Genomic DNA, 115,343 nt, shown 5'->3' on the forward strand with positions numbered 1-115,343 from the left:
TCGCCATTCCCGTGGTGTCGCCGAGCGACAGAACCGTGATTCCCATGTCGCGATAGGCCTTGGCGATGTCGACGACGGATTGCACAGGTACGTCGCCTTCGAATGGGCAGCCGAAGGACGTCGCAATGGCCCCGTAGACATCGATGCCGGCCTCGGCGCCGATGCGGCAGATATCCTTGAAGCCGTCGAGAGAAGACTGCCGTGTCCGATTGACGTTCTTCAGGTTGTGGCTTTCCGATGCGGACATGAAGACGACCATCGCATCGACGCCAGCCTCCACGGCGCGCTCGGCGCCTTTGGTGTTGGGAACGAGAGCGGTCAGGACCGCGCCGCGCGTCCTGTCGATTCCGGCAAGGACATCGGCGGCGTCCCGCATCTGAGGAACGGCGCGCGGCGACACGAACGACGTGACCTCCAGGTGGCGGATGCCGGCATCGATCAAGCCATTGACCAGACCGATCTTTTCGTCCGTGGCGACGAATTTCGGCTCCGACTGCAGACCGTCCCGCGGGCCGACCTCGACGACGCTGACCTTTTGGGGAAGGCCGGCAAGTGACCTCTGCGCGGTTGTCGACACGAAGCGTTTCCTCCCGATTGCACTGGTAGACCAAAATGGTATACCGTGCGTCCTCGGAGGGTCAATGGTGAACTTGGCGGCACGTGATGTATCGGGTGGAGAGGAAGGCGTCGTAAGCCTCGGCGACCGCGTCCTGCATCGCATGAGAGCCGATATCCTGACGCTCAAGCTGGCTCCGGGAGAAGTGATATCCGAGCGCAGCCTTGAGGCTGCTTATGGCGCGTCGCGAACGCCGATCCGCCAGGCTTTGATGGCGCTTATCCGGGAAGGGCTGGTGGCAAAGTCCGATCGCGCCTACGCAGTCGCCCCGCTCGATCTCGCGCAACTCGAGGAAATCTTCGAATACCGTGAGATCGTCGAGGATTCGGCGATCCGGCTCGCCTGTGAACGTGCCACCCCTGAAGCGCTCGATCGCCTTCAGGAAACGGTTGACCGGGGCCTGGCCAACTTTACGCCGAACACCTGGTTCGAGGTCGGTCTCGACGTCCATGTGCAGCTTGCAGCACTGTCGGGCAATCGTTTCCTGGCGGACGCCGTTCAGGATGCGGTGAACCGTACGCTGCGTACACGCTGGCTGGTGGCCAGCTCGCCCGACCTCAGGGCCGTGGCGCACCGTGAGCACTGCGAGATCCTGAACCTCGTGCGCGCCCGCGACGCCGAAAATGCCGCGGCGGCGGTGCGACGGCACGGCCGGGATGTGAGGATCCAGATCCTGGAGGCCATCGCCGCGATCCGGCACCTGGTCGGCAATCGCGGCATCGTTGGCGATGGAGGAAGTGCATAGAATTCAGCCGGCCAAGGGTTGGCCGGTTGCTCAATGGTCCGCGCAATTGCGGGCGCTATCAGGGAGGAAGAGAATGTCGTTAGGGTCCAGAATCATCGGTGCGAGCATCATCGCATCGTCCTTGTTCGCACTGCCGGCTTTCGCCGAGGAATGCATCGCGCCGGCCGACCCGGGCGGCGGCTGGGACTTCACCTGCCGCACAGCCGGCAAGCTTCTCTATGATCTTCAGCTGGTTGATGAGCCGGTTCAGGTCACCAACATGCCGGGCGGTGTCGGTGCGGTGGCATGGGCCAACGTTGCCTCGCGTCGCGCCGACGATGCATCGTTGATCGTCGCCACCTCGACCGTCGGCATCACCGAGATCGCCCAGGGGCGCTATCCGAGCGATGCGAGCGCCATGCGCTGGATCGGCATGCTCGGAACGGATGTCGGCGTCGTCGTCGTGCCCGCGGATTCTGAGTACGAAACGCTCGACCAGCTCGTCGAGCAGTTGAATCAGGATCCCGCGTCCATCGCGGCGGCGGGCTCTTCGGGTGCCGGCGGCTGGGACCACATCCGCCTGCTCATGCTGGCAGAGGCCGGCGGTCTCTCCTCCGAAGAATACCAGCAGATCCGCTGGGTTCAATTCGACGGCGGCAGCCCTGCGGTAACGCAGATGCTCGGTGGCCAGGTCGACGTCGTCACCACCGACCTCGGCGAAATCGCCGGCTTCGTGGAATCGGGCGATATCCGCATCCTCGCGGCCATGTCGGACGAGCCGATCCCTGCGTTCCCCGATGCGCCGACCGCCATCGACCAGGGCTATGAGGTGACTGGATACAACTGGCGGGGCTTCTACACGGGCGGTGATGTGTCCGACGAAGCCTACGATGAATGGGTCGCAACGCTCGAAGAGCTTTACAACACCGACGAGTGGAAGGAAGCAGCCGAATCGAGCGGTCTGATTCCCGTCTGGCGCGGCGGTGAAGAGTTCGAGACGTATGTCAACGAGCAGGCCGAGCAGATGGCGGAGATTTCCCGTCAGATCGGTGTGATCGAGTGACAGACCGCATCGTCGGCTGCATTCTGCTGGCGATCGCCATTGCCTATGGCATCACCGCAGGCGACTACGAGGCCCGCTTTGGCGATCCCCTCGGCCCTGCGGCGCTGCCCATGATGCTGGCGGTCCCGGCGGCATTGCTGTCACTCGCACTCATTCTCAAGCCGGATCCCGATCCGGCTTGGGTAACCGGGCGCCCGATGCTGCGTCAGCTCGCCGCCCTCGTTCTGCTGCTTGGCTACGCGCAGTTTCTGGAAACGCTGGGCTTTCTGCTCGCCACCTTCATTGCCGTCACTTTGCTCGGCAAGCTGCTGCGCAGCACCTGGCTTCTGTCGGCCGCGTCCGGCGCCGTCATGAGCGTCGTGCTCTTCGTGTTGTTCGACCAACTGCTTGGCCTGCCGCTGCCTCTCCTGCCCGAGTTCATGGGATAGATCATGGATATCCTCTCTCTCCTCGGTCAGGGCTTCGCCGTGGCCCTGACGCCCACCAATCTGGCACTGGCCATGTTCGGCTGCTTCATCGGCACGATGATCGGCGCCCTGCCAGGTATCGGCCCGGTCAATGGCGTTGCCATTCTCATTCCAGTCGCCTTCTCGCTGGGCCTTGAGCCGGTCTCGGCGCTGATCATGCTCTCATGCATCTATTACGGCTGCATGTACGGTGGGCGCATTTCATCCATCATGCTCAACATCCCCGGCGACGAACCGGCGATCATGACGACCCTCGACGGCTATCCCATGGCGAAGGCCGGCAAGGCGTCGCAGGCGCTCGCGATCTCGGCGCTTGCCTCCTTCGTCGGCGCGACATTCGCGACGATCGGCCTGACGCTTTTCGCCCCGATGCTGGCCAAGGCCGCCATCTATTTTGGCCCGGCGGACTATTTCGCGCTCTACGTCATGGCCTTCGCCACGATCGGCGGGGTGACCGGAGCCAACCCGTTCAAGACGTTGCTCGCTGCATTCCTCGGCCTGATGATCGCCTCCGTCGGCCTCGATCCTGCGACGGGCACGGCGCGCTACACATTCGGCTCCTACCATCTCTACGACGGTTTCGATCCGATCGTTGCGATCGTCGGACTCTTCGCCATCAGCGAGGTCCTCGTCTATCTGGAAGGTGTCCACAAGGATGAGGCCCGGTCCGTACCCCTCGGCCGGGCGATCCCGAAATTCAGTGAAATCTTCGTGGGTGGCTGGGCCCATGCCCGCGGCTCCGTCATCGGCTTCCTTTGCGGGATCCTTCCGGGCGCCGGCGCCTCCCTCGGCGCCTTCATGTCCTATATCTTCGAGCGCCGCTGGAGCGACAAGAACGGCACATTCGGCAAGGGCGATCCGAAGGGCATCGTCGCGCCTGAGGCAGGCAACAACGCGGCCTCCGGTGGCGCGCTCATCCCCATGCTGACACTCGGCGTGCCGGGCAGCGGCACCACAGCCGTCATGCTGGCCCTGCTCATCTCGCTCAACATCCAGCCTGGCCCGCTGCTTTTCGAGCGCGAGCCGGAGATGGTCTGGGGGCTGATTGCATCACTCTACATCGCCAATGTCGTGTTGTTGGTCATGAACATCCCGATGGTCGGCATCTTCACGCGCGTGCTCGCAATGCCGCAATGGATATTGATGCCGTTCGTCGTCATGGTGAGCTTCCTCGGCATCTATTCGATCAGCCACTCCACCTTCGATCTGTTCGTCATGATCGGCTTCGGCGTTTTGGGCTATGGGCTGCGTAAGCTCGACATCTCGCTCGTGCCAGTGATCCTGGGCCTGTTGCTCGGCGCCGACATGGAAAACAACCTGCGCCGGGCCCTGTCCATTTCCGGAGGGGATTTCTCCATTCTGCTGGCCAGCCCGATTTCGGTCCTGCTCTATGTGGTCACCTTTGCCATGCTGATGCTGGCCTTCGGCTTTGCCTATGTCGGTCGCCGCAAGGCCCGGCGAGCGGCTGATGGGCCTTAGAGGAGACAGAGCACATAGGTCTTTATGGCGGCCGTCCGCGCACAATCGGGCAGGGGGTCGCTGGCATCGATAATGACGAGATCGCCCGCTTGGGCGGCTTCATGACCGGAGCGCGCCGCGACATCCTCGTGTGACAGCCGCGCGCCGTGCGCCACCGCGAAGTGACGGGCGCCGTGCTGGTCAACGAGCAGATAATCGATCAGTCTTTGCTGCTCCAGGTCGAGCATGTCGACGTCGCGGTAGACGACGCCGGTCCAGCCGGATTGAAGCAGCCCGTCGAGTGCTTCGCGCTGGCTGGCCACATCGGCGCGCTGGTTCGGCGCGGGCGACTTGGTGCCTGCGTGATAGGCATCGCCGATCTGCAGTCCGGCCGCGACCAGCCCGACAACGACAGCCGGGCGCCAGTGCCGCGCGAGCGCGCCGAGCCAGAGCGCCGCGATCACGATCGCCACATAAGCCAGCACGCCGCCGAAGCGCCCGACGGCCCGAAAGCTTTCATAAAGCGGCTGCAATGGGCCGGGAATGGGAAGTTCCAGCCATACCGGACCGGCGACGCGCAGATTGAACGCCATCGCAAAGCCGGCGAGCGCGATCGCGGCGGCCAGTAGAATGAGGAGGCGTTGCCGCGCGCCAGTTCCTTGCGCCGGGATCAATCTTCCCGGATGGCAGGCCGGCCATGCCAGTCCGACGATCAACGCGAGCCAGGCGCCCGTGCCGAGATAGACGATCGTGTCGCGCTGCGGGATATCGAGCACGGCATAGGGTTGCGGCGCGATCCCCCAGTTCAGCGACTGAACATAGGCGGCAAGGTCGAGCGCGAAATGCTTTGCGCCGCCAGTGGGGACATGCGGTTCGCCGAGCGCCCCGATGATGAAAAGCAGCGCCAGCGGGACCGCAATGGCGATGCTCGCCGCAATCCAGCGTCGCTTGAACAGCAGGCAGAACAGAACGATCGCGATCGCCATCGCCGCCAGATAGGCATGTGACCAGGTTGCGATTGCCACAAGGGCAATGAATTCGTGGCGCCTTGAACGTGAGGATGCGTCATCACCGATCGGAACCGCCGTCATAGCCCACAGCACCACCCAGTAGCCCGCTAGCGCGATGTGCTGAGCACCGATGAGGCGCACCGGCATGATCAGGTTGAAGGTCAAGAGGAACACGCCGAGCCATCGGGTGAAGCGATCGTCGCAAAGGCGCGCCATCAGCCGGTATGCGAAGGCACTGAACAGCGACACGTTGATCAGGATGAGCCAATGAAACGTCAGCTCGATTCCGGTCAGCGAATAGAGCGCTTTGGCGCAAAGCGCGAACCACGGCGCGATATCCGAGAAGAACGCGTTGACCGCGCCGAAATGCGGGTTGGCACCGAGCGGCCAGTGCCATCCGTCGCGCACGAACACGGAGAAGGCAGCCGCGGCATTGGCATAGTCACCATCGATGACGAGGTGGCCCGCCACGATCTGCGCCGGGCTGCCGATCCAGAGCCATGCGCTTGCAACACCGAGCGCCAGCGCGAGACAATAGGCGACTGGCCCACTGTCCAGGGTGTGTGAGAATCGTGACATGAGGGATTAACGTGCCGGTCTCGTCCAGGTTTCGGCCGATCCATAAGCCGGGAGAAGACTGCGGGAAACCCTCTGGCCCTCAGTTCGTGGCGCCGGCGTCGTCTTTTGACAATTGGCTCCATGCGTTCTGCTGAGACAGCATCGTGCGCAGATAGTCGACATTGGCGCTGGCCTCGGCCGGGTCGAGTTCCGCGCCCGCGATCCGCTCGGCTTCCTCGAAACGGCCCTGCAGGCCAACGACGAGGGCGAGGTTCTGGCGCATCCGGCTATCGGCCTCGGGTTGTTCGACGGCCGAGCGCATGTGGGTCTCCGCCGATTTCAGGTCGCCTTGCAGAAGATAGGACATGCCGAGATTGGAAAGGACGGAGGGCTCGTTGGGCTTTATGTCGAGCGCCTTTCGGTAGAGCGCCCGCGCTTCCTCGGGCTGTTCCATCTGATCGAGAATCGCGCCTTCAGCCGAGAGCAGCGCCCAGTCGGGGCGGTCAGGCGTCTGCGCGCGGCGGATCGTGTCGAGGCCCTGCTGCAACTCCCCAGCGGCCGCCTGCGCCTTGCCATAGGCGGCAAGCACGTCATGGTCGCGCGGGTGGTGGATCGCCATCTGCCGCATGACGGCGAGGGCCTGATCATGGTCGCCGGACATTCGGAGAATGCTGGCGTAGCTCATGCCGATCGATTTGTCGTCGGGCCGGCTCTCATAGGCAGCGCCCACACGTCGTGATGCTGCCTCGATTTCCGAAAAGCTCATGCTCGCGACCGGCTTGCGATCTTCGGGAATGGAGCCCGTGGTGATCTGACTGGTATTGGCGCAGGCGCTCAACGTGGCGCTGATCGCAAGCGCGATAATCATATGGCTGACCGTATGGACCATGCGTTTTCTGCAAAATGCGATCATGAGATCCCGACCCTTGGCGCGTTGCGACGAAAGGTGATGCGCGCCGCCGCGTGCCGGCCATGGCGCATTGCCCCGTCTTCGACTGAAAGGAATAATCTGTTAACCCTAATGCTTCGTTAATTCGGCGGCTCGGCCGCTTTCCATCCGACCAAGGACGATCTTTCGTGACCTTTCCTTTTGACCGCACCCCAGTTTTCGCAACCGATCCCGGAGAGACGCTTCCTGCGTGGCTCATCGGCCCTGACGACATGAACCGCCTCCCGCCGAACGTTGCGTCTTGGGCGAAGGCGTCGGGCTTTGCCGCACGCAGTGGTGAAACGCTTATCGTCCCGGACGGGGAAGGCCGGTTGGCGGGGGCCGTCCTGGGTCTGGGCGGCAAGGTGAGGGACCCGTTTGCCGCCGGAAAGCTTGCCAAGAATTTGCCCTCGGGCAACTGGCGGCTGGAAACCTTCGATACCGACGCCGAGGCAGCGGCGCTTGGCTATGGTCTCGGAAGCTATCGGTTCTCCCGCTACAAGAGCGCGAACCACAATGGAGAGAACGAAAGGCCGCTGCCACGCATGGCGCTGCCCGGCGGCAGTGACCGTGCGCGGATGGAGCGTCTGCTGGCCGGCAGCTTTCTCGCCCGCGACCTGATCAACACACCGACCAACGACATGGGGCCCGAGGAGCTCGATGCGGCGTTCCGCGCGCTCGGACAACGTTTCGGGGCAGACGTCACCGTCATATCGGGCGATGCATTGCTGGAGCGCAATTTTCCGATGATCCATGCGGTCGGTCGCGCCGGCGCGCAGGCTCCCCGGTTGCTCGACCTCAGCTGGGGTCGCGCCGACGCGCCCAAGGTCACGCTTGTCGGCAAGGGCGTGTGCTTCGATACAGGTGGTCTGGATATCAAGCCCGCCGCCGGCATGCTCCTTATGAAGAAGGATATGGGCGGCGCGGCCAACGTCATGGGTCTTGCCATGATGATCATGGACAGCGGTATGGACGTGCGCTTGCGGGTCCTTGTGCCGGCCGTCGAGAACGCAATCGCCGGCAATGCATTTCGGCCGAGCGATATCCTGACGAGCCGCAAGGGCCTGACGGTCGAGATCGGCAATACCGATGCGGAAGGGCGCCTCGTGCTGGCCGACGCGCTGGCACTGGCCGATGAAGAATCGCCTGACTTACTGGTCGACATGGCAACGCTGACCGGCGCTGCGCGCGTCGCACTCGGCCCCGATCTGCCCCCGTTCTATACCGACGACGAGGCGTTGGCCGCCGAAATCGCCGAGGCCTCCGCGTCGACGCACGACCCGCTGTGGCGTCTGCCCCTCTATCCAGCCTACGATGCCGATCTCTCCAGTAAGGTGGCTGATCTCAACAACGCGCCCGGCGGCGGGTTCGCCGGTTCGATCACCGCAGCGCTTTTCCTGCGCCGTTTCATCAAACAGGCGAAAAGCTGGGCCCATTTCGACATTTATGGCTGGAATCCGAAAGACAAGCCGCAGTCGCCGGTCGGCGGCGAGGCACAGGGCATTCGCGCCCTCTACGAGCTGTTGGAGGCGCGCTACGCCGCGTAAACAGCTTTCGCTCCCGTCACATTCGGCCTAAAACGATACGGACCCGAAACAAGGGCTGATCGAAAAGGCGGGATGATGGCCATCGAACTGCGACCTGCGATCGCGCTCGACCTCTGGCACGAGGCAACGCTCGCTTTGGTGCGACTGGAAGGGCACGATCTGTCGTTGCGCCAGATGGCGATCCTGCTGCATGTTTATCTCGTGCCGCCACCCCACACGGTGCGCGGCCTTGCAGCAACGCTTTGCGTCACCAAACCGGTGATTACCCGGGCGCTGGACACGCTGGGCGAGATGGGATTTGTCACCCGCGTGCGTGACCCCGTCGACGGGCGCAACGTGATCATCAAACGCACGGTCGAAGGCGCGCTTCACGCCGAGCGCATTGGCGACCTGATCGTGGCTGTGGGAAAACGGATCTAGGAAAACCATGATGGATAAACCCGACAGGCGGCTCCACGCCTATCGTGACGATCTGGCGGACACGGCACTCAAGGGCCGCGTGTCCTCGGCCCGCTACGTGGCAGGGAAACCCGGCTTTGTTGCCGTGCCGTGCGCAGATATGCGACCGCGCCCGGATCTTTCCTGCGGCATCGACACACAGGTTCTGTTCGGCGAAGCGGTGCGTGTTTTCGAGGCAGACGGCCAATGGGCCTGGGTGCAATCGAAGATCGACGGCTATGTCGGCTATGTCGAAAAGAAGGCGATCGCCGCCGCGGCCGCGCCGACGCACTGGGTCGTGGTGCCGCGCAGCTTTGCGTATAGCCGCGATGATCTGAAGAGCCCGGTCAGCCATGCCCTTTCCATGGGAAGTCGCGTCCATGTGGTCGACTGGGCCGAAACGCGTGGCACGCGCTATGCCGTCTTGACGGACGGGACGGCTGTCGTTGCGGCCCACCTTGGAGCGGTCGACGCGCCCGCCGGTGACGACCACGTCGCGATCGCCGGCCGATTCATCGAGACACCCTATCTCTGGGGGGGACGGTCGGGCTTCGGTATCGATTGCTCCGGTCTCGTCCAGCTTGGCCTGATGATGTCCGGCATTCACGCGCCGCGCGATTCCGACATGCAGGCCGAAAGTCTCGGCAAGCCCGTGGACGAGCGCGATTGCCGGCGAGGCGATCTGATCTTCTGGCACGGTCATGTCGCGATTTTCGAAGACGAGGATCATGTGATCCATGCCAACGGACACACCATGAGCGTTGCGCGCGAAAGCCTGAAGGATGCAATTGCCCGGATCGGCCCGGTCTATGGTCGACCGACGGGTTTCCGGCGACCCGTTTGAAGCCCGCCACTCAGTACTGGGCGCTGCGGTCCACCACGTTCTCCAGGTCGCCGCCTGCTTCCAGGCGCTCCATCTGCCGGATCATCGGCGGGACGAGATGAGGCGGCGATGAGGCGGCGGCCGCATGCGGTGTGATGAAGACGCGCGGGTGCTGCCACAAGAGACTTTCCGGCGGTAAAGGTTCGGTCTCGAAGACATCGAGCGAAGCCGCCGACAACACGCCGCTGTCGAGCGCCGCGAGAATATCGGCTTCCTTCTGCAGGGCGCCGCGCCCGGCGTTGATCAGCACCGGCGCGCCTCGCCCGTCCACCCGCTTCATCCTGGCAAACAGCGGCGCGGAAAGGATGTGCCGGGTCTCCGGTGTCAGCGGCAGCAGGCAAACCAGAATGTCGGCGCCGGCAAGAAACGCATCGAGCTGGCCATCGCCGGCATAGCCCTTGACGCCCTGTGGCGGCGTCTTCGCGCGCCGCGACCACCCAGTCACGCGGAAGCCGAGCGCCGCGAGCTTCTTCGCCGCATCGAGGCCCAATTGGCCAAGGCCCATGATGCCGACGGTCACCTCGCTCGCCGCGCGCTGGTCGCGATCCTCGCGCCAGACCCCGCGCCGTTGCTGGTCGCGATAAGCCGGGCCCTGGCGATGATGATCGAGCACCTGCCACACGACATATTCGCTCATCCGCAGCGTGAGGTCGGGCGATACGACCCGAACGATCGGTACCTCCGGCAATTCTTGATCATGAAAGACATGGTCGACACCCGCGCCGATCGAGAAGATCGCCTTGAGGTTGGGCAGTCGGTTCAACACCCCGGTTGGCTGCTTCCAAACGACGGCGTAATCGATCGTCGGATCGCTCGATCCCGCCGGTTGCAGCACGATCTCCCGATCCGGCGCGGCATCGCGAAGCGCCTCGAGCCAGACGTCGGGCGACCAGCCGGTGACGGAAAGAAGAATGCGGCCCTTGCCTGAAATCATGCGTCCAGCGTCGCCTCTTTCGGGTGGTCGGAATGCGGTGCCGTCACTGGCTGACCGCATCCTTCTTCACCGTTTCCAGATCGAAGGCTGCTGCCATCAGCGCCTTGGTATAGTCGGTGCGGGGGGCGTCGAAGATCTGGTCGGCCGGTCCGCGTTCCACCACCTGCCCGTTGCGCATCACCATCACCTCGTTGGCGAGCGCGCGGACGACCTTGAGATCGTGGCTTATGAACAGATAGGCGAGATCGTGCTCGGCCTGCAGCTTGCGCAGAAGGTCCACCACCTGCGCCTGAACGCTCATGTCGAGCGCGGAAGTCGGCTCGTCCAGCATGACGAAGCGAGGCTTCAGCACCATCGCGCGGGCGATCGCAATGCGCTGGCGCTGACCGCCGGAAAATTCGTGCGGATAGCGCCAGCGTGTGTTTGGGTCGAGCCCCACCTCGGCCAGTGTGTCCGCCACCCGCCTGTCGCGCTCCGCCGCGCTTAGCGTCGGTTCATGGATCGCCAGCCCCTCGGCGACGATTTCCGCCACGGACATGCGGGGACTGAGTGAGCCGTAGGGATCCTGGAAGACGACCTGCATGCGGTTGCGCAGAGGCTTCATCTCCTTGAAGGAGTATTCACCGATCGACTTGCCGACGAAGGCAATCTTGCCTTCAGAGCCGATAAGCCGCGTCAGCGCCAGACCGAGCGTCGTTTTCCCGGAGCCGGATTCCCCGACGACGCCGAGCGTCTGGCCCGCGCGAAGGGTGAGGTCGATGCCGTCGACGGCCTTGACGTGGTCGACGGTGCGCCGCAGGAACCCCTTCTTGATGGGGAACCAGACCTTGACGTCATTCCCCTCGAGCACGATCGGTGCGGCTGGATCGGTTTCCGGCGCCTGGCCCTTCGGCTCGGCGGCGAGCAGATGTTTCGTATAGGCGTGTTGCGGCGCTTCGAATATCGTCGCTGTGGGTCCGCTTTCGACGATCTGCCCCTTGGTCATGACGCAGACCCGGTCGGCGAACTTGCGCACGATGCCGAGATCGTGGGTGATGAACAGCATCGCCATGCCATGGCGATCCTTGAGATCCTTCAAGAGCTCGAGGATCTGCGCCTGCACGGTGACGTCGAGCGCGGTTGTCGGCTCGTCGGCGATCAGGAGCTTCGGTCGGTTGGCAAGCGCCATGGCGATCATCACGCGCTGTCGTTGGCCGCCCGAAAGCTGGTGCGGAAAGGCCGCCAGACGTTTTTCAGGATCACGAATGCCGACCTGCCGCAGAAGGTCGATCACCTGATCGCGCGCCGCCTCTTCGCGGATGCCCTGATGCAGCGCAAGGATTTCCGCGATCTGCCGCTCGATCGCATGCAGCGGGTTGAGCGACGTCATCGGCTCCTGGAAGATCATCGTGATGTCGTTGCCACGCACACGCCGGAGCGTCTTGATATCGGCGGACAACAGATCCGTGCCGTCAAAGACGATCTTGCCGGACGGGTGGCTTGCGGCTGGATACGGCAGCAGCCGCAGAACCGACATGGCCGATACGGATTTTCCCGATCCCGATTCGCCGACCAGCGCGACGGTCTCGCCTTCATGGATGTCGAACGAGATATGATCGACCGCCGGTATCGTTCGCCCTTCCTGGTGGAAAGCGACGGACAGATCCTGAACGGAAAGAAGCGGAGTGGAATTCGTCAAAGCGCTGCCCCGCGGGTACCGATCGGACGTGTTCCTGCAAGCCCTGCGATTTTCATCAGATACACTCCCTCATCGGAAAGTCTTGCGCGGGTCGAAGGCATCGCGGGTTGCCTCGCCGATGAAGATGAGCAGCGAAAGCATGATCGAGATGACGAAGAAGGCGGTAATCCCCAGCCAGGGTGCCTGAAGATTGCGTTTGCCCTGGGCGATGAGTTCGCCGAGTGATGGCGAACCGGGCGGCAAGCCGAAGCCGAGGAAGTCCAGCGAAGTCAGCGTCGTGATCGAGCCGGACAGGATGAAGGGCAGGAAGGTCAGCGTAGCCACCATGGCGTTCGGCAGGAGGTGGCGGAACATGATCGTGCGGTTGGAAACACCGAGAGCGCGCGCCGCGTTGACATACTCGAAATTGCGCGCGCGCAGAAACTCGGCGCGCACCACGCCGACGAATGCGACCCACGAGAAAAGCAGCATGATGCCCAGCAGCACCCAGAAGCCGGGCGGCAGGATAGCGGCGATGATCAGCAGGATGTAGAGCACGGGGATCGACGCCCATATCTCGATGAAGCGCTGCATGATCAGGTCGACCCAGCCGCCGAAATAGCCTTGCACGGCGCCCGAGGCGACGCCGATCACGGCAGACGCCGCCGTCAGGATCAGGCCGAACAGCACGGATATGCGAAAGCCGTAGATGAGTCGTGCGGTGACGTCGCGCGCCTGATCGTCCGTGCCCAGCCAGTTCATGTTGCCGAGCGTACAGTTGGGGTCCTCCGCACCCAGCGGATAGGCCGAGCATCGGGTCTCCGCGTCCATCATCCAGAACGGAGCGGTCGGCGCGGAATGCGGAATATAGGAATTGGCCGTCTGGTAGGAGTAGCGTATGGGCGGCCAGATCATCCAGCCATTGGCGTTGATCTCTTCCTGGATGAACGGGTCGCGGTAGTCTGTCCTGGCCAGGAACCCGCCGAACTTCTCTTCCGGGTAGTCGACGAAGACGGGATAGAGCATCTCGCCCTTGTAGGAGGCGAGGATGGGCTTGTCGTTGGCGATGAACTCGGCGCCGAGCGCCATCACGAAAAGCACCAGGAAGATCCAGAGCGACCAGTAGCCGCGCCGGTTGGCCTTGAAGTTCTGCCAGCGCCGCTGGTTCATCACGGAGAGCCAGCGCCGCGGCGGTCGGGCCGGGGCGGCCGTGACATCGGCGCCCGTTCCCGGTGTTTCGACGCGTGCGCGCTGCTCTTCGGGCGGGATCGGTTGGGTCACGGTCATATCAGACATCCCTCCGCTCGAAATCGATGCGCGGATCGACCCAGGTATAGAGCAGGTCGGACAGGAGCCCGATAAGCAGGCCCATCAGCGAGAAGATGTAGAGCGTGGCGAAGACCACCGGATAGTCGCGGCGCACGATCGACTCGAAGCCCAGCCGGCCGAGGCCGTCCAACGAGAAGATCGTCTCGATCAGCAGCGAACCGGTGAAGAAGGCCGATATGAACGCTGCCGGAAAGCCGGCGATGATGATCAGCATCGCGTTGCGGAAGACGTGCCCGTAAAGAACCTTGCGCTCGGAAAGACCCTTGGCCCGCGCCGTGGTGACGTATTGCTTTCGAATCTCGTCGATGAAGGAGTTCTTCGTCAAAAGGGTGGTCGTCGCGAAGGCCGCGAGCGCCAGCGAGATCAAGGGCAGTGTCAGATGCCAGAAATAGTCGATGATCTTCTGCCACCAGGAAAGCTGCTGGAAATTGTCCGAGACGAGCCCGCGCAGCGGGAACCAGTCGAAAAACGAACCGCCGGCGAATAGCACGATAAGCAGAATGCCGAACAGGAAGCCGGGCACCGCATAGGCGATAATGATCACGCCCGAAGTCCAGACATCGAAGCGAGAGCCGTCTTCCACGGCCTTTCGGATGCCGAGCGGGATCGAAACGATGTAGGAGAGCAGCAGGATCCACACGCCGAGGGAGATCGACACCGGCAGCTTCTCGATGATCAGGTCGATGACCGTCACGTCGCGGAAATAGCTGCGCCCGAAATCGAAGCGCAGGTAGTCCCAGATCATCGTCGCGAAGCGCTGGAGCGGCGGTTTGTCGAATCCGAATTGTTCTTCGAGCTGCGCGATGAAGGCGGGGTCGAGGCCCTGGGCGCCGCGATAGCGCGAATTCCCCCCATCGCCGGTGAACTGCTCGCCCGCCATGTCGCCGCCGCCGCCGGAAATACGCTCCGACAGGCCGTCACCCTGCCCGGTCAGTTCCGCGATGACCTGCTCGACAGGCCCGCCCGGTGCAAACTGGATCACCGCGAACGAGATCGCCATGATGCCGAAAATCGTCGGCACCATGAGAAGAAGGCGTCGAAGAATATAGGCGCCCATCAGGCCGTGCTCCGCGATGTCGCAACTGCGCGCCCCTGGCGCCCCGCGTCTCTAAGCCTTGCCAATCGCTGCCGCCTTTTCCTCGTCATGCCACCACAACTGCTCCACCGGCCAGCCGTAGTCGGGTTTCGGTTCCTTGAAACCGAACTTGTCCCAATAGGCGACCAGGTGATTCGCCGAATACCAATTTGGAATCCAGTCGAGCCTGGCCCGCAAGACCCGATCCATGACGCGCATGACCGTTACGAGCCCCTCTCGGCTCTCAACCGCGGCCAGCCGGTCGAGCAGCTCGTCATAAACCTCCGCGCGCACGCCGGGAAGGTTGTAGGTTCCGGGGCTGGTTGCCGATCGGCTCGAGAAGAATTCATCCATGCTTTCGGCCGTCGGCGTGGGTCCGAACGACATCGCCATCATCACCATGTCGAAGTCGTAGTCGGTCATGCGCGCGTTGTATTGCGCCGGATCGACGAGGCGTATCGAGGCGTCGATGCCGATCCGCCGCATGTTCTGGACGAACCCGGCATGCAGACGCTCGAATATGCTGCCCTGGATGAGGATCTCGAGCGTCAAAGGCGCGCCGTCGAAGAGCACGGCACTCCCGGACCGCTCGAGCCCGGCCGCTTCGAGCAACCGTGCCGCCTCGCGCAAAAGGGTCCTGTCGCGGCCGCTTCCGTCGGAAACGGGCGGTATGGCTGGCTCGCCATAGGCGCCTTCCGGTACGTCTGCCTCAAGAGAATCGAGCAACGCCTTTTCCGCATCCCCCGGCGGTCCTTCGGCCTTGAATTCGGAGTTCTCGAACTGGGAATGCGACCGGCTGTAGACGCCGTAGAAAAGCTTGGCGTTGGTCCATTCGAAATCGAAACAGAGATTGACAGCCTGCCGGACCCGCCAGTCGTCGAAGGGCGGACGCCTCTGGTTCAGCGCCCACGCCTGCATCGATGGCCTCAATTCCTTGGCAAACTCCGCCTTGACCACGCGCCCCTCTTCTATGGCCGGGAACGTGTACCCGGTTGACCAGACCTGCGCCACGGCTTCCTGCCGCCAGTGAATGTCGCCTTTCTTGAAAGCCTCGAATTCCGCCAGCCGTTCTGAGAAGAACTCGATGCGGACCGTGTCGAAATTGTTGAGACCGCGCATCGTCGGCAGGTCGGCTGCCCAGTAGTCCGGCACGCGCTCATATTCGATGAACCGGCCTGATTCCACCCGCCCCGGCCGGTAGGGTCCCGACGACAGGGGGATATCCAGTGTCGAGGAATCGAATGTGTTGGCGGTGTAGTAGAGTTCCGAAAGGATCGGCATCGCTGCGATGGCGAGAATCGCCCGGGCCGATTGCCGCCCGTCATAGGTGAGTTCGACGGTCGCGTCGTCGAGTGCGGTCGCACGCTCCATCGCGCGCAGCGATGTCGCCAGTGCCGGGTGCCCGTCGCTTTTCAGAAGATTGAGAGAGAACGCCACATCGCTGGCAGACAGTTGAGTCCCGTCGTGAAATCGCGCCTCCGGCCGAAGACCGAAGCGGAAAACGTTTCGATCTTCGGAGATTTCGACCCATTCGGCTGCATGGCAATAGAGCGAATCCGGCTCGTCCAGCGCACTGACCATCAGCGTGTCGAAGCAATTTTCCATCCGCGGTGGCGCATCTCCGGAAAGAACGAAGCTGTTGAGCGTGTTGAAGGTTTGCGGATTCTGGTTGTAAAGCCAGGTCGGCACCGCAAGATGGATCCGTCCACCCTTGGGTGCGCTGGGCTCGACGTAGTCGAAATGCGCAAAGTCGGTCGAATATTTCAGCTCGCCAAAGGCGGATAGGCCGCTGAGGCGCTGGCCCACCGGGTTCTGGGCAAAGGCGCCGCTCATCGTGATTGGCAGGGTCCACAGCCCGGCCGAAGCGGCCGCGCCTTTGAGCAGCGTTCGCCGTGATAGCGCCAACGCACGCCTGGCGCTCATTCAGCCCTCCTCGCCGGGCTGCGGCGCCTCGGCGGCCGCCTTTGACCACCAGATATCGGGAAAGCCGATCGAATATTCCGGCAGTTCGTCCGGTCGACCAAACTTATCCCAGTAGGCAATCCGCGCGGTCCGCGAGGTATAGCTCGGCACCACGTAGTGATGCGCCAGAAGGGCCCGGTCGAGCGCCCGGGTCGCGGCCACCAGCGTGTCCCGGTCGTCGGCGAAAACGACCTTCTGTATGAGGGCGTCGATACCTTCGTCGGCAATGCCTGCGAAATTCTGCGATCCCTCGCGGTCTGCCGAGCGCGATCCCCAATACTCCCACTGCTCATTGCCCGGCGAGAGCGACTGGCCCCAGCCGGCATAGATCACATCGAAATCGCGCGAGCGGATGCGGTTGATGTATTGCGACGGCTCGATCGTGCGCACCCTTGCGCTGACGCCTATGCGACGGAGATTTTCGACGAAGGGAAGTGCCACCCGCTCGATCGTCGGACCGTTGAGGATGATCTCGAATTCGAAGGGCTCGCCGGTCTGCGCATTCACCATCCGATTGTTGCGGATCTCGTAGCCCGCCTCGCCGAAAAGGCGCACGGCTTCGCGCAGGTTGTCGCGCATCGCCTGCGGCCCTCCGCCTACTGGGTTTTTGTACTCGGTGGTGAAAACCGTTTCCGGCAGCTTGTCGCCGACGCTTTCCAGGATTTCCAGCTCCTCCCCCTGGGGCAGGCCATCGGAGGCAAGCTCGGTGCCGTAGAAATAGCTATCGATCCGCTCGTAAGCGCCGTAGAAGATGGTGCGGTTGAGTTCCTCGAAATCGAATGCGTAGTTGAGCGCTTGCCGCACGCGGGGATCCTGAAACTTCTCCTGCCTGAGATTGGGGATGAAGCCCACCAGCGAGCCGGACGAACGGTAGGGGTTCTCCAGTTCTTCGCGAACGACACGGCCATCCTGAGCGGCCGGGAATTCGTAACCGGTTTCCCATCGCAGCGCGGCGTTCTCGAACCAGTAATCGAAATTACCGGCCTTGAAGGCCTCGAACTCGACACTGCGGTCGGCGAAATAGGTGTAGTCGATCCGATCGAAATTGTTCGTCCCGATCCGCACCGGCAGATCGGCGCCCCAATAGTCCTCGACCCGTTCATAGGAGACGTCCGAGCCCGGCTGGAAGGAGGACAGCTTGTAGGGTCCGGAACCGAGCGGCGGCTCCAGCGTCGTGGCGCCGATGTCGCGCGGCTGACCGTTCGGGCCTTCGCCTTCCCACCAGTGCTTGGGCAGGATCAGCAGTTGCCCAACGATTTGCGGCAGTTCTCGATTGTCGGTCTGGTCGAACGTGAAGGTGACCTCGCGCTCACCGGTTACTTCGGCTCCGGTGACATGTTGATAGTAGAACTGTCGCTGGGGGTCGAGTTCGATCGCCTTTTCGAAACTCCACACGACGTCTTCCGGTGTCACGGGTTTTCCGTCGTGCCATTGCGCCCCCTCCCGCAAACGGAACGTGACCGAGGAATAGTCGTCGGGGTAGCTCAGCGCTTCGGCAAGCAGGCCATATTCGGCGGAAACTTCGTCCATGGACGGCTCCATTAGCGTCTCGTAGACGAGTGTCAGGCCGGAAGCGAGTTCTCCGCGCGACAGGAGCGGGTTGAAGGTGTCGAAGGACCCGGTCGCGGAGAGCCGCAGCGTGCCACCCTTGGGCGCGTCAGGGTTGACGTAGTCGAAATGGTCGAAGCCCTCCTGGTATTCCGGCTGGCCGATCAGGGCAACGCCATGCCGCCACTGCCGGTCGGGTGCATCCTGAGCGTCTGCTGGCAGGGCATGCACACCGCAAAGGGCGGTGATCGCGAGAAGGCTCGCCACCTGCGCAATGCGCGTTCCCAGGATCGTCGACATGGATAACTCCTCTTGCGGGGCGGGTTGCGCGTCTTGCCTCTCTCCGCGAGGCAGCGAGTGCGCCGCTCGCGCCCAACCCTTTCTCACGGCCACCATAGGCCAAAATGTGACAAAGAACAGGCTGGCGCCATAACGCCCGCGTGATCCGGCACCATAGGCCCTGAAAGCAGAAAAGCCCGGCTCGGGCCGGGCTTTTTCGAAGCATTGAGAGTGGTTTTCATTCGCCGGGCAGGGGTGCCGGCTCGGCAGCGTTGCTGCGCAGAAAGGCAATCAGGTCGGCCCGGTCGGCGTCGTCGCGCAGGCCCGGAAAGGCCATGGATGTGCCCTGAACCTCGTCGCGCGGCGCCAGCAGGAATGCATCGAGCCGGCCGTAGTCCCAGGCAGCATCGCCCGAAGCATATTCGGTCATGGCGTCGGAGTAGCTGAAACCCTCCGCGCTTGCCACCGGACGGTTGACGATGCCGTGCAGGTTGGGGCCGACGCGGTTCTGGCCGCCCTCATCGACCGTATGGCAGGCTTGGCAGCGTCGAAAGATCGCCTCGCCATTGGCCGCATCGGCATCTGCCAGCAGCGCCACGGCCGGGCCCTGTTCGCTGCCAGCATCGGCTGCCTGCTCTTCGGCGTCATCCTGCGCGGCGGCATCTTCATCGCTGGCAGGGGCCTGCTCGTCATCGGCCGGCGCTTCTTCACCTTCTGGCGCTGCATCGTCACCCTCGGCGGCCGGCTGTGCCTCGCCGTCCTGGCTCGTGGCGTCCTCGCCGGTGGCGGTCGCGGGTTCTTCCGTGCCCGCCTCCACGCCCTGTGCGGCATCTTCGCTGGTGGCCGCATCGCCTTCGCTCGCCGCGTCGCCATCGGCCGTGCCCGCGTCGTCGGACGGTGAAACTTCTTCGCTCGGCGTTTCAGCGCCGGACTGCTGCGCTTCCGCACCGGCGTCCTCGCTCGCCGTATCGCCAGCGGCTTCGCCTTCTGCCGCCGCATCCTCGGAGGCGCCGTCGCCGGTTGCCTCTTCTCCCTCGGCCGGCTCGCCTTGTCCGGAGGCGTCGCCTTCGGGGGCGGCTTCCTCACCTTCGGCCTGAGCTTCACCTTCGGTGGCTGCCTCGCCTTCGCCGCCCTCTTCTGCGGCAGCTTCCGGCTCCGGCAGGGGTGCCGGATCGCTGGCCTGCTCGCGCAGATAGGCGATCACATTGGCCAGTTCCTCTTCGCGCGAAAGGCCGGCAAAGCCCATGGCCGTGCCGCTGATGTAGCTGCGCGGATTGGCCAGGAAGCCTGCAAGGTGCTCGTAGTCCCACACGACTTCCCCACCTTCGGAGAACTCGGTCATGGCCGGCGAATAGCTGAACCCTTCATGGCTGGCGATCGGCCGATTGACAACGTCCCAAAGGCCGGGCCCGACCTTGTTGGCGCCGCCTTCTTCGATCGAGTGGCACGACGCGCACTTGGCGAACGAAGATTCGCCTGCTGCCGGGTCGGCGCTGGCCAGAAGCTCTGCGATCGGCGTTGCCTCAGGTGCCTCGCCGCCGCTCTCGGCCTCGACCACCTCGATCGCGAAACCTTCCTGCTCGGGCGCTTCGGAATGAAACAGGGCGTCCGACGCGAGCGACACCGACATGACGACGAAAACGGTGCCGAGAAACGCGCCGGCTGCCATGTTCAGATAAGAGGAGTTCATTCCCTAAACGCTCCTTCACGGAATGCCTGATCGGCACTGGCCTTCTTGAATTCGCGCGGAACCTATGTCTTTTGCACAAGGCTTGCAACACTGTTTGTACGCGCTGGCCTGAGACTTTTTGACACTTTTTGGCCAATCTTTACAGGGGTTCGATGACCGCACGACATGCATCACAGACGATCGTTCTGATCCCGGCCCGCATGGCCTCCACGCGCCTGCCCGGCAAGCCGCTCGCTGATATCGCCGGTCGGCCGATGATCGTTCAGGTCGCGGCACGGGCCCGCGAAGCCGATATCGGGCGCGTCGTCGTGGCCACGGACAGCGCCGAAGTGGCCGAAGCCGTGCGCGCAGCGGGCTTCGAGGCCGTGATGACGCGCGCCGATCATCGCTCCGGGTCCGATCGGGTTGCAGAGGCCCTGGCGACGCTCGATCCCGACGGTACGGTTTCGACCGTGGTGAACCTTCAGGGTGATCTGCCGACGATCGAGCCGCGCTCCGTGGCGGCCGCCCTCGTTCCGCTTGGCGACAGCGCGGTCGATATCGCGACGCTTTGCGTGGAGATCAAGGACGCGGCCGAACGCACCAACCCGAATGTGGTCAAGGTGGTTGGCTCGCCGATTGGCGCCGACCGTCTGCGCGCGCTTTATTTCACGCGCGCGACCGCGCCTCATGGCGATGGACCGCTCTATCATCACGTCGGCATCTATGCCTATCGCCGAAAGGCGCTTCAACGCTTTGTCGACCTTGCGCCGTCGGTGCTGGAGCAGCGGGAATCGCTCGAGCAGCTGCGTGCTCTCGAAGACGGGATGCGTATCGATGCTGCGATCGTGGAAGCCGTTCCGCTCGGCGTCGATACGCCTGACGACCTTGAAAAGGCCAGGGACATCCTTGGCAAGACCCACCGCAACGGACAATGAAAATGACGAAAAAGACCGGCAAGATCGCCTTTCAGGGCGAGTTCGGCGCAAATTCCGATATGGCCTGCCGGGACATGTTTCCGCAGATGGAGCCGTTGCCCTGCGCGACCTTCGAGGATGCCTTTGCGGCCGTAGAAAGCGGTGCGGCGGACCTTGCGATGATACCCATCGAGAACACGATAGCTGGCCGGGTCGCCGACATTCATCATCTGCTGCCCGAGTCGGACCTGCATGTTGTCGGCGAGTATTTCATGCCGATCCATTTCCAGCTGATGGTTCTGCCCGAAGCGGAGCTTTCCGATATCCGCTCGGTACACAGCCATATCCACGCGCTGGGCCAATGCCGAAAGATCGTCAGGGAGAATCGATGGAAGGCCATGGTCGCCGGCGATACCGCGGGGGCGGCGAAGCTGGTCGCCGAAAAGGGCGACCGCACGATGGCGGCCTTCGCGCCGCGCCTGGCCGCCGATCTCTACGGCCTCAAGATTCTGGCGGAGAATGTCGAGGATACCGAAACCAACGTCACCCGTTTCGTCGTCTTGTCACCGAATGAACAATGGGCACCGCGCCGCAATGCCGATGACATCATGGTGACCACGTTCATCTTCCGCGTGCGCAACCTGCCGGCCGCGCTTTACAAGGCCATGGGCGGCTTTGCCACCAACGGCGTCAACATGACGAAGCTCGAGAGCTACCAGCTGGGCGGAAAATTCTTCGCCTCACAATTCTATGCCGACGTCCAGGGTCATCCAGACGATCCAAACCTTGCCCGCGCTCTCGACGAGCTGCGCTACTTCTCGCGTGAGATCAAGATTCTCGGCGTCTATCCGGCGCATCCGTTCCGTGTGACGCAGATGGAGCAGGAGCAGTTGGAATACGTACCGGCGAAATGACTGCTGTCGCCACAGCCGCTCCCGCTGTCTGTTTCAGGCAGCGGGAGCGGTGGTTTCAGATCAATGCCGATCAGGCGACGACGGTCGCATCCAGAAGAATGCCGTTTTCGATCTGACCGAGCACGGCCATCTGGTTCTCGTCGCTCTCGGAGAACGAGGCAAGGACCTTGGCCCGCGACGTTCCGTCGTCGAGGACGCCGGTCCAGTAGGCCTCGCCGCTGGCATCCGCGTCGCGGCCAAGAACGTTTTGATACATCACGTCCACGAACGCGTCGTCGCTCAACATGTCGTTGTCGCCGAAATTTGCGGTGAACTCGTCGGAGTTGAGCAGCGCGTCCGCGACGTTGACGAGGCCTTCACCGCCATCCAGCCTGTCGACCCAGAAGGTCAGGCCTTGTTGATCGGGCATGCGCCCGAGGACGGCTTCGTATAGCCGGTAGGCCTGTCCTGCATTGCCCTGGATGTCGAGCGCCACGATGTCGTTGGAAACAGCGATCCGGCCATCTGTCAGATCGGTCAGCACGTCCTCGGAGCGGACGGAGAATATTTCGCCGCTGGCGATCGGCAGAACGGCCTTGTACCCCGGCGTACCGTCCGCTTCCCCTTCCGTGCCCATGCCTTGGCTTCCATCGAGTGAGCGCCCATGCAGAACAATTTCGCGGGCCGTCAGGTTGTCCGCTGTAATCTGCTCGCTGAGCCGCAGGTCGTCGGGATTGAGAGTATCCAGATCGTAGGTCGTGGTTTGCACGAAACTATCGCCTGCCGGTGTCGGAAAGTCGGGGATTTCTCCACCCTGCGGATCGGAAAGCGACAGCAAGATGGGCCCGTACTGTCCGGCCGCTTCGGCAAGCTCCACGACGCCATCGCCATCGGCGTCCTGATCGAGCGTCGGTGAAACGGAATTCTGGACGCTGCCATCATCGGCGACGGCGAAACCGTGTATGTGCTGAGGGTGCGGCTGACCGGCCTCAACGCCTTTGCCAGTGGTGAGGACCGTCAGCGTCTGCGCGTCTGAATCGATAGCGATGAGTGCGCCGCCCGTGGCGCCTGAATTGTTGAGCGTTGTCAGATTGACCTTGAAAAAGGCATCGGCATCCAGAAGCAGGTTGTACGCCTCGCCGAGGCTTCCGAGTTTTGCCGTGTCGATTGCCATTCTTGGTTCTCCTCCGGTTTGTGAAAAATCATGGCGCATGGAACTCCATGCACGCATGCAACCGAAGGTATACGCAGGCAGGAGACCTAGGGTTTCAGGGTCGTGCCGCCGAAATCGTCTCGGCAGCAAACGAATGAGCCCGCCGCTCAGGGGAAAGCGACGGGCTCGGGGAGGTCATTCGATTGATATGAACATAATGCGGCAGAGCCGATTAGGTTCCATCGGCGCTGTCGTCAGCCAATCCCGACCCAGTCGCGCAGCAGCCGGTTGGCGATCGTGCCGTCATTGGCCGTCGTCAGTTCGTTCGGAATCCGCTGCAGGAGGCGCGCCGCCTCCTTCCGCGTGACCCACCGGCAGTCTTCCAGTTCTTCGCGATCAAGGTCGATGTCGACGCTTTTCGCCTCGGCGTAGAAACCGATCATGATGGAGTGCGGGATCGGCCAGGGCTGGCTGGCGTGATAGCGCACCCGCCCGATGGTTATTCCGGCTTCCTCCAGGGTCTCGCGGCGCACCGCGTCTTCCATCGTTTCGCCCGGTTCGAGAAAACCGGCCAGGCAAGAGTAGAAACCGGTGGGGAAATGCGGACTACGCCCGAGAAGGCATCGGTCGCCGGCTTCGTCGATGGTCAGCATGATGACCACCGGATCGGTGCGCGGAAAGATCAGCGCGCCGCACCCGCCGCTCTCTGGTGCGCAGCGGCGTCGATAGCCGCCCGCTTCGCTCACGGTCTTTCGGCCGCACGTCCCGCAGAACTGGGCCGACTGGGACCAGTTGATGAGGCTTGCCGCCTGGGCTATCTCGCCGACGGTCGCCGCGTCGAAACCCCCATCCGCATAGACCGCCCTCGGTGTCGTCATCGCAAAGCCCGATGGAAGCTGCTCTTCCATGATGCCTAGAGGGAGTGCCATTCGCGCCGCGCCGTCGGGGTCGTAGCCGAGCACGATCGCGCCGCCATGGTCCGGCACGCACGCTTCGGCGCTCTGCAGCGACAAGAGCGGCGAGGGAGCCACGCCGTTGGTCGCCAGCACGAGCCGGCGCGCGGCAAAGCCGTAGCAACGGGTGCGCGGATCGTTGAATGCCCGCGCGAGGCATTCGGGATCGCGATATTCGGACTGGCGATCGATGCGGTTGCCGGCAAAGGCCAGAAGGGCGCTGGCCTCGGGGCCGCGAGCCGATTCTTCGAAGAAACTGACTGGCATGGCGATCAAAGCTGGTCGAGAATTTTGGTCACGATCGCACGGTCGTCCCCGTGGTCATAGGGCTCGCCTGTGCCATGGCCCCAGACCGGACCCGGCCATGCGGGGTCACCCTCGTTTCGTGCCACCACGTGAATGTGCAATTGGCTCACCATGTTCCCGAGTGCGCCGATATTCAGCTTCTGGCAGCCGGTCGCCGTCTTCATCGCTTTTGCGGCGAGCGACATTTCGAAGGTCAGCATGGTCTGGTCGAGCGGTGTGAGGTCGTGCAGTTCCAGGATGTCAGCCCGTTGCGGCACCAGGATCATCCATGGCCAACGACGATCGTTCATCAGGCGCATCGCGCAAAGCCCGAGCGAGGTCATGGGCAGGGTGTCGCGCTCAAGCCTTGGGTCGAGCGTCCATTTGGTCATCGTCGCATCTCCTTGGCGCTCGGCCCCTCGCCGATCAGCCCGAACCTCACCAATGGGCCGGATCCTTTGGCGATGGATATGAGTTTTTTCGCCCTCCGGCTTGCAATTGGCAAGCCTTTTGACGATATCGGGGCCGGGAGGTTGGTGGTGGACGAGCCACTCGCCAACCGGGTCAGGTCCGGAAGGAAGCAGCCCTAACGAGCCACGGCACGGGTCACTGTGCCAGCCTCCCACCTGCTTGCCCGGCAACGGGCGCCATCTGCCCGACGCAGATACCGCTTTGCCGTGGATCATGCTGCGTTGACCCCAAGGTGGCCTCGGGCGAAGATGGCTGACCCGCTGGTTCGCAACCGAGGACAAGAAGCTGCCGATGAAGGTCTCTCGCAAGCTATTTCGTTCCAGCGACAGCTGCTGCCTCTGATGGCCGATATGGAACGCAGCATGTGGGATGAGGCGAGCCCGCCGGATGGCCAGCCGGCTGAATATCGCGTTCTCGCCCGCAAGTACCGCCCCAAGGATTTCACCGATCTGATCGGCCAGGAGCCGATGGTGCGAACGCTGACCAACGCGTTCCGCACCGGCCGCATCGCCCAGGCCTACATGCTTACGGGCGTTCGCGGCGTGGGCAAGACGACCACCGCCCGTATCCTCGCGCGCGCACTGAACTACCGCACCGATACGGTCGATGAACCGAGCATCGATCTGGCAAGGTCGGGAGATCACTGCAAGGCGATCATCGAGGGGCGCCATGTCGACGTCATCGAGATGGATGCCGCCTCGCACACGGGCATCGACGATATCCGCGAGATCATCGAGCAGGTGCGCTATCGCCCGGTGTCGGCGCGCTACAAGGTCTATATCATCGACGAGGTCCACATGCTTTCGACGCAGGCCTTCAACGGCTTGCTGAAGACGCTTGAGGAGCCGCCGCCGCACGTCAAGTTCATCTTCGCCACGACGGAAATCCGGAAGGTGCCGATCACGGTTCTGTCGCGCTGCCAGCGCTTCGACCTGCGCCGCATCGACGCCGGGCTTCTGGTCGAGCATTTCCGCCGCATCGCCGATGCCGAGAAGGTCGAAGCCGACGATCTCGCCCTGTCCATGATCGCTCGTGCTGCGGAGGGCTCCGTGCGGGACGGCCTCTCGCTGATGGACCAGGCGATCGCCCATGGCGGCGGCCGCATCGAAGCCGACGCCGTGCGCTCGATGCTGGGCCTGGCGGATCGTGGCCGCGTCATCGATCTCTTTGCACATATTGCCGGTGGCGACGTGGCGGCCGCGCTCGCCGAATTTCGCGATCAGTACGATTCGGGCGCAAACCCGCCGGTGGTCCTGACCGATCTTGCCGATTTCACGCACCTGGTCACGCGGTTGAAATTCGTGCCCCAGGCAGCAAACGACCCTTCGCTCAGTGAGGCGGAACGTTCACGCGGCGGAGAACTCGCGGGCAAGCTCGGCGTCCCGGTGTTGTCGCGGCTGTGGCAGATGCTGTTGAAGGGCATCAGCGAAACGGAAGGCTCGAACCGGCCGTATTCGTCGGCAGAGATGGTCCTCATCCGGCTGACGCATGCGGCGCATCTTCCCTCCCCGGAGGATGCGGCCCGGCAGGTGCAGGCACTCGCCGATGGTGGGCAAGGGGTAGCCGTCCCCGGAGCGCCCTCCGGCTCGCCCGCCGGATCTTCGATGTCGACGAGCGTTGCGAGCGCGCCGCGCAGCGAGCCGGCGCCGCCGGCAAGCCAGCCGCCTCCGCATCGGCCCGCGCAGGCATCAAGCCAGCGCATGCAGCTTGTCGCGCAACCTGCCCCCGAGCCCGAGGCAGTTGCTGTCCCTCATCCCGAAGCGCCGTCGCCGGTTGTCTCCATGACCATCGACGATATCGTGGATCTGGCGACCGAAAACCGCGACATCAAGCTCAAGACACTCGTTCGAACCTGCGTCAGGCCGGTCAGCATCGAAGCGGGACGACTTGAGGTAAGCTTGACGGACGAAGCGCCGAAATCGCTGCTCGGCGATCTCGGTGTCGCGCTGGAAAAATGGACCGGCCAGCGTTGGATGGTGACGCTTAGCCGCGAGACCGGTGCGCCCACCGTGGCGGAAGCCGAAGCGGCCGAACGCGACACCCGCGTGCGCAGCGCACGCGAGGATCCGGACGTCGCTGCCATCCTCGAGCGCTTTCCGGGCGCCCGGATCACCGACGTCAGGATCACCGCCGAAGAGGCTCCGGACGAAATGCTGCAGTCGGAGGAAGGCGATGTGCTTCCCGCCGGCGACCAGGAAAACGAGACCGAGGGCGAGTGAACCGCCCTGCGACAACACGAAAACGGGAGACCGACCATGCGTGACCTGATGGGCATGATGGGCAAAGTGAAGGAAATGCAGGAGAAGATGGGCGCGCTCCAGGAGGAGATCGCCGCGCTCGAGGTCGAGGGCACCGCCGGTGGCGGACTGGTCACGGTTCGTTTGAACGGCAAGGGCGTCATGCTCGGCCTCAAGGTCGATCCATCGCTGTTCCGCGAGGAAGAAATCGAGGTGCTGGAAGACCTGATCATGGCCGCCCACAACGACGCCAAGGCCAAGGCCGAGGCGGAGATGCAGAAGAAGACGCAGGACCTCACGGCCGGGCTGCCGATCCCGCCGGGCATGAAGCTGCCGTTCTGATCGAGCCGATCTACGACGGACATGGCTCTGCAAGATCCGGGTCTTCGTAGTGCTCCTTGTAAGAGGCGATGAGCCGGTCGATCGCCTGGCGTGTCACCTGGTTGTGACGCTGCGAAAATCCGAGCGATGCCACCATCTTCCAGTGCCCGTACATCAGGCTGACGAAGAGAAAGCCGATTTCCCGGCACGCCGTCTGCGGCAGATCGGGATGGGACAGCTGGATTTCGTGCGCCACCGTATGATGCAGCAGGGAGTATTGTTCGTAGAGATTGCGGCGAACCCGGTCCGAACCGGCGGCGAGCGCGAACATGGCGTCGTAGATTTCGTCATCCTCGGGTTTGGCGAGGTCATCCTTGGCCAGCGCATTGAAATAGAAATCGAGAAAGACCGACAGACGCTCGCGCTTGTCGGCCGCGATGATGCCTTTCATCAGGCGGTCGCGATAAACGGCGGCGAGCCCGTCGCACACCGCAACCATCAACTCTTCGGGATCTGCGAAGTAGTGGCGGATAAGCTGTCGCGACAGACCGGCTTCCGAGGCGATCGTGTCATAAGGCGGCAAGGGCAGACCGCGCTTCTTCATCGCGGCCATGGCTGCCTGGATGATCTCCGGCTTGCGGAATTCGGCCACGGGTCTCGGCATCACGATGTCCGTTGATCAGGAATCGGTAAATCGAACCGCATCGACGCAATCAGCACCCAGTCGTCGGTGCGCCCCTTTATGGGATGCTCTGCCATCTCTGTCCATCCGCCAGCGTCGTTGCGGGGTGACAAGAACAACCATCCGTTGCACTCTGTCGGCGGGTCTGTTCAGCATGAGTTCATCGGTGCCGGTGTCCAATAAGCCATGATCGGCGGGAACGGGTACTGCGTTTGGCGCGTTTCCTGCCGTTGAAAAAAAACGTTCTTGGAGAGTGGATAAATGGCTCAGGTCGACCTTTGGCAACCCTTCGATATGCTCGGCTTCGCTGGCTTTCAGGGAGACATTTATGAGGCTGGGGGCAGCCGCATCGTCGTTTCGAATGGCGTCCACACGGCATATTACTACGGCAGCTTCAGCTACGATTATTACGGCGACGTATACGGCACGCTCAACGCCGTCGATTATTATGAGGGCAACACGCTGACATTCGCTGCGGACGATTTCGCAGTCGATGCCAACGACTTCGCCTATCTGGTCAACACGAACCAGGCGCAGACGGCGATTGATTTCGTCATGGCCGGCAATGATGTCGTTGAAGGATCCAACGGTGATGACGTCATCACCGCCTATACTGGCAACGACACGCTTTATGGCAACGATGGCGACGACGAATTCTTCGCCGGCGCCGGAGCCAACGATATCGATGGCGGACGCGGCCTCGACTTTGCAAATTACCGCGCGGACTCCTTCGATTTCGATATTCAGTTCACCGACGGAGCGGTGATCGTCACCAACAACCGGAATATCGATGATCGACTGTTCAACGTCGAGCGGATCGACTTCGACGACGCGACTTTGGCGCTCGATCTCAGCGGCAACGCCGGCCAGGCGTTCCGCATCTATGAAGCCGCATTCGGTCGTTCCCCCGGCGAATCCGAAGTCGGCTATTGGATCAACAGCATGGATGATGGCTGGTCGCTTGAGCAAGTCTCTGCACGCTTTATCGACACGCCGGAATTCGCCGCGCTTTATGGGTCCAATCCAACCAATTCCGACTTTGTCGACCGCATTTATTTCAACGTGCTTGACCGTGAGAGCGATGCTGGCGGCGCTGCCTATTGGGAAGGCCAGTTGAATTCCGGCGCCATGTCGGACGCCGAGGTTCTGGCGCGCATTTCGGAAAGTCCGGAAAACGTTGCCGCCGTCTATCCGGAAATCGCCGACGGCATCTGGTACACGGTCTGACCGCAGGCGGGCTGCCCTGCCAAGGGGTGGCCCGCCGATTTTCGGTAGGCTGCGCCGGCTCGGCGATTTCTTCGCGCGATGACTTGCGCTAAATGACGCCCATGGCAAAGCGCGTTACCGGTCCCGAAATCGAAAAACTCATCCAGCTTCTGGCACGGGTCCCCGGCCTTGGCCCGCGATCGGCGCGTCGTGCCGCGCTCCATCTCATCAAGAAGAAGGAGCAGCTGCTTGGGCCGCTGTCGGACGCCTTGAGCGAGGCGCGTGACAAGGTGCGGATATGCGGTAGGTGCGGCAACGTCGATACGGCCGACCCCTGCACGGTCTGCACCGACCCGAATCGCGACCAGTCGGTGGTGATCGTGGTCGAGGATGTCGCCGATCTCTGGGCGCTCGAACGCGCCAACGCGATGAATGCGGCCTATCACGTTCTCGGCGGAACCTTGTCGCCGCTCGACGGTATCGGGCCGGACGATCTCAACATCGCCGGCCTCATCGACCGCGTGACCGCCGGTGGCATCAGCGAGATCATCATCGCCGTGAACGCGACGGTCGAGGGGCAGACGACGGCCCACTATATCATCGACAGGTTGGAGGGTCTCGCCGTGCGCATCACGCGTCTGGCCCATGGCGTGCCGGTGGGCGGCGAGCTCGATTATCTCGATGAGGGCACGTTGTCGGCGGCGATAAGGGCGCGAACGACGTTCTGACCGCCGCACGAAAAAGCCGCCGACCATCACTGGCCGGCGGCTTCGTCAAACGAACCCCTGGGATCAACGATAAACGTAGACGATCTGGCGATTGCTCGGATCGACCAGAACGGGCTGGCTGTTCACGTTGACATAGCGGTAATCGTAGTCGGGAACCTCGGTCAGGGCGACCGTCTCGGGTACCTGTGCACCGACGACGACTTCGCCTTCGAGATAGACGGGTTCGACCTGGTTGGACTGAACGTAGGTCGTGACGTTTTCCGGCGGATCGATGATTGCGCCGCTCGCGCCGCCTGCCGCCGCACCCGCGACACCGCCGACAACCGCGCCGATCGGGCCGCCGATGAGGGCACCGGCAACCGCACCGCTCGCACCGCCCATGACGGCGCCATCGTCGCCGCTGCCTTCGTCATAGGTGGTAACAGGCACTCCCATATCCTGGTAGCGTTCGGTCACGACGACCGTTTCGCCCGACATGTCCGCGGCAAGATAGTCCGAATAGGCCCATCCTTCGCCGGCCGGAGTGGTGACGGTGCACCATTTGCTGCCATCGATGCAGCCGTTGATCGTCGCCTGTTCCCCGGCATTGATCACGCCGGTCACCGGATATTGCGGGCCGGGGCCGGAGCGGATGTTGAGATCGGTCGTTGCCGAAGCGGTCGACTGGGCAAAGGCCGCGCCCGATGCGATGAGAGTCACGCCGAGCACTGTTGCCGACGCCAGCTTGGTGAATGTGTGGCTCATGGGGAAATCTCCAGTTGTTGTTGTTCTTGCCGTCCCTTCGCCCCAAGAACGACAGTCGGGCCACTTCGTTCCACGTCCTCTTTCGCGGTGACCAGCCCTCAACTACGGTCGTCAGACTGAATCGGAACGTTGAAGGAGGCCGCATATGGCCTGGCGCGCGATCATCCTTGCACTCGCAGTGCTTTGCTCGGCATGGAGTGCCGCAGCGCAGTCACGCGCCGATGTCGAGAGCCAGTTTTCCAACTGGCTGAGGGACGATCTCTGGCCGGCCGCGCGCCGCGCCGGCGTGTCGCAGCAGACGTTCAACGCGGCCTTTTCCGGCGTCAGGCTGGATTGGGACCTGCCCGACCTCGTGCCGCCCGGATCGGCGCCGCCGGCAACGCGACGCCAGTCGCAGGCAGAGTTTCGCTCCCCCGCCGCCTATTTTTCCGAATCGAGCTTGCAGAATCTCGCGGCAAGCGGTCGCGCTCTCGCCAGCCAGCACCGGGAGGCCATTGCCGCCATAGAGCGGCGTTATGGCGTGCCCGGTCATTTCCTCATCGCCATCTGGGGTCGCGAGTCCGGGTTCGGCCGCGCCGACATTCCGCATTCGGCGATCGATGTGCTGGCCACGAAGGCGTTCATGTCGACCCGTCCCGAACTCTTCCAGGGCGAGCTTCTGGCCGCGCTCCAGATTCTCGAGCGCGGTGACATTACACCCGAGCGCATGAAGAGTTCCTGGGCCGGCGCCATGGGCCAGCCGCAATTCCTGCCGTCGAGCTATCTCAAATATGCCGTCGATTTCGATGGCGATGGCCGGCGCGACATCTGGCAATCGGTGCCGGATACATTGGCGTCGATCGCCAACTACCTCGCGCAGTCGGGTTGGCAGCGTGGGCGTGACTGGGGCTTCGAGGTGACGATACCGGGCAACGTCTCCTGCGCGCAGGAAGGGCCGGATCGCGCCCGGCCGATCGCCGAGTGGGTCGGGCTGGGCATAACCCGCGTCAGCGGCAGCGCCTTTCCCGAGCACGAATTGCGCGGCGCTGGCATGATGCTCGTGCCGGCCGGCCGTCACGGGCCGGAATTCATCGTCACACCGAATTTCTATGTGTTCAAGCAGTACAACAACTCCGACAACTATGCCCTCTTTATCGGCAATCTGGGAGATCGGATCGCCTATGGCTCCGGTGCGTTTCGAAAGGGCTGGGGCGATGTCGGCTCCATGCTTCGTTCGGACATCGCATCGATGCAGCAGCGGCTCGTCGCATCGGGCTACGATGTTGGTGGCGCCGATGGCCTGCCGGGCTACAAGACGCGGCGGTCGATCGGGGAATGGCAGGCCCGCAATGGCCACGCGCCGACCTGCTTTCCCGACCGCGCTCTTTTGGGTGCGTTGCAATAAACGCTTGCACCGAAAGCGGGAATTCGGTCCTATGCCCCTGAAGCAGGTGAGGACCGCACGACGGATGGCAGCTGGAATGCACGGCGTCCAAGCGAAAGAAGCCGGTGATGTGACCGCGCGTGTGGATGCCGCACGGGACGATCTGGTCGCGTTGACGCAGGATCTGATCCGCATCCCGACGCTCAACCCACCCGGTGATTGCTATCGGGACATCTGCGATTATCTCGCGGCGCGCCTGAAGCGCAGCGGCTTCGCCGTCGAACTGCTGCGCGCAGAGGGAACGCCCGGCGACAGCGACCGCTATCCACGCTGGAACGTGGTCGCCCGCCGCGAGGGTCGGCGCCCTGGACCCTGTGTGCATTTCAACTCCCACACCGATGTCGTCGAGACTGGAAAGGGATGGACGGTCGATCCCTTCGGCGGTGAGGAAAAGGACGGACGGATCTATGGCCGCGGTGCGTGCGACATGAAGGGTGGGCTCGCCGCCTCTATTGTCGCCGCCGAAGCCTTCATCGCCGCATGCCCTGATTATCCCGGAGCGATCGAGATTTCCGGTACGGCCGATGAGGAGACCGGCGGGTATGGCGGCGTCTCATGGCTCGCGGAGAAGGGCTATTTTGACCCCGCCCGCGTGCAGCACGTCATCATTCCCGAACCGCTCAACAAGGATCGGATCTGTCTCGGGCATCGCGGCGTATGGTGGGCCGAAATCGAGACGCACGGGCGCATCGCGCATGGATCGATGCCTTTTCTCGGCGATTGCGCCGTCCGTCACATGGGCGCTGTCGTGCAGGAGATGGAAGCCTCGCTCTTCCCGGCGCTGGCAACACGCACGACGGCGATGCCTGTCGTGCCCGACGGCGCGCGCCATTCCACAATGAACATCAATTCGTTTCACGGCGGCCAGGCCGAGCCGGAACCCGGCTACACCGGGTTTCCATCGGCATGCGTGCCCGATTCGGCTCGAATGATCGTCGATCGGCGATACCTGATCGAGGAGAATGCGGAAGATGTGCGCCAGGACGTCGTCGACTTGTTGGAACGCGTGAAGGCGGCGCGTGCGGGGTTTTCCTATGATCTGCGCGAGCTCTGGCAGGTCAGCCCGACGATGACCGATCGGGATGCGCCGGTGGTGCGCTCCGTCGCTCGTGCGATCGAAGCGGTCTTCGATCGGCCTGCAAGCTACGTCGTGTCGCCCGGCACCTATGACCAGAAGCATATCGATCGCATCGGGCGGCTGAAGGATTGCATCGCCTACGGCCCGGGCATTCTAGATCTGGCGCACCAGCCGGATGAGTATGTCGGCATCGACGACATGATGGAAAGCGCCAAGGTCATGGCACTCGCACTCTGCGATCTGCTGAAGCCGGCGGAGTAGAACCTGGATCGGGCCGGCCGCGGGGCACGGCCGCACATTGGAGGAGGACTGGAACGTGAAGGCCTTGTTGAAGCTGGTGGCTCTCGCCGTCGCCATGAACCCGCTGACCGCGCTTGCGCAGCAAACCGGTGCCACGATCGGCATGCAGCTCGAGCCACCGAACCTCGACCCCACCGCCGGCGCCGCGGCGGCGATCGACGAAGTCGTCTACGCCAATCTCTTCGAGGGGCTGACGCGGTTCACCGCCGATGGCAGCGTCGCGCCTGCCCTCGCGCGCGACTGGGAGATATCCGAGGATGGGCTGACCTACACCTTTACCCTTGCCGAGGACGTGACGTTCCATGACGGCTCGATCTTCGATGCCGACGACGTCAAGTTCTCGCTCGATCGCGCTCGCGCCGATGACTCGATCAACGCGCAAAAGGTGCTGTTCGCGGACATCGAGTCGGTCGAGGTCGTCGACCCGCAGACCGTCGAGGTGACCTTGTCGCGCCCCAACGGGTCCTTCCTCTTCAATATGGCCTGGGGCGACGCGGTGATCGTCGCGGAAGAAACGGCGGGCGATAACGCGACCAATCCCGTGGGAACCGGGCCCTTCGCCTTTGCCGACTGGGTGCGCGGCGACAGCGTGACCCTCGCGCGCTATGACGGTTATTGGGGCGAGGCGCCGAAGCTGGATACCGTCACCTTCAAGTTCATTTCCGATCCGACCGCTGCATTCGCCGCCATGATGGCCGAGGACATCGATGCGTTCCCCAACTTCCCGGCGCCGGAAAACCTGCAGCAGTTCGAAGCCGACCCGCGCTTCTCGGTCATCGTCGGCTCGACGGAAGGCGAAACGGTTCTCGGGATCAACAACGCAAAACCGCCATTCGACGACGTGAAGGTGCGCGAGGCGATTGCCCACGCCATCGATCGGCAGGCGATCATTGACGGCGCGATGTTCGGCTACGGCACGCCGATCGGCACCCATTTCGCGCCTCACAATCCGGCCTATGTCGATCTGACGGAGACATCGGCCCACGATCCCGAGCGCGCCCGCGCTCTGCTTGAGGAAGCTGGCCACGGCGAGGGATTTCAGACCACGCTCAAACTGCCGCCGCCCGCCTATGCCCGGCGAGGCGGGGAGATTCTCGCCTCTCAACTGCGCGAAGTCGGCATTGAGGCCGAGATCATCAATCTGGAATGGGCGCAGTGGCTCGAAGAGGTGTTCACCAATGGTGACTTCGATCTGACCATCGTCTCCCATACCGAACCGTTGGACATCAACATCTACGCGCGGCCCGACTACTACTTCCACTATGACGATGCCGATTTCCAGGCGCTGATGACCAGTCTCGACCAGACGGCCGACGATGGCGAGCGGGCCGAAATCCTCAAGCAGGCACAGGAGAAGATCGCGAGCGACTACGTCAATGGCTACCTGTTCCAGCTTGCCAAGACGGGTGTCGCCAATGCCAGGCTCAAGGGTCTTTGGGAAAATGCACCGACACAAGCCAACGACATGACGGCCGTCTATTGGGAAGAATAACGGGAAAGGGCGCGGCCGCAACGGGATGCTGATTTCCGTTTCGGCCGCCGTTCGGCCTTCGCGATGCTGACCTATCTGTTGCAGCGCCTTGCTTCGCTTGTCCTGACGCTCGCAGCGGCGACAATCGTCATTTTTGTCATGATCGAAATGGTTCCGGGTGATCCGGCAGCCTTCATGATGGGCATGAACGCCGATCCGGAGGCTGTGGGAGCCCTGCGCGATCAGCTTGGCCTCGATCAGCCCGCCGCCGTGCGGTACCTCGACTGGGTGAAAGGGCTTGTCGCCGGCGATTTCGGGGTGTCCTACACCTACAAGGTTCCGGTCTTTGAGCTCATCGCCGATCGCATCGGCATTTCGCTGCCTCTAACGCTCTATGCGCTGGTGCTGTCGACGCTGATCGCGATCCCCGCGGGCGTGTTCGCCGCCTCTCGTCGCAATGGTGCGGCCGACGTCTCGGTCATGGGCGTCACGCAGCTCGGTATTGCGATCCCGAACTTCTGGTTCGCGATGCTGCTGGTCTTCGTCTTCGCCATCACGCTCCGCTGGTTCTCGGCCGGCGGATTTCCTGGCTGGGACGCAGGCTTCCTGCCGGCGATGAAGGCGCTGACACTGCCCGCGATCGCGCTTGCCCTGCCCCAGGCTTCCATCCTCGCGCGTGTCATGCGGTCGGCCCTGATCGACACGATGGGCGAGGACTATGTCCGCACCGCCCGTGCCAAGGGCCTCACGGCGCGCCAGGCGCTCTGGCGCCACGCCCTGCGCAACGCGTTGATCCCGGTCCTGACCATCATCGGCCTTCAGTTCTCGTTCCTGCTGGCCGGCGCGATCATCATTGAAAACGTCTTCTTCCTTCCAGGACTCGGCCGTCTCGTGTTCCAGGCGATCACCCAGCGCGACCTGATCGTGGTCAAGAGCGTGGTGATCCTTCTCGTCTTCGCGGTGACGGTCGTGACCTTCCTGGTCGATATGGCCTACGCCGCCGTGGATCCGCGCCTGAGAAGAGGTGGATGATGGACCGGACGCGCGATGAAAGACGCCGCTGGGGCGCCGCACGCACGACACGGAGCTTCCTTGTCGGCGGCGCGCTGACACTCACCTTCCTTTCCGCTGCGCTTCTTTCGCTGGTCTGGAGGCCCTATGACGTCACCCGCCTCGATGTCGCCTCGCGGCTGCTGGCACCTTCGGCCGACCATTGGCTCGGCACCGACCAGTACGGCCGCGATCTCCTTGCCATGGTGATGGTCGGCGCACGCACCTCGATCGCCGTCGCGCTGATTGCCGTCGGCGTCGGCGTTCTTTTCGGTGTGCCGCTCGGACTTTCGGCGGCGGCGCGGCGCGGCGGCTGGCTCGATGAGTTCATCATGCGCGGCAATGATCTGATCTTTGCCTTTCCAGCCTTGCTGCTGGCGATCATGATCACCGCCGTCTTCGGTCCGGGGGCGGTCAATGCGATCATCGCGATCGGTATCTTCAACATTCCCGTCTTCGCGCGGCTGTCGCGCGGTGGCGCGCTGTCTCTCTGGACGCGCGACTTCGTCCTTGCCGCGCGGGTCGCCGGCAAGGGGCCGGCGCGCATTTCCGCAGAGCATATCCTTCCCAACATCATGAATCTTCTGATCGTGCAGGCGACCATTCAGTTCTCGCTTGGCATCCTGGCCGAAGCGGGACTCTCCTATATCGGCCTCGGCGCCCAGCCGCCCCTGCCGAGTTGGGGGCGCATGCTGGCCGAAGCGCAAACGATGATATCGCTCGCCCCGCATCTGGCGCTCGTGCCCGGCCTTGCCATCGTACTCACCGTGCTCGGGCTCAATCTGATGGGCGACGGTCTGCGGGACATGCTCGATCCACGCCTTCGCCGCGAGCGCCGGGCATGAGCGCATCGCTTTCCCTTAGCGCCGTGTCGCTGTCGATCCAGGGACAGCCGATCCTCGATCACGTCGATCTTGAACTCAAGAAGGGCGAAGTCCTGGGCCTTGTCGGCGAATCCGGTTCCGGAAAATCGATGACTGCCCTCGCCGCCATGCAATTGTTGCCGCAGGGCGCTTCGCTGACCGGCGTGATCGAACTCGATGGCCAGGACCTGACCGATCTCGACGAGGCGGCGTTGTGCCGCCTTCGGGGCGGCGCCATCGGCATGATCTTTCAGGAGCCGATGACCGCCCTGAACCCGCTGCAAACGATCGGCCATCAGGTCGCCGAGACGATCCGCATACATCGCGGCGTCAGCCGACACCAGTCTGCGAGGCTGGCACGCGAGGTGCTCAATCGTGTCGGGTTACCGGAAGCGCATTTCGCGCTCGATCGCTATCCGCACGATCTGTCCGGCGGACAGCGCCAGCGCGTGGTGATTGCCATCGCCATCGCCTGCCGGCCCAAGGTCCTCATCGCCGATGAGCCGACGACGGCGCTCGATGTCACGACCCAGGCGGAAATTCTCGCGCTGCTCAAGCATCTGGTCGCCGAGGAACAGATGGGCCTGCTGCTGATCACGCACGACCTCGCCGTTGTCGCTGACATGGCGGACCGGATCGCCATCATGAAGGATGGCCGCATTGTCGAGGCGGGTGAAACGGTCGCGCTCTTCGACACGATGCGCCATCCCTATACCCGTCGCCTGTTCGAAGCCTCCAGGCACGTCCCGCGCGGTGAGCGCCGGCGCGCCGAGGGGGAGCCGTTGCTGGAGGCTGAAGGGATCGTGCGCGACTACCGCTTGCCGCGCCGCGCCTTCTGGCATCCGCGCCGCACGCACCGCGCGGTCGACCATGTCTCCTTCACGCTGCGCCGCGGCGAGAATGTCGGTCTGGTCGGGGAATCGGGCTGCGGAAAGTCGACCCTCGCGCGGGCCGTGCTCGGCCTGGAATCGCTACAGGAGGGACGGATCACGCTTCTGGGTTCGCCCTTTGCGGGTCGGGATATCCTCCCTGAACCGGCAGCCCGTCGCGACGTCCAGGTCGTGTTCCAGGATCCCTATGGCTCGTTCAATCCGCGGCACCGGGTGGAGCGACTCATCGCCGAGCCGTTTCACCTGCTCGATCGCCCGCCACACGGCGCCGTCCGCCGTGCGCGGATCGAGCGTGCGCTCGGTGAGGTCGGCTTGGCGCCGGCCGATGCCAGCAAATACATTCACGAATTCTCGGGCGGCCAGCGCCAGCGCCTCGCCATCGCCCGGGCGCTGATCATCGAACCTGCCTTGATCATTCTCGACGAGGCGGTGTCGGCGCTCGACGTTTCGATCCGTGCGCAGATCCTCGATCTGCTCGCCGATCTGTCGGAGCGTCTTGGCGTGACGTATCTGTTCATCTCGCACGATCTGTCAGTCGTGCGCGCGATCACCGATCGCGTCATGGTGATGAAGGATGGGTCCATCGTGGAGGAGGGCGAGACCGACGAGGTCTTCGCCCGCCCGCAGCATGCCTATACGCAGCGGCTCCTGGCTGCGACGCCGCTCATCGACGATGCGCTTGCCCGCCGACGCGACCGCACCCTCAGCCGATGATCTGGTAGCAGATGCTGGTCACGCCGGCATTGATGAAGCCGAGTTCGTTAGCAGCAGCCTTGGAAAGATCGATAAGCCGATTATGGATGAACGGTCCACGGTCGTTGATCCGCACCACGACCTCGCGGCCGTTGTTCTGGTTGATCACCTTGACCTTCGTGCCGAAATCGAGATGCCGGTGTGCGGCGGTCAGCTTGGCAGGATCCATCTGTTCGCCCGAAGCGGTCATCGACGTGAGCGCATACCAGGAGGCGCGCCCGCATTGCTCCTGAGCCTGCGCTTCCTTGACCGGTGCGGATCCCCAGGCGATGGCCGCCAGGACGACGGCCGCGGCTGAAACTTTCGTTAAATTCATTCGAAACACCCCGTTAACCCTTGCGTCGAAACGGGCAAATGGGGCGAGAACCGGGCACGGCCGGTCACGGGTCATTTCGAAAAATTACTGCGCCGGCAAAAGGTTAGCCGGCCCAGTTGTTGTCGTTCCAGAGCTGGGAAAGGGCGGCGCGATAGTCGCTGTAGCGAAAGCTGTAGCCTGCCGCCTTCAGCTTGCCGTTCGCCACACGCTTGTTTTCGCTATAAAAACTGCGAGCCATCTGTGACAACTGCGCGGCGGAAAAATCGATCTCCGCCGGTGGTGCCACACCCATGAGGTCGGCCGCATAGCTCACGACATCCTGCGGTGGCGCAGGCTGATCGTCGGTAACGTTAAACGTTCCGGAAAGTTCCCGCTCTTTCAAAAAAAGTGCAGCCGCGGCGATATCGGCGACATGGATGCGGTTGAACACCTGTCCGGGCTTGATCAGTCGCTTGGCCTTGCCGTCACGCAGGTTGATGAACGCATTGCGGCCCGGACCGTAGATGCCGGAAAGCCGCATGATCGCCACCGGGACATCCGCGCTGCGTCCCGCATCGATCCAAGCCGTCTCGGCGGCGATCCGCATGATCGAGCGATCCGATACCGGATGACAGGACGTATCCTCGTCGACCCAGCCGCCTTCATGGTCGCCATAGACGCCGACAGTCGAAAGGTAGGCGGCCCATCGCAGGTTGGGAAGATGCGCCTTGAGATCATTGCCGATCAGCCCGAGGAAATGATCGCCGGCCGCATCGGGCGCAATCGACTGGATCAGATGAGTGGCCTCGCGCATCGCCGCGATGAGTTCATCCGAGAGCGTCAGTCCGTCAAAGAGCATGGCATTGGTGATGCCGCGCGCCTTCAGCCGCGCCAGTCCTTCCGTCGTGCGCGTGGTGCCGCCGACCCAGTCATCGGTCGCCTGCCTGGCGATTGCCTGGCCGGAGTAGCCGGCGCCCAATATCAGCATGCGTGTGGTCATCAAGTGGCTCCGTGCTGGATGACGCCCGCTGCGGCCCACTCCGCGCGGACATCCGGCGAGGGATCGTCCTGTGTGGCGATCGATTCGAATTCAGCATCCGGCATAAGGCGCGAAAGCGCCCAGACCGCGGCACCGCGAACAAGCGGCGAATCGTCGGCCAGCAGGGCGCGGCAGGGTGCGATGAGAGTGAGGTCGCCGCTGTTGCCCGCGGCGATCAGCACGTTGCGAAGGAAACGGGCCCGTCCGATCCGCTTTACCGGCGAACCGGAGAAGAAGGTCCTGAAGGCTTGGTCGTCGAGGGTCAGCAGGTCGACGAGCCGTGGTGCGTCGAGTTCGTTCCGCGCCTTGAGTTTTGCCTCGCGCGCGTGGCTGGCGAACTTGTTCCAGGGGCAGACGGCCAGGCAGTCGTCGCAGCCATAGATGCGATTTCCGATCGCCTCGCGAAATTGGCGTGGTATCGGGCCCTTGTGTTCAATGGTCAGGTAGGAGATGCACCGTCTCGCGTCCAACTGGTAGGGCGCCGGAAAGGCATTCGTCGGACAGATGTCGAGACAGGCCCGGCACGAGCCGCAGTGGTCCGCCTCGCTCTCGTCACGCGGCAGTTCGGCGGTCGTGAAGATCGAGCCGAGAAAGAGCCACGAGCCGAAAGACCGGCTGACGAGGTTTGTGTGCTTGCCCTGCCAGCCGAGCCCGGCCTGCTCCGCCAGCGGCTTTTCCATCACCGGAGCGGTATCGACGAACACCTTCACGTCTGCACCAGCGCGCGCGGCGAAAGTCTGGGCCACGGTCTTCAGACGGCCCTTGATCACGTCGTGGTAATCGCGGTGGCGGGCATAAACGGAGATCCCGCCACGGTCCTTCTGCTGAAGCACCGCCAGAGGATCGGTGTCCGGCCCGTAATTCATCGCCAGCATGATGATGGAGCGCACCTGTGGCCACAACGTCGCCGGATCGGCCCGCCGCTCGGCCGTCTCCTCCATCCAGCGCATGCTGCCGTGCCGCCCTTCCTTGAGAAACGCGGTCAATCGTTCCGGCGCTTGGGGGATTGCGTCCGGCGCGACCACGCGCAGACCGTCAAAGCCTTCGCGCGCCGCGACCTCGGTCAGAAGCGCCTTCAGCCGCTGGCCTTTATCGTCCCCCATGTTCCCCGTGCTTTCCGAAGCGACGGTCGCCATGGCGTTTCACCCTAGAAGTCGAGATCCGCGTAGTGCGATGCCGGCGTCACGCTGCGCACCCGATCCGACAAGATCGGACGGAAGGATGGCCGCGACTTCAGCCGCTGATACCAGTCTTTCGCCTGAGGCCAGTCCTTCCAGTCGATCTCGCCGAGATAGTCGAGGACAGAGATCGAGGCGGCGGCGGCAAGATCGGCGTAACTCAGCCGTTCGCCGGCTAGCCACGCACGGGATCCGGCCAGCCAGGAGAGATACTTCATGTGCTGCTTGATGTTGCCGCGTGCCGTGCGCATCAGCTTGGAATCGGGGGCTCCACCGCCAAGATTGGCTGGCATGTGCAGTTTGAAAACGCGTTCGCGTGCCAGATGCCGCGTCACGTCCTGTTCCATCTTGATGAGGAACCATTCCACCAGCCGCCGGATTTCCGCCCGTTGGAAACTGTTCTCCGCCAGCAGGCGACGGTCGCGCTTCAATGCGCCGTGCGTCTCGTCGAGATACTCGGAGATCACGGTGGCGCCACAGAGCGCCCGCATGGAATCATCGACATAGACGGGCAGCGTGCCGGCCGGATTGAGCGCAAGGAAGTCGCGCCGCGCCTCCCATGGCTGCTCGTCGATGAGATCGTACTCGAACCCGTATTCGCCGAGAACCAGGCGGATGAACCGCGAGTTGGACGACATGGGATGATGATAGAGGGTCGGCATGCTGCAACTGTCTCTTTTTTGCCGGCTTCGAGGTCAAACTGCCGCGTCTCGATCCGATGGTCTGGCCACCGCTTCGGCGAAGCAGCTATAGGGGGTCGCATCGGTCAAGACAAGCGGGCCGCGGCTGCTGCCGCGCCTGTGCGCCATCGCAATGGGACGGTTTGATGGGTGAGGGAACGATAGTCGGCGCGCTCCTTCTGGGCTTGCTCGAAGGACTGACGGAATTCATCCCTGTTTCCTCGACAGGCCATCTGCTTCTTGCCGGTCATTTTCTCGGTTTCGAATCGACCGGCAAGACGTTCGAGGTGCTGATCCAGCTCGGCGCCATCATGGCGATCCTCTCGGTCTATTTCACCCGTCTGTGGCAGATCGCGCGCAGCCTGCCGACCAGCGCCGAATCGCGCCGTTTCGTGTTTTCGGTTCTTTTGGCATTCCTGCCCGCCGCGGTGATCGGCTATTTCGCCCATGGTTTCATCAAGACCGTCCTGTTCGAAACGCCGGTGCTCATCTGCATCGTTCTGATCCTGGGCGGTTTCGTGCTGCTTTGGGTCGACCGTCTCGATCTCAGGCCACGCTACACGAGCGTCGTGGACTATCCACCTTCGCTCGCTTTGAAGATCGGGCTCTTCCAGTGCCTCGCCATGGTTCCGGGCACGTCGCGCTCCGGCGCCACCATCGTCGGAGCATTGCTGATGGGTGCCGACAAGCGCTCGGCCGCGGAGTTTTCCTTCTTTCTTGCCATGCCGACCATGCTCGGTGCTTTCACGCTCGATCTTTACCGCAACCATGCCATCCTCACCGCGAACGACCTGACGATCATCGCGATCGGTTTCATCGCCGCCTTCGTCGCCGGTGTCTTCGTCGTTCGCTCGCTGCTCGATTTCGTCGCCCGTCACGGCTACGCGCCGTTCGGCTACTGGCGCATCGGTGTCGGCGCGGCGGGGCTCCTCGGTCTCTGGCTCGTCGGCTGACGCCGTCAAAAGACGGCGCGGCGGATCAGATCGAGCGCCATCACGGTCACAATCGCGCGCATTCCCGTGCGGAAGGTTCGCTCCGGCAGCCGATTGAGAATACGCGTACCGACGACGGTTCCGGCGAAGCCAGTCGCGATCATCGCCGCGACGAGAGGAACCCAGGTTGCAAAGGCAAAGCCGGCCAGCGCGAATCCCAGAATCTTGAAGACATGCTGGGTGGTCATCACCGCCGAAAGCGTTGCCACCAGGGCGTGACGGTCGGCGAAGGTCTTGGAAAAGAGCGCCGCGTTGAGCGGCCCAGTCGCCCCGACGAACATGGACAGGAACGTCGTGAAGAGCCCCGTGAGACCGAAGCCGGTCAACGAAAGGGCCTGAAGCCGGGGAATCGGAATCCATGTCACGGCAAGGATGAAGAAGCCGAGCAACGCTGTCAGCAGCGTTTCGGGCAGTTCCACCACAAGGTTCGCGCCGATCAGGCCGCCGATCGCACCGCCAACGGCGAACGCGAAAAGCAGGCGCCAGGCGACATGCGCCCGTTGGACGAAGAAGCGCCCGCCATTCGATCCGAACTGGACGGCGCCATGAACGGGGATGAGCGCCGCGATCGGCATGCCATAGGCCATGATCGCGAGCATCAGGATACCGCCGCCCAGTCCCACCGCCGCGGTCAATGCCGAGGTGAAGAAGCTGGCAACGACGAGAAGGAGAGCGAAGCCTGGTGCGATGGTGTCCGGCAGCAGGCTCGACAATGCTGTCCTCAGTGCTCGCCGCGGTCGGCGACGGCGTCGGGCTTGGTGAACTGGCCCTGCACGCGGAAGCGCATCAGGTAGCTCGGGAGGATGGCGTCGAGCAGCGTCGGCTGAATGCCGAGACCTTCAAGGGTTCGCCCGTCCTGGATCGCATCCTTCGAGACCACGTTGTCGCGGCGCAGTTGCTTGACCTGATCGCCGGTGATCGGCGGTGCGATCAGCGGCACATGGGCGAACGTGCGTCCCATCAGGGAGGCGATCGACCAGGGGATCGAGACGAAGGCGCGCTTGCGCTGGATCACCTTCAGCATCTCTTCCATGCATTCGCGGAACGTCAGGACCTGCGGCCCGCCCAGTTCCAGCACCTGACCGCCCTTGATCGCGCCGTCGACATGGCGGGCAAAGACCTCGGCGACATCGCCGACATAGACCGGCTGAAGCCGCGTCTTGCCGCCGCCGATCAGCGGCAGGGCCGGCGCGATGCGCGACATCTCGGCGAATTTGTTGAAGAAACCGTCCTCCGGCCCGAAGATGATGGACGGCCGAATGATCAGCGCGTCCGGGACGATCTCCCGCACACTCGCCTCGGCCAGCCCTTTCGTGCGGGCATAGTCGGAATCGGCGTGCGGATCGGCGCCGATGGCGGACATGTGCGTCAGTGGCACGCCCTCGGCCCGCGCCGCCTCGGCAACCGCACGTGCCCCGAAATCCTGAACGCTGTCGAAACCGTTGCGTCCAGTCTCATAGAGAATGCCGACGAGGTTGATCACATGGTCGGAGCCCTTCACCGCCCGGTCGACGGACTCGCGATAGCGCAGATTGGCCTGCACCGCCATGATCTGGCCGACCGCGCCGAGCGGCTGGAGAAAGCTCGCCAGATGCGGCTTGCGGCAGGCAACGCGCACCCGGTAGCCGCGCTGCGCAAGCGCCCGGATCACATGGCGCCCGACAAATCCGGCGCCGCCGAATACGGTGATCAGCTTGGGGTGGGGAGGCGTCGTCATCGTCAAGGGTCCTGTCGTCTATTCCTGGGCAGGCGGAGGGTGCCGCTTGCTTATGCTATTTCCGAACGGCGGGGAACCATCGGCGTCGGCGCCTATCCGTCATATCCCGCCACGATGATCAATTCGGCCTCGGCGACCGATTGGCGGATTGCCTTGGCTTCCTGATAGGCGGGGCTGTTATAGCAGTCTCGCGCCGCTTCGACCGAGGGGAACTCGATGACGACGTTGCGCGCGCGCGCCGTTCCCTCGAGCGCATCGACTTCGCCGCCGCGCACCAGGAACCGGGCGCCATACTGCTCGAAAGCCGGCTTGGCAGTCGAGACATAATCCTTGTATCGCTCGGGGTCGCGCACGTCGACGCGGGCGATCCAGTATCCTTTGGCCATGGTCATCTCCTTGTTGCTTCTAGGCCGCGGCCCGGATTTCGGCAGCGATGGAGGCAGCTGCCGCCTTCGGGTCGGCAGACTGGACGATGGGGCGCGCGACCACCAGATGGCTGGCGCCGGCGGCGATCGCATCGCCGGGGGTCGTCACCCGCTTCTGGTCACCTGCCGCACTGCCTGCCGGACGGATGCCCGGCGTCACGACCGCCATTTGCGGACCGACGATGGCGCGCACGTTGCGCGCTTCGGCCGCCGAGCAGACGATGCCGCCCATGCCGGCATCGCGCGCCTGGGCGGCCCTGCGCTCCACCAGGGCGTCGGGTGTCAGCGCGTAGCCGGCCTCCTTAAGGTCGCCTTCGTCCATGGACGTCAGGACCGTCACGCCGAGAAGGCACAGCGGGGAGCCGCGCGCCGCCTCGACCGCTGCGCGCATCGCCTTGGGGTAGGCGTGCAGCGTCAGCATCGTCATGTCCATCCTCGCGATGTTCTCGACTGCTTTTGCCACCGTGTTGTCGATGTCGAGGAGCTTCATGTCGAGGAAGACCGACTTTCCATCGCGGCGAAGATCGCGCGCGAACTCCAGGCCGCCGGCGAAAACGAGCTGATAGCCGATCTTGTAGAAGCCGGCTGCGTCGCCAAGCTTCGTCACGATCGCTTCCGCTTCCTTGATGGTCGGCACATCCAGTCCGACGATCAGCCTGTCTTCCGTCATTGTCTGCTGCCTGCGGTGGTCCTTCGATCCCGTTCTCGTCGCATGAAGCCGGTCGGATCGCAAGCGCGCCGACCTATCGCATGCCCCGCCAGCGGCTCTGTTCGACGAGGGCACGGCAGGTTGTTGCCAGCGCCGCCGCCGCGCGCTCGTCGATGAGCGTGCCGGACGCGTCGAAGGCCTTCGCCGCAGCGCCGATCGAACATTGCGCGGTCACGACCTCGGCCCCGACATTCATCATCACGGATCGGACATGGTAAAGGCCGCGCGCACCCGCGAACCGCCCGTTTGATGCCGAGCCGAGCGCGACGAGCGTGCCCTTCCAGGGCTTGAGCGCGCGGTCGCCATCCTTGGAGATGCGGCTGACCCAGTCGATCGCATTCTTGAGAAGCGGTGGGATGGAGGAGTTGTATTCCGGGCAGGCCACGAAGACCGCATCATGATGCGCGATCTGCCGGCCAAGCTTCATGGCGTTTTCGGGGATGCCCTCGCGCGCCTGCAGATCCTCGTCCATGATCGGCAGCGGATAATCGCCAAGCGACAGGCGCGTGACGTCGGCGCCGAGCACCGCAAGTTCGCGCGCTGCTGCGTCGGCGAGGCTCGCATTGAACGAGCCCGATCGGACCGATCCGGGAAAAACGAGAACCTTGGGCGTCATGCCGGCCGGCTGTAGAGCCACAGATGCGCAGGCGGAAGGTTACGCACCACGAAGTCGAGCCGCTCGACCACGTAGTTCCCCCGCTCGGGCGCGATCGGAGAGCGCGGACCGTAGGTGATCTGCACCACCGGCCGGCCCTCGGGGATGCGCGTCAGGAGATCCTCCAGAAAGGCGATCCGGTCGGGCATGGGAAAGTTGAGAAGCGGAATGGCGGAGACGACACAATCGAACGTCGTATCCGCGAATTTTCCGAGCGTCGCATCGAGATTGAAAGCATCGCCCTGAATGAAGCGAACGCTCGGATAGTCCTTGATCAGCTGAGCGTAGAAATCCTCCGAGAATTCCACCGAGATCAGATCGTCCGGCGAAACGCCGCGTTCAAGGATCGCTTTGGTGATGACCCCGGTGCCCGGGCCGAGTTCGAGGACGGGCAGACCCGACCCGGCATCGATCACGCTGGCCATGCGGCGGGCGGTGGTGGTCGAGGTCGGGATGATCGAGCCGACGGCTTTGGGGCCATCGATCCAACCCTTGAAGAAACGGATTTCCTCATTGAAGCGTTCGGAGAACTTTCGCGACAGCGCGCCGACCATGCTGAGTGTCCCTCCAGGGCGACCCGGACATTGCCGCCATGCCGATATCCAAGAGCGACGTCAACGGCCGCTCGGCCGTTCTAGGCCGATTTCGCCTCAAGCTCAAATGACGCAACGTCACACGAAGCGGCTAGTTGCTGAGCGTATCGAAAAAATCCTTCATGCGCGAAAAGAAACCCGCCGATTCCGGGCTGTTTTCCTTCGACGACAACGATTCGAACTCGGTCAGCAATTCGCGCTGGCGCTTGGACAGCTTCTGCGGCGTCTCGATCGTGACCTGGATGTAGAGATCGCCGGTCTGAGACGATCGAAGAACCGGCATGCCCTTGCTGCGCAGACGGAATTGCTTTCCGGTCTGCGTTCCCTCGGGCACTTTCACGCGCGTCTTTGAACCATCCAGCGTCACCACGTCGAACTGGCCGCCAAGAGCGGCCGTCGTCATGGAAATCGGCACGCTGCAGAAAAGATCCGCGCCGTCGCGCTGGAAGAATTCGTGCGGCTTGACCGAAAGGAAGATGTAGAGGTCGCCCGATGGGCCGCCGCGCATGCCGGCCTCGCCTTCGCCGGCCAGCCTGATGCGCGTTCCGTCCTCGATGCCGGCTGGAATGTTGACCGAAAGCGACCGGTCTTCCGTGACGCGGCCCTGGCCGGCGCATTTCGGGCAGGGATCGTTGATCGTCTGACCCCGTCCATGGCAAGTCGGGCAGGTCCGCTCGATCGAAAAGAAGCCCTGGGCGGCGCGAACGCGCCCCGAGCCGTGGCAGGTGCCGCAGGTTGTCGGATGCGTGCCCGGCTTGGCCCCGGATCCGGAGCAATTGTCGCACTGGATGGAGCTCGGCACGCGGATTTGGGCCGTCTTCCCGTAATAGGCCTCTTCGAGCGTGATCTCCATGTTGTAGCGAAGGTCGGCACCGCGCTCGCGTCCGCCGGTGGACCGGCGCTGGCGCGCCCCGCCCATCATCTCGCCGAAGATGTCTTCGAAGATATCGGAAAAACCGCCTTGGCCGCCGGCACCGAAACCGCCGCCGCCAAAGCCGCCCGCGCCGCCGTTCTCGAACGCTGCGTGGCCGAAGCGGTCATAGGCCGCCCGCTTCTGCGGGTCTTTCAGGGTCTCGTAGGCCTCGCCGACTTCCTTGAATTTCTGCTCGGCCGCCTCGTCGCCGGGGTTGCGGTCGGGATGGTACTTCATCGCGAGCTTGCGATAGGCGCTCTTCAGCTCCTTTTCGTCAGCCCCCTTCTTGACCCCGAGCGTCTCGTAGAAATCTGCTTTCGCCATAAATGTGCAGGCTCCGCACGTCTGACCGTCCCGGCCGCCTCAGGCGACCGGGACCGATGGGTTCAACTTACGCGGACTTTTTCTTCTCGTCGTCGTCGTTGACTTCTTCGAAGTCGGCATCGACGACGTTGTCCCCATCCTTCGCCGCATCGTTGGCGGCGTCGTTCGCAGCCGTCTCGGCCTGCTGGGCTTCGTACATGGCCTGTCCAAGCTTCATGGAGGCTTCGGCAAGCGCGTTGGTCTTGGCCTTGATGTCCTCGGCGTCGGGCTCGGATGCCTCGACGGCGGACTTGAGGTCGGCGAGCGCAGTTTCGATCGCCTTGCGATCCTCCTCCGAGACCTTGTCGCCATAGTCGGCAAGTGACTTCTCGGACGAGTGGATCAGGCTTTCGGCCTGGTTCCGTGCTTCCACGGACTCACGCCGCTTCTTGTCGCCCTCCGCGTTCGCCTCGGCATCCTTGACCATCTGCTCTATGTCGGCATCCGAAAGGCCGCCAGACGCCTGGATGCGGATCTGGTGCTCCTTGCCGGTGCCCTTGTCCTTGGCGGAAACGTTGACGATGCCGTTGGCGTCGATGTCGAAGGTGACCTCGATCTGCGGCACGCCGCGCGGGGCAGGGGGAATGCCGACCAGGTCGAACTGACCCAGCATCTTGTTGTCCGACGCCATTTCACGCTCGCCCTGGGCGACGCGGATGGTCACGGCGTTTTGGTTGTCCTCGGCTGTCGAGAAGGTCTGCGACTTCTTTGTCGGGATCGTCGTGTTTCGATCGATCAGACGGGTGAAGACGCCGCCGAGCGTTTCGATGCCGAGCGACAGCGGCGTGACGTCGAGCAGCAGGACGTCCTTGACGTCGCCCTGAAGCACGCCGGCCTGGATCGCGGCGCCGAGCGCGACGACTTCATCCGGGTTGACGCCCTTGTGCGGTTCCTTGCCGAAGAACGACTTCACCGTTTCCTGGACCTTCGGCATGCGCGTCATGCCGCCAACAAGTACGACTTCATCGATCTCGCCGGCCTGGATGCCTGCATCCTTGAGCGCAGCCTTGCAGGGCGCCACGGTGCGCTGGACCAGATCGTCGACCAGGCTTTCGAACTTGGCGCGCGAAAGCTTCATCGTCAGGTGCTTGGGACCCGACTGGTCGGCGGTGATGAAAGGCAGGTTGATCTCGGTCTGCGAGGAGGACGACAGCTCGATCTTGGCCTTTTCCGCAGCTTCTTTGAGGCGCTGCAGCGCAAGCTTGTCCTTCTTCAGGTCGATGCCTTGTTCCTTCTTGAACTCGTCGGCAAGATATTCGACGAGGCGCATGTCGAAGTCCTCGCCGCCGAGGAAGGTGTCGCCGTTGGTCGACTTCACCTCGAAGACGCCGTCGCCGATTTCGAGGATCGAGACGTCGAAGGTGCCGCCGCCAAGGTCGTAGACGGCGATCGTCTTGCCGTCTTTCTTCTCGAGCCCGTAGGCGAGAGCGGCAGCCGTCGGCTCGTTGATGATGCGCAGCACTTCAAGGCCGGCGATCTTGCCGGCATCCTTGGTCGCCTGGCGCTGGGCGTCATTGAAGTAGGCGGGAACCGTGATGACGGCCTTCTCCACCTTCTCGCCGAGATAGCTTTCGGCGGTTTCCTTCATTTTCTGCAGCACCATGGCCGAGATCTGCGAAGGCGAATAGTCGGTCCCGGCGGCCTGTACCCAGGCATCGCCATTGTCGGCCTTCACGATCTTGTAAGGAACCATGTCCTTGTCTTTTTGCGTCGTCGGATCGGCGAAGGTGCGGCCGATGAGGCGCTTGATCGCAAAAAGCGTGTTCTCGGGGTTGGTCACCGCCTGGCGCTTGGCCGGCTGGCCGACGAGACGTTCGCCGTCGTCGGTGAAGGCGACCATCGAGGGCGTGGTGCGTGCGCCTTCCGCGTTTTCGATAACCTTCGCGTCCTTGCCGTCCATGACGGCGACGCAGGAGTTGGTTGTTCCGAGGTCGATGCCGATAACTTTAGCCATTGTTCTTCTCTCTCCTTAAAGCGAGCCGTCCGGACCCGGTGTGGCGTTCCGACTGACGGCCCCTAACGGGATTGGTGTTGGTTTGTCATTCTGCTGAGCCAAGCAGTTCCCGGCGTATATAAGAACCGGGTTTTGTCACTGCAAGACGGAAGTTTTGCCTGCCGCCAATGCGTGGGGAACCCTCATTGTGCCGTGCGCGGCGCGTCGCTGAGGGTCAATTTCCCATGAGAAAGTCGAGCAGCGTCGTGCGCCGTGGCTGGGCCTCGGCAACCGGCGGTGGACCTGCATCGCCCCAGCCGCCCTCTCCGACATTGGCGGGAGGAACGGGCGGGCCGCCTGCGCGCTGATCCCCCGGATAGTCGAGAAGATCCGCACCCCAGCGCGAGGGGTCGTCACCGGCGATGATCGAGCCGACGCCATCCTGCGGCACGCTTTCGGGCGGCGCCAGCCGTCCTGCCGGCGGGCCGGGCAGCGCGGCCACGGGAACGCCGCTATGCGCCCCGGCCATGAAGTCTTGCCAGGCGCGGGCCGGCAATCCGCCACCCGTCACCTTGTTCATCGACGTGCCGTCGTCATTGCCGAACCAGACACCGGCGACGAGATTGGCCGTATAGCCAACGAAAAGCGCGTCGCGGAAGGACTGCGTTGTTCCCGTCTTGCCAGCGGCCTGCCACCCTTCGAGCTGGGCGTTGCGGCCCGTTCCGGCGGATACCACCTCGCTGAGCATCATGTTCATCGTGCCCGCGACCGCAGGATCGAGCACCCGATCCGCCTCGGGCTCGCCCCGCTCGAACAGCACCTTGCCCTCATCGTCCGTCACCCGGCTGATGATGTAGGGCGAAACGCCATAGCCGCCGTTCATCATCGGCGCGTAGGCCGATGTCAGCTCCGTCAGCGTGACCTCCGACGTGCCGAGCGCAATGGAGGCGTTGGCGTTGAGCGCCGATTTGATACCGAGCCGCTCGGCCAGCGAAACGACATTCGCCGGTCCGACCTCCATCACCAGTTGCGCTGCGATCGTGTTCAGCGAGGAGGCGAGCGCGTCGTGCAGCGTCACCTGCCCCCGGAATTCGTTGTCGTAGTTGGAAGGCGACCAGTTGCCGATCTGGATCGGTGCATCGTTGCGCACCGAGTAGGGGCTGAGGCCCATCTCGAGCGCTGCGGCATAGACGAAGGGCTTGAACGCCGAACCGGGTTGCCGCCTGGCATCGGTTGCGCGGTTGAACTGGCTTTCCGCATAGTTGCGCCCGCCCACCATGGCGCGGATGGCACCCGTGGCGTCGAGCGCCACGAGAGCGCCCTGGCTGACGTTCAGCGTCTCGCCGTTCTCGTCGATCGCGTCCTGGATCGCCGCCTCGGACAATTGCTGCAGATCGGAATCGATGGTCGTTTCGACGACGATGTCGCCTGTCACCTCGCCGATCAGGTCCGGCAACTCGTCCATCACGGCATCGGCGACATAGTGTTCGGCCCCCGTCCAGAAGCTCGGCGCGCGTGTCGGGGATTGCGTCATCGCCGTCGTGACCTGGGCGTCTGTGACGTAGCCGGCATCCGCCATGGCATGCAGCACGACCTGCGCGCGTTCCTCCGCCGCCTGCGGATCGCGCGCCGGTGACAGGCGCGAGGGCGCCTTGAGAAGCCCGGCCAGGAGCGCCGCCTCGGCCAGCGTCACATCCTTGGCGGGCTTGTTGAAGTAGCGCCGAGACGCCGCCTGCACGCCATAGGCGTTGGACCCGAAATAGACCCGGTTCAGATACATCTCCATGATCTGATCCTTGCTGAAGCGATGCTCAAGCCAGAGTGCCAGCAGGACTTCCTGTACCTTGCGTTCGACCGTGCGTTCCGGCGAGAGGAAGAGGTTCTTGGCCAGCTGCTGCGTGACGGTCGATCCACCCTGAACGACGTCGCCCGCCATCAGGTTCGCCACCATGGCGCGCGCAAGCCCGAGCGGATCGATTCCGAAGTGGCTCTGGAAGCGGCGGTCCTCGATGGCCATCACGGCCTGCGGAATGAAGGGTGACATTTCCGTCAGCGCCAGCTGCTCGCCGCCAGTCGCGCCGCGATTCGCCATGATCGCGCCGCCGACCGACACGATCCGCACATTGGGTGGGCGGTCGGGGATGGACCAGGTCGATGCGTTGGGCATCTGCGCGGCGTAGTAGGCGGCGATGGCTCCAACGCCGATCGCGCCCCATATCCCAAGGACGCAGCACCAGTAGACCAGGCCGCGCGCCAGCCGGAAGAGTCCGCCGCCACCGCCGCCCGCGCGTCCGCCGCGTTTGCCTGATTTCTTCCGGGCCCTGGTGCCGCCGCGCCCGTTCTGTGCGCGGTTCGACCGTTTGCGCCCCGCGTTCGAGGCACTCACGCGGTCGTCGCGCCCGACGCGAATGTCTTCCCCGCGGGGTCGATTGCCCTCGAATGTCGGCTCGATACGCCGCATGCCCGATCGCCTTGAAAGTCCGAACTGATCATTACGCTTTGTGTCGCGTTGAAACGATCTGGTGAATCCTAAATGCGGCGATTTAAGGTGCGGTTAATCATCCGATCCTTCCTGCCATACGGGCCAGCGCCGGCGGCACACAATCAGTCCGCCCGCAATGATGTCGCCGCTTATCCGGATCTGTAAAAATTTAACTATTAGTATTAACAAATGGTTTTCCCGTCCTCCGAGACGTATTGGATTGTCTTATTTCGACAGCTGACCGAATATAAAATCTATGCTGTCGTCATTTATTGGGGGTGTATCTCTCAGAAAAATGGTCTGGCAACCAAATATATTGAATGGGAGACATCCAAGTGGCGCAACTGGTATTTCAGAAAGCTTTCGACCTGCTCTCGGTGAATGAGTTCAGAGGAGAATTCGTCGAGCAGACGGCCGAACGGATCGTCGGCAGCGACGGGGTCAGCACGGCCTATTACTACGGTCAGTTCACCATTTTTCCAGACGGTGATTTCAGCGGCACACTGGACGGGATCGAATACTTCGAAGGGGACGATCTCATCTTCGTCGCCAATGATTTTTCGGTCGATGCCGCCGAATTCGGCGCTCTGATCAGGACCGACCAGGTCGAGGCGGCTGTCGCTCTCGTTCTTGGTGGCAACGACACGGTTTACGGCAGCAACGGCGACGATGTGCTGGTGGGCGCCGGCGGCGACGATGTGCTCTTCGGCGCCACAGGTGACGACGAATTCCACGCCGGCAACGGCTCGAACACGATCCACGGCGACGATGGTTTCGACGTTGCCTATTACGATGGGCCGGCATCGGAATGGACCGTCGCCTCCGCCGAGACGGGCTTTACCGTGTCGCATGACAGCGGCACCGACACGCTCGCCAATGTCGAGCGCCTTGCCTTTTCCGACACGATGATCGCGCTTGATGTCTTCGGCAATGCCGGCGCCGCGTTCCGCATCTACGAGGCGGCGTTCGACCGGGCTCCGGACGCCTCGGAAGTGGGATACTGGATTTCCAACATGGATGCCGGCTGGACGCTCGAGGACGTCGCGGCGCGCTTCGTCGACACGCCGGAATTCGCTGCCCTCTACGGCGAGAACCCGAGCAACGCGGAATTCGTCGATCGGGTCTATTTCAATGTGCTCGATCGCCAGGCGGACGAAGGCGGCGCTGCCTATTGGCAAGGCGAGCTGGACGCGGGTGCGATGTCCCAGGCAGAGGTACTGGCGCGCATTTCCGAGAGCGGCGAGAACGTGGACGGCGTCATGCCGCAGATCGAGAACGGGATCTGGTACACGGTCTGATCGATCGGTTGGGAGCGGCGCCGTGCTGCCGCTCCCTTTTGACTGTGGTGTCCACTCGCTGTTGAAAGACTCCGGAAACCACGAAGTCAGTGCAATCGGAGGCACCGGCGCCTCGACGGGCGATGTTAAGGCCCCGGTGATGCCCGCGCGTGTAGACCGGTCACCGCATCCCTAACGCAATTCGACGGGTGGATCGCATGGCATACACACTTCCCCAGCATGGCGACCGGGTCGACTGGGTCGATCACGCCAAGGGCATCTCGATCCTCCTCGTCGTCATGATGCATTCCACGCTCGGCGTCGAGATCGCCGCCGGCGCGGTCGGTTGGCTGCATCCCGTGGTGGAGTTCGCCAAGCCGTTCCGCATGCCGGCGTTCTTTCTGATCTCCGGCCTCTTCCTCGCCCGCACGATCGATGCGCCCTGGCGCCGCTTCCTCGACAGGAAGGTTCTCCATTTCGCCTATTTCTACGTGCTGTGGGTGCTGATCCAGTTTGCCTTCAAGGGTCCGGGCATCGCCATGGAAGGCGGCGTCGGTGCGGCCCTCGCGGCGCTTGTCGAGACAACCTACCAGCCTTTCGGCACGCTCTGGTTCATCTACGTTCTGCCGGTCTTCTTTCTCTTCACGCGCCTGGTGCGCGGCCTGCCGGTGTGGCTTGTCCTGGCCTGGGCAGCGCTTCTGGAAGTCATGCCGATTGCAACCGGCAGCGTGGTCTACGACGAATTCGCCGCGCGCTACGTCTATTTCTTCGTGGGATACGCCCTCGCTGGCTCCATCTTCGGCTGGCAGCGGTGGAGCGCCGCGCGCATCGCTCCCGTCATCGCGGGCCTCATCGCCTGGTTCGCGGTCAACGCGGCGCTGTCGCAAGCGACCCTTCCGGCCGGTCTGACGCCATATGCGCAAGTCTTTTCAAGCGAGCCGACCGTCCTTCGATGGAGCGATCTGGCTGGCATCTCGCTCGTGCTCGGACTGGCTGGGAGCCTGGCGCTCGTTGCGGTTTGCGGTCTGATCGCGAGGGCGCGCTGGAGCCAAGGGTTGCGCTGGATCGGCGCCCACTCCATCGTCATCTACCTCGCTTTTTTCCTGCCGATGGCAGTGACGCGGACCGCGCTCCTCAAGCTCGGCATCATCGCCGATGTCGGCACCATGTCGCTGATCACCTGGATCGCCGCGGTGTCGGGACCCGTCGTGCTCTACCTCGTCATCCAATGGTCGGGGTGGGGGCGGTTCCTCTTCGAGCGTCCCCGCTGGGCGCGCCTGGAGGGCGCGACCCCGCGCGCCGCTGAGCAGGGCAACAGCGCGGCTCAGGCCGGCTGACGCGCCAGGGCATCCATGACGCGGATCCACGAGCGGATGCCCTTGTGAAACGACGTCAGCTCGTATTTCTCGTTCGGTGAATGAATGCGGTCGTCCGCAAGGCCAAAGCCGATCAGCAGCGAATCCATGCCGAGCATCTTCTGGAAATCGCCGACGATCGGGATGGAGCCCCCCATCCCGATCATGACTGCCGGCTTCGGCCATTCTCCCGTAAGGGCATCCTTTGCCGTGTTCAGAAGCGGCGAATCGTAAGGCAGCTGGATGGCCGGCGATCCGCCGTGCTCGTGGAACGAGACCTTGCAGTCTTCCGGAACCCGCGCCTCCACGAAGGCGCGGAAATTGCGCCGGATCGCCGCCGGGTCCTGCTCTCCGACCAGTCGGAAGGAGACCTTCGCATGGGCTTCGGCCGCGATCACCGTCTTGAAGCCCTCGCCCGTATAGCCGCCCCAGATGCCGTTCACTTCGGCTGTCGGCCGCGCCCATGTCAGCTCCAGCACCGACCGGTCTTGCTCGCCAGCGAGCTTGGAGAGCCCGACCTCACCGAGAAAGGCTTCCGCCGTGCGTCCCAGCTTGTCCCAGCTCTGCTTGATCTGGCTCGGGGTTTCCTCGACGCCGTCGTAGAAATCGGGGATCGTGATGCGCCCGGTCTCGTCGCGCATCGCGGCGAGGATCGTGGTCAGGACGTGAATGGGATTGGCGGCGGCGCCGCCGAAATAGCCCGAGTGGAGATCACGGTCGGCTGCCGTGATGGTGATTTCCTCGCCGACGAGGCCGCGCAGCCCGGCCGAGATCGCCGGCGTGTCCGCGTCCCACATGTTCGTATCGCAAACCAGCGCGAAATCAGCTTTCAGCTCTTCCGCATTGGCGTCAAGAAACGGCTTAAGTGAGGGCGATCCGGATTCTTCCTCGCCCTCGAAGAGTATCGTCACCTTCAGCGGCAGAGAACCTGCGGCCTTCTTGTAGGCGCGGCACGCTTCCACGAACGTCATCAACTGTCCCTTGTCATCAGCCGAGCCGCGCCCGGTGATCACCTTGCGCCCTGTTTCCGGGTGCTCCTTGACGCTCGGTGTGAAGGGGTCATCGTGCCAAAGGTTGAGCGGATCGACCGGCTGGACGTCGTAGTGACCGTAAAAGAGCACGTGTGGCGCATCGGCCGTTGCGCCGTCATGATGAGCGACGACCATCGGATGACCGCTGGTATCGCGCACCGACGCGTCGAACCCGATGCTCTTGAGCTGTGCAACCAGAAATTCCGCAGCCGCCCGGCAGTCCTGCTTGTACCCCGGATCCGTTGAAATCGACTTGATGCGAATGAGGTCGAACAGCGTTTCGAGGCTGGACGGCAGCGCGGCGTCAGCCTCTGCGAGAACGGGTGCGATATCGGTCATGGTCGGCAAGCCTCAATGTGGGAATCGATGGTCGGGGGACCATATCCGCCGCGCCGGGAAAGACAATGGTGCGGCCGCAGGCGTCGCCGGGACGTCGGGAGCTTCTGCTAGCCAAGAAAAAGCCGCCGCGACGGGGGCAAATGTCGCGACGGCTTCCATAAGAGTGGACAAAGGCCCGGAGAGGGGGGGATAAGGCCTTTGTCCTATGTCCGGCGTGGCGGGGGACAAGCCAGAGTGCCGGACAGCGGCATAATTTTGATTGCCGATAGATATCAGATGGCGCCGCGAATATGGCGATTCAAGGATGACGTGGATTACAAATCGGTAACGTGTGCGTGAGGGTTTTGGCGCCCTTCCGACCCGCCAGACCACCGTGGACTTGTCGTATTGCGCGCGCTAATCGTCATGCCATGAAAAATGGCGATCATCTCTTCCTAGTCGACGGTTCGGGCTACATCTTCCGCGCCTACCATGCACTGCCGCCGCTGACGAGAAAGTCCGACGGGCTGCCCGTTGGCGCGGTGTCGGGCTTCTGCAACATGCTCTGGAAGCTCCTCGTCGATGCGCGCGATACCGAAGTCGGTGTCACGCCGACCCATTTTGCGGTCATCTTCGACTATTCGTCCAAGACCTTCCGCAACGATCTTTACGATCAGTACAAGGCGAACCGTTCGGCCCCGCCCGATGACCTCATTCCCCAGTTCGGGCTGATCCGCCAGGCAACGCGCGCGTTCAATCTTCCCTGCATCGAGAAGGAGGGATTCGAGGCTGACGACCTCATCGCGACCTATGCGCGTCTGGCCACCGAAGTCGGCGGAGATGTGACGATCGTCTCGTCCGACAAGGATCTGATGCAGCTCGTCAGCGACCGCGTGTCGATGTACGACACGATGAAGGATAAGCAGATCGGCATTGCCGAAGTCGTGGAAAAATGGGGTGTGCCGCCGGAAAAGATGATCGATCTTCAGTCGTTGACTGGGGATTCGACGGACAACATTCCCGGCATTCCTGGCATCGGGCCGAAAACCGCCGCACAGCTGCTGGAGGAGTATGGCGACCTTGACACGTTGCTTGCCCGCGCCTCGGAGATCAAGCAGAACAAGCGCCGCGAGAACATCATCCAGTTCGCCGACCAGGCACGCATTTCGCGCGAGTTGGTGACGCTGAAGCGCGACACGCCGATCGAGGTTGGCCTGGAGGAATTGCGCCTCGAAGTGCAGGATGGACCAAAGCTCGTCGGCTTCCTCAAGGCCATGGAGTTCACGACGCTGACACGCCGGGTCGCCGAGGCAACGGGCGCGGATGCGGCGGAAATCGAACCCGCCGAGATCGAGTTGCAATCGGGCGCTGCTGCGCATGGCCCGGACCTCGACAAGGGCGATGCGGCGCCGGCCGAGGCCGGGAAGGGCGCTGGCAAATCCGCGGCTTCGGCTAAGAATGTGGATCAGCCCGGCCAGGGAACGCCGCGGGCGCTGGCCGATGCCCGCGCTTCTGCTGCGGCATCAGCGGCCATCGATCGCTCGTCTTACGTTACGATCCGGGATCTTGAAACGCTCGACAGGTTCATCGCCATTGCTCGCGAGACCGGCATTGTCGCCTTCGACACCGAGAGCAATTCGCTCGATGCCGTGCAGGCCGACCTCGTCGGTGTCTCCCTTGCCGTCGCCAACAACACGGTGGATGCATCCGGCTCCGAGATCATGGCGGCCTATCTGCCGCTCGCCCATCGCGTCGGCAATGACGATCTCCTGGGAGGCGGGCTGGCGCCGGACCAGATCGATTTCGACGCCGCGCTCGACCGGCTCAAGGAGCTTCTGGAAGACCCGGCAGTCCTCAAGGTCGCGCAGAATCTGAAGTATGACTGGCTGCTGATGAAGCGCTACGGCGTGGAGGTCGGCCCGTTCGACGACACGATGCTGATGTCCTACGTCGTGGAATCGGGGATGGCGACCTATGGCGCCACCGGCGGCCATGGCATGGATTCGCTGTCGGAGCGCTGGCTTGGCCACAAGACGATCGGCTACAAGGAGGTCGCCGGCTCCGGCAAGGGTCAGGTGACGTTCGATCTGGTTTCCATCGACAAGGCAACGGAATACGCCGCCGAGGACGCCGACGTCACGCTGAGGCTCTGGCTCGCCATCAAGCCGCAGCTGGTCGCCAAGGGGCTTGTCTCCGTTTATGAGCGGCTGGAGCGACCACTGGTGCCCGTTCTGGCGCGCATGGAGGAGCGCGGCATCGCCGTCGACCGGCAGATCCTGTCGCGCCTTTCGGGTGAATTCGCACAGGGCGCGGCCGCGCACGAATCGGAAGCCTACGAACTTGCCGGCGAGAAGTTCAATCTCGGTTCGCCCAAACAGTTGGGTGAAATCCTGTTCGGCAAGATGGGATTGCCGGGCGGATCGAAGACCAAGACCGGACAATGGTCGACTTCGGCCCAGGTCCTTGAGGACCTTGCGGCCGCCGGCCATGCGCTGCCGCGAACCATCGTCGACTGGCGTCAGCTCTCCAAGCTCAAATCGACTTATACCGACGCGCTGCCGGGCTATATCCATCCTGCCACCAAGCGTGTCCACACTTCCTATTCGCTGGCATCGACGACGACGGGTCGGCTTTCCTCGTCGGAACCCAACCTGCAGAACATTCCGATCCGAACCGCCGAGGGACGCAAGATCAGGACGGCCTTCATCGCCGAGCCGGGCTACAAGCTCGTCTCCGCGGATTACAGCCAGATCGAGCTGCGCGTCCTCGCTCATGTCGCCGATATCCCGCAATTGCGGCAGGCCTTCGCGGACGGCATCGACATTCACGCCATGACGGCCTCTGAAATGTTCTCCGTGCCGGTCAAGGACATGCCCGGCGAAGTGCGCCGGCGCGCCAAGGCGATAAATTTCGGCATCATCTACGGCATCTCGGCCTTCGGTCTCGCCAACCAGCTCGGCATCGAACGCTCCGAGGCGAGCGACTACATCAAGCGCTATTTCGAGCGGTTTCCCGGCATCAAGGACTATATGGACGCCACGAAATCGTTCGCGCGGGAGAATGGCTACGTGAAGACCATCTTCGGCCGGCGTGCCCACTACCCCGAGATAAAGTCCTCGAACCCGCAGGTTCGCGCCTTCAACGAACGTGCGGCGATCAACGCGCCGATCCAGGGCTCGGCTGCCGACATCATTCGCAGGGCGATGATCCGGGTTGAACCGGCATTGCTGAAATCAAGCCTTGCCGGGCGCATGCTGCTTCAGGTGCATGACGAACTGATCTTCGAGGTCCCGGTGGATGAAGTCGACCGGACGATCGAACTCGTCACCGAGCTGATGGAAAACGCGGCGATGCCGGCGCTGTCGATGAAAGTGCCGCTGAAGGTCGACGCCCGCGCCGCGGACAATTGGGACGAGGCGCACTGAGGCGCCTCACGCATAGATCATCTTCCGCGTCATGCCGCCGTCCACGGTAAATTCCGCGCCGGTGATGAAGTCAGCCTTGGCGGACAGCAGGTAGGCGACCATGTGACCAATGTCGGTGGGCCGTCCGACCCGGCCTGCAGGATGCTGGGCATGATCCGTCGGCGACAGGACCTCGTCGTCGACATTGATCCAGCCGGGCGATACGCAGTTGACGCGCACATCAGGTCCCAGGCTGATAGCCAGCGAATGCGTCAGCGCGACCAGCCCGCCCTTGGTTGCCGCATAGGCATGCGTATCGGCTTCGCTCATATGCGCCCGCGTGGACGCGATGAGCACCATCGCGCCCCTGCTTTCTCGCAACGCCGCCTCACCATGCTTGGCCAGCAGCATTGCCGGCGTGAGGTTCGTCGCCAGAACGGTGTTCCACGCATCGGTCGTCAGCTCTTCGAGCGAGGCAAAAGCCGCGATGCCGGCGTTGGACACGATCGCGTCGATTCGCCCGTGGCGCGCCAGAACGTTCTTCAACAGGGCGACGATGTCCTCTTCACGGGCGACGTCGCAGCAGATCGCCTCGCCGCCGGTCTCTCGCGCCACCTGGTTCGCCGCGTCACCATCGCGGTCGGCAAGGACGACGGCATATCCTTCGTCCGACAGCACACGGGCTGTCGCCGCGCCTATGCCATGGGCAGCGCCGGTGACGATGACGGTTCGTTCGCTTTCAGACATGACGGCCCTTTCACTGACAATTGATCCTGCTCTCGAAACCGCGCATTGAACTGTTCCGTTCCCCCGCTATCGTTCCAGCCGACAAAGACAATGAGGGATATGCCATGCGTCTGGCCACAATCGCGCTCACCGCCACGTTCCTGGTGGGATTTTGCATGTCGGGCGCCAGTGCTGCCGATCCCGATCCTGCCGAATGGCAGGCTGTTCTCGATGAGGCGGAAGGTCAGACCGTCTATTTCAATGCATGGGGCGGTTCGGAGAACATCAACGCCTATCTGGAATGGGTCGGCGAAGAAACGCAGCGCCGCTTCGGCGTCGAACTGGTCCATGTGAAGATCGACGACACCGCCAATGCCGTTGCACGCGTTCTGGCTGAACGCACGTCGGGCAAGGACGAGGGCGGTTCGGTCGATCTCATCTGGATCAACGGCGAGAACTTTGTCGCCATGAAGGAAGAGGACCTCTTGATGCAGCCCGGATGGGCCGGCGACTTGCCGAACTGGCGTTATGTCGATGTGGAGAACCAGCCGACGATCCTCACTGACTTCACAGAGCCGGTCGAAGGCCTGGAGAGCCCATGGGGTGGCGCCAAGCTGGTGTTCTTCTACGACAGCGCGCGGCTCGACGCAGAGCAGCTGCCCGACAGCGCCGGCGGTCTTCTTGAGTGGGCCAAGGCCAATCCCGGACGCTTGTCCTATCCCGCGCCGCCCGATTTCATCGGTTCGTCCTTTCTCAAGCAGGTCTTGAGCGAGGTGATCGACGATCCCGCCAAACTGCAGGAGCCGGTGAACGAGCAGACGTTCGAAGCCGACGTCGCCCCGCTGTTCGATTATCTCGACGCGCTCCACCCGGTGGCATGGCGCTCCGGCAAGGCGTTCCCACAGAACTATCCCGACATGAAGCAGAAGCTCGCCGATGGAGAGCTCGACATTGTTTTCGCGTTCAATCCTGCCGAGGCTTCGGCGGCCATTGCCGCCGGCGAACTGCCCGACACGGTGCGCTCCTTCACCTTCTCCGAAGGAACGCTCGGCAACACGCACTTCGTCGCCATTCCCTATAACGCCAACGCGAAGGCCGGCGCGCTCGTGGTCGCCAATTTCCTGATCGCGCCGGACGCACAGCTCAGGAAGCAGGACCCCGCCTATTGGGGTGATCCCACAGTGCTTGCGCTCCAAAAGCTCGGCGAGGAAGACCGCGCTGCCTTCGATGCGCTGGAACTGGGCGTTGCGACGCTTGCGCCAGATGAGCTGGGGCCGGTCATTGACGAGCCACATGCAAGCTGGATGGACCGCATCGAGGAAGAGTGGCGCCGCCGCTACATCACCGGCAACTGACATGGCCCTCGCGGCGCGACCGACCGGTTCCCTGTCATTCGTTCGCCTCGCGCCCGGCCTGACGCTCGCCGTCCTTCTTCTGCCGATCGCATTCGGGCTCGCTGCAACGTTCCTGCCTGCGTTTGGCTATCTGCCGGCCCTTGGCGGGACCGAATTGACGCTTGCGCATTTCGAAAGCCTATTCGCCATGCCGGCGATCTGGCGATCGGCAGCGCTCAGCCTCCTTACCGGGGTGGTCACGGCTGGCGTTTCGCTGCTGATCGTCATGCTGTTCGTTGCGGGTTGGGCCGGCACGCGCACCTTTGCGCGCCTGCAACATGCCGTGTCGCCGCTGCTGGCCATCCCGCATGCCGCCGCCGCGTTCGGCCTCGCCTTTCTCATCGCGCCTTCTGGCTTCCTCGTCCGCCTTGCCGCGCCATGGGCCGGCATCGAGCGCCCGCCCGATTGGCTGATCGTCAACGATCCGCTCGGGCTGACCATGATGGCCGGGCTCGTCGCGAAGGAAATGCCGTTTCTTCTGCTGGTGACGCTGGCCGCCCTGCCGCAGGTCAAGCGCGCCGAGACCATGCAGCTGGTATCCGCCTTTGGCTATGGGCGCATAGCTGGCTTTCTCTTCACGCTCTGGCCGCAGGTCTACCGGCAGATCCGCTTTGCCGTCTATGCGGTGATTGCCTACGCCACGGCCGTCGTCGACGTCGCCGTCATTCTCGGTCCCAACCTGCCCGCCATCCTTCCGGTCCGGCTCCTTCAATGGATGAACGACCCGGATCTCAGCCTGCGCTTCCTGGCATCGGCGGGCGCGGTGCTCCAACTTGGCGTGACTCTCGGCGCGCTCCTCGGCTGGCTCGTCATCGAACAGGTCGCATCCTCGATCTGTGCGGCGCTGAGGGGGCGTGGTCTGCGAATGGTGCGCGAGCGCATGCTGAGGATCGCGGCGCTCGCCGCGACAGGCACGACGGCAGTCCTCGTCTTCGGCGGCATCGCGCTTCTGGCCCTCTGGTCGTTCGCGGCTCTCTGGCAGTTTCCCGCCATCTTGCCGGACGCTTTCACGCTCTCCACCTGGCAGCGGGCCTTGCCGCGCATCCTGGAGCCGCTCGCCGTGACGCTTGGCGCCGGCGCACTGTCTACCGCCATCGCGCTCTGCCTCACCATCGCCTGCCTCGAGCAGGAAGCACGAACGGGCCGGGTTGCCGGCAGGCGCGCCATGCTGGCGATCTATCTGCCGCTGATCGTGCCGCAGATCGCGTTCGTTTTCGGCCTGCAGGTGCTCTTCCTGGCCAGCGGAACCGACCAGCGTTTCGCGGCGCTCGTCTTCGTCCATCTGGTTTTCGTCCTGCCTTACGTCTTCCTGTCGCTTTCCGATCCCTGGCGCGCTTTCGACCGGCGCTATGATCTGATCGCCGCAGGCCTCGGGCGCTCGCGCCTTGCGCTCCTGCTCAAGGTCCGGCTGCCGATGCTGTCGCGCGCCGTCCTCACGGCAGCGGCCGTCGGGTTCGCGGTCTCGGTCGGACAGTATCTCCCAACGGTGCTGATCGGCGAAGGACGCCTGACGACCGTGACGACGGAAGCCGTCGCGCTTGCTGCGGGGGGCAATCGCCGCGTCATCGGCGTCTACGCCTTCCTGCAAACGCTGCTGCCGTTTCTGGCTTTCGCGATTGCCTCGCTCGCGCCTGCCCTGCTATGGCGCAACCGCCGAGCGATGCGACCTTGAGGCCATGACGGAAAGCCGCGACAAGGGCCTTGCCCTCACCGACATCACGATTGGTTTGAACGGCAGGACGCTGCTTCGCCTGTCGGCGCGGGTCGCGCCGGGTGCGGTCCTGACCGTCATGGGTCCGTCCGGCTCCGGCAAATCGTCCTTGCTCGCCTATATTGGCGGCTTTCTCGATCCGGCCTTCGTCGCCTCGGGCTCATGCCGGGTGGATGGTCTTGAATTGACCAGCCTGCCGGCCGAACAGCGCCACGCCGGTCTGCTCTTCCAGGATCCGCTGCTTTTCCCCCACATGTCGGTTGCGGCCAACATCGCCTTTGCCGTGCCGCCGTCGGTCAGGAGCCGCGCCGAGCGGCGCGCGATCGCCGAAAGGGCGCTTGCGGAAATCGAGCTGGCCGGTTTCGGTGATCGTGATCCCGACACGCTGTCGGGAGGCCAGAAGGCGCGCGTCGCACTACAACGTGTGCTTGTGTCGCAGCCCCGCCTCCTGTTGCTTGACGAGCCCTTCTCGAAGCTCGACATGGCGCTGCGCGATCAGGCGCGGCAGCTGGTCTTCGACAGGGCAAATGCCGCCGGCCTGCCGGTCGTCCTCGTCACCCATGACGAAGCCGATGCGGCCGCGGCGGGCGGCGCTGTTTTCGAGATGCGGGCAGCTTGATGCCCCCCCTCCTGTCGCAGGCAATCGCAACGTTGCCGGCAGGCCGTGTCCTGCCGGAGGTGGCGGAAGCGCTCGCCGCCAAAGGGGCAGCGGTCCTGGCCGCTCCGCCCGGCGCCGGCAAGACGACGCTGGTGCCCCTTCACCTTCTTGGCGCACCGTGGCGCGCTGACGGCCGCATCATCCTCCTGGAGCCGCGCCGACTGGCGGCTCGGGCTGCCGCTCGTCGCATGGCCGACCTCCTCGGGGAGAATGTGGGCGCAACGGTCGGATACCGCATGCGCCTCGATACCCGTGTCTCGGCGAAGACCCGTGTCGAGGTGGTCACCGAGGGCGTATTCCTGCGGATGGTCCTCGATGATCCCGAACTCACGGGCGTTGCCGCGGTCGTCTTCGACGAGTTCCACGAGCGCGCGCTCGATGCCGATCTGGCATTGGCACTGACGCTGGACCTGCGTGCGGCGTTGCGGCCGGATCTGCGGCTTCTGGTCATGTCGGCGACGCTTGATACTGCGCGTGTCGCCGCGCTTCTGGGCGAGCCACCCGTCATATCCAGCCAAGGCCGGGCCTTTCCCGTCGATATCCGCTACCGCGAACGCACCGGGCGCGAGCGCGTCGAGGACGCGGTGGCGCAGGCCATCCGGCAGGCGCTCTTTGAGGAGACGGGATCGATCCTCGCCTTTCTCCCGGGGCAGGCGGAAATCCGGCGCACTGCCGAACGGCTGGAGGACCGCCTGCCTGCTGATGTTCTGCTCGCTCCGCTCTTCGGGATGATGGATGGCGAGGCGCAGGACCGAGCGATCCGCCCGGCCGCGGCGGGCCAGCGCAAGATCGTGCTGGCGACTGCCATAGCGGAGAGTTCGATCACCATCGACGGCGTCAGGATCGTCATTGATGGCGGCTTGCAGAGACTGCCCCATTTCGAGCCTGGAACCGGCATCACCAGGCTGGAAACGGTGCGGGTTTCCAGGGCCTCTGCCGATCAGCGCGCCGGTCGTGCCGGGCGGACCGAGCCTGGCATCGCCATCCGGCTGTGGCGCGAGGAGCAGACGGCGGCATTGCCGGCCTTCACGCCGCCGGAAATCCTGTCCAGCGACCTGTCCGGTCTGATCCTCGATTGCGCGGCTTGGGGCGTCAACGATCCCGCGACGCTCGCCTTCATCGATGCCCCGCCGCCACCGGCGCTCGCCGAGGCGCGCGCCCTGCTCGACACGCTCGGCGCGCTCGATCCGCGCGGCGGCCTGACAGCGACGGGACAGACGATGCGCACGCTCGGCCTGCCGGCGCGGCTGGCGGCCATGGTCGTCAAGGCCGAACCATGCGACAGGCTGAAGGCGGCGGAACTGGCGGTCCTCCTGACCGAGCAAGGGCTGGGTGGCAGATCCGTCGATCTTGCCGAGCGCCACCGCCGCATGCGCTTCGACAAGGACCGCCGGTCCTCCGCCGCCCGCGATCTGGCGGCGCGTGCGGCGCGCGACGCCGGCGGGGCGAAAGGTCAGCCGGTGCGCTCGGCCGGCGCGCTGCTGGCCCTCGGCTATCCCGACAGGATCGCCCGAAGGCGCGGTGCCCGGGGCCGCTACCTCATGGCCAGTGGTCGTGGCGCCGAACTGGACGAACACGATCCGCTTGCAAGCGAGGAATGGCTCACCGTCGCCGAACTGACGGGGCGTGCCGGCGCACATCAGGTGCTCGCTGCAGCCACGATCGAACCGGCCGAAGTCGATGCCGTCATCGCGGCCCTCGGGCAGGAGGGCGAGGAATGCTTCTTCGATCTGGAGAGCCGTTCGGTCCGCGCCCGGCGCGTGCGCCGGCTCGGGCTCATCGTGGTGGACGAAACCCCGCTGCCGCTGACCGACAACGCGTCCGTCGCCGCGACGCTGGCCGAAGGGGTGCGCCGGGCCGGGCTTCTGGCGCTGCCGTGGACGAAGGAGGCAAAGCAGCTGCGCGCCCGGCTTGCTTTCCTGCATCGCACCCTCGGTGCACCATGGCCTGACGTGTCCGACAACGCCCTGCTGGCCAGCCTCGATATCTGGTTCAGCCCATTTCAGCCAGGAGTCCGCGCGTTCGACGCCATCGCGCCGGCCAGCCTGCGCGACGGTCTCATGGCGCTACTGCCCCATGATCGGCATCGCCGGCTCGATCAGGAGGCACCCACCCACTTCGAAGTGCCGACCGGCTCGCGCATCGCGATCGCCTATGACGGGGAGGAGCCGCGTCTTGCCGTGCGTGTCCAGGAACTCTTCGGACTGAAAACCCATCCATCGATCGCCGAGGGGCGGCTCCCCTTGCTGCTCGAACTGCTGTCGCCAGCGCAGCGGCCGATCCAGACGACCCGCGACCTTCCCGGCTTCTGGTCAGGCTCCTGGTCCGATGTCCGTGCGGAGATGCGCGGCCGCTATCCTCGGCACCCCTGGCCGGAAGACCCCGCCGCCGCGCAGCCGACGAGGCGGGCAAAACCGCGCGGCATGTGAGTTCTTATGGACTTTGTGCGCTGCCTGCGCCAAGGGAGGGCGCGAAGGGCCAAAGGATGATGACGCTTACGGAACCTCCCATCGCCGGGCGCGGCCGCTATTCGCGCTACCGGCTTCGGCTGCAGACGCTGACGCGGCTGCGATGGCTGGCCGTTACCGGTCAGTCGATCACCGTTCTCGTCGTCGCCTTTCTGCTCGAGTTTCCGTTTCCGGTGCTCTTCTGTTTCGCGCTCATCGCCTGTTCGGCCTGGCTGAACGTCTTCCTCACATTCCGCTACCCGGCAACCCATCGTCTGGGCCCTTCGGCCGCCATGGGCGTTCTTGGTTTCGATGTCATCCAACTGACCGGACTGCTCTACATGACGGGCGGGCTGGTCAATCCGTTCTCGGTCCTCATCTGCGTGCCGGTGATCATCTCCACCGCATCGCAGCCGATCCGCTATACGCTGGTGCTCGGCGCGCTGACAGTGGCGAGCGCGTCGGCGCTGGCGATCTATCACCTCCCGCTGCCCTGGTATCCCGGTGTCGTTTACGAGGCGCATCTGGTCCTCATCATCGGGATCTGGATCGCCATCATCTCCACGACGCTGTTCGCCGCCTTTTACATGCATCGCGTCTCGTCGGAGGCCAACCAGCTTGCCGACGCACTCACCGCCACCGAGCTGACGCTGCAGCGTGAGCAGCATCTTTTCGCCCTGGACGGTCTCGCCGCCGCGGCCGCGCACGAACTCGGCACACCGCTCGCAACCATATCCGTCGTCGCCAAGGAGATGGAGCGTGCGCTCGGCCACGACGAGCGCTACCGCGAGGATCTCCAGTTGCTGCGTTCGCAGAGCGAACGCTGCCGCGACATACTGCGGCGGCTCACCACGCTTTCTACCGATGACGAAGAGCACATGCGCAAGCTGCCGCTGTCCTCGCTGATCGAGGAGGTCGTGGCGCCGCATCGCGAGTTTGGCGTGTCGATCGATGTCGATGTCCACGCATTGAGCGGAAGCGAGCCCGTCGGATTGCGCAATGCCGGCATTCTCTACGGGCTCGGCAATCTGGTCGAGAATGCGGTCGACTTCGCTGCAACCCGCGTCACCGTCGACGCGCGCTACGATGACGAGAACGTGGTGATCATCATTGCCGATGACGGACCAGGCTTTCCGCCCGAAATCCAGGCGCAGATCGGCGAACCATTCCTGACCCGCCGCGCCTCCGGCAAGGACAAGCGCGCCGGCGGGCTCGGGCTCGGGCTCTTCATCGCCAAGACACTGCTGGAGCGCACTGGAGCGGCGATGCGCTTCGAAAATCGCGTGTCCGGCGGTGCGCGCATCACCATGACTTGGCCGCGTGCGGCGATGGACGCCGGCCAGGCCGGGAGTTCGTTGGCGCAATCGTCCAGAATGCCTTATGTAACAGGGTGATGGCCGGCGCTTGCCGCTCGTTGCCCAGAATGGAGTCCATGATCCAATGACAGCCGAAGAAACTCCCGACGGCGAGATCGGCCCAGATCCGTCCCTGTTGCTCGTCGATGACGACGCGCCCCTGGTGCGCCGGCTGGCACGGGCGATGGAAAGCCGCGGCTTCACTGTCGAGATCGCGGAATCGGTTGCCGAAGGGCTGGCCAAGGCCAAGGCGTCGCCGCCCAAATACGCCGTTGTCGACATGCGGCTCGGCGACGGGAATGGCCTCGACATCATCGAAGCGATACGCCAGCGCCGCAGCGATACCCGGATGATCGTCCTGACCGGCTACGGCAACATCGCCACGGCGGTCAACGCGGTCAAGCTCGGCGCGATCGACTATCTCGCCAAGCCGGCCGACGCCGACGACGTCTTCGCCGCACTGACACGCAAGCCGGGCGAAAAGGCCGAGCCGCCGGAAAACCCCATGTCCGCCGACCGCGTCCGCTGGGAACACATCCAGCGCGTCTACGAGATGTGCGACAGGAACGTCTCTGAAACGGCTCGCCGGCTCAACATGCATCGCCGCACCCTGCAGCGCATCCTGGCCAAGCGCGCGCCGCGCTGAGTGCCGGGGCGCTAGATCGCCTCGCCGCCGGCTGCCCATTCTGCCATCAGGAGCCGGCTTGCCGCCGCATGCGCGAATTTCAGCGTCAGCGCCTTGCGCGTCGCTCCGGCAAGGCGATGCTCGGGCGCCTCACGCAGCATGTGGGCGCCAAACCCGTCGGAGAGGATGAGCCCGCACTCTTCGGGAAAGATATCGGCCGGCACGCCCGCATGGGTCGCGAAGAACAGGCGGTCGCAATGACGGCGGTAGTCCGGCCATTTGCGATCGACACGAAAGTCGGCGATCGATGTCTTGATCTCGACGATCCAGAATTCGCCGGATGGGCTCATCGCGATGATGTCGGCCCGCCGGCCGCTCGCCAGCGACAATTCCGGCAGCGTGGCAAAGCGCATCTCCGTCAGGAGGCGCTGAACCCCCCGGCGCACCAGCATGGCGCGATCGGATTGGCGTCCATCGACAAGCGGATGGGTGGTAAAGGGCGACACGAGAGGCATGATCGATTTTGCCATGCCCGCCCGGCAGAGACAATCGCCGCGGCAGCGTGACTTGTTGCGCAAAAGCCATGTCGGAAGGAATTCGAAGAAACGGCTTCGCCATATGCTTGTCAGCGCCGCGTTCACGGCAATAACCTGATGTCACGATCGGCTGGCGGAGCGCTGGCCGGAAGTCCGTCATTTTAAGCCCGCATCCCTCCACTATCGAGATCGCCATGAACCGTCGCGCATTTCTTGCCAGTTCGGCTTCCGCGGCCGCGCTTCTTCTAGCCGGCTGCGTCAGCACTCCAGTGTCCCGGCCGCAGCTCGCCGCCGATTATGGCGAAATCGTCGATGCCGGCTATACGATCCCCGCCGTTCCGATCCAGCGCCTGGAAGACCAGTTCAAGCGGCAGATCGTGCGCTACCCGACCAGCGAGGAGCCGGGAACGATCATCGTCGATACACCGAACAAGTTTCTCTATTACATCCTGCCCGGTGGTGAGGCCGTGCGCTACGGCATCGGCGTCGGCCGCGAGGGCTTCGCATGGCAGGGTGAGGCCTATGTCTCTTGGAAGCAGGCCTGGCCGAAATGGCATCCGCCGAAGGAGATGATCGAGCGCGAGCCATACCTTGAGAAATATGCCGATGGCGGCATGGAGCCCGGACTGACCAATCCGCTCGGCGCGCGCGCACTCTATCTTTACGACCAGGACGGCAACGATACGCTCTATCGCCTGCACGGCACGCCGGAGTGGAACACCATCGGCACCGCTGCCTCGTCGGGCTGCATCCGGCTGATGAATCAGGACATCATCGACCTTTACGATCGGGTACAGCCGGGCCGCCGGTCCAAGGTCGTCGTCTTGCAATAGGCGGTGTGCCGGCCCGCTATTGTGCGTCGGCCACCGTGTCCTCGTAGGCGATGAAGGTCTTGCCGATGTAGCCCGGCTCGCCGTCGACGGTTACCTGGCAGAAGTGCACGCACTGGTCGAGCGGCTGGGCGTCTATCTCCGTCCCGCCCGGCAGCACGCGGATGACGTCCGAGCCGTTGTCGGGCGCCGTGCGGAAATTCACGTACTCCTTCACACGCGCCGGGATGAGGTCGACGCTTCCGACGAAGGCGGCGTTGGGCATGTCGGTCTGTGCCGCGGCTGCGGCCGCCTCCAATGCCGCGATTTCCGCATCCGTCTCGGCAATCTCCACCGTCTCGGACCCGCGCAGCCCGTCATCTGCAATGGCGGCGGTTGTCGCGCGGTCGAGCCCGCCCGTTTCTGCAGCGGGCTCACCGGGTGAAGCGCGCGCCGCATCGTCGTCGGCCGTTCCAGTGAGGGCCGCTGCCAGTTCTGCGCCTTCGCCTTCGGTGTCCGAAGTCTGCGTGTCGTCCCGCCAGCGCGGATTGTCGTCGGCCAGCGGCGTCAGCCGAAGGTCGCTCTCGGCGATGCCCGCGTCGGGCTCTGAACCCGCCTGTTCTTCGCCAACTTCAACACCAGTCCGCTCGAGCGGACGCGCCGTCTTGTTCTCGGCGTTGACGAGCCCTGCGGTTTCCGCCGGGGGCGCTTTCGGCGTCTCGGTATCGGCCGGGGATACGGGCAGCTGCGCCACCGCCGCCACTGGCACCGGATCTGTATCGTCGGCCCTCGGCCCGTCCGAGCCGATGAAAAACGCACCCACGATGGCGATCGCCGCCAGAGGCACCGCCGTTGAGAGCAGATACACCCGTCGATCACGAATGAGGCTTTTCAGCCGGTTGTTTCCAAATTCCAGACGCGTCTTCATTTCGGCGCTCCCCGAAACGCTCAAGTCCCTTGCATGCACAATCATGTCTTCGCCGCAAAAACCCCTTCACCCCGCGCACACTTGCGCGGCCGGCTTTCCGCAGGCTGTTACCAAAAGGTTAATAGGGCCTGCATGGGTCCGAAATGAGGCACGATCTGAACGCAACCGGGACAACGTGAAAACGCCCGCCTGCTGGTGTTGCGGACGGGCGATTTCGCATTCATGCGCTTTGACGTGGCCTTGGGGTCAGGCGGTCGCGGCCTTCAGTTCCAGCCGTCGGCGGTGCAGCACCGGTTCGGTGTAGCCGGACGGCTGCTCGCGGCCCTTCAGCACGAGATCGAGGGCTGCCTGGAAGGCGATGGAGCCATCGAAGTCGGCCGACATCGCACGATAGGCGGTGTCGCCGGCGTTCTGCTGGTCGACCACCTTGGCCATCTTCTTCATCGTCTCGACGATTTGCGCCTCGGTCACGACGCCGTGGTGCAGCCAGTTCGCCATGTGCTGCGCGGAGATGCGCAGCGTGGCGCGATCTTCCATCAGTCCGACATCGTTGATGTCCGGCACCTTGGAGCAGCCGACGCCCTGGTCCACCCAGCGCACGACGTAGCCGAGGATACCCTGTGCGTTGTTGTCGAGTTCGCGCTGAATGTCCTCCGGCGTCCAGTTCGGCCGCTCGGCGACCGGGATGGACAGGATCTCGTCCAGCCGGGCCCGTTCGCGCGACTTGAGGTCTGCCTGCACCGCGGCGACATCGACCGTGTGGTAGTGCGTCGCGTGCAGCGTCGCAGCGGTCGGAGAGGGCACCCATGCCGTGTTCGCCCCGGCCTTCGGGTGGCCGATCTTCTGTTCCAGCATCGCCGCCATCAGGTCGGGCATGGCCCACATGCCCTTGCCGATCTGGGCGTGGCCGGCAAGCCCGCATTGAAGGCCGACGTCGACGTTCCAGTTCTCGTAGGCCTGGATCCAGGTCGAAGCCTTCATGTCGCCCTTGCGGATCATCGGCCCGGCTTCCATCGAGGTGTGGATTTCGTCGCCGGTGCGGTCGAGGAAGCCGGTATTGATGAAGACGACCCGCTCCTTCGCGGCGCGGATTGCCTCCTTGAGGTTCACCGTCGTGCGCCGTTCCTCGTCCATGATGCCCATTTTGATCGTGTTGGGCGCCATGCCGAGCGCGCTTTCGACGCGGCCGAACAGCGTGTTGGCGAACGCCACTTCCTCCGGCCCGTGCATCTTCGGCTTGACGACATACATCGAGCCCGCGCGGCTGTTCTTGCGACGTCCGTTCGCGCCGATGTCGTGCAGTGCGATGAGGCCGGTGACGAAGGCGTCCATGATCCCTTCGGGAATCTCGTTGCCGTCGCGATCGTGAATCGCCGGGTTCGTCATCAGGTGCCCGACATTGCGCACCAGCATCAGCGAACGTCCGGGCAGGGTCAGCGTCGAGTCGTCGGGCGCCGTGTATGCGCGGTCGTCATTGAGTTCGCGCGTGACGGACTGTCCGCCCTTTTCGAAAGTGTCCTTCAGATCGCCGCGCATGAGGCCGAGCCAGTTGCGGTAGGCCGCGACCTTGTCGTCGGCATCCACCGCGGCGATCGAATCCTCGCAATCCTGGATGGTCGTCAGCGCCGACTCCAGCACGATGTCGGCGATCCCTGCCGGGTCGCCTTCACCGATCGGGTTGCGCCGGTCGATGACGATTTCGACATGCAGTCCGTTCTTCGACAGAAGGATCGATGACGGCGCGAATGGCTCGCCGCGGTAGCCGGCGAACTGCGCTGCGTCCTTCAGCGCCGACGTTCCGCCATCGCCAAGCGCGATCACGAGCTTGCCGTCCTCGATCGAGAAGCCTGCAACGTTGTGCCAGTCGCCGGCGATCGGGGCGGAGTCGTTGAGGAAATTGCGTCCCCAGGCGATCACCTTCTCGCCGCGCTTGGGGTTGTAGCCCTTGCCCTTGTCGGCGCCGCCTTCCTCGGAAATGGCGTCGGTGCCGTAAAGCGCATCGTAGAGCGAGCCCCACCGGGCATTGGCGGCATTGAGCGCATAGCGGGCGTTCATCACCGGAACGACAAGCTGCGGTCCGGCCACCTTGGCGATTTCGGGATCGACATTGGCCGTCGATACGCTGAAATCCTCACCTTCCGGCACGATGTAGCCGATATCGCGCAGGAATGCCGTGTATGTGGCCAGATCCTGTGGCGCACCGTTTTCCCGGTGCCACGCATCGATCTTGGTCTGCAGATCATCCCGCTTGGCAAGCAGCGCGCGGTTCTGCGGGCCGAGTTCGTGAACGGCTTGCGACAACGCGGAGAAAAAAGCGTCGGCATCGATGCCCGTGCCGGGAACGGCCTCGTCGGTGATGAAGCTGTAAAGCGTCTTGTCGATCGTCAGTCCGTGCGTTTCGACGGTGCTCATCTTGTCTCCCTGATCGATTGGTGCGGCGGCGCATCGCGCCGCTGATGGATCGTTGTCCGCAAACTTAAGGTCCGCGCATTCCCAGTCAATCTGTAGGTAATGCGAAAGATTTGTTCCCTCAGGGCAAAGACGAGCCTGTTGCGATCCGCGGTCGTCCGATCGCCGTCGCCTTGACCGTGGCCTCCACGAACTGCCGGCGCCCGCCTGTCTCCGGCGCGCTGGTCCGCTCCGTGAGTGTCACGCGCGACGCCTCGGCGCCGGCCTTCTCGGCCCGGCGCAGCGCTTCGCGCCTTGCCACTTCCCGCGCATGGCCCATGGCTTCCTGCTCGCTGCGAAAGCGCACCGGTTCGCCGACCCCGCCCACAAGAAAGCAGTCTTCCTCCGGCATGGACACCACCATCTCCGCCTCGACCTCGACCTGTCCGACGACCGCGCCAACCGCGTTGGCGACGTCGGCGTGCTCGGGAACGATCAGCCTTGCGCCCAGCATTGGCGCGACCGCGGGATAGTGAACGCCGGCCGACGCCCCGATCGCGATGATCGGACGATCAAGGGCGATCGAGAACCGGGCGATACCGGCCGGCCCTGTGAGTGCGCGTTCCACGAGCGGAGACGTCATCGCGTTGATGGGCAATGGCGCTCCCCGGTGGTCCGGTCCCCCGTCGCTCAATGCCGCGTCGAGAACGACCCGGGCCGATTGCAAGGCAAGCCGCGCCGCTACCATTCGAGAGAACGCTTCCGCCGACGCTGCAATCGGGTTCCCCGCGCCTGTGCGACGCCGGGCCATCAGCCGGGCCGCCAGGTCGGCGGCCTCCCCATTCCACTGCCCTTGGTGCCCGAGCACATGCATGGCATCGGAAGGGGTAAAGGCGACGATCTGCGCCATGCCCCGCTGGACGAGCCGCTCCAGCGTCGCGCGCTGGGCCATGGATGAAAGGACGGTCTCCAGCGGCGCGGGCGCGGGGCCCAGACGGGCGAGCAGTGCCTGCTCCTTGTCGCCAAGGTCCGTGCTGCGCGTCGCCCCGGTGCCGCTCAGCATGGCGAACCGGCCGTCGAGTCGCCCCGGTGTCTCCTGGCGCAGTTGCCGCGCCAATGTGTCGAGGATGATGGAATGGTGCGCGTGCCCGGCAAGCGAAATGGGCACGCAGCGCCGTGGGCCGAGCGATATCTCGGGTGTGAGCGCCGACACGTCGATATGCACTTCGGAATCGCCGCCCAGCCCGTGCGTGCGCATCGCCACCGCTTCGACCATGGTGCGGTGGCCGCCGACGACGGCACCCTCGTCGTCGAGCCTCGGTCGGCCGTTCTGAAGGATGGCGACGTCCGTCGTCGTTCCACCGATGTCCGAGACGATCGCCGCATCGAGGCCGGTCAGGTGCCGGGCGCCGACCAGGCTGGCCGCTGGCCCGGAAAGGATCGTCTCGATCGGCCGCAGGCGCGCTTCCGATGCCGATATCAGTGCCCCGTCGCCCCGCACCACCATCAGCGGCGCCGTGATCTCGCGGGCCGCCAGAAACGTTCTCGTCGCGTTCAGGAGCCGGTCGATCATCGTGATCAGGCCCGCATTGAGGACCGTCGTCAGCGCGCGACGCGGCCCGCCGAGCCGCGCGGACAATTCGTGGCTGCAGGTTGTCGGCAACCCCGTGCGCGCCTGGACAAGGTCGCGCACGGCGATCTCGTGCGCCGGATTCCTGACGGAGAAATAGCCGGCGATGGCGACCGCGTCGCAGCGCCGCTTCAAATCTTCCACCGCGTCGTCGAGCGGAGTAAGGTCGATGGGCCTTTCCTGGCCGTGGACGTCATGGCCGCCGGACAGAAGAACAAGCGGTCCCTCGCCGAGCGCCTTGTCGACCCCACCGCGCGCCAGATCGGCTTGGGACATTCCGATGGCGATGAGGCCGACCCGGCCGGCCTGTCCTTCCACCAGGGCATTGGTGGCCAGCGTGGTCGAGAGAGAAACGAGGGCGATCGCCTCCGGCCTGACTCCGGCAGACGCGAGGACGCTGTCTGCGGCCATCGAAAGGCCGACCGAAAGATCATGCCGTGTGGTCAGCGCCTTGGCTTTTGCCAGCACCCCGCAGCGTGTGCCATGCAGCACGGCGTCGGTGTAAGTGCCGCCCGTATCAAGCCCGAGGGATATGGGTTCGCCCGCTTCAGGGCCAGGGAACGTCGTGTCGTGCATCCTGTCGGACCGGAAGATTGCCTCCCCTCGTGGTAGCGACTTTGGCGCTCTGCGCAAGGCCCTGCTGACGCTACGGCAAGGGTGATGCGCTCATCCGACTGTTTTCGCACTTGCCCTCAGCCGCCGCCTGCCCCATTCTGGCGGCCATTCGAGGGGCATCCAACCAAAAGAGCTTTGAATTTGAACGGGAATCCAGATGATGGCCGCGTGCGTATCCGCTGATCGGGATATGCTCGAAACCATCAATGAACTGCAATCGCCTTATGATGTGTTGCGCTACCTGCGGCAGCGCACCCGTGCTGTTGAGTTCACCCATTTCACTGTCCTGAAGGTCCCGCCGCTCGGCATGGGGCGGATTGCCGAGATTTCGCTGCTGTCCAGCTGGCCGGCCGAGCTGTTCCAGGCCTATGATGCGGCCGAATTGGGTCTGGCGAGCCCCGTCCTCAGGCGGTTGGCGCGCTCGGCGCTCTTTTTTCAGTTCGACCACACAACGATCAACAGCAATCGCGAGGATGGGCGCCAGGACGAGGCCGTTGCCCTGTTCACACGGTATGGAATGGAGCGAGGCGCCTATTTCCCTGTCCATGACCCGGCGTTCGGCTCGGGAGCCATCGGGTTCAGTGGCAACAGGGATGCGCTGTCCGCCAGCGAGATGGCGTCGCTGCAAATCCTTTCCATCCATGTCTTTGATCGGCTGGTTCAGTTGCAGGCAGCGGCGGCAGGCGACCGCCCGAAGCTCAGCGTGCGCGAGCGCGAATGCCTGTTGTGGACCGCCGAAGGAAAAACCAGCTTCGAGATCGGCAAGATCATCGGCATCTCCGAGCATACGGTGAATTACTATCTGACCACGGCCTCGGGAAAGCTCAATTCGACCAACCGCGTCCAGGCCGTCGCGGTGGCGCTTCGCAGCGGCCTTTTGGGCTGACATGATCCCCAGCGTTCTCCGCCTCCCGATTTGAAGAGCGTCGCGAAAATCACTATCTTGACGACACTGAACGCGCGATTCGCAGATCCCGCGAAGCGATGCGGACAACTCGCTTGCCGAACGTCCGGATTGCCGCGCCTCCCACCAGGAAAGTTTTCCGCCCGATGAGCGACACGCCAGCCAACGAGCCCATGCCGCAACCCGCCTCCAATGATGATTACGGAGCCGAATCGATCAAGGTCCTCAAGGGCCTCGATGCGGTCCGCAAGCGGCCGGGCATGTATATCGGCGACACCGACGATGGTTCGGGCCTGCACCATATGGTCTACGAGGTGGTCGACAACGCCATCGACGAGGCGCTTGCCGGCCATGCCGACATCGTCACCGTCACGCTCAATCCCGATGGCTCCGTCACGGTGACCGACAACGGCCGCGGAATCCCCACCGATATTCACGCGGGAGAGGGCGTCTCGGCGGCCGAGGTCATCATGACCCAGCTGCACGCAGGTGGGAAGTTCGACCAGAACTCCTACAAGGTCTCTGGCGGCCTGCACGGCGTCGGCGTTTCGGTGGTCAACGCCCTGTCCGTCTCGCTGAAGATGAAGATCGCCCGCAACGGCAAGTGGCACGAGATGAGCTTCACCCATGGTGTCGCCGACGCGCCGCTGGCCGTGACCGGCGATGCTGGCGACCACACCGGCACCGAGATCACCTTCCTGCCCTCGGGCGATACCTTCACCATGACCGAGTTCGATTTCGGCACGCTGGAGCATCGGCTGCGCGAACTGGCGTTCCTCAATTCAGGCGTCCACATCCTCCTGACCGACAAGCGCCACGCCGACGTCAAGCAGGTCGAGATGCAGTATGAGGGCGGCCTTGAGGCGTTCGTCAAATATCTCGACCGCGCCAAGAAATCTCTGGTGCCGGCGCCGATCTCTATGAGCGGCGAGAAGGACGGCATCACCGTAGAGGTCGCGATGTGGTGGAACGACAGCTACCACGAGAACGTGCTGGCCTTCACCAACAACATTCCCCAGCGCGACGGCGGCACGCACATGGCAGGCTTTCGCGGCGCGCTGACGCGCCAGATCGTGTCCTACGCCGACACCTCCGGCCTGACGAAGAAGGAAAAGGTCTCGCTGACTGGCGACGATTGCCGCGAGGGTCTGACCGCCGTGCTGTCGGTCAAGGTGCCCGATCCGAAATTCTCGTCCCAGACCAAGGACAAGCTCGTCTCCTCGGAGGTCCGCCCCGTCGTCGAAAGCCTGGTCAACGAAGGGCTCAACCAGTGGCTGGAAGAGCACCCGGCAGAGGCCAGGATCCTCGTCGGCAAGGTTGTCGAAGCCGCTTCGGCCCGTGAGGCGGCGCGCAAGGCGCGCGAGCTGACGCGGCGCAAGGGTGCGCTGGACATCACCTCGCTGCCTGGCAAGCTCGCCGATTGCCAGGAGCGCGATCCTGCAAAGTCCGAAGTCTTCATCGTCGAGGGCGACTCCGCTGGCGGCTCGGCAAAGAGCGGGCGCTCGCGCCAGAACCAGGCGATCCTGCCGCTCCGGGGCAAGATCCTCAACGTCGAGCGTGCCCGCTTCGACCGCATGATCTCGTCCGATCAGGTCGGTACGCTGATCACCGCGCTGGGGGCGGGGATCGGCAAGGACGAGTTCAACCCGGACAAGCTGCGCTACCACAAGATCATCATCATGACGGACGCCGACGTCGACGGCGCCCACATCCGCACGCTGCTGCTCACCTTCTTCTTCCGCCAGATGCCGGAACTGATCGAGCGCGGCCACATCTACATCGCCCAGCCGCCGCTCTATAAGGTGACGCGCGGCAAGTCCTCGCAGTACCTCAAGGACGAGAAGGCGATGGAGGACTATCTGATCGGGATGGGTCTGGAGGATGCCTCGCTGGAACTCGCCAACGGCGAGGTGCGCACGGGCAACGATCTGCGCGCCGTCATCACAGATGCCCTGCGCATGCGTTCCCTCATCGACGGCATCCATTCGCGCTACGATCGTTCCGTCGTGGAACAGGCCGCCATCGCCGGCGCGCTCAATCCCGAGTTGACGGCCGACCCTGCTCGGGCCGAGGCGACCGCCGACGAAATCGCCCGGCGCCTCGACATGATCTCGGAAGACACCGAACGCGGCTGGACGGGCACCGTCACCACGGACGGTGGGATCAGGGTTGAGCGCACCGTGCGCGGCGTCAAGGAGTCGCATCTGATCGACCCTGCGCTCATCGGTTCGGCCGATGCGCGCCATATCGATCAGATGACGCCGCGAATGAAGGAAATCTACGGCGCAACGCCGGCCTTGCGCCGCAAGGACGACGCAACGCCGATGACCGGCCCCCGCCTGCTGCTCGACACCATCTTCGCCATCGGCCGCAAGGGTCTTTCCATTCAGCGCTACAAGGGTCTTGGCGAGATGAACGCCGAGCAGTTGTGGGAAACGACCCTCGACCCCAATGTCCGCTCTTTGCTGCAGGTGAAGGTCACCGATGCCGTGGACGCGGACGGCCTTTTCACGCGATTGATGGGCGATGAGGTCGAGCCGCGCCGCGAATTCATCCAGGATAATGCGCTGACCGTCGCCAACCTCGATATCTGAGCGGCTATTCGCATCGCGGCTTGACGATTCACCTGCGCAGGAAGGAACTTGCGCCGGGGCATTCCGTTGTTGGGACGATTCCCGCGGGCCGCTGAGGTCACGCGAAAGCTCAATCGGAGTATGTCATGCCAGAGAGACTGGATCCTCAAGAAGCGCGCCAGGGCAGCAGGGGGGTTCCCGTGCTCAAGGTGCTCATCGTCGCGCTCGTGCTGGCACTTCTCGCCTGGGCAGGTGCCGCGCTTTTCGGCGAGACGAGCGATCCCGAACAGCCGACGGGCGAGAACACCATCCAGGAGGATGCGACCGACGAGCCGGCGACCGGCGCCGCGCCGACAGTGGATTGATCTGCTCCCGGCGGCGCACGAGCGCCGCCGCTATTCGTTTCGCGTTTGTCCCGTCTTGGGTTAGAATGGCCTTCTTCGCTTCACGATAGAGGGCAACGCAATGACCCTGTTCGATGACCGTGAGCGGGCCTTTGAGCTCAAATATGTACACGACCTCGAGATCGAGTTTCGCGCGGCCTTGCTGCGCACGCGGCTGCTGGCGGAATGGGCCGCGCGCCAGATGGGCTTGCCCAGCGAGGAAACCGAAGTTTATATCCATGACAAGGTGTTGGGTCTGTTGAATCGTCTCGGCGACACGCAGCTTCTCGACCGTCTCCGTGCCGATCTTGAGGCGCACGGGATCGCGGTCGACGAAAAGGCGATGCGTCAGGCGATGGATCGCTTCGCCGATGAGGCCATAGTGCGGCTCGGAGCCCATCCCGCGGAGGAGCAGAGGATGGCGGCCGGCCGGCACTGAATGACATGGGGGCGGCCAGTATGAAAAATATCCTCGTTCCGATACCGGAAGCGCATCCGGTCGACACTGTGCTCGACGGTGCCGTGGCGCTGGGCCGGATGTTCGACAGTTGCATTGAAGGCATCGCGCTGGCGCCTGATCTTTCGCGCACCATCGCCGCCGAATTCCCGATCGATCCCCACTATATCGACCCGGACAATCGCCGCCAGCTCGTTGCCGATGCGCGCAATGCCTTCGAGCGCTACATGCAGCAGGCCGCGATCGGCCGCTATGGCGATACCGGAATCGGTTATGAATGGAACGTGCGCGAACTCGGCGAGGACAGCCGAATCGCGAGCTACGCTCGGCTGTTCGATCTCGTCGCGCTTGCCCGTCCCGCACAAAGCCGCGACGGCCCGCGCATCGCCACCGTCGAGACGGTGCTCTTCGAAAGCGGACGGCCGGTGCTTCTGGTGCCGCCGGTCAAGGCCGAGAGCATAGGCAGCCGCGTGGTGATCGCCTGGAACGGAAGCCCTGAAACAGCCCGCACCATCGCTTTCGCGATGCCGATCCTCCTCAAGGCCGAAAGGGTGGTCGTTCTGGCGCTCGAAGGCTGGGAGGTCGATGGCCCCAGCGCGTCGGATCAGGTGCGCCTGCTTGCCCGCCATGGCATGAAGGTCGAACTCGCCACCCGGCCCGCCGCACAGGCGCCAGGCGAGGCGATCCTGCGCTACGCCAAGGAGATGGACGCCGATCTCATCGTCAAGGGGGCCTATACCCAAAGCCGCCTGCGTCAGATGATCTTCGGCGGCGCGACGAGCTTCCTGCTCTCACACACCGATGTGCCGATGCTGATCGCTCACTGATCGGCGCCGACCGCCCGGGCGAGAAGCATTTCGACATCCTCGGGCAGTTCGTCGCCGGCGAAAGCGACGAAGGCGTCCGGGCGAACCAGCACCAGCCGCGAGGCATATCGATCGCGGCCGTCCTCAAGATCGTCCTCGACGACGGTCAATGGCACGCCGGCCTTCTGCGCTGCGCCGGCAAGCCGGGCCGCTTCTTCGCCTGCACCAAAGGCGAGCAGGGTGAAGCCTGGCCCGAAAGCATCGAAAACATTGCGCCCGTCGGAGAGCGGCATCGGCGCCAGGTGGTGACCGGCACGCGCGACGAAACTGTGCTCGCCCTTGGCGCTTGGCTGACCTGGCGCCGATCCGATGACGATGGGCGATCCGCGGTAGTTCGGTTCGAACGCCTGGACTTCTGACGTCGCCCCTGTGCCACGCTCTGCCCATTCCGTTTCGAAGGCCGCGCGATCGCGCTCGGGATCGAAGCGCTCCAGAAAATCCCTGTCCGCCTCGATCGCCTTTTCGATGAAATCGCGGGCCGTCGAGGCGAAGACCGGTCGGCGCTCCGCGTCATAGCTGTCGAGCAGTCCTGCGCCGCCCCATCCCTGCAGCCGTGCTGCCAGCTTCCAGCCGAGATTGCGCGCATCCTCGAAGCCGGTGTTGATCCCGTAGCCGCCATAGGGCGGATGCGAATGCGCCGCATCGCCGGCAATGAAGATGCGCCCTTGCCTATACGTGTCGGCAATGGTCACACGCAGGTCCCAGAAGCCGATATGCTCGAACGCGACGTCGAATTCGGCGCCGACGGCCTTGTGCAGATAGCCGGTGAAATCGAAATTCTCGGCGGTCGTGTCGGCCGGCACCGGCGCGTGGAAAAACCAGGTGTTTCCGAGATCCACCCGCCCGAAGAACTGCCAGTAGCCTTTGAGATCGGGATGCAGCACGTTGTAGAACGACTTGCCCGGAAACCGTTTCAGCAATTCGTGCAATCCCGTCGAGCGGAAGACCAGCAGGACCATCAGCTTGTCGTGGTCGGAGCGGGTCAGTGGGATCGCGGCCTGTTCACGCACGACCGAGCGGCTGCCGTCGCATCCCACGAGATAGCGGCCCTCGATAACCTGTGATGCACCGCCCTTTCGCGGCACGATCGTCAGCGTCACGCCGTCCCCGTCCTGATGCGCCGCTTCCGCGCTGTATCCGTAAAGCGTCGTCACGCTGCCCAGGGAGGCCACGCGTTCGCGCAACACGGCCTCGGTGGCATATTGCGGCAAACGTTCATTGTCGGTGTAGTAGTAGGGCCGCACCAGTTGGCGCTTGAGCCAGTCATAGTGATGGCCGCTCAACAGCGTGCCATAGGCCGTCAGACCTCCAATCCCGTATTCAGGCGGTATCGTCCGGGCCGCGCGCAGTTCCTGCTCCGCGCCCCAGGCATGAAAATGCTCCATCGTGCGCTGCGTGAGGTTCTGTCCCTTGGGGATCGGTTGAGGCTGTTCGTAGCGTTCGACCACGGTCACCGGGATGCCACGCTGACCGAGTTCGATCGCCAACCCCATGCCCACTGGCCCGCCGCCGGCAATGATGACGTCGGTGCGGTCGGCTGGCTTGTCTGTCATTCTGTCCCTGTTCGATAAGTGTGCCGCTGGACGGCTTTTTCTTCATGTTTTGCAAGCGGTCCGCCTGATCGTCAGCCCCCTTGATGGTCAGCCCCCTTGATGGTCAGCCCCTTGATGGTCAGCCCCTTGATGGTCAGACTGTGCCGGCCTCCAGATAGACGTGCTTGGTTTCCAGGAAATCGTTCAGTCCTTCGATCCCGTGCAGGCGGCCAAGGCCGGAGTGGCGATAGCCACCGGTCTCCCCCTCGGCGAAAAGCCGGGTATGACAGTTGAGCCAGACCGTTCCAGCCCGGATGGCCCGCGACAGCCGCATTGACCGGTTGAGGTCGCGAGTAAAAAGGCTTGCCGCAAGGCCATAGCGGGTGGCGTTTGCCTTCGCCACCGCCTCGGCCTCGTCGGCGAAGGTCTCGACGGAGACGATCGGGCCGAAAAGCTCTTCCTGTACGAGTGGCGAGCGGACGTCGTCGATGGCGAACAGGGTCGGTGTCAGGAAAGCGCCATCGGTCAGTGACCCGCCCGGCCGGGTGCCTTTCAGCAGCATCGTTCCTTCGTCGCTTGCCTGTTCGATGAGGCGCGCAACACGGTCCCGGTTGTCGGTGTCGATCAGCGATCCCATCTGGCTCTCCGGATCGGCTCCGGGACCGGTACGAACCGCTGCATAAGAGGCTTTCATCCGTGCGATGAAGTCGGCCGCGCAGGCTTCGTGGACGAGGAACCTGGCGGCCGCCACACACATCTGGCCAGCCATGACGAGCGAACCGCCGGTCAGCTCGCGCACGGCCTGGTCCATGTCGGCATCGGGAAAGACGATGGAAGGGGCCTTGCCACCGAGCTCGAGCGAAAGCCGCTTCAATGTCGGCGCCGCGCCCGCCATGATGCGCTTGCCGGTCGCGCTCGACCCGGTGAAGCTGATCACGTCCACCGCGTTAGAGGCGACAAGCGCCTCGCCCACCTCTGAGCCCAGTTCGTTGACCGAATTGATCACGCCCTTTGGCAGCGAAGGGCAGTCGGCGATGCACCGCATCACCACTTCGTGGATGAGCGGCGTTTGCGGCGCCGGTTTGATGACCACGGTGCACCCAGCCGCGATAGCCGGTGCAAGCGAGCGCACGAGCAGTGTCACCGGTGCGTTCCACGGCACGATCACGGCTGCCACGCCGGCCGGCTCGCGGTGCAGCAGGGAGAAGTTGCCGGGTGCGGTTTCCTGCGTGCGCCCAAGCACGGTGCGCGCCAGGCCCGCGTAGTAGCGCGCCTCGGAAATCGCGCCCATCATCTCGCCGGCGGCCTCGCGCCGCAGCTTTCCGTTCTCCGCGACGATGAGATCGGTCAACTCCGCGCGCGCCGCCTCGAGCCGGTCGGCCAGCTCGAAAAGGACACTGGCACGCAACCGCGGCGCGGCGGCCCAGGACGTCGTATCGAAGGTTTCGCGTGCCACGGCCGCGGCCTGGTCGGCGAGCGCTGCCGAGCCGGCCCGGTATTGCCCGAGCACCTTGCCGGTGGCGGGGTCGAGACTGTCCTTTGTCTCACCTTCGTCGATCCAGTCGCCGTTGATGTAGTGGCGCGCGGCCATCATCGCCTCCTGTCAGAGATTGAGACCGAGCAAGTTGACCGCGTTGTCCTGGTAGAGCTTGCGCCGGAGGTCCTGCGAGACATCGAGCCTGTCGAGGATGTTGATCGTCTCGCGGATATACATCGGCCCACCTTCCGGATCGAACGGTGCGTCCGAGGCGAACAGCACGCGGTCCTCGCCGAAAAACTCGATGGCGTGCTCGATGGCCTTGCGCGATCCGAAGCTCGCCGTGTCGGCATAGAACTCCTTGAAATATTCGAGATGCGGGCGCTTCAGCGCCTTGCGCACGGCGGCAAGGTCGCGGTCTGTCGTGCGCTTGCCCATCTGGTCCCAGCCGGGGCCGACGCGGCCTTCGAAGAAGGGTACCATGCCGCCTGCGTGGTGGGTGATGACCTTCAGGCCGGGATATTTGTCGAAAAGCTGCGAGAAGACCATGCGCGCCATCGCTGCGGATGTCTCGTAAGGCCAGCCGAACGTCCACCAGATCTCGTATTCCGAACGCTCTTCGTTTTTGTAGTCGGAAAAGGCTTCGCCGCGCGCCGGATGCAGCCAGACGGGTTTGCCGGCTTTCGCCATATACTCGAAGAACGGCTCGTATTCTGGAAGATCGACCGGATTGCCGGCGATGTTGGTGAAGATCTGCATGCCGACCGCGCCGAGATCCTCGACCGCGCGCCGGCATTCCTCGACCAGCGTGTCCGGATTGGTCATCGGCGCCGTTCCGATGAAACCGGGGAAGCGATCAGGATACTTCTGGCAGAGTTCTGCCATGGCATCGGAGCCGATACGGCTCAGCTCCTGCGCCTTTTCCGGTCCGGCAAGCTTTTCGAGGGGCGGCGAGGCGAGGGAGAGGATCTGAACGTAATCCTCGCCGAACATGTCCATGACCTCAAAGCGCCGGTCGAGATCGGTCATCATCGGCACCGCGCCGGAGCGCTTGGTGATGTCCGTCATCTCGCCGATATGGTCGATCAGCGCATCGAAAAACGGTTTCGGCCAGATATGATTGAAAACATCAACTTTTTTCATGCCGGGCATATCCTCCTCGTTTCCGAAAGAATGGAGGTCGCCCGGATGAAAGTCAACTTTGATCTCACAAAGTGAGATTATTGTGCAGCGCTTCTAGATCGATGTTGCACAAGCCGCGCGCTGATCTCGCTCGCTGCGTGGCGGACCTCGGCGCTGATCGTGTCGATCGCCTGCTGATCAACCCCGCCGGCCGCGATCGTGATGCACAGGCTGGCGATCGGGCTCTGCCCGGAATCGAAAACGGGCGACGCGATGCCGACCACGTCCTGCGTGACCTCGCCCTTCGCCACCGCCACGCCGGCCCGTTTCACCTTCTTCAAGGCGACCTGAATTTCCTCGACCGTTTGGCCGAGGCCGATCGCTTTCAATTCGTCGAAATTGTCTTCGAGGATCGGCAGAAGCCGGCGGCGCGGGAGGAAAGCGATGATCGAGCGGGCAATCGCGCCGCGCAGAAGCGGCATCGGCCGTCCCCGTGCGTAACTGCTTTGCGGCGTGCCGACGGACGAGCGGGAATCGACGCAAAGAATCTTGTTGCCGTACCAGCGGACCAGAAGCGCCGTACAGGGATACTCGCCGCTGAGGCTGTTGAGATAGGGTTCGGCTGCCAGAACGAGCGGGTCGGACTTGCGCAGGAGGTAGTCCATCTCGACGACCTTCGGCCCCAGCGTGAAGCCGGCATTCGGCATTGAGGTCAGGAGACCCGCATCCTTCAGCGTCTTCAAATAGCGGTAGAGCGTCGGCCGGCTGTAACCAAGTTCGTCCATCAGTTCTTCGGGCGTCCACTCCAGCCGATCCTCGGTGAATACCTGCAGGACCGCCAGAACGCGCTCGAGACTGTTGGTCGCTTTCATGATGAAGCCGCTTTTTCTTCGTTCCCTCTTGCTCGATAGAGTTCAAAAGCCATCAAGGCAAGCCCGGCCGCGACGCCGACGAGGTCGGTCACGCCCGCGCCGGGAAATGCCCCGGCCGGAATCAGCGCCAGAAGCCCCGCGATGATGAAGAGACCGCGCATCGCCGGCGAGAGTCTGGCCACGAAATAACCGGCCAGCGCGGCCGATATCAACCAGACGCCGATCCCCGCCGTCACAACCGCCACCGCGATCTCGACCGGCTGACCGATCATGATCAGTGTCGGCGAGAAGACGAACAGGAACGGGATGACGAAAGCCGACCAGCCGAACTTGACCGCGGCGAAGCCGGTCGCCATGGCCGAAGCGCGCGCGATGCTGGCTGCGGCGAAGGCGGCGATCGCGATCGGCGGCGTGATCATCGACATCATGCCGAAATAGAGAATGTAGAGATGCGCCGCCATCGGCTCGATGCCGACTTCGATCAGCGCCGGCGCGACCAGGGCAGCCAGAAGCACATAGACGCCAAGCGTCGGAAGGCCCATGCCGAGCACGATGCACACGAGCGCCGAAAGGACCAGCAGAACCACCTGGCTGCCGCCGCCGATCTGCACCAGCACATAGGTGAGGTTGAAGCTCAGGCCGGTGACGTTGAGAACGCCGATGACGATGCCGGCAGCTGCCGAGATCAGGAGGATCTCGACGACCGCCTTGCCCGTGCCGGGAATGGTCTGCAGCAGCGCCTTGATGCCCGGTCGCACCGCTTCGTAACCGAAGACCAGCGACGTCGCGATCACCGTCAGGGAGGCTGCGAGCGCTGCCCGCTCCGGTTGCCAGCCGAGCGTGAAGAGAGCGTAGATCAGCACGACGAATGCGAGAATGAAATGCCATCCTCCGAGCACGATCCGCCGGTCGGGGATCGCTGATTTCGGGACCCGCGCGATGCCGAGCCGCGCCGCATCGAGGTCGGCCTGGATGAAGAGCGCGACATAATAGAGGATCGACGGAACAAGCGCCGCCAGCACCACTTCTGAATAGGGAACCTGCAGGAACTCCGCCATCAGGAAGGCCGCCGCGCCCATCACGGGCGGCATCAGCTGGCCGCCGGTCGAGGCGACTGCCTCGATCGCGCCGGCCTTGTGCGCGGGATAGCCGTCGCGTTTGATCATCGGAATGGTGACGACGCCGGTGGCGACGACGTTTGCGACCGCCGATCCCGAGATCGAGCCGAACAGGCCCGACGCGACGACGGCGATTTTCATCGAGCCGCCGCGGAAGCGCCCCATGCCGAGCAGAGCGCCGTCGGTGAAGAATTTCGAGCCGCCGGTTGCCGCCAGAAGGTTGCCGAAAAGGATGAAGGCGACGACGATCGTCGCGGCGGTCGCCATCGGCAGGCCGAGAATGCCGTTGGAATCGAAGGCCATGTAGCCCGAGAGCATCTTCCAGTCCTGGGCGCGCCCGGCCAGCCGGCCCGGAAACATGTCGCCGAAGAGCCCATAGAGCAGGAAAACGGCGATGATGATGACGAGCGCCCATCCGGTCGCCCGCCGCACCGCTTCCAGCAGGAGCGCGACGATGATGACGCCCGGCACGTAGGCGGACGGTGGCATCGCGAAGATGAGGTTGACGACCGATGGATAGTTGTAGGTGACGTAGGCGGCGGCGAGGAAAGAGACGAGCGCGGCGAGGCAGTCGTACCACGGGACGGTGAGGCGCTCGGTGTTCTGCCGCGCCGGCAGCATGAGAAAGGCGATGGGCAGCGTGAAGGCGAGGATCGCCGCCAGCATCTGTTGCGGATAGAACGACATGCCGAAGGTGCGCGGCAGGTTGATCGACCAGCCGATTGCAATCACGGTGAGGCACACCGCTAGCACTTCGACAATGGGGCGCCAGATGGTGGCGGGAAGCCCGGATCCGGGCTTCCCTTCAGACGGTGCGGACATTTATGCGATCACTCGTTCAGCAGGCCGGCTTCCTCGAAGAAGCGCAGCGCACCGGGGTGGAATTCCGAAACCCCGATGTCGCCGGCCAGGTCGTCCGGGTTGAACGCGTTGAACGGCGCGAACGTCGCTGCCATCTCGTCCTTGCCTTCGTAAAGGACCTTTGTCATTTCGTAGACCACGTCGTCAGGCACGCCTGCATGGGTGAAGATGACCTGCGGGTAGGCAAAGAAGGTCGAGGTTTCGGTCACGCCCGGCGCGTTGGGGCCGGGCTCCATGGTGGCGAAGAAGCCGACCGGCCAATGCTCGCGGATGGTTGCCAGGTTTTCCTCGTTTTCCTCGATCGGCAGCGCGCGCAGCCCGCCGACGGCCGCGTCGGCCTCGCGGACCTTGCCGGCGCCATGCGCAAAAATGAAGCCGACCGCATCGCCGGCAATGAACGCATCCGCCCCGGCAACGACGCTGGCCACCTCGACGGGCTCCATGTCGTCGCGCGTCAGCCCGGCCGTGGCATACATCGCGTCGAGCTGCGGCAGGATGGTGTTCTGCGCCGTATAGCCGTCGACCATCGGCTGTCCTTCAAGGTCCGCGATCGTCTGGATGTCGGAATCGGCGCGCACGAAAATCGCTTCCACGAGCGGCATGATCACGCCGACGATGCGAAGGTCGGGGCTCGCCGCGCCTTCGAACCATTCCCTTCCTTCGAGCGCGTAGTTCACTTCCTGCAGGTTCGCCGCGCCGAACTCGATGCCGCCAGACCCGACGAGCGGAATGTACTGGTTCGGGCTCGTGGCCGGCTGGATGGTCGCGTTGAGGCCAGCCTCGTTCGCCGCGTTGGCGACGGCCGTGCCGATGTTGTGAAAGAGCGATCCGGGATTGGATGTCGCGATGCCGACGGCCTGCGCGAACGCCGGGCCGGTAAAGGCGACGCTGGCCGCCAGGATCAGTGTGGACAGTGCATGCTTCATTCTTTCCTCCTCTGGATGACGCTCGTCTGTCTCCATCATGCGAGCGATCACAAATCCCTTAAAATGAGATTATTGTTCATCTTGCCCTTGCATTGCATCAATTTACAAGCGCATTTTTACGTCAACACGAAAACCTGACCATGACGAGCAGCGTCAATTCTAGCGGCGGCCCTCGCGGCTCACTTTGCTCATCATGCACGACCAGGCGGGAGGAATCGATGGAGGCGCTTGTGGAATCTCAAACACCGACGAGAGCGGGCAACGGAGCCGAGGCGGTGCTGCTCGGCCTCAAGCGCAGTGGCGTCGACTATCTCTTCGCCAATGCCGGGACGGATTTCCCGCCGATCATCGAGGCGATGGCAACGCTTGATGCGACCGAGATCCCCGTGCCGGTCACCATCCCGCACGAAACGGCGGGCGTCGCCATGGCGCATGGCTACTACCTCGTCACCGGCCGGCCGCAAGCGACCATGGTGCACGTCAATGTCGGCCTCGCCAATGCGGCGATGGGGGTGATCAACGCCGCCAGCGACAACATTCCGGTGCTCGTCCTTTCCGGGCGCACCCCCGTCACGGAACACGGTCGGCCGGGCTCACGCGTCACGCCCATCCAGTACGGCCAGGAAATGTACGACCAGGCCTCGATCGTCAGCGACGTCACAAAGTTTCACTACGAGATGCGCTATGGCGAGCAGGGCGAGATGCTTGTCGCCCGCGCCGCGACATTGGCGATGAGCGAGCCGCGCGGCCCGGTCTATCTCAGCCTGCCGCGCGAGCCGCTGATGGAGGAAATCCCCGCTTCGATGGAGCGTCCGGCATCGAGGCAGAGCGCATCGAGCCGGGCCTTCCCCGACCCCGACGCCATCGCCGAGGCGGCTGCCTGGCTGCGGGGCGCGAAAAACCCGTTGATCCTTTGCCAGCGCTCCGACCCTGAGGGCCGCGCCGCCGCCGCGCTGCGCACCCTTGCCGGACGTCATGCCATCGCCGTCGTCGAGCCCTTCAGCATTCGCAACGTCATGCCCTCGGCCGATCCGATGTTTCTCGGCTATCAGGTCAAGGAGCCGCTGGCCGAGGCGGATGTCGTGCTTGTCCTCGACAGCGGTGTGCCATGGATGGAGACGCTGCACCGCCCGGACCCGTCGACGAAGATAATCCATGTCGGTTCGGATCCGCAATTCGCCCGCATGCCGGTGCGTGGCTATCAGTGCGACCTGGCGATCGTCAGTGATCCTGCAGCCGCGCTTGAGGCGCTCGATGCGGCGCTTGGCGACCCGCGTCCCGACGATGCCCGCCGCGCCGTGATTGAACGCCGGTCCGGTGCGCGCCGCCAGACCGCGCGCGAGACGGCCGAAGCCGGCTGTGAAGGGCCGATGTCGGCCGAGTGGATGAGCAAGTGCCTCTCCGACATCATGGACGACAAGGCCGTCCTTTTCGGCGAACTCGGAGTGGTTCCCGGCGCCATGGACATCAAACACGCCAACCGTGTCTTCTCCAATCCGCATTCCGGCGGCCTTGGCTGGGGCATGCCGGCGGCCCTTGGCGCCCAACTCGCCGATCGGGACCGGCTGACGATCGCCTGCATCGGTGACGGCTCCTACATGTTCGCCAATCCGGTCGCCTGCCATCAGATCGCCGAGGCGCTGGAACTGCCGATCCTCACGATCGTCAAGAACAATGGCATCTGGAACGCAGTGCGCCGCTCGGTGGTCAACAGCTATCCGAAGGGCGCGGCTGCGCGCGCCAACGCCATGCCGCTCACCTCGCTTGAGCCCGCGCCCGACTATACGCAGATCGCCGCCGCAAGCCGCGCCCACGTCGAGCGTGTCGAGCATGGCCGCGATCTGCCCGCCGCGCTTCAGCGTGCGCTCAAGGTCATCCGGGAGGAGAGACGTCAGGCGATGCTCGAACTGAGGATCGCGATCTCCGATGCCCATTGATCGCTTGATATGACCCTGCGGATCGGAGATCGGTAGGCGATGGACTATACGCAGATCGCGATCGCCGTTGCCTGCCTGGCCGCCGGAGGCATCCTGAAGGGAGCGACCGGCGCCGGTGCGCCGATCCTTGCCATACCGGCGCTGGCCATGATGTTCGATGTCCAGACCGCGGTCGTCATCATGGTGATGCCGAACTTCCTGCCGAACTTCATGCAGGCCTGGCAATGCCGCAAGGACCGGCTGGCCCATCCCTTCGTGCCGCTGATGGCGGGGTTCGGCGCGCTCGGCATGATCCCTGGAACCTTCATCCTGGCGTCGCTGTCGCGCGAGGCGCTGTCCATCATCATGGCCCTTGCCGTCTTCGCCTACATCGGCTTTCGCTTCTTCCGGCCCGACTGGGTGGTGCCCTATAGCCTCGGTGTCCGCCTAGCCGCGCCGCTCGGCTTTCTCGGCGGCATGCTCCAGGGTGCCTCGGGCCTTTCTGCGCCCGTTTCGCTTTCCTTCCTCAACTCCATGCGGCTTGCCCGCCGCACCTTCATGGCGACGATCTCCGTCTTCTTCTGCACGATAACCCTCATGCAGGTCGTCCTGCTCGCCTGGTATGGGCTGGTAACGCCCATGATGCTGGGGCTCAGTCTCTTGGCCGTGCTGCCGATCCTCGCCTTCATGCCGGTCGGCGCGCTACTCGCTCGCCGGCTTTCGCGCGACACCTTTGACAAGATCATGCTGACGCTTCTGGCAGCCCTCGCGATCAAGCTCCTGATCGAGTCCGTTTCGGCTCTCTAGAAGCGCCGGATAACGATCCGTATCAAATTTTCATCCCACGGGAACGAACGCCTCTACCGCCTGTTTGAAGCTCATCGACAACGCGGGAGAATGATCATGCTGATCAGGGTCGGATTCGAGATTGGATTGAACTGCCCGCAACCGACACCCATGACGACCTACCTGTCGATCCACCCCGACAGGCGCGGAGACATCATCCAGGAGACGGGCCTGGTGGCAAACCGGGAGGTACGTTTCGAGCGCTACCGGGATGTCCACGGAAATGATTGCCGACGCTGTCTCGTGCCGGAGGGCCGCTTCGAGATGCGCTATGACGCGTTGGTGGAGGACACGGGTCTGGTCGACCGCATGGACATCGCTGCCGCCGAGGTTCCGGTCAATGCGCTCCCGGTTGATACCCTCGTCTACCTCTTGCCCAGCCGCTATTGCGAGACCGAGCACCTGTCGGATTTCGCCTGGAAGCGCTTCGGCGACGTCGAGCCCGGTTGGGCGCGTGTCCAGGCGATCTGTGACTATGTCCACGAACGTCTGACATTCAGCTACGGCTATGCCCGCGCAACCCGCACGGCATGCCAGGCGCATGACGAGCGCACCGGCGTTTGCCGCGATTTCGCCCATCTGGCGGTCGCACTCTGTCGCTGCCTCAACATTCCCGCGCGTTACGTCAACGGGTTCATGGGCGACATCGGCGTTCCGGCCGACCCGGCGCCGATGGACTTCAATGCCTGGTTCGAAGCCTTCATCGGCGGTCGGTGGTACACGTTCGATGCGCGGCACAATGCCCGCCGTATTGGGCGCATCGTCGTGGCCAGAGGCCGCGACGCGGCCGATATCCCGCTCTTTCACACCTTCGGTCAGCACCAGTTGGACATGTTCAACGTCTGGACCTACGAGGCCAGTAGCAAGGTTGCTGAGATCGGGCGCGCCACGCACAAGCACTCGTTGATCGAGCCGTGGCACAGCCCTTTCTGGGCCCGACATGCACGAGGCGAGCTTTCTGCCTGATCACGGAAAGTGACAGAATATATCGCTAAAATGGTGCAAAGTTGCGTCACTATGGCGCGACCGAGAAGCCTTCACGCCAATTTCATGCGCTCCGTTCTTGCCGCTTCCGGGCCCCAAACGTATGGTTGCGGCAGGTAAGCGGCCACACGGCCGAACGGTTTCGGGGACGGAGTGAGCGCGGCGTTGCGTCAGAGATTGGGCAGGTTCTCCGCGGTCATTTCGTTGGCGGCTGTTTTGGCGGGTTCGGTGACGCCGGTTGCCGCCTTCGAGATTTTCGGCATCCGCATCTACGGTGGCGAGGAGGAAGCCGAGGTCGATGTCATCGGCGAACCCCAGTCCTATGAAGCGACATTCGAGGCCGGCGAAGCGGACAACTCCGTCGCCAACGCCGTGCGCGGCGCCTCCCGGCTCTGGGGTGATCGCGAGGAACCGGCTTCGGGATCGGCCGGCCTGATGTCCAAGGCAAAGTCCGATTATCAGCGCATGCTGGGTGCGCTTTATACCGAGGGCCACTACGGCGGATCGATCAGCATCCTGATCGAGGGCCGGGAAGCGGCGGAGTTGCCTGCCGACACCGACCTGCCGGATCCCGCAACCGTCGCGATCGTCGTTGATGTCGGCCCGCAATTCGCCTTCGGTCGCGCGGTCATCGGCAATCGCGCACCGCCGCCGCTTGATCGTGGCGACGTGGTGCCGCTGCCGGAGGAAGAGGGGTTTGCGCCAGGGGAGGTCGCGCGTTCTGGCAACATTCTGCGCGCCGAGCGGCTTTCCACCGCCGCCTGGCGGGAGCAGGGTTACGCCAAGGCGGAGATCGCGGATCGCACCGTGACGGCCGATCACCGCGACCGCACCGTCGACGTCGACATCGCGGTCGATCCGGGTCGCTATGCGCGATATGGAGAGACCGCTGTTGCCGGCACCGAGCGCATGAACCCTGAATTCGTCGCCTATATGACCGACTTGCCCGTCGGTCAGGAATACGACCCTGACGATCTCGAACGCGCCCGCAACCGGCTGGCTCGGCTTGATGTCTTCCAGGCGTTGACCGTGCGCGAAGCCGACGAAATCGCCCGCAACGGCCTTCTGCCCATTTCGGTCGACGTCCAGGAGCGCCCGCTGCGCCGTATCGGTGTCGGCGGCACATACTCGACTGTCGATGGGCTCGGGCTGGAAACCTTCTGGCTGCATCGCAACCTCTTCGGTCAGGCCGAGCGCCTGCGGGTCGACGCCCGTGTCGGCGGGATCGGCGACACGATCGACTATGAAGAATTCGATTATTCGGCCGGCATCACCTACACCAAGCCCGGCGTCTTCACGCCCGACACTGATTTCGTGACTGGCCTGTCGGGCAAGCGCGAGGTGCTGGATGTCTACACCGAGACCTCGGTGACGGCGCGTCTCGGCTTCACGCACATTTTCAATGACTATCTCTCCGGCGAGATTTTCGCCGAGGCCAAGTACGCCGAGTTCGAGGATGATCTTGGTGAGCGTGATTTCACGACATTCGGTCTGCCCGGCAAGCTGACATACGACACCCGCAACAACAGCGCCGACGCCACCGAGGGCTATTTCGTCGAGGCGACGGTCGAGCCGTTCTACGAGTTCGAGTTCGGCAACGCGGCAACCCGTGGCACGCTGGAAGGTCGCGCCTATTACGGTCTCGACGCCGATGACCGTTTCATCCTGGCCGGCAAGCTGAAGATCGGCTCGATCGTCGGACCCGACATCTTCGAAACGCCGCCCGACAAGCTCTTCTTCTCCGGCGGCGGTGGCTCCACCCGTGGCTATGCCTATCGCGGCATCGGCGTCGAGGGTCCGGGCGACACCTTGACGGGCGGCCGCTCGCTGCTCGAGGCCTCCGCCGAATTGCGCACCCGCGTCACCGAATCCATCGGCCTCGTCGGCTTTGCCGATGTCGGCTATGTCGGTGAGGAATCCCTGCCGTCCTTCTCGGAGGACCTGAAGATCGGCGTCGGCGCGGGCCTGCGCTACAATACCGGCCTCGGCCCGATCCGCCTCGATGTCGCCGTGCCGCTCGATCCGGGGCCGAACGACCCCGATGTCGCGCTCTATGTGGGAATAGGACAGGCGTTTTGACCCGGCTTCTCCTCATGCTCGCTTGCCTCGTCTTCGCTGCGCCGGTCTTCGCGCAGGAAGAAGAGACCGAAACCCGTTCCCGCTTCACGCGGTTCGTGGAAAGCCAGCTGTCATCCGACAACCGGCAGATCCGGCTGAACGGCATTCAGGGCGCGCTGTCGTCCGAAGCGGTGATCGGCGAGATCACCATTGCCGACCGCGAGGGTGTCTGGCTGCGCATCGTCAACGCCCGCATCGAGTGGACCCGCACCGCATTGCTGCGCGGGCGCCTTGAGATCGATCGTCTCGCCGCCGATTCCATCGAGGTTACGCGCAAGCCGCTGCCGAGCGAAGAGGTCGTGCCCGATCCGGAGGCCGGTGGTTTTTCCGTACCCGAACTGCCGGTTGCCGTCCGGCTCGACGTGCTGGAGGTGCCGCGGGTCACCTTCGGCCCCACCGTCTTCGGCCTGCAATCGGAGCTGGCGGTCGCCGGCGGCATCACGCTGGCCGGTGGTGCGCTGGAAGCCAACCTCGACATCGAACGGCTCGACGGTCCTGGCGGTGAGCTGGCGCTTGCGCTTGCTTATGCTAACGAAACGGAACAGCTTGATCTTGATCTCCAGGTCTCCGAGCCGGCCGACGGCATCGTCGCCAATCTCCTCAGCATCGAAGGGCGTCCTGCGGTCGATCTGGCGCTCACCGGATCCGGCCCGGTGGATGATCTCACCGTCGACCTCGCGCTCGATGCCGACGGCGAGCGCGTTGTCACGGGGCGCACTACCTTGCAGCGCGGCAGTGGCGGCCTTGCCGTCAATGCCAATGTCGAGGGGCCGCTGGCCCGTCTCGTCGCGCCGACCTTTCGCGACTTTTTCGGCCCCAACACCAATCTGACCGCCGACGCGTTGATCCGCGATGGCGGCGGCGTCACCCTCAATGCGCTGAGCCTTGAAACCGGCGCCCTGTCGCTCAACGCGAGCGCGGAGACGAGCGAGGACAATTTCCTGCGGCGCCTGTCGCTGCAGGCGGCGATCGAAGACGGATCGGGGCAGCCTGTGGTCCTGCCCGTTTCCGGCGGCCAGACCACCGTGCGCACTGCGCGCCTTGCCGTCGATTACGGCGCCGAAGCTTCGGATCAGTGGAGCGGCGCCCTCAACGTCGCCGATCTATCCACCGAGACGCTCGACGCCCAAACCGTCGAACTCGACTTCGGCGGTCTTGCGCAAAACCTTGATCGGCCCGAGGAGCGCCGTCTGACCTTCCGCGTCGATGGCGGGCTGTCCGGCATCACGGCCGATGATCCGGCCGTTCAGGCCGCGATCGGTGACGCTCTGACGCTGCTGATCGATGGCGCCTGGACCGCCGGCGCGCCTGTCGAACTCGCCGAGGCGAGCCTGAGTGCCGAAGCGCTCTCGCTCTACCTTGCCGGAAGCATCGACGAATATGTCTATGACGGCACCATCGCGATCGCGGCTGAGAGCCTCGCCCCCTTCGCCGAACTCGCCGACAGGCCGCTGCAAGGTGCGCTGACGCTTGATGCCGAGGGCACGTTGTCGCCGCTGACCGGCGGTTTCGACCTTACCTTCGACGGCGCTGGCGAAGGTCTGCAGATCGGCACGCCCGCCGTTGATGCCTTGATCGAGAGCCCGGTCGAGTTGTCGGGGCGCCTCGCCCGCACCGAGCGCGGCTTCGAGGCCGGCACCTTCACGATCGGCAATGAGCAGTTCTCCCTGCAGGCCGATGGCACCTATTCGAGCGAACGCGCCGACATGGTGCTCGAGGTCATGCTGGCGGACCTTGCTCTTGTCTCCGACCAGGCATCGGGCCGGCTTGAACTGCGCGGCACGGCCAATGGCGAAGGCGGACCGATCGCGCTTGACCTTCAAGGCAGCATTCCCTCGGGCAGCCTTGCCGGCCGGCGCCTGGTCGATGCGGCCTTCGGCTTCACCGGCAATCTGGTCGGAACCGACGCGGAAGCCGGAGAAGCCTATGGCGATGGCATCGAAGGTGCGCTGTCGGCCGATGCCTTCCTCGATGGCGAAGCCGTCCGCCTCAGCGCCGACATCCGCGCGGTGGGCGAAGCCCGCACCTTGTCGAACCTCGATTTCAGCGCCGGTGGCGCCACGATCACCGGCAATGTCGCGCAGGACGGCGATGGCCTGTTGACCGGCGAAGTCGATCTCGACGCGCCGGACATCGCGACGCTCGCGGCCCTGGCGCTGCAGCAGGCGAGCGGCTCGGCACAGGCAAGCATCGTCCTGTCCGCCGAAGGCGGCGAGCAGAACGCGGCCGTGGGCGCCGCACTATCCGATGTGGAGATCAACGAGACGCGTATTGCCAGCGCAACGCTCGATGCGAGCCTCGCCGACCTTTTCGGCGTGCCGAAGATCGAAGGCACCGTCGACGGCAGCGACATCGTCGCCGGCGGCGTCACCGTGGAGAGCGTGGCGGCAACCGCGTCGCGCCAGGATCAGCTGACCGATTTCACGGCAGACGCCACGCTGGAGGGCGGCACCGACATCGCGCTCGCCGGGGCGCTGGAAGAGATTTCCGGCGGCTTCCGCATCGCGCTTGAAAACGCCCGGCTTCAGCAAGGTCCGACCGAGGCGCGCCTGCTTTCCCCCGCGACCATCACCGTGGAGGGAGAGCGCATCGAGATCGGCGATCTCGCGCTTGACGTCGATGGCGGCGAGATCCGAGCCAGCGGCGTTGTCGCCGACACGCTCGATCTTGATGTGGCAATCGAGGCGCTGCCGCTTTCCATCGCCAACACCGTCATGCCCGATCTCGACGCCGCCGGCACCGTTGACGGCACCGCGCGGGTCGCCGGCACCCGTGACGATCCAGACATCGTCTTCGACCTGACGGGAAGCGGCCTCACCGCCGCGCCGGTCCGCGAATTCGGTCTTGGCACCATCGATCTCGAGGCTTCGGGGCGTTCGGCCGGCAGCCGGGTCGAACTCGACGCCTCGCTCGCCGCCGATGGCGGCATTGCCGTAGACGTGTCGGGCTCGGCGCCGCTCGGCGAGGGCGAATTGGACCTCGATCTGCGTCTCGATGACTTGCCGCTCGCCACGATCGACGCACTCGCCGGCAATCAGGGCCTGCGCGGTTCGGTCTCGGCCACGGCCGCCGTCGGCGGCACCATCGCGGCGCCCGATGTGCGCTTTGACGTGGATGGGAACGGCGTATCGGCCAACGCCCTTGCAGATCTCGGCATAGACCCGCTCACCGTGGCGGCGAACGGCCGTTTCGCCGATCAGCGGGTGACCTTGCAGAGCGCCACTGTCGCCAACGGGCAGGGCATCGACGTCGCCGCATCCGGAACGGTGCCGCTCGATGGCGGTAGCCTCAATCTCCAGGTCCGGGGCAATGCGCCCCTCTCGCTCGCCAATCGGCCACTGGCCGAGCGCGGCACCCGTGTTGAAGGTGCGCTTGAATTCAGCGTCGGCATTTCCGGCCCGCTGACCGATCCGCAGTTCAGCGGAATGGTATCGGCCAGCAATGCAGGCGTCATCGATCCCGATACCAACGTTCAGCTTCAAGGCATCACGGTCCTTGCCTCCATCGAGGGGCAGCAGGTGACGATCAACACGTTCACTGCAAACCTCTCGACGGGGGGCACGATCACGATCGGCGGCACCGTGTCGCTGGACGCTGCGTCCGCTTTCCCGGCCAATATCTCGATCACCCTCGATGAAACCCGCTATGCCGACGGCGACTTTCTGATTGTGACCGCTTCGGGAGGCCTGACCGTTACCGGCCCGTTGGCGCGCGATCCCGTCATCGCCGGCACGATCAACGTCGATCGGGCGGAACTCGGCATTCCCGAAGGGCTCGGCGGTGGCAGCACGCTGACCGACGTGCGCCACATCGCGCCGCCGGCGGACGTTCAGCGGACGTTGCAGCGCGCGGGGACCACCGCTGAGGGCGAGCCGCCGACGCCGACGGCGCGGCCCAGCATCGTCCGGCTCGACATCACAGTGAATGCGCCGCGCCGCATCTTCGTGCGCGGCCGGGGGCTCGACGCCGAACTCGGCGGCTCGATCCGCCTTCAGGGGCCCGTCACCAGCATCGAGCCCGTCGGCGCGTTCGAGCTCGTCCGCGGCAGGCTCTCCATTCTGGGACGCCGTATCACCTTCGATGACGGAAGCGTGACGCTGATCGGCGATCTCGATCCCTTCGTCAACCTGACAGCCACGTCCCAGAGCGGCGACACGACCGTGATCATCACCGTTTCGGGGCGCGCCTCCGATATCGACATCGATTTCTCCTCGCAACCGGCTTTGCCGGAAGACGAGGTCATCGCCCGTCTCATCTTCGATCGTTCGATAAGCGAGCTCTCGGCCTTCCAGATCGCGCAGCTCGCCGCGGCGGTCGCCGAACTTTCCGGCGGCCAGAATACCTCGCTGCTGGGCTCGCTGCGTCAGTCGACCGGGCTTGATGACCTCGACGTCGTCACCGATGAGGAGGGCAACGCAGCCGTCAGGGCCGGGCGCTATGTGCGCGACAATGTCTATCTCGGCGTCCAGGCGGGATCGGGCGATTCCAGTGAGGTCACGATCGACCTCGACATCACCGAGAACCTCAAGGCGCGCGGTGCCGCGGGCGCCGATGGCGACACCAGCCTCGGCCTCTTCTACGAGCGGGATTACTAGGGCTTTGGAGGGTGCTCGGGTATTCTTCTGTTGGGGCCAGGCAGATCGGAAGGCAAATTGTCGGCATGACGAACGATGGTCATGATGCCTATATAGCGGCTGCTCCGCAGCAGTTTCGCGCCATGTTGGGCCAATTGCGCGCGCAGTTGTCGCTGGCGCTGCCGGACGCCAAGGAAGTCATGAAATACGATATGCCGGGTTTTCAGATCGAAGAAACGATCATCGCCGGATATGCTGCCTTCAGCAAGCAATGTGGCTTGTATGTTGATCCGCGTGCAATTGCGGTGCACGCCGAGGAGATTGCCTCTCTGAAGCTCAAGTCAACCAGGACAGGCGTTACCTTCTCGGTGAGCAAGCCCATAACTGGCGAGCTTGTTCAGAAACTTGCGATCAGTTCGCGCAACAGCAAGAGGTTGTAGCGACCGGCTCCGGCACCCGCGGTCTGGTTCTCCGACCGCCGCGAACTCGGACTCATCGCGACAATTTTCGATTGACGGAAGGTCCGGACCCGTCAACACCGCCGGTCGCAAAGCCTGGCGGCTGCACCGTCTGCAGCGTTTCCGGCGCCGCTCCCGCGATCCGTCGCAGGATCAGGCGTCCCATCTCGTGGCCGGCGACGAAGAGGTCTTCTTCGATCGTCTCGATGCGCGGCCGAACCGGCGCGAAGAGATTTGACGTCTTCTTGGCCACTATGCCCACATCGACGCCCGGCACCAGCCCGCGATCGGTAAGCGCCGCCATGATCGCCAGCGCTGAAACCTCGCCGCCACAGACATAACCGTCCGGCGGATCGGGCCGCTGCAGCCGTTCCTCGATAAAGGCCTGAACCTCATGCGACGTGCTGTCGAGACTGATGCCGTCGAGCAGTTCGAAGGCGACGCCCTCGGCTCTGACGGCCTTCATGAAGCCGTAGCGCATGTGCTGAAAGAAGGTGAACCGCTCGGGCGGCAGAATGATCGCCGGCTTCTTGCGCCCGGCTGCGATCAGACGCTGCGTCGCCTCGAAGGCGAAGCGTTCGTTGTCGTAGTCCACATAGGCGTGCGGAACGGAAAGCTCGGTCCGGCCATGTGAGACGAAGGGAAAACCGTGCTCGACCAGCAATTTGACCCGCTCGTCGAACGGCTCGGTCCGTGAGAAGACAATTCCGTCCGCCATCCGGTTGCGCAGGATGTAGCGCACCGGCTCGATGCTCGGCTCATTTTCGAAATGCGGCGTGATGACGAGGTGATAGGGCGTCGATCGCAAGGCCTCCGTCATGCCCTTGATGATCGATGTGCCGAAATTGATGATTTCCTCGTGCGGGTCGAGGATCAGGCTGATGACATTGGTGCGTCCCGTTCGAAGGCGCTGGGCGGCGCGGTCGGGAAGGTAGCCGATCTCCTCGGCAACCTGTCGTACGCGCTGGCGCGTCTTCAGCGCGATCTGCGGCGCATCGCCAAGCGCCCGCGACACCGTCGTGACGGCCAGGCCGGTAATGTCGGCGATGGTGCGAAGCGTCGGTTTTCCGATCGCCTCGTCTGCCGCCGAACGCTGGCTGACATCGTCCGTTTCGCGCATCGCGCGCCGTCCTCCCGAAAAATTTATATCGTTATAAATCCTAAAACCGGCCCTGTTGGCAAATGAAACTGTGCAACGGCTTGGATAAATATGCCGAAAACAAGAGCTTGGCGATATTTAAACCGATTTGATCTCAGGCGCTTGACAATTCCGTCGGTTGTATCGTTATAAATTTGGATCGCCGGATAAACCGGATCGTTTGGGAGGTTTCCATGACTATTCGCACCATCACGAGACTTGCAGCCGGGACGGCGCTCGTCGCGCTCAGCGTCGGCGTCGCCCATGCCCAGGAGGAATCGGTCGAGGTTCTGCACTGGTGGACGGCTGGCGGTGAAGCGGCCGCAGTCGGCGTGCTGAAGGAGAATCTGGAAGGCGAGGGCATCACCTGGTCCGACATGCCGGTCGCCGGCGGGTCCGGTCAGGCCGCGATGACGGCCCTGCGCGCCCGCGTCACGTCCGGCGATCCGCCGACGGCCGTCCAGATGCTCGGCTATGACATCAAGGACTGGGCAGAGCTCGGCGTCGTGGCCAACCTCAACGAACTGGCCGAGGAAGAGGGCTGGGACGAGGTCATTCCGGCGGCCATTCAGGAATTCTCCAAGTATGACGACCAGTGGATCGCCGCGCCGGTCAATGTGCACTCCACCAACTGGCTGTGGATCAACAAGGCTGCCTTTGACGAATATGGCGGCGAGGAACCGCAGGACATGGACGAGCTCTACACGATGCTCGACGCGTTCGAGGAACAGGGCATCATCCCGCTCGCCCATGGCGGCCAGCCGTGGCAGGACGGCACGCTCTGGGAAGCTGTCGTGCTCTCCGTCGGGGGCATGGACTTCTACAAGCAGGCGATCATCGACCTCGACGAGGAAGCGCTGTCGGGCGACACCATGCGTGAGGTCTTCGACCACATGACGAAGCTCAGCGGCTACTTCGACGAGAACTTCACCGGCCGCGACTTCAACCTCACCACGGCGATGGTCATCGAGGGCGAGGCCGGCGCGCAGGAGATGGGCGATTGGGCCAAGGCAGAATTCCTCAATGCCGATCAGGTTCCGGGCGAGGATTTCGTCTGCATGCGCTTCCCGGGAACCCAGGGCGACGTGCTCTTCAACTCCGACCAGTTCGTCATGTTCGAAGTCGGTGAGGACAAGCGCGACGCTCAGCTGAAGATGGCCTCGGCCGTGATGGATCCGGCCTTCCAGGTCGCGTTCAACACCGTGAAGGGCTCGGTTCCCGCTCGCACCGACATCGAGGACACCGAGTTCGACGATTGCGGCAAGAAGGGCATGCAGGAACTGGCCGAAGCCGCCGAGAACGGCACGCTCGCCGGATCGCTGGCCCATGGCCACGCTCAGCCCTCGGCCGTCAAGGAAGCCGTCTTCGACGTCGTCACCCAGCATCTCAACGGTCAGATCAGCACCGACGAGGCCCTGGAGCAGCTGCCGCAGGCGATCGCTTCCGCCCAATAAGCGGCTGGTGCATCCAACCATCAGAAATGGCATGACCGAAACCCTGGTTTCGGTCATGCTCTTTGCCACCGTCGACAGCATGGGGAGGACGGCATGACGCTGACTGTGGACGCGGTCGAGCCGGTGCGCCGCAAGGCGGGCGTGCTCGACAGGGTGCGCGACATCCTGCCCAAGATCGTGCTGGCGCCGTCATTCGCGCTGATCCTGTTCTTCGTCTACGGCTTCATCCTGTGGACGCTCTATCTGTCCTTCACCAATTCGCGCATCCTGCCGATCTACGAGATCGTCGGCTTCGACGCCTACATCAATCTCTGGTCCCAGCCCAACTGGTACATGGCGCTGAAGAATCTCGCGATCTTCGGCACGCTCTATATCGGCCTGTGCATCGCCATCGGCCTGCTGCTCGCCATCCTCCTCGACCAGAAGATCCGCGGCGAGGGTGTGCTGCGCCCTATCTTCCTCTACCCCATGGCCCTGTCCTTCGTGGTCACCGGCACGGCCTGGAAGTGGTTCCTCAATCCCGGTCTCGGGCTTGAGCGCACCATGCAGCAATGGGGGTTCGAAAACTTCCAGTTCGACTGGCTGACGAGCACCGACATGGCGATCTATTGCGTCGTCATCGCCGGCGTCTGGCAGGCGTCCGGTTTTGTCATGGCCATGTTTCTGGCGGGCCTTCGCGGCATCGACGGCGAGATCATCAAGGCTGCCCAGATCGACGGCGCCTCGTCCTTCTCCATCTACCGCCGCATCGTCATCCCGCTCTTGCGCCCGGCCTTCCTGTCGGCGGTCATCGTTCTGGCGCACATGGCGATCAAGTCCTATGACCTTGTCATTGCGCTCACCGGCGGCGGTCCGGGCAATGCAACCGAGTTGCCCTCGACCTTCATGTATTCCTACACCTTCACCCGCAGCCAGATGGCCGTCGGTTCGGCCAGCGCGATCATGATGCTGATGGGTATCACCGCGATCATCGTGCCCTACCTCTATTCGGAACTGAGGGAGCCAGCACGATGAGCACCGCCACCGCATCCGTCTCTCCGGGATCCGCGCGCGCCGCCCGTTTCGTGATCTACGGCCTCCTGCTGCTGTTCGCCTTCATCTACCTGCTGCCGTTCTTCGTGATGCTCGTCACGTCGCTGAAGCCGCTGGCCGAGATCCGCTCCGGCAACATGCTGGCCCTTCCGCAATCGCCCTCGCTCGATGCCTGGGCCAAGGCCTGGGGCACGGCCTGCATCGGCGTCGACTGCTCGGGCATCAAGGGTTATTTCTGGAACTCGATCAGGATGGTGGTGCCGGCCGTCGCGATCTCCACGATCCTCGGTGCGCTCAACGGCTATGTACTGACCAAATGGCGCTTTCCCGGCCACAAGCTGGTATTCGGCATGATGCTGTTCGCCTGTTTCATCCCGTTCCAGGCGGTGCTCATTCCGATGGCGCGGGTCCTCGGCATCATCGGATTGGCCAACACCACCTCGGGCCTGATCCTCGTTCACGTGGTCTATGGCCTTGGGTTCACGACGCTCTTCTTCCGCAACTACTACGAGGCGTTCCCCGACGAGCTGATCAAGGCCGCGCAGATCGACGGCGCCGGATTTTTCCGGATCTTCTGGCGCATCCTGCTGCCGAGCTCGGGTCCGATCATCGTGGTCACGGTGATCTACCAGTTCACCAACATCTGGAACGACTTCCTGTTCGGTGTCTCCTTCGCCTCGGGCGGCGGTGCGCCGATGACGGTGGCGCTGAACAACCTCGTGTCCTCCTCGACCGGCGTGAAGGAATACAATGTCGACATGGCCGCCGCGATGTTCGCCGCCTTGCCGACGCTGATCGTCTATGTCGTCGCAGGCCGGTATTTCGTGCGTGGCCTGATGGCCGGCGCAGTCAAAGGGTAGAACCGATGAGCTTTCTGGAAATCCGCGATCTTTATAAGACCATCGGCGGCGTCAATATTCTCAAGGGCATCGACATCGAGCTCGACAAGGGCGGCTTCCTCGTGCTCGTCGGCCCCTCGGGCTGCGGCAAGTCCACCTTGCTCAACACCGTCGCGGGCCTGACCGATGTCACCAGGGGCGAGGTCGTCATCGATGGCGAGGTGGTCAACGATCTCCACCCCTCCAAGCGCGACATCGCCATGGTGTTCCAGTCCTATGCGCTCTATCCAAACATGACGGTCGAGGGAAACATCGCCTTTGCCCTGGAGATGCGCGGCGTGCCGAAGGCCGACCGTGACGAGGCCGTGAAAGCGGCCGCAAAGACGCTGCAGATCGAGCATCTGCTGAAGCGCCGCCCCAGCCAGTTGTCGGGCGGCCAGCGACAGCGCGTCGCCATGGGTCGCGCGCTCGTGCGCAAGCCGCGCGTCTTCCTGTTCGACGAACCGCTGTCGAACCTCGATGCCAAGCTGCGGGTTGAGATGCGCGCCGAGATCAAGCGTCTCCACCGCGATACCGGCGCGACGATCGTCTACGTCACGCACGACCAGATCGAGGCGATGACCATGGCCACCAAGATCGCCGTGATGAAGGAAGGCGTGGTCCAGCAGGTCGGCACGCCCGATGAGATCTATCGCATGCCATCCAACCTTTTCGTCGCCGATTTCATGGGCTCGCCGGCCATGAATCTGTTGGAGGGCAGGATCGCCGGAGGCGATGGCACCGCCCGCATCCAGCTGACGCGCAACGGCGACACGCCGGTTGAACTCGCCGTGCCCCCGACGGTGCGCGAGACGGCCCTTCGGGATGGCCAGCCGGTCATCCTCGGCATCCGTCCGGAGGCCATAACCGATACCGGACTGACCGATCCGCGCGCCAAGGCCGTCAGCATCGTCCACGCGCCCGTCGATCTCGTGGAACCGACCGGGTCCGACACCTTCGTCGTGACGCAGCTTGCCGGCAAGGAAGTGACCGCCAGGGTGCGCTCCGACGTTGCGGCAAAGGCCGGCGAGACGTTCGAGTTCGCCTTCAATCTCGACCGCGCCGTGGTCTTCGATCCCGCGACGACAGAGCGGCTTCGCTAGCTCCCGGCTCCTTCTGAAAAGCACGGCGCGATGTATATCGGCATCGATTGGGGTGGCACCAAGATGGAAGCGATCGCGCTCGCCGCAGACGGCGTCGAGCGCGCGCGCCACCGTGTCGACACACCGAAAGGCGGCTACGAGGCCTGCATTAGCGCGGTCTGCGGTCTGGTCGCGAGGATGGAGAGCGATACGGGCGAAGTCGGCAGCGTCGGCCTCGGCATTCCCGGCAGCCCCTCGCCGCGCACCGGCGTCATTCGAAACGCCAACACCACGATTCTCAACGGCCGTCCGCTCGGCAAGGATTTGCACGATGCCCTGGGCCGACCGGTACGCCTGACCAACGATGCCAATTGTCTGGCTGTGTCGGAGGCCGTCGACGGAGCCGGCAGCGACAGCAGGGTCGTCTTCGGTATCATTCTCGGCACGGGTCATGGCGGTGGGCTGGTCATCGACCACAAGGTCCATCCCGGCTTTCAGGGCCTTGCCGCCGAGATCGGCCACTATCCGCTGCCGTGGATGACGGCGGAGGAATATCCCGGCCACATGTGCTGGTGCGGCAAGCGCGGCTGTCTGGAAATGTACGCCTGCGGCACCGGCTTCGAGCTCGACTACCGCTTGACGACGGGCGCGGTGAAGCGTGGCCGCGCCATCATCGATGCCAAGCGCGCCGGCGACCCTGTGGCCGGCGCCGTTTATGACCGCTTCGCCGATCGTCTTGCCCGCAGCATCGCCATCCTCGTCAATGTGGTCGATCCCGATGTCTTCGTCTTTGGGGGAGGGATGTCGGCGATCGATGAGCTTTATGACGATGTCCCGCCTCTGGTCACGTCCTATGTTTTCGGAGACAGTTTCGAAACGCCGATCCGGAAGGCGCGTCACGGCGACAGTTCGGGCGTGCGCGGCGCAGCGTGGCTATGGAAGGAGTGAGCCGCATGGAAATCGACAGCGATCTCGACCATATCGCCCGCCAGGAGACGCTCTTGAAGTTCCAGCGCTTCGATGCCGATCTCGCCTGGAAGATCGGGCGGACGCTGCATGATCGCGCGTCGGCACGCTCGGTGCCGGTGACGATCGATGTCAGCCTTTTTTCCATGCAGATGTTCTTTGCCGCCATGCATGGCGCGACCCCGGACAATATCGGCTGGGTCCGGCGCAAGAAGAACACGGTCTTTCGTTTCCTGCGGTCGAGCTATGCCACCGGGCTGATGCTGAAGCGCGACAAGACCACGTTGGCCGCGAAGTTCGCGCTTCCCGATGCCGACTATGCCGCACATGGCGGCAGCTTTCCGCTCACGGTCGAGGGCGCCGGTGTCATCGGCGCCGTCACCGTCTCCGGTTTGCCCCAAAGGGACGACCATTCTATGGTCGTCGAAGCGCTGGCCAGCGTGCTCGGCAAGGATCCGGCCAAGCTGCGCCTGCCTTGAGGGGACCGCGATGAATATCCGCGAGAGAGCCGAACGCCTGACGGCCTGGCTGGAAGGCGCCGCCCTGCCGCTCTGGCGCGAGCGCGGCTTTTCGGCCGGCATGGGCTTTGCGGAGACGATCGCGCAGGATGGCCGCGCCACCACGGACGATGTGCGCGCCCGGGTCAATCCGCGGCAGGTCTATTGTTTCGCCGAAGCCGGCCGGCGCGGCTGGCCGGGCGACTGGCGCACCGCCGTGCTTGGCGGGCTTGAACGTTTCGATCGGGTCTACCGGCGGCCCGATGGGTTCTACGGTCATCTGGCAACGTGCGAGGGCAGTCTGATCGACGACCGGTTCGATCTCTACAATCAGGCCTTTGCACTCCTTGCGTTTGCCGCGATCGCCGAGGCGATGCCGGAGCGCAAGCCGGAGATGGCAGCCCGTGCGCTCAGCCTGCTTGAGGCGCTGCGCGCGCGCTTTGCCCATCCAAAGGGCGGCTTTCACGAGTCCGAGCCACCGGCACCGCCGCTGCGCTCCAACCCGCATATGCATCTATTCGAGGCGGCCCAGGCCTGGGAAACGGTCGCCGGTGTCGAGGCCGGACCGTGGCGCGATCTGGCCGACGAGATCGCCGAGCTGTGCCTTGCGCGCTTCATCGACCCGGCCGGCGGTTTCCTGCGCGAATTCTTCGATCTTGGCTGGCAGCCGGCCGAAGGCGAGGCCGGCAGTGTCGTGGAACCGGGCCATCAGTTCGAATGGGCGTGGCTGCTGGCGCGGTGGGCCCGGCGCCGTGGGGGGCGGACCGAAGCCGTGCGACGCGCGGCGCGGCTGTTCGCGGTTGGCGAAACCCATGGCGTGGATGGTCACCGCGGTGTCGCGGTCATGACCTTGTCAGATGCGCTCGTCGTCGTCGATCCGATCGCGCGCCTATGGGTGCAGACCGAATGGCTGAAGAGCGCCGTTTTGCTCGCCGTGCTTGCCAAGGGCGAAGAGCGCGAACGCTATCTCGCATCGGCCGAGCGGGCAGGCGATGCGCTTGCCGCGTTCATTGCCACCAGTCAGCCGGGGCTCTGGCACGACAAGCAGCGGGCCGATGGCACCTTCGTCGACGAACCGGCGCCGGCGAGTAGTTTCTATCATATCGTCTGCGCGATCGGCGAATTGGATGATCGCCTGCAGGAGCTGTGAGGGCCATGAGCGCGCCGCGCATCACCATCGAATACTGCACGCAATGCAATTGGATGTTGCGCGCCGCCTGGCTCGCGCAGGAGCTGCTGTCGACCTTTGGCCAGGACCTGGCCGAAGTCGCCCTCAAGCCGGGAACCGGCGGCGTCTTCGAAATCCGGGTCACGGACACGCTCGTGTGGGAACGCAAGCGCGACGGCGGCTTCCCGGAGGCAAAGGTCCTGAAGCAGCGCGTGCGCGATTGCGTCTGGCCGGGCCGCGATCTCGGCCATTCCGACCGAAACTGACAAAGCCTCAGAACGTGTCCATAACACCGATGATGGCCGGGCCGAGGATGACGCCGAACAACACCGGCAGGAAGAAGAGGATCATCGGCACGGTGAGCTTGGGCGGCAGGGCGGCGGCTTTCTTCTCGGCCTCCGTCATGCGCTGATCGCGGCTTTCCTGGGCGAGGACACGCAGCGCCTGGGAGATCGGCGTGCCGTACCGCTCGGCCTGGATCAGCGCCTGGGAGACCGATTTCACGCTCTCAAGCCCGGTGCGGGTGCCAAGATTCTCATAGGCCTGACGGCGTTCGGGCAGATAGGAAAGCTCCGCCGTCGTCAGAACCAGTTCCTCGGCGAGCGGGGTCGACTGCGCGGCGATCTCGTCGGCCACCCGGCGCAGCGCCGCCTCGATCGAAACGCCCGATTCCACGCAGATCAGCGCAAGGTCCAGCGCGTCCGGCCATGCCTGGCGGATCGACTTCTGCCGCTTGCCGGCCTGGTTGGTCACGTAGATATTGGGGGCGTAGAAGCCGGCATAGGCGACCACGGTGCAGAACAGGAACTTGATCGTGAAGGGCTGTTCGGCCAGCCCGCCCATGCCCATCACGTAGAACAGCGCGAACATCAGAAAAACGAAGGGCAGCGCGAACCGGGCGAAGAGGAAGCGGTTGAGCGCATTGGGGCTGCGATAGCCGGCAGACCGCAGCTTGTTGACCGTCTGGTCGTCGACCAGCGCCTTCCTCAGGTTCAGGCTGTCGACGATCTGGCGCAGTGAGCTGTTGTTTTCCTGTCGCAGAGAGCCGCGGCGGTTCTGTTCCGCGTTCAGTCGCGCCCGCTCGCGCGCACGGATTTCATCGCGCTCGATGGCGACCGATTTCATGCGTTGGTTGAGGTCGCCCCGTTCGAAATAGGGCATGACGAACGTGATCAGCGTGGCGAAGACCGAGATAGACACCAGCATGGCGAGAACGAAGCTCGGGTTGGTCGCCGTGTTGATGATGGTGGTGAACATGGAAGATCGCCTTGATCGTGGTTCAGATCTCGAAATTGATCATGTTGCGCATGACGAAGATGCCGATCGACATCCAGAAGCCTGAAACGCCGAGGATGAACTGGCCGCGTGGATCGGTGAAAAGCACGGTCATGTAGTCGGGTGACGTCAGGTAGACGAGGACGGCGACGATGAAGGGCAGCGCGCCGATGATGACGGCTGAAGCCTTCGCTTCCATCGAGAGCGCCTGAACCTTGGCCTTCATCTTGCGTCGGTCGCGCAAGACGCGTGAAAGATTGCCGAGCGCTTCGGACAGGTTGCCGCCGGCCTGCGCCTGAATGGCGATGACGATGGCGAAGAAGCTGGCCTCCGGCAGCGGAATGCCCTGATGCAGCCGGGTGCAGGCTTCCGGCACGCTCATACCGAGTTGCTGCGCCTCGACGATGCGGCGGAACTCGCTCTTGACCGGCTCCTGGGCCTCTGCCGCGATGAGGCGGATGGAGTCGTTGAGCGGCAGGCCCGACTTGATCGAACGGACCATGACGTCGAGCGCATTGGGAAACTCGTTCAGGAACGCCTTCATCCGCTTGGAACGCAGATAGGCCACCACCCAGCGCGGTATGCCGAAGGCGGCGACGAAGAAGACGCCGAGACAGAGCAGCAGTGGCATCCCGGCGGCGAAGACGACGAAGGTGAAGATCAGGCCGAAAGCGACGCCGATCAGGTAGAACTGGCGCGGCGCGATCTTCAGTCCGGCCTGCGCGAGAAGCACCTTGAGCGGCGGCGATTTGGTCTGCTTGTTGGCCTGCTTCTGCTTTTCTTCGAGATCTTTCAGGGAGTTTTCGACGGTCCGGCGGCGTTTGCTCGCTTCGTTCACCCGGTCACGCGCGACACGCACGGCGTTCTGGTCGGTTTCCGCCGCGCGCACGCGGTTGAGCCGCGCTTCGGCCTTCTTGGCGTTCTCGAACCGGGAATAAAGCAACGAATAGGCGACGGCGGCGACGGAGATCGCGACCAGGGCGCCGATGGCGATGATGTTGAGATCGATCCCGGCCACGGTGTCCGCCTATTCCTTTTCCATCGCGTCCAGCGCTGCGGCGAGACGCTTTTCCTCGTTGTAGTAGCGAGCACGATCCCAGAAATTCGGCCGGCCGACGCCGGTCGATTTGTGCCGGCCGATCAGGCGGCCATTGGCGTCTTCACCCTCGACCTCGTACTTCATCAGATCCTGGGTGATGATCACGTCGCCTTCCATGCCGATCACCTCGGTGATCTGCGTGATCCGGCGCGAGCCGTCGCGCATGCGGCTGGCCTGGACGATAACGTCGACCGACCCGCAGATGATCTCGCGCACGGTCTTGGCCGGCAGCGCGAAGCCGCCCATGGCGATCATCGATTCCATGCGGGAAAGACACTCGCGCGGCGTGTTGGCGTGGATCGTCCCCATCGAGCCGTCGTGGCCGGTGTTCATGGCCTGCAGGAGGTCGAAGACCTCCGGGCCGCGCACCTCGCCGACGATGATGCGTTCGGGCCGCATGCGCAGGCAGTTCTTGACCAGGTCGCGCATCGTCACTTCGCCCTCGCCCTCGATGTTGGGCGGGCGGGTCTCGAGGCGCACCACATGCGGCTGTTGCAGCTGGAGTTCCGCCGAGTCCTCGCAGGTGATGATCCGCTCGTCGGTGTCTATGTATCGCGTCAGGCAGTTGAGCAGCGTCGTCTTGCCCGAGCCCGTTCCGCCGGAAATCACCGTGTTGCACCGCACCCGGCCGATGATTTGCAGCAGAACTGCGCCTTCCGGCGTGATCGTGCCGAATTTGACCAGCTGATCGAGCGTCAGCTTGTCCTTCTTGAACTTGCGGATGGTGAGCGCAGTGCCGTCGATTGCGAGCGGCGGCGCGATCACGTTGACACGCGATCCGTCCGGCAGGCGTGCGTCGCAGATCGGTGAGGATTCGTCGACACGACGGCCAACCTGGCTGACGATCCGCTGGCAGATCGACAGCAACTGGCCGTTGTCGCGGAACCGGATCTCCGACTCCTCGACCTTGCCGTTGACTTCGATGAAGGTTTGCCCCGCCCCATTGACCATGATGTCGGCGATGTCGTCGCGCGCCAGCAGTGGCTCCAGCGGCCCGTATCCCAGAACGTCGTTGCAGATGTCTTCGAGCAGTTCTTCCTGCTCGGAGATCGACATCGCGAAATTCTTGATCGAGATGATGTCGTTGACGATGTCGCGGATTTCTTCGCGCGCGCTCTCCGCATCGAGCTTGGCCAGCTGCGAAAGATCGATCGTGTCGATCAGCGCCGCAAACACCTGGCTCTTGGTGTTGTAATAGCTGTCCGTCTTGCGCGAGCGGCGCTTCTGTTCGGGCTGTGGGGCAGGCGGTGGAACCGGGATGCGCGGGCGTTGTTGTGCGGCACTGGGGGCGCTCTCCGTCGGCCCGGCGTCATCCTGCAGGACGGCGGGGCCGTGATCGGCCGGCACCGGTTGCGGGTTCGCCGCTTCCACATCCTTGATCGAGGGCGACAGCGGGGGGCTCGGCTGCACGCTTTGCGGCGGCCTGTTGAACCCGTCCTTGCCTCTTTTGCCAAACATCGCCTGGTCCAGTCCGTCTGTGATCCCTCGTCTCACCGCGGCGCGGGAACGAGACCGTTCATGTCCTTTGCGCCGTCAGCGCGCGGCGGCCTTCTTGCGTCCGATCAGCGACATCAGATCGGACAGCCCGCCCTTCCTGCGCTTCTTCGTGTCCGCCCGTCCGGTCACCACATGCGCGATCTGGGCGATCGTCTCGGCGGCGGCCGATTTCGGCTCCATCTCGCTGATCATGCGCCCGCTATTGGCGGCGGCGCCGAAAAGCGCGCTGTCGAAGGGAAGAATGGCGATCGGCTCCATCTCCAGCGGCTCCGCGAAATCGGCCGGCGTGATCTCGGGCCGCTTCGGCATCCCGACCTGGTTCAGCACCAGATGCGGCGCATGGTCGTTCGGCCGCATCTTGCGCAGCACATCCATGAGGTTCTTGGTGTTGCGCAGATTGGCGAGATCCGGCACGGCGGTAACGACGATCTGGTCGACTTCGCCGAGCACCGAAAGCGCCCAGTCGGTCCACACATGCGGCAGGTCCAAAACGGTGACGGGCGCCGATCGCTGCACCACCTCGATCATCGGCGAGAACGCATTGCGCTGCAGGTCGTAGGTCTTGTCCAGCATCGACGGCGCCGCCAGCATCGAGAGATGATCCGAGCATTTGGCCAGCAGCCGGTCGAGGAAGACATCATCGAGGCGCTCGGGCGAGAAGACCGCCTCGGAGATGCCCTGCGGCGGGTCCTGGTCGAAGTTGATGTTGGCCGTGCCGAAGGCAAGGTCGAGATCGGCGAGGATCACTTCCTCGGAGAACAGGCTGGAAATCGCGAAGGCGCAGTTGTGGGCGAGTGTCGAGGAGCCGCAGCCGCCCTTGGCGCCGACAAAGGCGACGGTCCGCCCCAGCGGCTCGGCATCCGGATCGACGAAGATCGCGCTGATGACGCCGATGAGGTCCGCCATGGAGACCGGCGCGACGATATATTCGGAGATGCCGTTGCGGATCAGTTCGCGATAGAGCGCGACATCGTTGTGGTGTCCGATGATGACGACCTTGGTCGAGGCGTCGCAGACATCGGCAAGCTGCTCCAGCTCCCCGAGCAGCGTCGCCCGGTCCTCGTCGCTCTCCAGTATGATGAGGTTCGGCGTCGGCTGCTGGCTGAAGAGGTTGACGGCGGCGGCGACGCCGCCCTTGTTGACCCTCAAATTGACCTTGCCCATGCGCCGGTCTTCGCCGCAGCGCTCCACGGTGCGCAGCAATCCCTCCGTCTCGCAGAAGGCCTGGATGGAGATGCGCGGCAGCGGCCGCATGCGGTCCATCGCTTCGCCCGTTTCCGGTGCGCCCGCTTCCTCGTAGTCGTTGCCCGTCATCGATCCTGCCCCTCGTTCTCGTCCGTTGCGCCCTGCGGGTGCTTAAAGTCCCGCGCCCTCGGACTGATAGTCTCTCAGCACCTGCTCGCGGCGGCCGGCATCGATCGGCGTCGAACCGCGTGGCGCGATCAGGTCCATCGGATCGGCCACCATGGCGGCCAGGTTGTTCTGGCTCGCGCAGCCGAAATTGGCGTAGTGCTTGTTCTCGTTGCCGTTCGCCAGCATGTCTTCCGGCCAGCGGCCGCATTCGCCCGTCGTCGCGTCGATCGCGAAATAGGACACGCGGATCGGCGCCGCGTCGCCGCTTGCCGAGGCGTGGTAGGGCGTCGTGAGAATGCGGCCCTGCGGTATGCCTTGCTTGACCAGTTCTTCGCGCACCTGCTGCGCCAGGATCGAGGCGGCACCGGAATTCATCGAGCCCGCCGGTGTCATGATCCGCACCGAGCCCGACGCTGATGCCTTGTAGCGCTGGGCATGCCCGCGCACGGCGCCGCGCGAGGCGATCGTCAGCTCCCGGTCGCCGCTTGCCACCGGGATGTCGAGCGTCTGCTCCTGCTCGCTGACGATGATCGGATGGTTGGTGCGGTAGTCGTCGGGCACGGAGCCCACTTCCACATGATGCACGTTGGCGCAGGCCGAAAGCAGCCCGGCAAGGACGGCCGCGGAGGCGAACCGCGCTGCCGTTGAAAGATGTCTGGTGGTCGTCATCGCCTTCAAGCCCCCGAAATCACTTGTAGATGAAGCCGACCACGCCATGGTAGCGCCCCTTCGGCAGTTCCGTTTCCATGCGTCCATAGACGCGGTTGACCTTGCCCAGGAAGAACCCGGCTCCGTCGCTGGCCGCATTGAAATTGTCGTCCGGCCGGGCCAGTTCGTTGCGTGCCGTCGGGCGCACCAGGTAAGGTGTCGCGATGATCACGAGTTCGGTCTCGTTGCGCTGAAAGTCGCGGCTGCGGAACAGCGTGCCGAGAACCGGTATCTTCGAAATGCCCGGATGACCGGACATCGCCTGGCGGATGTCGTCCTTGACGAGGCCTGCGATCACGATCGAGCCGCCCGAGGGCAGTTCGACGGAGGTTTCGGCCTCGCGCCGGCGGATCGACATCAGGTTGGCGCCCTGGACGCCCATGCCCGCCGACAGCGACACCGAATCCTCGAACGTCGGCTCGGAGACTTCCGTGCGTACCCTGAGGCTGATGCGCCCCGGCGAAAGCACCACCGGCGTGAAGTCCAGCCCGATGCCGTACTGCACCTGTGCGATGTCGTAGGTCAGCGTGCGCTGGCCGTTGTCGTCTTCCGAAACGTCCTGCCCGTCGACGAGGCGGAAATCGCCGCCGACATAGAATGAGGCGGCCTCGCCGGAAATCGCCGTCAGGGAAGGCTCGGCCAGCGTGCGCATCACGCCGGCGCGTTCCATGGCGTTCATGTAGCTGTTGATGTCGAAATCGCCGAACGATCCGATCAGGTTGCCGCCCGAGGTCTCGAATGCCGGCTTACCGAGGTTTGCCGGGAGCTGGCTGGCGAAAGATCCGCCGAGCCGCGAGCCCGAAACCGAGGCGAATGTGTTGAAGCCGAGCTGCTTGAGGACCTGGCGGCTGACTTCGGCCACCGTCACCTTCAGCGTTACCTGGTCCTCGCCCTCGATATTCAGGAGGTTGACGATCTGCGAGACCTGCCGATCCTCCGCGAAGATCGCCGCGTCGCCGCCCTCGCCGACAGCCGTGAGGTTGCGCGTCGTCGCTTCGCCGCCCGTCAGGAAGATCTGCGCCAGCTGGCTTGCGCGCTGGGAATCCTGCGGCGTCTGCACCGTCCCGTTGAGAACGATGTTGTCGTTGATGATCTCGACAGAGATGTCGGAATCGGGGATGAACCGGGTCAGCTGCTGTTCCAGCCCCGTGATGTCCCGCTCGATGGCGAGATCGAGCGTCACGATCTCCTCGCCATTCGGCCCGAAGACGAAGATGTTGGTCTGTCCGACGCTCTTGCCGAAAAGATAGAGCCGGCTGGACGTGCGGGTCACCGCGTCGGCGATCGATGGGTCGGCGACCAGGATGTCGCCCGCCGCGGTCGGCAGGTCGACGACGACCGCCTTGTTGAGACCGAGCTTGACCCGGCGCGAAACGCCCGCCCCGCTATCGGCGATGCGTAAAATGTTACTGTCCGCATGGGCACTGGAAACGGATAGCCCGCTGAGCGGGTCAAGCGGCACGGC

The 115,343-nt window shown here is 63.9% G+C and carries 96 protein-coding genes, 1 other RNA gene and 1 pseudogene (2 of these 98 running past the window's edge); 50 read left to right on the forward strand and 48 right to left on the reverse strand.

What is annotated here, in order from left to right; genetic code table 11:
- A protein-coding gene (locus tag CN673_RS14570) for a hydroxymethylglutaryl-CoA lyase (protein WP_245409918.1) crosses the window boundary here: on the reverse strand, nucleotides 1-577 show its 5' portion. It extends 389 nt beyond the left edge of the window; only the first 577 of its 966 coding nucleotides appear in the window; the start codon lies at nucleotides 575-577; its stop codon lies off the left edge, out of view.
- A 64-nt stretch (nucleotides 578-641) separates the two neighbouring features.
- On the opposite strand from CN673_RS14570, the gene CN673_RS14575 reads away from it, so the two are divergent.
- The 4 genes from CN673_RS14575 (at nucleotide 642) to CN673_RS14590 (ending at nucleotide 4,349) form a co-directional block, all read left to right on the forward strand.
- Nucleotides 642-1,361, forward strand: a complete 720-nt coding sequence (locus CN673_RS14575; protein ID WP_245409919.1) for a GntR family transcriptional regulator — start codon at nucleotides 642-644, stop codon at nucleotides 1,359-1,361.
- 73 nt (nucleotides 1,362-1,434) lie between these two features.
- The gene (locus CN673_RS14580) at nucleotides 1,435-2,403 is read left to right on the forward strand and encodes a Bug family tripartite tricarboxylate transporter substrate binding protein (protein ID WP_099867086.1); all 969 of its coding nucleotides are present in this window, start codon (nucleotides 1,435-1,437) and stop codon (nucleotides 2,401-2,403) included.
- Entirely contained in the window at nucleotides 2,400-2,831 is a 432-nt protein-coding gene (locus tag CN673_RS14585) for a tripartite tricarboxylate transporter TctB family protein (RefSeq protein WP_099867087.1), read from the forward strand. The genes CN673_RS14580 and CN673_RS14585 overlap by 4 nt, the downstream gene beginning before the upstream one ends.
- Before the next feature lie 3 nt (nucleotides 2,832-2,834).
- Nucleotides 2,835-4,349 carry a tripartite tricarboxylate transporter permease gene (locus CN673_RS14590; protein WP_099867088.1) on the forward strand — a complete coding sequence of 505 codons (1,515 nt, stop codon included), beginning with the start codon at nucleotides 2,835-2,837 and terminating at the stop codon, nucleotides 4,347-4,349.
- On the opposite strand, the gene CN673_RS14595 is transcribed toward CN673_RS14590, so the two are convergent.
- Both CN673_RS14595 and CN673_RS14600 read right to left on the reverse strand, forming a co-directional pair.
- Nucleotides 4,346-5,917, reverse strand: coding sequence for a DUF6311 domain-containing protein (locus CN673_RS14595; protein WP_099867089.1), 1,572 nt, complete (start codon nucleotides 5,915-5,917; stop codon nucleotides 4,346-4,348). The genes CN673_RS14590 and CN673_RS14595 overlap by 4 nt on opposite strands.
- A 79-nt stretch (nucleotides 5,918-5,996) precedes the next feature.
- Nucleotides 5,997-6,764, reverse strand: a complete 768-nt coding sequence (locus CN673_RS14600; protein ID WP_245409920.1) for a tetratricopeptide repeat protein — start codon at nucleotides 6,762-6,764, stop codon at nucleotides 5,997-5,999.
- A 209-nt stretch (nucleotides 6,765-6,973) separates the two neighbouring features.
- On the opposite strand from CN673_RS14600, the gene CN673_RS14605 reads away from it, so the two are divergent.
- From CN673_RS14605 to CN673_RS14615, 3 genes are all read left to right on the forward strand, one after another.
- Nucleotides 6,974-8,371 carry a leucyl aminopeptidase family protein gene (locus tag CN673_RS14605; RefSeq protein WP_370853052.1) on the forward strand — a complete coding sequence of 466 codons (1,398 nt, stop codon included), beginning with the start codon at nucleotides 6,974-6,976 and terminating at the stop codon, nucleotides 8,369-8,371.
- Between the two features lie 75 nt (nucleotides 8,372-8,446).
- Entirely contained in the window at nucleotides 8,447-8,791 is a 345-nt protein-coding gene (locus CN673_RS14610; RefSeq protein ID WP_099867207.1) for a MarR family winged helix-turn-helix transcriptional regulator, read from the forward strand.
- Nucleotides 8,792-8,798: 7 nt separating this feature from the next.
- Nucleotides 8,799-9,653, forward strand: a complete 855-nt coding sequence (locus CN673_RS14615; protein WP_099867092.1) for a C40 family peptidase — start codon at nucleotides 8,799-8,801, stop codon at nucleotides 9,651-9,653.
- A gap of 10 nt (nucleotides 9,654-9,663) precedes the next feature.
- On the opposite strand, the gene CN673_RS14620 is transcribed toward CN673_RS14615, so the two are convergent.
- The 7 genes from CN673_RS14620 to CN673_RS21570 all read right to left on the reverse strand — a co-directional run bounded on the left by CN673_RS14620 (nucleotide 9,664) and on the right by CN673_RS21570 (nucleotide 20,166).
- Nucleotides 9,664-10,626 (reverse strand): 2-hydroxyacid dehydrogenase, encoded by a 963-nt coding sequence (locus tag CN673_RS14620; protein WP_099867093.1) that lies wholly within the window; start codon nucleotides 10,624-10,626, stop codon nucleotides 9,664-9,666.
- A 43-nt stretch (nucleotides 10,627-10,669) separates the two neighbouring features.
- On the reverse strand, nucleotides 10,670-12,304 hold the full coding sequence (locus CN673_RS14625; RefSeq protein WP_099867094.1) for an ABC transporter ATP-binding protein: 1,635 nt from the start codon (nucleotides 12,302-12,304) through the stop codon (nucleotides 10,670-10,672).
- 69 nt (nucleotides 12,305-12,373) lie between these two features.
- Nucleotides 12,374-13,453: an ABC transporter permease gene (locus CN673_RS14630; protein ID WP_099867208.1), complete on the reverse strand. Its 1,080-nt coding sequence runs from the start codon at nucleotides 13,451-13,453 to the stop codon at nucleotides 12,374-12,376.
- A 118-nt stretch (nucleotides 13,454-13,571) separates the two neighbouring features.
- Nucleotides 13,572-14,669: a microcin C ABC transporter permease YejB gene (locus tag CN673_RS14635; RefSeq protein WP_099867095.1), complete on the reverse strand. Its 1,098-nt coding sequence runs from the start codon at nucleotides 14,667-14,669 to the stop codon at nucleotides 13,572-13,574.
- Between the two features lie 51 nt (nucleotides 14,670-14,720).
- Nucleotides 14,721-16,610, reverse strand: coding sequence for an extracellular solute-binding protein (locus tag CN673_RS14640; RefSeq protein ID WP_099867096.1), 1,890 nt, complete (start codon nucleotides 16,608-16,610; stop codon nucleotides 14,721-14,723).
- On the reverse strand, nucleotides 16,611-18,497 hold the full coding sequence (locus tag CN673_RS14645; RefSeq protein WP_099867097.1) for an extracellular solute-binding protein: 1,887 nt from the start codon (nucleotides 18,495-18,497) through the stop codon (nucleotides 16,611-16,613). It lies immediately after the preceding gene.
- Nucleotides 18,498-18,714: 217 nt separating this feature from the next.
- Entirely contained in the window at nucleotides 18,715-20,166 is a 1,452-nt protein-coding gene (locus CN673_RS21570) for a c-type cytochrome (RefSeq protein WP_370853053.1), read from the reverse strand.
- A 152-nt stretch (nucleotides 20,167-20,318) separates the two neighbouring features.
- On the opposite strand from CN673_RS21570, the gene CN673_RS14660 reads away from it, so the two are divergent.
- Nucleotides 20,319-21,083: a 3-deoxy-manno-octulosonate cytidylyltransferase gene (locus CN673_RS14660; RefSeq protein WP_099867098.1), complete on the forward strand. Its 765-nt coding sequence runs from the start codon at nucleotides 20,319-20,321 to the stop codon at nucleotides 21,081-21,083.
- Nucleotides 21,084-21,085: 2 nt separating this feature from the next.
- On the forward strand, nucleotides 21,086-21,976 hold the full coding sequence (locus CN673_RS14665; RefSeq protein WP_099867099.1) for a prephenate dehydratase: 891 nt from the start codon (nucleotides 21,086-21,088) through the stop codon (nucleotides 21,974-21,976).
- A 70-nt stretch (nucleotides 21,977-22,046) separates the two neighbouring features.
- On the opposite strand, the gene CN673_RS14670 is transcribed toward CN673_RS14665, so the two are convergent.
- From CN673_RS14670 to CN673_RS14680, 3 genes are all read right to left on the reverse strand, one after another.
- Nucleotides 22,047-23,129, reverse strand: coding sequence for a DUF4214 domain-containing protein (locus CN673_RS14670; protein ID WP_198586005.1), 1,083 nt, complete (start codon nucleotides 23,127-23,129; stop codon nucleotides 22,047-22,049).
- Nucleotides 23,130-23,362: 233 nt separating this feature from the next.
- Nucleotides 23,363-24,328, reverse strand: a complete 966-nt coding sequence (nudC, locus tag CN673_RS14675) for an NAD(+) diphosphatase (RefSeq protein WP_099867210.1) — start codon at nucleotides 24,326-24,328, stop codon at nucleotides 23,363-23,365.
- Nucleotides 24,329-24,333: 5 nt separating this feature from the next.
- Entirely contained in the window at nucleotides 24,334-24,738 is a 405-nt protein-coding gene (locus tag CN673_RS14680) for an HIT domain-containing protein (RefSeq protein ID WP_099867101.1), read from the reverse strand.
- A gap of 136 nt (nucleotides 24,739-24,874) precedes the next feature.
- Between CN673_RS14680 and ffs the strand changes: the two genes are divergently transcribed.
- From ffs to CN673_RS14695, 3 genes are all read left to right on the forward strand, one after another.
- Nucleotides 24,875-24,972: signal recognition particle sRNA small type (gene ffs, locus CN673_RS14685), an RNA gene on the forward strand.
- Between the two features lie 186 nt (nucleotides 24,973-25,158).
- Complete coding sequence (locus tag CN673_RS14690; RefSeq protein ID WP_099867211.1) at nucleotides 25,159-27,036, forward strand: DNA polymerase III subunit gamma/tau; 1,878 nt, start codon at nucleotides 25,159-25,161, stop codon at nucleotides 27,034-27,036.
- A gap of 36 nt (nucleotides 27,037-27,072) precedes the next feature.
- Nucleotides 27,073-27,396: a YbaB/EbfC family nucleoid-associated protein gene (locus tag CN673_RS14695; RefSeq protein WP_099867102.1), complete on the forward strand. Its 324-nt coding sequence runs from the start codon at nucleotides 27,073-27,075 to the stop codon at nucleotides 27,394-27,396.
- A 10-nt stretch (nucleotides 27,397-27,406) separates the two neighbouring features.
- On the opposite strand, the gene CN673_RS14700 is transcribed toward CN673_RS14695, so the two are convergent.
- A complete protein-coding gene (locus tag CN673_RS14700; RefSeq protein WP_099867103.1) occupies nucleotides 27,407-28,039 on the reverse strand; it encodes a TetR/AcrR family transcriptional regulator in 633 nt (210 codons plus the stop codon).
- 279 nt (nucleotides 28,040-28,318) lie between these two features.
- Between CN673_RS14700 and CN673_RS14705 the strand changes: the two genes are divergently transcribed.
- Together CN673_RS14705 and recR are read left to right on the forward strand one after the other, a co-directional pair.
- Nucleotides 28,319-29,284: a DUF4214 domain-containing protein gene (locus CN673_RS14705; protein ID WP_099867104.1), complete on the forward strand. Its 966-nt coding sequence runs from the start codon at nucleotides 28,319-28,321 to the stop codon at nucleotides 29,282-29,284.
- 101 nt (nucleotides 29,285-29,385) lie between these two features.
- The gene (gene recR, locus CN673_RS14710; protein WP_099867105.1) at nucleotides 29,386-29,991 is read left to right on the forward strand and encodes a recombination mediator RecR; all 606 of its coding nucleotides are present in this window, start codon (nucleotides 29,386-29,388) and stop codon (nucleotides 29,989-29,991) included.
- Between the two features lie 63 nt (nucleotides 29,992-30,054).
- Here the strand turns inward: recR and CN673_RS21575 are convergent, their stop codons facing one another.
- Together CN673_RS21575 and CN673_RS21580 are read right to left on the reverse strand one after the other, a co-directional pair.
- Nucleotides 30,055-30,267, reverse strand: coding sequence for a DUF1236 domain-containing protein (locus CN673_RS21575; protein WP_370853058.1), 213 nt, complete (start codon nucleotides 30,265-30,267; stop codon nucleotides 30,055-30,057).
- A gap of 222 nt (nucleotides 30,268-30,489) precedes the next feature.
- A pseudogene (locus tag CN673_RS21580) lies at nucleotides 30,490-30,735 on the reverse strand (SH3 domain-containing protein); the annotation flags it as partial.
- A 145-nt stretch (nucleotides 30,736-30,880) separates the two neighbouring features.
- Here CN673_RS21580 and CN673_RS14720 point away from each other — a divergent pair.
- The 6 genes from CN673_RS14720 to CN673_RS14745 all read left to right on the forward strand — a co-directional run bounded on the left by CN673_RS14720 (nucleotide 30,881) and on the right by CN673_RS14745 (nucleotide 38,524).
- Complete coding sequence (locus tag CN673_RS14720; protein ID WP_099867107.1) at nucleotides 30,881-32,119, forward strand: lytic murein transglycosylase; 1,239 nt, start codon at nucleotides 30,881-30,883, stop codon at nucleotides 32,117-32,119.
- A gap of 64 nt (nucleotides 32,120-32,183) precedes the next feature.
- Nucleotides 32,184-33,497, forward strand: coding sequence for an acetylornithine deacetylase/succinyl-diaminopimelate desuccinylase family protein (locus CN673_RS14725; protein WP_245409921.1), 1,314 nt, complete (start codon nucleotides 32,184-32,186; stop codon nucleotides 33,495-33,497).
- Nucleotides 33,498-33,591: 94 nt separating this feature from the next.
- On the forward strand, nucleotides 33,592-35,028 hold the full coding sequence (locus tag CN673_RS14730) for an ABC transporter substrate-binding protein (protein ID WP_099867212.1): 1,437 nt from the start codon (nucleotides 33,592-33,594) through the stop codon (nucleotides 35,026-35,028).
- A 63-nt stretch (nucleotides 35,029-35,091) separates the two neighbouring features.
- On the forward strand, nucleotides 35,092-36,039 hold the full coding sequence (locus CN673_RS14735; RefSeq protein ID WP_099867109.1) for an ABC transporter permease: 948 nt from the start codon (nucleotides 35,092-35,094) through the stop codon (nucleotides 36,037-36,039).
- Nucleotides 36,039-36,902: an ABC transporter permease gene (locus tag CN673_RS14740; protein WP_099867110.1), complete on the forward strand. Its 864-nt coding sequence runs from the start codon at nucleotides 36,039-36,041 to the stop codon at nucleotides 36,900-36,902. Before CN673_RS14735 ends, CN673_RS14740 begins: the two co-directional genes overlap by 1 nt.
- A complete protein-coding gene (locus CN673_RS14745; protein WP_099867111.1) occupies nucleotides 36,899-38,524 on the forward strand; it encodes an ABC transporter ATP-binding protein in 1,626 nt (541 codons plus the stop codon). The genes CN673_RS14740 and CN673_RS14745 overlap by 4 nt, the downstream gene beginning before the upstream one ends.
- Here CN673_RS14745 and CN673_RS14750 read toward each other — a convergent pair.
- From CN673_RS14750 to CN673_RS14765, 4 genes are all read right to left on the reverse strand, one after another.
- Nucleotides 38,514-38,879, reverse strand: coding sequence for a septal ring lytic transglycosylase RlpA family protein (locus CN673_RS14750; RefSeq protein ID WP_099867112.1), 366 nt, complete (start codon nucleotides 38,877-38,879; stop codon nucleotides 38,514-38,516). The two genes, CN673_RS14745 and CN673_RS14750, sit on opposite strands and share 11 nt — an antisense overlap.
- A gap of 103 nt (nucleotides 38,880-38,982) precedes the next feature.
- Nucleotides 38,983-39,858, reverse strand: coding sequence for an SDR family oxidoreductase (locus tag CN673_RS14755; protein WP_099867113.1), 876 nt, complete (start codon nucleotides 39,856-39,858; stop codon nucleotides 38,983-38,985).
- Nucleotides 39,858-41,033 (reverse strand): tRNA epoxyqueuosine(34) reductase QueG, encoded by a 1,176-nt coding sequence (queG, locus tag CN673_RS14760; protein WP_198586006.1) that lies wholly within the window; start codon nucleotides 41,031-41,033, stop codon nucleotides 39,858-39,860. Before queG ends, CN673_RS14755 begins: the two co-directional genes overlap by 1 nt.
- An 11-nt stretch (nucleotides 41,034-41,044) precedes the next feature.
- Nucleotides 41,045-41,737, reverse strand: coding sequence for a glutathione S-transferase family protein (locus CN673_RS14765; RefSeq protein WP_099867114.1), 693 nt, complete (start codon nucleotides 41,735-41,737; stop codon nucleotides 41,045-41,047).
- Nucleotides 41,738-41,901: 164 nt separating this feature from the next.
- Between CN673_RS14765 and CN673_RS14770 the strand changes: the two genes are divergently transcribed.
- A complete protein-coding gene (locus CN673_RS14770; RefSeq protein ID WP_099867115.1) occupies nucleotides 41,902-42,708 on the forward strand; it encodes an undecaprenyl-diphosphate phosphatase in 807 nt (268 codons plus the stop codon).
- A gap of 5 nt (nucleotides 42,709-42,713) precedes the next feature.
- On the opposite strand, the gene CN673_RS14775 is transcribed toward CN673_RS14770, so the two are convergent.
- The 9 genes from CN673_RS14775 to CN673_RS14815 form a co-directional block, all read right to left on the reverse strand.
- A complete protein-coding gene (locus tag CN673_RS14775; RefSeq protein WP_245409922.1) occupies nucleotides 42,714-43,460 on the reverse strand; it encodes a sulfite exporter TauE/SafE family protein in 747 nt (248 codons plus the stop codon).
- A gap of 8 nt (nucleotides 43,461-43,468) precedes the next feature.
- Complete coding sequence (locus tag CN673_RS14780; RefSeq protein ID WP_099867117.1) at nucleotides 43,469-44,464, reverse strand: complex I NDUFA9 subunit family protein; 996 nt, start codon at nucleotides 44,462-44,464, stop codon at nucleotides 43,469-43,471.
- Nucleotides 44,465-44,556: 92 nt separating this feature from the next.
- Nucleotides 44,557-44,850, reverse strand: coding sequence for a DUF1330 domain-containing protein (locus CN673_RS14785; protein ID WP_099867214.1), 294 nt, complete (start codon nucleotides 44,848-44,850; stop codon nucleotides 44,557-44,559).
- Between the two features lie 19 nt (nucleotides 44,851-44,869).
- Nucleotides 44,870-45,559 (reverse strand): orotidine-5'-phosphate decarboxylase, encoded by a 690-nt coding sequence (gene pyrF, locus CN673_RS14790; RefSeq protein WP_099867118.1) that lies wholly within the window; start codon nucleotides 45,557-45,559, stop codon nucleotides 44,870-44,872.
- Nucleotides 45,560-45,632: 73 nt separating this feature from the next.
- The gene (locus CN673_RS14795) at nucleotides 45,633-46,214 is read right to left on the reverse strand and encodes an NADPH-dependent FMN reductase (RefSeq protein WP_099867119.1); all 582 of its coding nucleotides are present in this window, start codon (nucleotides 46,212-46,214) and stop codon (nucleotides 45,633-45,635) included.
- Entirely contained in the window at nucleotides 46,211-46,807 is a 597-nt protein-coding gene (gene pmtA, locus CN673_RS14800) for a phospholipid N-methyltransferase PmtA (protein WP_099867120.1), read from the reverse strand. Before pmtA ends, CN673_RS14795 begins: the two co-directional genes overlap by 4 nt.
- Before the next feature lie 130 nt (nucleotides 46,808-46,937).
- Nucleotides 46,938-48,083, reverse strand: a complete 1,146-nt coding sequence (gene dnaJ / locus CN673_RS14805) for a molecular chaperone DnaJ (protein ID WP_099867121.1) — start codon at nucleotides 48,081-48,083, stop codon at nucleotides 46,938-46,940.
- Between the two features lie 67 nt (nucleotides 48,084-48,150).
- A complete protein-coding gene (gene dnaK, locus CN673_RS14810) occupies nucleotides 48,151-50,076 on the reverse strand; it encodes a molecular chaperone DnaK (RefSeq protein ID WP_099867122.1) in 1,926 nt (641 codons plus the stop codon).
- A 214-nt stretch (nucleotides 50,077-50,290) separates the two neighbouring features.
- Complete coding sequence (locus CN673_RS14815; RefSeq protein WP_099867123.1) at nucleotides 50,291-52,516, reverse strand: transglycosylase domain-containing protein; 2,226 nt, start codon at nucleotides 52,514-52,516, stop codon at nucleotides 50,291-50,293.
- A gap of 356 nt (nucleotides 52,517-52,872) precedes the next feature.
- Between CN673_RS14815 and CN673_RS14820 the strand changes: the two genes are divergently transcribed.
- Entirely contained in the window at nucleotides 52,873-53,835 is a 963-nt protein-coding gene (locus CN673_RS14820; RefSeq protein ID WP_198586007.1) for a DUF4214 domain-containing protein, read from the forward strand.
- A 197-nt stretch (nucleotides 53,836-54,032) separates the two neighbouring features.
- Nucleotides 54,033-55,151 (forward strand): acyltransferase family protein, encoded by a 1,119-nt coding sequence (locus CN673_RS14825; protein ID WP_099867125.1) that lies wholly within the window; start codon nucleotides 54,033-54,035, stop codon nucleotides 55,149-55,151.
- Here the strand turns inward: CN673_RS14825 and CN673_RS14830 are convergent.
- On the reverse strand, nucleotides 55,139-56,539 hold the full coding sequence (locus CN673_RS14830; protein WP_099867126.1) for a dipeptidase: 1,401 nt from the start codon (nucleotides 56,537-56,539) through the stop codon (nucleotides 55,139-55,141). The genes CN673_RS14825 and CN673_RS14830 overlap by 13 nt on opposite strands.
- A 410-nt stretch (nucleotides 56,540-56,949) precedes the next feature.
- Here CN673_RS14830 and polA point away from each other — a divergent pair, with 410 nt between their 5' ends.
- Nucleotides 56,950-59,943, forward strand: coding sequence for a DNA polymerase I (gene polA / locus CN673_RS14835; protein ID WP_099867127.1), 2,994 nt, complete (start codon nucleotides 56,950-56,952; stop codon nucleotides 59,941-59,943).
- A 6-nt stretch (nucleotides 59,944-59,949) separates the two neighbouring features.
- On the opposite strand, the gene CN673_RS14840 is transcribed toward polA, so the two are convergent.
- The gene (locus CN673_RS14840; protein WP_099867128.1) at nucleotides 59,950-60,669 is read right to left on the reverse strand and encodes an SDR family oxidoreductase; all 720 of its coding nucleotides are present in this window, start codon (nucleotides 60,667-60,669) and stop codon (nucleotides 59,950-59,952) included.
- A gap of 104 nt (nucleotides 60,670-60,773) precedes the next feature.
- Between CN673_RS14840 and CN673_RS14845 the strand changes: the two genes are divergently transcribed.
- Genes CN673_RS14845 through CN673_RS14870 form a run of 6 tightly spaced genes read left to right on the forward strand, consistent with a single transcriptional unit; the run spans nucleotide 60,774 to nucleotide 68,859 of the window.
- Nucleotides 60,774-62,003, forward strand: a complete 1,230-nt coding sequence (locus tag CN673_RS14845; RefSeq protein ID WP_099867215.1) for an ABC transporter substrate-binding protein — start codon at nucleotides 60,774-60,776, stop codon at nucleotides 62,001-62,003.
- A 1-nt stretch (nucleotide 62,004) separates the two neighbouring features.
- Nucleotides 62,005-63,714, forward strand: a complete 1,710-nt coding sequence (locus tag CN673_RS14850; RefSeq protein WP_099867129.1) for an ABC transporter permease — start codon at nucleotides 62,005-62,007, stop codon at nucleotides 63,712-63,714.
- Nucleotides 63,715-63,718: 4 nt separating this feature from the next.
- Nucleotides 63,719-64,372, forward strand: coding sequence for an ATP-binding cassette domain-containing protein (locus CN673_RS14855; protein ID WP_099867130.1), 654 nt, complete (start codon nucleotides 63,719-63,721; stop codon nucleotides 64,370-64,372).
- The gene (gene hrpB / locus CN673_RS14860) at nucleotides 64,372-66,840 is read left to right on the forward strand and encodes an ATP-dependent helicase HrpB (RefSeq protein WP_099867131.1); all 2,469 of its coding nucleotides are present in this window, start codon (nucleotides 64,372-64,374) and stop codon (nucleotides 66,838-66,840) included. The genes CN673_RS14855 and hrpB overlap by 1 nt, the downstream gene beginning before the upstream one ends.
- A gap of 56 nt (nucleotides 66,841-66,896) precedes the next feature.
- Nucleotides 66,897-68,252 carry an ActS/PrrB/RegB family redox-sensitive histidine kinase gene (locus CN673_RS14865; RefSeq protein ID WP_370853054.1) on the forward strand — a complete coding sequence of 452 codons (1,356 nt, stop codon included), beginning with the start codon at nucleotides 66,897-66,899 and terminating at the stop codon, nucleotides 68,250-68,252.
- Nucleotides 68,253-68,298: 46 nt separating this feature from the next.
- A complete protein-coding gene (locus CN673_RS14870; RefSeq protein WP_099867132.1) occupies nucleotides 68,299-68,859 on the forward strand; it encodes an ActR/PrrA/RegA family redox response regulator transcription factor in 561 nt (186 codons plus the stop codon).
- An 11-nt stretch (nucleotides 68,860-68,870) separates the two neighbouring features.
- Here the strand turns inward: CN673_RS14870 and CN673_RS14875 are convergent, their stop codons facing one another.
- Nucleotides 68,871-69,353, reverse strand: a complete 483-nt coding sequence (locus CN673_RS14875) for an MmcB family DNA repair protein (RefSeq protein ID WP_099867217.1) — start codon at nucleotides 69,351-69,353, stop codon at nucleotides 68,871-68,873.
- Between the two features lie 215 nt (nucleotides 69,354-69,568).
- Between CN673_RS14875 and CN673_RS14880 the strand changes: the two genes are divergently transcribed.
- Nucleotides 69,569-70,207 (forward strand): L,D-transpeptidase, encoded by a 639-nt coding sequence (locus tag CN673_RS14880; protein WP_099867133.1) that lies wholly within the window; start codon nucleotides 69,569-69,571, stop codon nucleotides 70,205-70,207.
- 16 nt (nucleotides 70,208-70,223) lie between these two features.
- On the opposite strand, the gene CN673_RS14885 is transcribed toward CN673_RS14880, so the two are convergent.
- From CN673_RS14885 to CN673_RS14895, 3 genes are all read right to left on the reverse strand, one after another.
- On the reverse strand, nucleotides 70,224-71,111 hold the full coding sequence (locus CN673_RS14885; RefSeq protein WP_099867134.1) for an SH3 domain-containing protein: 888 nt from the start codon (nucleotides 71,109-71,111) through the stop codon (nucleotides 70,224-70,226).
- A 246-nt stretch (nucleotides 71,112-71,357) separates the two neighbouring features.
- Complete coding sequence (locus CN673_RS14890) at nucleotides 71,358-73,523, reverse strand: malate synthase G (protein ID WP_099867135.1); 2,166 nt, start codon at nucleotides 73,521-73,523, stop codon at nucleotides 71,358-71,360.
- A gap of 118 nt (nucleotides 73,524-73,641) precedes the next feature.
- Entirely contained in the window at nucleotides 73,642-75,705 is a 2,064-nt protein-coding gene (locus CN673_RS14895) for a hydantoinase/oxoprolinase N-terminal domain-containing protein (protein ID WP_099867136.1), read from the reverse strand.
- 229 nt (nucleotides 75,706-75,934) lie between these two features.
- Between CN673_RS14895 and CN673_RS14900 the strand changes: the two genes are divergently transcribed.
- The 5 genes from CN673_RS14900 to CN673_RS14915 all read left to right on the forward strand — a co-directional run bounded on the left by CN673_RS14900 (nucleotide 75,935) and on the right by CN673_RS14915 (nucleotide 80,888).
- Nucleotides 75,935-76,630 carry a helix-turn-helix transcriptional regulator gene (locus CN673_RS14900; RefSeq protein ID WP_198586008.1) on the forward strand — a complete coding sequence of 232 codons (696 nt, stop codon included), beginning with the start codon at nucleotides 75,935-75,937 and terminating at the stop codon, nucleotides 76,628-76,630.
- Between the two features lie 164 nt (nucleotides 76,631-76,794).
- Nucleotides 76,795-79,242 (forward strand): DNA topoisomerase (ATP-hydrolyzing) subunit B, encoded by a 2,448-nt coding sequence (gene gyrB / locus CN673_RS14905; protein WP_099867138.1) that lies wholly within the window; start codon nucleotides 76,795-76,797, stop codon nucleotides 79,240-79,242.
- A 125-nt stretch (nucleotides 79,243-79,367) separates the two neighbouring features.
- Complete coding sequence (locus CN673_RS20930; RefSeq protein WP_157928906.1) at nucleotides 79,368-79,586, forward strand: hypothetical protein; 219 nt, start codon at nucleotides 79,368-79,370, stop codon at nucleotides 79,584-79,586.
- A gap of 100 nt (nucleotides 79,587-79,686) precedes the next feature.
- Nucleotides 79,687-80,043, forward strand: a complete 357-nt coding sequence (locus CN673_RS14910) for a DUF1476 domain-containing protein (RefSeq protein ID WP_099867139.1) — start codon at nucleotides 79,687-79,689, stop codon at nucleotides 80,041-80,043.
- Nucleotides 80,044-80,063: 20 nt separating this feature from the next.
- Nucleotides 80,064-80,888 carry a universal stress protein gene (locus CN673_RS14915; protein ID WP_157928907.1) on the forward strand — a complete coding sequence of 275 codons (825 nt, stop codon included), beginning with the start codon at nucleotides 80,064-80,066 and terminating at the stop codon, nucleotides 80,886-80,888.
- Here CN673_RS14915 and CN673_RS14920 read toward each other — a convergent pair.
- The 6 genes from CN673_RS14920 to CN673_RS14945 form a co-directional block, all read right to left on the reverse strand.
- Nucleotides 80,882-82,480 carry an FAD-dependent monooxygenase gene (locus tag CN673_RS14920; RefSeq protein ID WP_099867141.1) on the reverse strand — a complete coding sequence of 533 codons (1,599 nt, stop codon included), beginning with the start codon at nucleotides 82,478-82,480 and terminating at the stop codon, nucleotides 80,882-80,884. The two genes, CN673_RS14915 and CN673_RS14920, sit on opposite strands and share 7 nt — an antisense overlap.
- A 133-nt stretch (nucleotides 82,481-82,613) precedes the next feature.
- Nucleotides 82,614-84,050, reverse strand: coding sequence for an aldehyde dehydrogenase family protein (locus CN673_RS14925; RefSeq protein WP_099867218.1), 1,437 nt, complete (start codon nucleotides 84,048-84,050; stop codon nucleotides 82,614-82,616).
- Nucleotides 84,051-84,062: 12 nt separating this feature from the next.
- Nucleotides 84,063-85,079 (reverse strand): amidohydrolase family protein, encoded by a 1,017-nt coding sequence (locus CN673_RS14930; protein ID WP_099867219.1) that lies wholly within the window; start codon nucleotides 85,077-85,079, stop codon nucleotides 84,063-84,065.
- Nucleotides 85,080-85,156: 77 nt separating this feature from the next.
- Nucleotides 85,157-85,930, reverse strand: a complete 774-nt coding sequence (locus CN673_RS14935; RefSeq protein WP_099867142.1) for an IclR family transcriptional regulator — start codon at nucleotides 85,928-85,930, stop codon at nucleotides 85,157-85,159.
- A complete protein-coding gene (locus CN673_RS14940) occupies nucleotides 85,927-87,870 on the reverse strand; it encodes a TRAP transporter permease (RefSeq protein WP_099867143.1) in 1,944 nt (647 codons plus the stop codon). The genes CN673_RS14935 and CN673_RS14940 overlap by 4 nt, the downstream gene beginning before the upstream one ends.
- Before the next feature lie 8 nt (nucleotides 87,871-87,878).
- Complete coding sequence (locus CN673_RS14945) at nucleotides 87,879-88,835, reverse strand: TAXI family TRAP transporter solute-binding subunit (protein ID WP_099867220.1); 957 nt, start codon at nucleotides 88,833-88,835, stop codon at nucleotides 87,879-87,881.
- A 230-nt stretch (nucleotides 88,836-89,065) separates the two neighbouring features.
- On the opposite strand from CN673_RS14945, the gene CN673_RS14950 reads away from it, so the two are divergent.
- From CN673_RS14950 to CN673_RS14975, 6 genes are all read left to right on the forward strand, one after another.
- Nucleotides 89,066-90,772, forward strand: a complete 1,707-nt coding sequence (locus CN673_RS14950; RefSeq protein WP_245409923.1) for a thiamine pyrophosphate-requiring protein — start codon at nucleotides 89,066-89,068, stop codon at nucleotides 90,770-90,772.
- Nucleotides 90,773-90,811: 39 nt separating this feature from the next.
- Nucleotides 90,812-91,558, forward strand: a complete 747-nt coding sequence (locus tag CN673_RS14955) for a sulfite exporter TauE/SafE family protein (RefSeq protein ID WP_099867145.1) — start codon at nucleotides 90,812-90,814, stop codon at nucleotides 91,556-91,558.
- Nucleotides 91,559-91,654: 96 nt separating this feature from the next.
- Nucleotides 91,655-92,563 (forward strand): transglutaminase-like domain-containing protein, encoded by a 909-nt coding sequence (locus CN673_RS14960; protein WP_099867221.1) that lies wholly within the window; start codon nucleotides 91,655-91,657, stop codon nucleotides 92,561-92,563.
- 222 nt (nucleotides 92,564-92,785) lie between these two features.
- Nucleotides 92,786-94,660, forward strand: coding sequence for an autotransporter assembly complex protein TamA (locus tag CN673_RS14965; RefSeq protein ID WP_245409924.1), 1,875 nt, complete (start codon nucleotides 92,786-92,788; stop codon nucleotides 94,658-94,660).
- Entirely contained in the window at nucleotides 94,657-99,294 is a 4,638-nt protein-coding gene (locus CN673_RS14970; RefSeq protein ID WP_099867146.1) for a translocation/assembly module TamB domain-containing protein, read from the forward strand. The genes CN673_RS14965 and CN673_RS14970 overlap by 4 nt, the downstream gene beginning before the upstream one ends.
- A 65-nt stretch (nucleotides 99,295-99,359) precedes the next feature.
- Nucleotides 99,360-99,713, forward strand: a complete 354-nt coding sequence (locus CN673_RS14975; RefSeq protein ID WP_099867147.1) for an iron chaperone — start codon at nucleotides 99,360-99,362, stop codon at nucleotides 99,711-99,713.
- Between the two features lie 52 nt (nucleotides 99,714-99,765).
- Here CN673_RS14975 and CN673_RS14980 read toward each other — a convergent pair whose 3' ends face one another.
- Nucleotides 99,766-100,851 carry a LacI family transcriptional regulator gene (locus CN673_RS14980; RefSeq protein WP_099867148.1) on the reverse strand — a complete coding sequence of 362 codons (1,086 nt, stop codon included), beginning with the start codon at nucleotides 100,849-100,851 and terminating at the stop codon, nucleotides 99,766-99,768.
- A gap of 227 nt (nucleotides 100,852-101,078) precedes the next feature.
- On the opposite strand from CN673_RS14980, the gene CN673_RS14985 reads away from it, so the two are divergent.
- The 8 genes from CN673_RS14985 to CN673_RS15020 all read left to right on the forward strand — a co-directional run bounded on the left by CN673_RS14985 (nucleotide 101,079) and on the right by CN673_RS15020 (nucleotide 108,212).
- Entirely contained in the window at nucleotides 101,079-102,323 is a 1,245-nt protein-coding gene (locus tag CN673_RS14985; RefSeq protein ID WP_370853059.1) for an ABC transporter substrate-binding protein, read from the forward strand.
- A 93-nt stretch (nucleotides 102,324-102,416) separates the two neighbouring features.
- On the forward strand, nucleotides 102,417-103,337 hold the full coding sequence (locus CN673_RS14990) for a carbohydrate ABC transporter permease (protein ID WP_099867150.1): 921 nt from the start codon (nucleotides 102,417-102,419) through the stop codon (nucleotides 103,335-103,337).
- Entirely contained in the window at nucleotides 103,334-104,215 is an 882-nt protein-coding gene (locus CN673_RS14995; protein ID WP_099867151.1) for a carbohydrate ABC transporter permease, read from the forward strand. Before CN673_RS14990 ends, CN673_RS14995 begins: the two co-directional genes overlap by 4 nt.
- A gap of 5 nt (nucleotides 104,216-104,220) precedes the next feature.
- Complete coding sequence (locus CN673_RS15000) at nucleotides 104,221-105,336, forward strand: ABC transporter ATP-binding protein (protein ID WP_099867152.1); 1,116 nt, start codon at nucleotides 104,221-104,223, stop codon at nucleotides 105,334-105,336.
- Nucleotides 105,337-105,366: 30 nt separating this feature from the next.
- Nucleotides 105,367-106,263, forward strand: coding sequence for an ROK family protein (locus CN673_RS15005; RefSeq protein WP_099867153.1), 897 nt, complete (start codon nucleotides 105,367-105,369; stop codon nucleotides 106,261-106,263).
- A 5-nt stretch (nucleotides 106,264-106,268) separates the two neighbouring features.
- Nucleotides 106,269-106,760: a heme-degrading domain-containing protein gene (locus tag CN673_RS15010; protein WP_099867154.1), complete on the forward strand. Its 492-nt coding sequence runs from the start codon at nucleotides 106,269-106,271 to the stop codon at nucleotides 106,758-106,760.
- Nucleotides 106,761-106,770: 10 nt separating this feature from the next.
- Nucleotides 106,771-107,928, forward strand: coding sequence for an AGE family epimerase/isomerase (locus CN673_RS15015; protein ID WP_099867155.1), 1,158 nt, complete (start codon nucleotides 106,771-106,773; stop codon nucleotides 107,926-107,928).
- Between the two features lie 5 nt (nucleotides 107,929-107,933).
- On the forward strand, nucleotides 107,934-108,212 hold the full coding sequence (locus CN673_RS15020; RefSeq protein WP_099867156.1) for an Rdx family protein: 279 nt from the start codon (nucleotides 107,934-107,936) through the stop codon (nucleotides 108,210-108,212).
- 7 nt (nucleotides 108,213-108,219) lie between these two features.
- Here CN673_RS15020 and CN673_RS15025 read toward each other — a convergent pair whose 3' ends face one another.
- From CN673_RS15025 to CN673_RS15050, 6 genes are all read right to left on the reverse strand, one after another.
- On the reverse strand, nucleotides 108,220-109,203 hold the full coding sequence (locus tag CN673_RS15025) for a type II secretion system F family protein (protein WP_099867157.1): 984 nt from the start codon (nucleotides 109,201-109,203) through the stop codon (nucleotides 108,220-108,222).
- Nucleotides 109,204-109,225: 22 nt separating this feature from the next.
- Nucleotides 109,226-110,239, reverse strand: coding sequence for a type II secretion system F family protein (locus CN673_RS15030; protein ID WP_099867158.1), 1,014 nt, complete (start codon nucleotides 110,237-110,239; stop codon nucleotides 109,226-109,228).
- Between the two features lie 9 nt (nucleotides 110,240-110,248).
- Nucleotides 110,249-111,778 carry a TadA family conjugal transfer-associated ATPase gene (locus CN673_RS15035; RefSeq protein ID WP_099867159.1) on the reverse strand — a complete coding sequence of 510 codons (1,530 nt, stop codon included), beginning with the start codon at nucleotides 111,776-111,778 and terminating at the stop codon, nucleotides 110,249-110,251.
- Nucleotides 111,779-111,853: 75 nt separating this feature from the next.
- Nucleotides 111,854-113,131 carry a CpaE/TadZ family protein gene (locus CN673_RS15040; protein WP_099867160.1) on the reverse strand — a complete coding sequence of 426 codons (1,278 nt, stop codon included), beginning with the start codon at nucleotides 113,129-113,131 and terminating at the stop codon, nucleotides 111,854-111,856.
- A gap of 42 nt (nucleotides 113,132-113,173) precedes the next feature.
- Complete coding sequence (locus tag CN673_RS15045) at nucleotides 113,174-113,839, reverse strand: CpaD family pilus assembly protein (protein WP_245409925.1); 666 nt, start codon at nucleotides 113,837-113,839, stop codon at nucleotides 113,174-113,176.
- Nucleotides 113,840-113,858: 19 nt separating this feature from the next.
- A protein-coding gene (locus CN673_RS15050; protein WP_099867223.1) for a type II and III secretion system protein family protein crosses the window boundary here: on the reverse strand, nucleotides 113,859-115,343 show its 3' portion. It continues 24 nt past the right edge of the window; 1,485 of the gene's 1,509 nt are visible here — the last part of the coding sequence; its start codon lies beyond the right edge, outside the window; the stop codon is at nucleotides 113,859-113,861.

This window comes from Neopararhizobium haloflavum, from assembly GCF_002750855.1.
Taxonomy (GTDB): Bacteria; Pseudomonadota; Alphaproteobacteria; order Rhizobiales; family Rhizobiaceae; genus Georhizobium; species Georhizobium haloflavum.

Excerpts from the sequence above, each read along its gene's own strand:
- CN673_RS14700 (WP_099867103.1), bottom strand. The coding sequence starts at position 28,039 with ATGCCGAGACCCGTGGCCGAATTCCGCAAGCCGGAGATCATCCAGGCA.
- CN673_RS14595 (WP_099867089.1), bottom strand. The coding sequence starts at position 5,917 with ATGTCACGATTCTCACACACCCTGGACAGTGGGCCAGTCGCCTATTGT.
- dnaJ (WP_099867121.1), bottom strand. The coding sequence starts at position 48,083 with ATGGCGAAAGCAGATTTCTACGAGACGCTCGGGGTCAAGAAGGGGGCT.
- CN673_RS15000 (WP_099867152.1), top strand. The coding sequence starts at position 104,221 with ATGAGCTTTCTGGAAATCCGCGATCTTTATAAGACCATCGGCGGCGTC.
- CN673_RS14870 (WP_099867132.1), top strand. The coding sequence starts at position 68,299 with ATGACAGCCGAAGAAACTCCCGACGGCGAGATCGGCCCAGATCCGTCC.
- CN673_RS14680 (WP_099867101.1), bottom strand. The coding sequence starts at position 24,738 with ATGACCAAATGGACGCTCGACCCAAGGCTTGAGCGCGACACCCTGCCC.
- CN673_RS14990 (WP_099867150.1), top strand. The coding sequence starts at position 102,417 with ATGACGCTGACTGTGGACGCGGTCGAGCCGGTGCGCCGCAAGGCGGGC.
- polA (WP_099867127.1), top strand. The coding sequence starts at position 56,950 with ATGAAAAATGGCGATCATCTCTTCCTAGTCGACGGTTCGGGCTACATC.
- pyrF (WP_099867118.1), bottom strand. The coding sequence starts at position 45,559 with ATGACGGAAGACAGGCTGATCGTCGGACTGGATGTGCCGACCATCAAG.
- nudC (WP_099867210.1), bottom strand. The coding sequence starts at position 24,328 with ATGCCAGTCAGTTTCTTCGAAGAATCGGCTCGCGGCCCCGAGGCCAGC.
- CN673_RS21570 (WP_370853053.1), bottom strand. The coding sequence starts at position 20,166 with ATGAACTCCTCTTATCTGAACATGGCAGCCGGCGCGTTTCTCGGCACC.
- CN673_RS20930 (WP_157928906.1), top strand. The coding sequence starts at position 79,368 with ATGCCAGAGAGACTGGATCCTCAAGAAGCGCGCCAGGGCAGCAGGGGG.
- CN673_RS15015 (WP_099867155.1), top strand. The coding sequence starts at position 106,771 with ATGAATATCCGCGAGAGAGCCGAACGCCTGACGGCCTGGCTGGAAGGC.
- CN673_RS14645 (WP_099867097.1), bottom strand. The coding sequence starts at position 18,497 with ATGTCGACGATCCTGGGAACGCGCATTGCGCAGGTGGCGAGCCTTCTC.
- CN673_RS14795 (WP_099867119.1), bottom strand. The coding sequence starts at position 46,214 with ATGACGCCCAAGGTTCTCGTTTTTCCCGGATCGGTCCGATCGGGCTCG.
- CN673_RS15005 (WP_099867153.1), top strand. The coding sequence starts at position 105,367 with ATGTATATCGGCATCGATTGGGGTGGCACCAAGATGGAAGCGATCGCG.
- hrpB (WP_099867131.1), top strand. The coding sequence starts at position 64,372 with ATGCCCCCCCTCCTGTCGCAGGCAATCGCAACGTTGCCGGCAGGCCGT.
- CN673_RS14660 (WP_099867098.1), top strand. The coding sequence starts at position 20,319 with ATGACCGCACGACATGCATCACAGACGATCGTTCTGATCCCGGCCCGC.
- CN673_RS14765 (WP_099867114.1), bottom strand. The coding sequence starts at position 41,737 with ATGCCGACCCTCTATCATCATCCCATGTCGTCCAACTCGCGGTTCATC.
- CN673_RS14915 (WP_157928907.1), top strand. The coding sequence starts at position 80,064 with ATGAAAAATATCCTCGTTCCGATACCGGAAGCGCATCCGGTCGACACT.
- CN673_RS14725 (WP_245409921.1), top strand. The coding sequence starts at position 32,184 with ATGGCAGCTGGAATGCACGGCGTCCAAGCGAAAGAAGCCGGTGATGTG.
- recR (WP_099867105.1), top strand. The coding sequence starts at position 29,386 with ATGGCAAAGCGCGTTACCGGTCCCGAAATCGAAAAACTCATCCAGCTT.
- CN673_RS14830 (WP_099867126.1), bottom strand. The coding sequence starts at position 56,539 with ATGACCGATATCGCACCCGTTCTCGCAGAGGCTGACGCCGCGCTGCCG.
- dnaK (WP_099867122.1), bottom strand. The coding sequence starts at position 50,076 with ATGGCTAAAGTTATCGGCATCGACCTCGGAACAACCAACTCCTGCGTC.
- CN673_RS14890 (WP_099867135.1), bottom strand. The coding sequence starts at position 73,523 with ATGAGCACCGTCGAAACGCACGGACTGACGATCGACAAGACGCTTTAC.
- CN673_RS14755 (WP_099867113.1), bottom strand. The coding sequence starts at position 39,858 with ATGACCACACGCATGCTGATATTGGGCGCCGGCTACTCCGGCCAGGCA.
- CN673_RS14855 (WP_099867130.1), top strand. The coding sequence starts at position 63,719 with ATGACGGAAAGCCGCGACAAGGGCCTTGCCCTCACCGACATCACGATT.
- CN673_RS14930 (WP_099867219.1), bottom strand. The coding sequence starts at position 85,079 with ATGAAAAAAGTTGATGTTTTCAATCATATCTGGCCGAAACCGTTTTTC.
- CN673_RS14635 (WP_099867095.1), bottom strand. The coding sequence starts at position 14,669 with ATGGGCGCCTATATTCTTCGACGCCTTCTTCTCATGGTGCCGACGATT.
- gyrB (WP_099867138.1), top strand. The coding sequence starts at position 76,795 with ATGAGCGACACGCCAGCCAACGAGCCCATGCCGCAACCCGCCTCCAAT.
- CN673_RS14900 (WP_198586008.1), top strand. The coding sequence starts at position 75,935 with ATGCTCGAAACCATCAATGAACTGCAATCGCCTTATGATGTGTTGCGC.
- CN673_RS14670 (WP_198586005.1), bottom strand. The coding sequence starts at position 23,129 with ATGGCAATCGACACGGCAAAACTCGGAAGCCTCGGCGAGGCGTACAAC.
- CN673_RS15020 (WP_099867156.1), top strand. The coding sequence starts at position 107,934 with ATGAGCGCGCCGCGCATCACCATCGAATACTGCACGCAATGCAATTGG.
- CN673_RS14745 (WP_099867111.1), top strand. The coding sequence starts at position 36,899 with ATGAGCGCATCGCTTTCCCTTAGCGCCGTGTCGCTGTCGATCCAGGGA.
- CN673_RS14920 (WP_099867141.1), bottom strand. The coding sequence starts at position 82,480 with ATGACAGACAAGCCAGCCGACCGCACCGACGTCATCATTGCCGGCGGC.
- CN673_RS15035 (WP_099867159.1), bottom strand. The coding sequence starts at position 111,778 with ATGTTTGGCAAAAGAGGCAAGGACGGGTTCAACAGGCCGCCGCAAAGC.
- CN673_RS15045 (WP_245409925.1), bottom strand. The coding sequence starts at position 113,839 with ATGACGACCACCAGACATCTTTCAACGGCAGCGCGGTTCGCCTCCGCG.
- CN673_RS14940 (WP_099867143.1), bottom strand. The coding sequence starts at position 87,870 with ATGTCCGCACCGTCTGAAGGGAAGCCCGGATCCGGGCTTCCCGCCACC.
- CN673_RS14695 (WP_099867102.1), top strand. The coding sequence starts at position 27,073 with ATGCGTGACCTGATGGGCATGATGGGCAAAGTGAAGGAAATGCAGGAG.
- CN673_RS14880 (WP_099867133.1), top strand. The coding sequence starts at position 69,569 with ATGAACCGTCGCGCATTTCTTGCCAGTTCGGCTTCCGCGGCCGCGCTT.
- CN673_RS14575 (WP_245409919.1), top strand. The coding sequence starts at position 642 with ATGGTGAACTTGGCGGCACGTGATGTATCGGGTGGAGAGGAAGGCGTC.
- CN673_RS15025 (WP_099867157.1), bottom strand. The coding sequence starts at position 109,203 with ATGTTCACCACCATCATCAACACGGCGACCAACCCGAGCTTCGTTCTC.
- pmtA (WP_099867120.1), bottom strand. The coding sequence starts at position 46,807 with ATGGTCGGCGCGCTGTCGCGAAAGTTCTCCGAACGCTTCAATGAGGAA.
- CN673_RS14720 (WP_099867107.1), top strand. The coding sequence starts at position 30,881 with ATGGCCTGGCGCGCGATCATCCTTGCACTCGCAGTGCTTTGCTCGGCA.
- CN673_RS14875 (WP_099867217.1), bottom strand. The coding sequence starts at position 69,353 with ATGCCTCTCGTGTCGCCCTTTACCACCCATCCGCTTGTCGATGGACGC.
- CN673_RS14975 (WP_099867147.1), top strand. The coding sequence starts at position 99,360 with ATGACGAACGATGGTCATGATGCCTATATAGCGGCTGCTCCGCAGCAG.
- CN673_RS14945 (WP_099867220.1), bottom strand. The coding sequence starts at position 88,835 with ATGAAGCATGCACTGTCCACACTGATCCTGGCGGCCAGCGTCGCCTTT.
- CN673_RS15040 (WP_099867160.1), bottom strand. The coding sequence starts at position 113,131 with ATGACGGGCAACGACTACGAGGAAGCGGGCGCACCGGAAACGGGCGAA.
- CN673_RS14730 (WP_099867212.1), top strand. The coding sequence starts at position 33,592 with ATGAACCCGCTGACCGCGCTTGCGCAGCAAACCGGTGCCACGATCGGC.
- CN673_RS14770 (WP_099867115.1), top strand. The coding sequence starts at position 41,902 with ATGGGTGAGGGAACGATAGTCGGCGCGCTCCTTCTGGGCTTGCTCGAA.
- CN673_RS14590 (WP_099867088.1), top strand. The coding sequence starts at position 2,835 with ATGGATATCCTCTCTCTCCTCGGTCAGGGCTTCGCCGTGGCCCTGACG.
- CN673_RS14865 (WP_370853054.1), top strand. The coding sequence starts at position 66,897 with ATGATGACGCTTACGGAACCTCCCATCGCCGGGCGCGGCCGCTATTCG.
- CN673_RS15010 (WP_099867154.1), top strand. The coding sequence starts at position 106,269 with ATGGAAATCGACAGCGATCTCGACCATATCGCCCGCCAGGAGACGCTC.
- CN673_RS14750 (WP_099867112.1), bottom strand. The coding sequence starts at position 38,879 with ATGAATTTAACGAAAGTTTCAGCCGCGGCCGTCGTCCTGGCGGCCATC.
- CN673_RS14690 (WP_099867211.1), top strand. The coding sequence starts at position 25,159 with ATGGCCGATATGGAACGCAGCATGTGGGATGAGGCGAGCCCGCCGGAT.
- CN673_RS14640 (WP_099867096.1), bottom strand. The coding sequence starts at position 16,610 with ATGAGCGCCAGGCGTGCGTTGGCGCTATCACGGCGAACGCTGCTCAAA.
- CN673_RS14895 (WP_099867136.1), bottom strand. The coding sequence starts at position 75,705 with ATGCACGACACGACGTTCCCTGGCCCTGAAGCGGGCGAACCCATATCC.
- CN673_RS14955 (WP_099867145.1), top strand. The coding sequence starts at position 90,812 with ATGGACTATACGCAGATCGCGATCGCCGTTGCCTGCCTGGCCGCCGGA.
- CN673_RS14960 (WP_099867221.1), top strand. The coding sequence starts at position 91,655 with ATGCTGATCAGGGTCGGATTCGAGATTGGATTGAACTGCCCGCAACCG.
- CN673_RS14785 (WP_099867214.1), bottom strand. The coding sequence starts at position 44,850 with ATGGCCAAAGGATACTGGATCGCCCGCGTCGACGTGCGCGACCCCGAG.
- CN673_RS14910 (WP_099867139.1), top strand. The coding sequence starts at position 79,687 with ATGACCCTGTTCGATGACCGTGAGCGGGCCTTTGAGCTCAAATATGTA.
- CN673_RS14980 (WP_099867148.1), bottom strand. The coding sequence starts at position 100,851 with ATGCGCGAAACGGACGATGTCAGCCAGCGTTCGGCGGCAGACGAGGCG.
- CN673_RS14935 (WP_099867142.1), bottom strand. The coding sequence starts at position 85,930 with ATGAAAGCGACCAACAGTCTCGAGCGCGTTCTGGCGGTCCTGCAGGTA.
- CN673_RS14615 (WP_099867092.1), top strand. The coding sequence starts at position 8,799 with ATGATGGATAAACCCGACAGGCGGCTCCACGCCTATCGTGACGATCTG.
- CN673_RS14665 (WP_099867099.1), top strand. The coding sequence starts at position 21,086 with ATGACGAAAAAGACCGGCAAGATCGCCTTTCAGGGCGAGTTCGGCGCA.
- CN673_RS14610 (WP_099867207.1), top strand. The coding sequence starts at position 8,447 with ATGGCCATCGAACTGCGACCTGCGATCGCGCTCGACCTCTGGCACGAG.
- CN673_RS14740 (WP_099867110.1), top strand. The coding sequence starts at position 36,039 with ATGGACCGGACGCGCGATGAAAGACGCCGCTGGGGCGCCGCACGCACG.
- CN673_RS14580 (WP_099867086.1), top strand. The coding sequence starts at position 1,435 with ATGTCGTTAGGGTCCAGAATCATCGGTGCGAGCATCATCGCATCGTCC.
- CN673_RS14840 (WP_099867128.1), bottom strand. The coding sequence starts at position 60,669 with ATGTCTGAAAGCGAACGAACCGTCATCGTCACCGGCGCTGCCCATGGC.
- CN673_RS14620 (WP_099867093.1), bottom strand. The coding sequence starts at position 10,626 with ATGATTTCAGGCAAGGGCCGCATTCTTCTTTCCGTCACCGGCTGGTCG.
- queG (WP_198586006.1), bottom strand. The coding sequence starts at position 41,033 with ATGGCGACCGTCGCTTCGGAAAGCACGGGGAACATGGGGGACGATAAA.
- CN673_RS14845 (WP_099867215.1), top strand. The coding sequence starts at position 60,774 with ATGCGTCTGGCCACAATCGCGCTCACCGCCACGTTCCTGGTGGGATTT.
- CN673_RS14780 (WP_099867117.1), bottom strand. The coding sequence starts at position 44,464 with ATGACGACGCCTCCCCACCCCAAGCTGATCACCGTATTCGGCGGCGCC.
- CN673_RS14630 (WP_099867208.1), bottom strand. The coding sequence starts at position 13,453 with ATGAACCAGCGGCGCTGGCAGAACTTCAAGGCCAACCGGCGCGGCTAC.
- CN673_RS14885 (WP_099867134.1), bottom strand. The coding sequence starts at position 71,111 with ATGAAGACGCGTCTGGAATTTGGAAACAACCGGCTGAAAAGCCTCATT.
- CN673_RS14925 (WP_099867218.1), bottom strand. The coding sequence starts at position 84,050 with ATGGCCGCGCGCCACTACATCAACGGCGACTGGATCGACGAAGGTGAG.
- CN673_RS14815 (WP_099867123.1), bottom strand. The coding sequence starts at position 52,516 with ATGCGGCGTATCGAGCCGACATTCGAGGGCAATCGACCCCGCGGGGAA.
- CN673_RS14705 (WP_099867104.1), top strand. The coding sequence starts at position 28,319 with ATGGCTCAGGTCGACCTTTGGCAACCCTTCGATATGCTCGGCTTCGCT.
- CN673_RS14600 (WP_245409920.1), bottom strand. The coding sequence starts at position 6,764 with ATGATTATCGCGCTTGCGATCAGCGCCACGTTGAGCGCCTGCGCCAAT.
- CN673_RS14850 (WP_099867129.1), top strand. The coding sequence starts at position 62,005 with ATGGCCCTCGCGGCGCGACCGACCGGTTCCCTGTCATTCGTTCGCCTC.
- CN673_RS14735 (WP_099867109.1), top strand. The coding sequence starts at position 35,092 with ATGCTGACCTATCTGTTGCAGCGCCTTGCTTCGCTTGTCCTGACGCTC.
- CN673_RS14995 (WP_099867151.1), top strand. The coding sequence starts at position 103,334 with ATGAGCACCGCCACCGCATCCGTCTCTCCGGGATCCGCGCGCGCCGCC.
- CN673_RS14825 (WP_099867125.1), top strand. The coding sequence starts at position 54,033 with ATGGCATACACACTTCCCCAGCATGGCGACCGGGTCGACTGGGTCGAT.